The organism is Pseudomonas sp. Pseusp11, from assembly GCF_047304405.1.
Classification (GTDB): Bacteria; Pseudomonadota; Gammaproteobacteria; order Pseudomonadales; family Pseudomonadaceae; genus Aquipseudomonas.
This window is the reverse complement of sequence record NZ_JBGLZF010000025.1, coordinates 1-93,798: the sequence shown is the minus strand read 5'-3', so window position 1 is coordinate 93,798 and position 93,798 is coordinate 1. Positions and strand designations below refer to the sequence as shown.

Genomic DNA, 93,798 nt, shown 5'->3' with positions numbered 1-93,798 from the left:
CCCCCCCCCCGCGGCGCCCCCCCCCCCCCCCCCACAACACACCCCGGCCCCCACAGGGGGATTGGGTTGATTCAGATGCTGATGCGCGAATGTTTGATATCGGGTTCCTGGTTGACGCTCAGCTGTTTGACGATTGCATCCTGCAAACGGCTGCACAGCAACGGGTCGGATAGCGGCTGATTGTTGGCGTCGGTGATGAAGAACACGTCTTCTACGCGCTCGCCCAAGGTGGCGATCTTGGCGTTCTGCAGCGACAGGTCGAACTCGAGGAAAATTGTACCGATCCGCGCCAGCAACCCAGGACGGTCGGGTGCGCTGAGTTCCAGCACGGTCACCGGACGCTGGGCATCGTTGTGGATCGTCACCTGTGGCGCAAAGGCAAAGTGCTTGAGCTGACGCGGCACCCGACGCTGGATAATCGTTGGGTAGTTGTCCGGGTTGCGCAGGGCTTCGGTCAGGCCTTCGCGGATCTGCTTGACCCGCGCCGGGTTGTCGCCGATCGAGTCGCCATCGGTGTCGAGCACGATATAGGTGTCGAGGGTGAATTGGCTGCTGGAGGTGATGACCCGGGCGTCGTGAATGTTCAGGTTGAGCTGGTCCATCGCCGCCACGGTCACGGCGAAGAAGTCGTGCTGGTCCGGCGCATAAATGAAGATCTGCGTACCGCCCTCGAACTCGCGCTGGGTGGTTTCCTTGATTAGCACCAGCGGGCCGCCGTCGGCCGGCTGCTGCAAGATTGCATCAGTGTGCCAGGCCACGTCGCCGGCGGTGTGACGCAAGAAGTAGTCATCGCCCAGTTGCGCCCACAACTGCTCGACGTCGTCCGGGTCGGTGCCGCCGCGCACCAGAATGTCCAGCGCCGCGCTTTGGGTCTGGCGGATCTGCTCTTCGCGATCCACCGGGTTTTCCAGGCCGCGACGCAAGGCGCGCTTGGTCTCGGTGTAGAGCTGGCGCAACAGGCTCGCGCGCCAGGAGTTCCATAGCGTCGGGTTGGTCGCGTTGATGTCGGCAACGGTCAGCACATACAGATAATCGAGGCGGGTTTCATCGCCGACAATCTGCGCAAAGTCGTGGATCACATGCGGGTCGGACAAGTCCTTGCGCTGGGCAGTGGTCGACATTACGAGATGGTTTTGCACCAGCCAGACGATCAGGCGGCTGTCCCAGATCGGCAACTGATGGCGCTGGCAAAAGGCTTCGGCGTCCACTGCGCCGATTTCCGAGTGGTCGCCATGCCGGCCCTTGCCGATGTCGTGGTACAGGCCGGCCAGGTAAATCAACTCCGGCTTGGGCAGTTTGGCCATGAGCTTGCTGGCCAGCGGGAATTTTTCCGACACCTGGGTGTACTGCAACTTACGCAGGTGCTTGATCAGGTTCAGGGTGTGCGCGTCGACCGTATAGATGTGAAACAGGTCGTGCTGCATCTGCCCGACAATAAAGCCGAACTCCGGCAGATAACGCCCAAGGATCCCGTAACGGTTCATCCGCCGCAGGTTGCGGTGGACACCGATCTTGCACTTGAACAATTCGATGAACAGGCTGGTATTGCGAATATCGTTGCGGAAGTCGTCGTCGATCAAATGACGGTTCTCGCGCAGCAGGCGGATGGTGTCGGCGCGTACGCCTTTGATCTCCGGCTGTTGGGCCATCAGCACGAAGATTTCGAGCATGGCGAACGGCGTGCGGCGGAACACATTGTTGTTGCGCGCCTCGATGTAGCCATCGTGCAGCTGGAATCGCGAGTTGATCGGCTGGGGCGGTGCTTCGTCTTCGGGGGCCAGGATCACTTCTTCGAAGTGCTGGATGATCAAGTCGCTGAGCTGGGCAATGCTCATGACCACCCGGTAGTACTGCTGCATGAAGTTTTCGATGGCGTGCTTGGCGTCGTTGCCGACGAAACCCAGCAGCCCGGCAATCGTGCGCTGGTGATCGAACAGCAGGCGGTCTTCGGCGCGGCCGGCGAGCATGTGCAGCGCGTAACGCACTTTCCACAGGAATTCCTGGGACGAAGCCAGCAGGGCGTTCTCGCTCTCCACCAGGAAACCTTCGCCGGCCAGGGCCCGCAGGTTCAGGGTGCCGTACTCACGACGGGCGACCCACAGAATCGTCTGGATATCCCGCAGGCCACCGGGCGAGCCCTTGACGTTGGGTTCCAGGTTGTACTCGGTGTCGTTGTACTTGTGGTGACGGGCTTTCTGCTCGGCGCGCTTGGCCAGGAAGAACTCCTTGCTGGGCCACATGTGCACGGTGCTGGTCACGTCCAGCATGCGCTGGCGCAGACGCTCGGGGCCGGCAATGGTGCGGCTTTCCATCAGGTTGGTGATCACCGTCAGGTCGGCGCGGGCTTCCTCGGCGCATTCGTCCACCGAGCGAACGCTCTGACCGACTTCCAGCCCAATGTCCCACAGCAACGTCAGAAAACGCTCGATGGAATCGCGGAAAATTTCGTGATCGGCGCCGTCCAGCAGGATCAGCAGGTCGATGTCGGAGTAGGGGTGCAACTCGCCACGACCGTAGCCGCCGACCGCGACCAGTGCAATGTCGGCATCGAAGCTCCAGTTGAACTGTTCCCAGGCCTTTTGCAGGATGTTATCGACGAACCAGGCGCGATCCTCGATCAACCGGCGAATCTCCCGACCGGCGCGAAACCGCTCGTCGAGCACTTCGCGGGCCTGACGGATCGCCTTCTTGAAAGCAGCGATAGGGCTTGCCTTCAGGGCCAGTTCAGCCTGGAACTGGCCGCGGTCGAAGAGTTCGGGATCCACCTGCGGCATCGATTGGCTTTCCTTTCTATAAGGCTGGGAACGGCGCGGGCGGGATCAGGCCGAAACGCGCGGGATGGTGTCGTCGCTGCGCAGGGTGAAGATCTCGTAGCCGGTGTCGGTCACCAGCAGGGTGTGTTCCCATTGCGCCGACAACTTGCGGTCCTTGGTGATCGCGGTCCAGCCATCGCCCAGCACCTTGGTGTCGGCCTTGCCCTGGTTGATCATCGGCTCGATGGTGAAGGTCATGCCGGATTTCAGTTCCATGCCGGTGCCGGCGCGGCCGTAGTGCAGGATCTGCGGTTCTTCGTGGAACACCTTGCCGATGCCGTGGCCGCAGAACTCGCGAACCACCGAGAAACCGTTCTTTTCCGCGTGCTTCTGGATCACTTCACCGATATCGCCCAGGCGGCAGCCGGGCTTGACCAGCTCGATGGCCTTGTACATGCATTCCTGAGTCACCTGGGACAGACGCTCGGCCCAGACCGGCACGGTGCCAACGTGGAACATACGGCTGGTATCGCCGTGGTAGCCATCCTTGATCACCGTGACGTCGATGTTCAGCGTGTCGCCATCCTTCAACGGCTTCTCGTTCGGGATGCCATGGCAGACCACGTGGTTGATCGAGGTACAGATCGACTTCGGAAAGCCCTTGTAGTTGAGCGGGGCAGGAATGGCTTTCTGCTCGTTGACGATGTAGTCGTGGCAGATGCGGTCCAGCTCTTCGGTGGTAACGCCCGGTTTGACATAATCGGCAATCATTTCCAGCACATCGGCGGCCAATTTGCCGGCGATCCGCATTTTTGCGATGTCCTCTGGGGTTTTGAGGGTGACGGTCATACAGGCTCTCTCTGCGCTCAATGGCGCCTTCTAAAACGAAATGGGCACTGCGCGAACGATCGTCGCGGCCCTGAAAAACGCGATTCTACCAGACGATCAGGGCAAATCTGAGCTTCTGTGCATCGCTTCTCTCTATAGAATGGCGCATTCTTGGGGGATTCCAAGGGCGGGATCAAAAGCATTCGCCAGGTTTTCAGAATCCGGGTTCCGTTTTTTCCGGCCTTGTGATATAAAATGCGCCGCTTTCCGGGGATACCCTGAAAAGCTTAAATCCACACACGTGTCGACACGATGACCTGGGTGCCTTCAGCTGATGCTGCTGGTTGGTCATTGGGATACGTGGAGGCCAAACCCGACTTATTAAGGAACTATCATGTCCCAAGTCAACATGCGCGATATGCTGAAGGCCGGTGTGCACTTCGGTCACCAAACCCGTTACTGGAATCCGAAAATGGGTAAGTACATTTTCGGCGCGCGTAACAAGATTCACATCATCAACCTTGAAAAAACCCTGCCAATGTTCAACGAAGCTCTGACTTTCGTAGAGCGTCTGGCCCAGGGCAAAAACAAGATTCTGTTCGTCGGCACCAAGCGTTCCGCTGGCAAGATCGTTGCTGAAGAAGCAGCACGTTGCGGTTCGCCGTACGTCGATCACCGCTGGTTGGGCGGCATGCTGACCAACTTCAAAACCATCCGTGCTTCCATCAAGCGTCTGCGTGACCTTGAAGTGCAAGCCGAAGACGGTACTTTCGCCAAGCTGACCAAGAAAGAAGCGCTGATGCGCACTCGCGATCTTGAGAAGCTGGATCGTTCCCTGGGTGGTATCAAGGACATGGGCGGTCTGCCAGACGCTCTGTTCGTTATCGACGTTGATCACGAGCGCATCGCGATCACCGAAGCCAACAAGCTGGGCATCCCGGTTATCGGCGTAGTCGATACCAACAGCAGCCCGGAAGGCGTTGACTACATCATCCCAGGCAACGATGACGCAATCCGCGCTATCCAGCTGTACATGGGTTCGATGGCTGACGCTGTTATCCGTGGTCGCAACAATGTTGCTGGCGGCACTGTAGAGTTCGTAGCTGAAGAAACTCAGGCTGCAGCTGAGTAATTGACGCCCTGGCGTTGACTCAGTAAGCAAAAAGGGGGCTTGGCCCCCTTTTTGCCACCTCGAAAACCATTTGTCGGCGCCCACTGCTTTATCTGTAACGTGCGGCAGCTAACAAGGGTGGTTCGGGAAGAATTGATCGCCCGTTCGATCGGGTGGAATGGTTGAAAACCTATCCAAGAGGAATTTGAAAATGGCAGAGATTACTGCAGCGTTGGTCAAAGAACTGCGCGAGCGTACCGGCGAAGGCATGATGGACTGCAAAAAGGCCTTGACCAAGGCTGGCGGCGACATCGAAAAAGCCATTGATGACATGCGCGCTTCGGGCGCCATCAAGGCTGCCAAGAAAGCCGGCAACGTTGCCGCTGAAGGCGCAATCGCTCTCAAGGAAGACGGTAAATCCGCCGTTCTGCTGGAAGTGAACTCGCAGACCGACTTCCTGGCTCTGCAGGACGACTTCAAGGCATTTGTTGCTGCCAGCATTGAAAAAGCGTTCGCTGACAAACTGACCGATGCTGCTCCGCTGATCGAAGCGCGTGAAGCTGATCGTCTGGTTCTGGTTGGCAAGGTTGGCGAAAACGTCAACATTCGTCGCCTGGCTCGCGTTGAAGGCGATGTTGTTGGTGGCTACCTGCACGGCAACAAGATCGGTGTTGCGGTTGTTCTCAAGGGCGGCGACGTTGAGCTGGCCAAAGACATCGCTATGCACGTAGCGGCTACCAACCCTGAATTCCTGCTGCCGTCGGAAGTTTCCGCTGAAGCGATCGAGCGCGAGAAGGGCGTGTTCCTGACCCTCAACGCTGACAAGATCGCTGGCAAGCCAGAAAACATCGTTGAAAACATGGTCAAAGGCCGTATCAGCAAGTTCCTGGCTGAAGCGAGCCTGGTTGAGCAGGCGTTCGTCAAGAACCCTGAAATCAAGGTCGGCGACCTGGCCAAGAAAGCCGGTGCTGAAATCGTTTCTTTCACCTACTTCAAAGTAGGCGAAGGCATCGAGAAGCCAGTAGACAACTTCGCAGAAGAAGTTGCTGCCCAGCTGGCTGCCAGCAAGCAATAAGACGGTTTTTTAACTGTCGCCCTGAAGAGGCTGCCCGCTTACGCGCGCAGCCTCTTTTCAGATGGGGTTGCCAATTTCATTTGGTTTCCTTTTGGAACTGGCTTACAAAGCCATGTTCCGATGGTGCTGAAGCAGCGCCAAGCTAGAGTGAACGCCAGCTGTAAACAGCTCGCAAAGAATTTTTAAAATACGCCGCAGGAGAGATTCGCAATGGCTCAGCAGGGCAGTGGTTATCAGGCTCGCTATAAACGCATTCTACTCAAGCTTAGCGGCGAGGCCCTGATGGGCTCGGAAGAGTTCGGGATCGATCCGAAAGTTCTGGATCGCATGGCACTGGAAGTTGGCCAACTGGTTGGCATCGGTGTTCAGGTCGGTCTGGTGATCGGCGGGGGTAACCTGTTCCGCGGCGCAGCGCTCAGCGCAGCCGGCATGGATCGGGTCACTGGCGACCACATGGGCATGCTGGCCACTGTGATGAACGCCCTGGCGATGCGCGATGCGCTGGAACGTGCCAATATCTCGGCCATCGTGATGTCGGCCATTTCCATGGTTGGCGTGACCGATCACTATGATCGCCGCAAAGCCATGCGCCACCTGAACTCCAAGGAAGTCGTGATTTTCGCGGCCGGTACTGGCAACCCGTTCTTTACTACGGACTCGGCTGCCTGCCTGCGCGCAATCGAAATCGATGCCGATGTGGTGCTCAAGGCAACGAAGGTCGATGGCGTCTACACCGCTGACCCGTTCAAAGACCCGCATGCCGAGAAGTTCGATCATCTGACCTACGATGAAGTGCTGGATCGCAAGCTGGGTGTGATGGATCTGACGGCCATTTGCCTGTGCCGCGACCACAAGATGCCGTTGCGCGTGTTTAATATGAACAAACCCGGTGCCCTGTTGAATATCGTACATGGCGGCGCTGAAGGAACCCTGATCGAGGAAGTTCAACAATGATCAACGAAATCAAGAAAGACGCTAAAGAGCGCATGCAGAAATCCGTAGAATCGCTGGCGCACAACTTCGGCCGTATCCGTACCGGCCAGGCGCACCCAAGCATTCTGGAAGGCGTGATGGTTCCGTACTACGGCGCCGACACTCCGATCAAGCAAGTGGCGAACATCACCGTTAAAGACGCCCGTACCCTGCAAGTCGTTGCCTTCGAGCGCAACATGCTGGGCGCGGTCGACAAGGCCATCGGTAGCGCTGGCCTGAACCTCAACCCGACCAACCTGGGTGAGTTGCTGCTGATCTCCATGCCAGCCCTGACTGAAGAAACCCGCCGGGGCTTCACCAAGCAGGCTCGTGATGTGGCTGAAGATGCCCGTGTTGCCGTGCGCAACATCCGTCGCGATGCAAACAGCTCGCTGAAGGATCTGGTCAAGGAAAAGGAAATCAGCGAAGACGAAGAGCGTCGCGCCACTGGCGAGATCGACGATCTGACCAAGAAATTCGTGGCTGAAATCGACGCTAAGTTGGCGGAAAAAGAAAAAGACCTGATGGCCGTATAAGGGTCGAGTTTCAAATGGACAAGACCAAGCAGACTGCGCCGTCCGCGGTGCCGCGCCATGTCGCGATCATCATGGATGGTAATAATCGTTGGGCGAAAAAGCGCTTTATGCCAGGTGTCGCCGGGCATAAAGCGGGTGTGGATGCTGTTCGTGCGGTCATCGAGGTGTGTGCGGAGTCCGGGGTTGAGGTATTGACCCTGTTTGCGTTCTCCAGTGAGAACTGGCAACGCCCGGCCGATGAGGTCAGTGCCTTGATGGATCTGTTCTTCAGGGCGCTGCGTCGCGAGGCCAAGCGCCTGAACGACAACAACATCAGTTTGCGCATCATCGGCGACCGTTCGCGTTTTCATCCGGAGCTTCAAGCTGCCATGCGTGAAGCCGAGGCGATGACTGCCGGCGCCAATCGTTTTATCCTGCAGATCGCCGCCAACTACGGCGGTCAGTGGGACATCGCGCAGGCCGCGCAGCGTCTCGCGCGCGAAGTTCAGGCCGGGCATCTGCGCCCTGAAGACATCACTCCCGAGCTGTTGCAAACCTGTCTGGCGACCGGCGATCTGCCGTTGCCGGACTTGTGCATCCGTACCGGTGGCGAGCATCGCATCAGTAACTTCCTGCTGTGGCAACTGGCTTACGCCGAGTTGTACTTCTCCGACCTGTTCTGGCCGGACTTCAAACACGACGCCATGCGCAATGCGCTGGCTGATTTCGCTTCTCGCCAGCGTCGCTTCGGTAAAACGAGCGAGCAGGTCGAGTCTGGAGCCCGGGTTTAATGCTTAAACAACGAATCATCACGGCACTGATTCTGCTGCCGATTGCCCTGTGCGGGTTTTTCCTGCTTGAAGGGTCCGGTTTTGCGCTGTTTATCGGGCTGGTGGTGACGCTGGGGGCATGGGAATGGGCACGCCTGGCAGGTTTTGCTGGCCAGGCGATCCGTGTTGCTTTTGCAGCTGTGGTCGCGTTGATGCTGTTTGTCATGCATATCCTGCCGGGGCTCGCGCCTTGGGTGCTGGGCGCCTCGGTGCTCTGGTGGGGCGTGGCCACCTATCTGGTGCTGACTTATCCACGGTCCAGCGAACACTGGGCCAGCGCTGCCTGCAAACTGGCGATCGGTTTGTTGATTCTGTTGCCGGCCTGGCAAGGTTTGATCCTGATCAAGCAGGAGCCCTTGGGCAACTGGCTGATCATGGCCGTGATGGTGCTGGTCTGGGGCGCCGATATCGGTGCGTACTTTTCCGGTCGAGCCTTCGGCAAGCGTAAGCTGGCACCACAGGTCAGCCCTGGCAAGAGCTGGGAGGGCGTGTACGGCGGCTTGCTGCTGAGCCTGGTGATCACGGCAATCGTCGGTTTTGCGCGGGACTGGAGTTTCGCTCAGATGCTGATGGGCCTGTTCGGTGCTGCGATCATTGTGTTCATTTCGGTGGTGGGTGACCTCACCGAAAGCATGTTCAAGCGCCAGTCGGGGATCAAGGACAGCAGTAATCTGCTGCCGGGGCACGGCGGTGTGCTGGACCGCATCGACAGTCTGACAGCGGCGATTCCGGTGTTCGCCGTGCTGCTGTGGATGGCGGCATCGTGAGTCGCCCACAACAGATTACCGTGCTGGGGGCGACCGGCTCGATTGGTCTGAGCACTCTGGACGTCATCGCCCGTCACCCCGAACGCTATCAGGTATTCGCCTTGAGCGGTTTCACTCGTTTGAGTGAGCTGTTTGCGCTGTGCGTGCGTCATACGCCACGTTTCGCGGTCGTGCCGGAATCTGGCGCTGCCCGAGGCTTGCAGGACGAATTGCATGCGGCTGGCCTGTCGACCCGTGTTCTGGTGGGAGAGGAGGGCTTGTGTCAGATTGCCTCGGATCCAGAAGTCGATGCAGTGATGGCGGCGATCGTCGGGGCGGCGGGTTTGCGTCCGACCCTGGCGGCGGTCGAGGCCGGCAAAAAGATTCTTTTGGCCAATAAAGAAGCGCTGGTGATGTCCGGTGCGCTGTTCATGCAGGCCGTGCGTAAAAGCGGTTCGGTACTGCTGCCTATCGACAGCGAACACAACGCGATTTTCCAGTGCATGCCGCAGGATTTCTCCCGTGGTTTGGGTGCGGTCGGTGTACGCCGGATTTTACTGACAGCCTCTGGTGGCCCGTTCCGGCAGACGCCTCTGGCCGAACTGGCGCATGTTACCCCCGAGCAAGCGTGTGCTCACCCGAATTGGTCCATGGGGCGCAAGATTTCGGTGGATTCGGCCAGCATGATGAACAAAGGGCTCGAGCTGATCGAGGCCTGCTGGCTGTTCGACGCTACGCCCTCTCAGGTCGAAGTGGTGATTCACCCGCAAAGCGTGATTCATTCGCTGGTCGACTATATCGATGGTTCGGTGCTGGCGCAGTTGGGTAATCCGGATATGCGCACGCCGATTGCCAATGCCCTGGCCTGGCCAGAGCGGATCGACTCGGGTGTTGCGCCGTTGGACCTGTTCGCCATCGCTCGCCTGGATTTCCAGGCACCCGATGAAGAGCGTTTCCCTTGCCTGCGCCTTGCGCGTCAAGCCGCCGAGGCTGGTAACAGCGCGCCGGCCATGCTCAATGCCGCGAATGAAGTGGCTGTGGCGGCCTTTCTCGACGGACGGGTTCGCTATCTGGAAATCGCGAGTATTATCGAGGAAGTATTGAACCTCGAGCCTGTGGTTGCGGTTGATGATCTCGAGGCAGTGTTTACGGCCGATGCGAAAGCACGGGTACTGGCCGGGCAATGGTTGAGTCGTCACGGCCGATAAGTGCTGCAATACGTTGGCCCATGCAGCACCGATAGGATTGCGGAGAAAGTAGATGAGCGCGCTCTATATGATTGTCGGCACCCTGGTAGCGCTGGGCGTGCTGGTCACCTTCCACGAATTCGGCCATTTCTGGGTCGCACGTCGCTGTGGGGTCAAAGTGCTGCGTTTCTCCGTGGGCTTCGGCATGCCGCTGCTGCGCTGGCACGACAGCAAAGGCACTGAATTCGTGGTTGCCGCCATCCCGCTGGGTGGCTACGTGAAAATGCTCGACGAGCGCGAGGGTGAGGTGCCGGCCGATCAGCTCGATCACGCCTTCAATCGCAAGTCCGTCCGTCAGCGCATTGCTATCGTGGCAGCCGGTCCGATTGCCAACTTTCTATTGGCGATGGTGTTTTTCTGGGCATTGGCAATGCTGGGCAGCGAGCAGGTGCGCCCGGTTATCGGCGCGGTCGAATCCGGCAGTATCGCCTCCAGGGCAGGTTTGAGCCCGGGGCAGGAAATTATTGCCATCGATGGCGAGCCAACTTCCGGCTGGGCTGCGGTGAACCTGCAACTGGTCCGCCGCCTGGGCGAGAGCGGTTCCCTTCAAGTGCTGGTCCGCGAACAGGGCTCCACCGTGGATTCGCCTCGTGAGCTGGTGCTGGACAAGTGGCTCAAGGGGGCTAACGAGCCGGATCCTATTCACTCGCTGGGTATTCGCCCCTGGCGTCCGGCATTGCCACCGGTACTGGCCGAAATTGATCCGAAAGGGCCAGCGAAGGCTGCGGGTCTGAAGGCTGGGGACCGCCTGTTGGCCCTTGATGGCAAGGCACTGGATGACTGGCAGCAAGTAGTCGACATCGTCCGTTTGCATCCGGATACCAAAATCATGCTGCGCGTTGAGCGTGACGGTGCTCAAATCGACGTCCCTGTGACGCTGGCCACGCGCGGCGAGAGCAAGGCACCCAGTGGCTATCTGGGCGCAGGGGTGAAAGCGGTCGATTGGCCACCAGAGATGATTCGCGAAGTCAGTTACGGTCCGGTGGCCGCGATTGGGGAGGGTGCCCGACGCACCTGGACCATGAGCGTACTGACCCTCGACTCGCTCAAGAAAATGTTGTTCGGCGAGCTCTCGGTAAAAAACTTGAGTGGACCGATAACCATTGCTAAAGTGGCGGGCGCTTCTGCCCAGTCGGGCGTCGCTGATTTCCTGAATTTCCTTGCTTATCTGAGTATTAGCCTGGGTGTTCTGAATTTGCTGCCCATTCCTGTACTGGATGGGGGGCATTTGTTGTTTTATCTGATCGAGTGGGCGCGTGGTCGTCCCTTGTCGGATCGGGTGCAAGGTTGGGGGATACAGATCGGTATCAGTTTGGTGGTCGGGGTGATGTTGCTTGCTCTGGTCAATGATCTGGGTCGACTGTAACGCTTCGCTGAATTGCGAATCTGCCGCATTTTGCGGCAGTTTTTATTGCCAGTTGGAATAAGAAAGGACTTCATGAAACGTCTGCTGCTAACTGCGGTTCTCACCGTATTGATGATCGCCGAAGTTCACGCCGAGTCCTTCACTATCTCTGATATTCGCGTCAATGGCCTCCAGCGGGTCTCCGCGGGTAGTGTCTTTGGTGCCTTGCCGTTGAACGTCGGCGAGCAGGCGGATGATCGTCGCCTGGTGGAATCCACTCGTGCGCTGTTCAAAACCGGGTTCTTTCAAGATATCCAGCTGGGCCGTGAAGGCAACGTCCTGGTCATCACTGTAGTCGAGCGTCCGTCGGTCGCCAGTATCGAGATCGAAGGCAACAAGGCGATCTCCACTGAAGACCTGATGAAGGGCCTCAAACAGTCCGGTCTGGCCGAAGGCGAGATCTTCCAGCGCGCGACCCTCGAAGGTGTGCGTAACGAACTGCAGCGTCAATACGTCGCTCAGGGCCGCTACTCGGCTACCGTCGACACCGAAGTGGTGCCGCAGCCGCGTAACCGCGTAGCCCTGAAGGTCAACATCAACGAAGGCACCGTAGCGGCGATCCAGCACATCAACGTGGTGGGCAACACGGTCTTTCCTGACGAAGACCTGATCGACCTGTTCGAACTCAAGACCAGCAACTGGCTGTCGTTCTTCAAGAACGATGACAAGTACGCCCGTGAAAAGCTCTCCGGTGACCTGGAGCGTCTGCGCTCCTATTACCTGGACCGTGGCTATATCAATATGGATATCGCTTCGACCCAGGTGTCCATCACCCCGGACAAGAAACACGTCTATATCACCGTCAACGTCAACGAAGGCGAGAAGTACACCGTTCGTGACGTGAAGCTCAGCGGCGACCTGAAAGTGCCTGAAGACCAGGTCAAGTCCCTGCTGCTGGTGCAGAAAGGCCAGGTGTTCTCGCGCAAGCTGATGACCACCACCTCCGAACTGATCACCCGCCGCCTGGGTAACGAGGGTTACACCTTCGCTAACGTCAACGGCGTGCCTCAGCCTCACGATGAAGACCACACGGTCGATATCACGTTCGCTGTCGATCCGGGCAAGCGTGCTTACGTGAACCGCATCAACTTCCGTGGCAACACCAAGTCCGAAGACGAAGTGCTGCGCCGTGAAATGCGTCAGATGGAAGGCGGCTGGGCTTCGACCTACCTGATCGACCAATCCAAGACCCGTCTGGAACGTCTGGGCTTCTTCAAGGAAGTCAACGTCGAAACGCCGGCCGTGCCGGGTGTCGACGATCAGGTTGACGTGAACTACAGCGTTGAAGAGCAAGCTTCCGGTTCGATTACCGCCAGCGTCGGTTTCGCCCAGAGCGCCGGTCTGATCCTTGGTGGTTCGATCACTCAGAACAACTTCCTGGGTACCGGTAACAAGGTCAGCATCGGCTTGACTCGCAGTCAGTACCAAAGCCGTTATAACTTTGGTTATGTCGACCCCTACTGGACTGCTGACGGTGTGAGCCTGGGTTACAACGCTTTCTATCGTACGACCGACTACAAAGACCTCGATGTCAACGTAGCCAGCTACGCCGTAGACAGCCTGGGCGCAGGTGTCAACGTTGGTTACCCGATCAGCGAGACTTCGCGTCTGACGTTTGGTTTGTCTGCACAACAAGACAAGATCAAGACGGGTCTTTACACCGTCGACGAAATCTTCGACTTCGTTAACAAGGAAGGTGATCAGTACCTCAACTTCAAGGCATCGGCCGGTTGGTCTGAATCCACCTTGAACAAAGGGGTACTGGCGACCCGTGGTCACTCCCAGAGCTTGACCGCGGAAGCCACGACTCCGGGCAGCGACTTGTCGTTCTTCAAGCTCGATTATCGCGGTCAATTGTTCCAGCCGTTGTCTGAAAACTACACCATGCGCCTCCACACCGAGCTGGGCTATGGCGATGGTTATGGTTCGACCGACGGCTTGCCGTTCTATGAAAACTATTACGCAGGTGGTTTCAACTCGGTTCGTGGCTTCAAGGACAGCACCCTGGGGCCTCGTAGTACGCCGAGCCGGGGCGTGAACCCGGGCACCGCAACCGACCCGGACCAGGATCCACTGCCGTTTGGTGGTAACGTCCTGATTCAGGGTGGTGTAGAAGTTCTATTCCCTATGCCGTTCGTGAAAGATCAGCGTTCCTTGCGCACTTCGGTATTCTGGGACGTGGGTAATGTGTTCGATTCGACTTGCAAGCAGAGCACCAACGCCGATGGTTCCAAGTCCAATACTCAGTGTAACGACGTCAGCCTGAGCAATATGGCCAGTTCGGTGGGTGTCGGTGTGACATGGGTTACCGCCCTTGGTCCGTTGAGCTTCGCCTTGGCGATGCCGGTCAAAAAACCGGACAGCAATGCAGAGACTCAAGTGTTCCAATTCTCCCTCGGCCAGACGTTCTAAGCGTCTGACCCAAGATAATGACAATGGATTTTGTAGGAGTGCATCGTGCGTAAGTTGACTCAATTGGTTCTCCTGGCGACCGTGCTGGTTGCAGGTCCGGCTTTTGCCGACATGAAAATCGCCGTTCTGAACTATCAGATGGCACTGCTGGAATCCGATGCGGCGAAGAAATACGCCGTGGATGCCGAGAAAAAATTCGGCCCGCAACTGACCAAGCTCAAGAGCCTGGAAAGCAGCGCCAAGGGTATCCAGGACCGTCTGATGGCCGGTGGCGACAAGATGCAGCAAGGCGAGCGTGAACGTCTGGAGCTCGAGTTCAAGCAAAAGGCCCGTGATTTCCAGTTCCAGTCCAAGGAGCTGAACGAAGCCAAAGCCGTTGCCGACCGTGAAATGCTGAAGCAGCTCAAGCCGAAACTGGACAGCGCTGTGGAAGAAGTCATCAAGAAAGGTGCTTATGACCTGGTCTTCGAGCGTGGCGCAGTGATTGATGTCAAGCCTCAGTACGACATCACTCGCCAGGTTATCGAGCGCATGAATCAGCTGAAGTAACCCATGACAGCGACTATAAAGCTCGGCCAGCTGGCCGAGTTCCTCGGCGCCACCTTACGTGGCGACCCGGCGAAAGAAATTACTGGGCTGGCCACTTTGCAAGAGGCTGGCCCAGCTCAGTTGAGCTTTCTGGCAAATCCTCAATACCGTAAATACCTGGCTGACAGTCAGGCCGCAGCTGTATTGCTGAAGGCCGCTGACGCTGAGGGTTTTGCCGGTGATGCATTGGTGGTGCCTGATCCGTATCTGGCCTACGCGCGCGTTTCCCATCTGTTCGATCCCAAGCCCAAGGCGCCGGCCGGTATTCATCCGACAGCGGTAGTGGCAGTGGATGCGGTGGTCGATCCGGCGGCGAGCATCGGTGCCTTTGCGGTCATCGAAAGTGCAGCGCGTATTGGCGCCGGTGTGACCGTTGGTGCGCATTGCTTCATCGGTGCACGCTGCGAAATTGGCGAGGGCGGCTGGTTAGCCCCGCGCGTCACGCTGTATCACGACGTGCGCATCGGCAAACGGGTGGTGATTCAATCCGGTGCCGTGCTCGGTGGTGAAGGCTTCGGTTTTGCCAACGAGAAAGGTGTCTGGCAAAAAATTGCCCAGATCGGTGGCGTCTCGATTGGAGACGACGTGGAAATAGGCGTAAATACCGCTATCGATCGTGGCGCGCTGGCCGATACCGTCATTGGTAATGGTGTGAAGCTCGACAACCAGATTCAGATTGCCCACAACGTCCAGGTTGGTGACCACACGGCCATGGCCGCGTGCGTGGGAATTTCCGGCAGCACCAAAATCGGCAAGCATTGCATGCTCGCCGGTGGCGTAGGGCTGGTGGGGCATATCGACATTTGTGACAACGTTTTCCTGACCGGGATGACCATGGTGACCCACTCGATTACCGAGCCGGGCTCCTATTCTTCCGGTACGGCGATGCAACCGGCAGCCGAATGGCGCAAAAGCGCGGCACGTATCCGTCAGCTCGATGACATCGCGCGACGTCTGCGACAGCTGGAAAAGCGTGTAGGGGACGTGACCCCTGACGGTAATGCTTCATCAGATGGCTGATACCATTTCCATATCAAGTGTGCACAGCCGCTAGACTGCCTCCCTTGATTTGCTAGAGGAGTGCGCGTCAATCGCGCGCTCCCAATCTTTACATAGGCTTCCCCCCGAAATGATGGACATCAACGAGATTCGCGAATACCTGCCTCACCGTTACCCGTTCCTGCTGGTGGACCGGGTCGTGGATCTGGATGTGGAAGGCAAGCGCATTCGCGCCTACAAGAATGTCAGCATCAACGAACCGTTCTTCAATGGTCACTTCCCTGCGCATCCAATCATGCCGGGCGTACTGATCATCGAAGCGATGGCTCAGGCTGCCGGGATCCTTGGTTTCAAAATGCTCGACGTGAAACCGGCCGATGGCACGCTTTACTACTTCGTCGGCTCTGACAAGCTGCGCTTCCGTCAGCCTGTGCTGCCGGGCGATCAATTGATTCTTGAAGCCAAGTTCATCAGCTGCAAGCGTCAGATCTGGAAGTTCGAATGCCAGGCTTCGGTCGATGGCAAGCCAGTCTGCTCCGCTGAAATCATCTGTGCGGAACGCAAACTATGAGTTTGATTGACCCTCGCGCAATCATCGATCCGACGGCCATCCTGGCCGACGACGTCGAAGTCGGCCCTTGGTCGATTGTCGGCGCAGGTGTGGAAATCGGCGAGGGGACAGTGATCGGGCCGCATGTGATTCTCAAGGGGCCGACCCGAATCGGTAAGCACAACCGCATCTACCAGTTTTCTTCGGTGGGTGAGGACACGCCCGATCTGAAATACAAGGGCGAGGAAACCCGTCTGGTCATCGGTGACCACAACGTCATCCGTGAAGGCGTGACGATTCACCGCGGGACCATCCAAGACCGTTCGGAAACGACCCTGGGCGATCACAACCTGATCATGGCCTATGCCCACATCGGTCACGACAGCGTTATCGGCAATCATTGCATCCTGGTCAACAACACCGCGTTGGCGGGCCATGTGCACGTTGAAGACTGGGCGATCCTGTCCGGCTTCACCCTGGTTCACCAGTATTGCCACATTGGCGCCCACAGCTTTTCCGGCATGGGCACTGCCATTGGCAAAGACGTTCCAGCGTACGTCACGGTATTCGGCAACCCCGCCGAAGCTCGCAGCATGAACTTCGAAGGCATGCGCCGTCGCGGTTTCAGCGAAGATGCGATCCACGCGCTGCGTCGTGCCTACAAGGTGGTTTACCGCCAGGGCCTGACGGTCGAGCAAGCGCTCGCCGAACTGGCCGAACCCTCGCTGCAGTTCCCGGAAGTCGCGGTGTTCCGTGATTCCATCCAGTCTTCGACCCGCGGCATCACCCGCTAATCATGGCCAATCTGCGTATTGCGCTGGTGGCGGGTGAGGCTTCCGGTGACATTCTGGGTGCGGGTCTCATGCGTGCGCTCAAGGCACAGCATCCGGCGGTCGAGTTCATTGGTGTCGGCGGTCCGCTGATGCAGGCCGAAGGCCTGACCTCGTATTTCCCGATGGAACGCCTTTCTGTCATGGGGCTGGTGGAAGTGCTGGGCCGTTTGCGCGAGCTGTTGGCCCGTCGCAAGAAACTGGTTGCGGACCTGATCGCCGAGAAGCCGGACGTGTTCATCGGTATCGATGCCCCGGACTTCAACCTCAATATCGAACTCAAGCTGCGTCAGGCCGGGATCAAGACCGTGCATTACGTCAGCCCGTCGGTCTGGGCCTGGCGACAGAAGCGGGTGCTGAAGATTCGCGAAGGTTGCGACCTGATGCTGACGCTGTTCCCGTTCGAAGCTAAATTTTATGAAGAGAAGGGCGTGCCGGTACGGTTTGTCGGGCATTCCCTGGCCGATGCGATCCCGCTTGAGGCCGATCGTGCCGCCGCGCGGGCTGAGCTCGGTTTGCCGGACGGGCCGTTGGTTGCCCTGATGCCGGGCAGTCGTGGCGGTGAAGTCGGGCGCCTCGGTGCGTTGTTCCTCGACACTGCTCAGCGCCTGCGGGCCATGCGTCCGGGCGTGCGATTCGTCATGCCGTGCGCCAGTCCGGAGCGTCGGGCCCAGTTGGAAGAGCTGCTGGCTGGTCGCGATCTGCCGCTGACTTTGCTCGACGGCAAATCCCATCTGGCGCTGGCGGCGTGCGACGCGGTGTTGATCGCTTCGGGCACCGCCACCCTGGAAGCATTGCTATACAAGCGGCCGATGGTGGTCGCTTATCGCCTGGCACCGCTGACGTTCTGGATTCTCAAGCGGATGGTGAAGAGTCCCTACGTCTCGTTGCCGAATTTGCTGGCCCAGCGCCTGCTGGTGCCAGAGCTGTTGCAGGACGATGCGACAGTCGAAGCCCTGGCCCAGACTCTGTCGCCGCTGATCGAAGGTGGCGAGGAGCAGACCCGAGGCTTTGACGAAATCCACCGAACCCTGCGACTGGACGCCTCCAATCAGGCAGCGGACGCGGTACTGAACCTGATTGGCAGAGCATAATGAGCAAAGCAAGCAAGCAGCTGGGCCTGGATTTTATGCTGGTCGATGAAGTTGAAGATCTGGTGGCAGGTGTCGATGAAGTCGGTCGCGGCCCGCTGTGCGGTGCCGTGGTGACGGCAGCGGTGATCCTCGACCCGAGCCGGCCGATCCTTGGCCTCAACGATTCGAAGAAGCTCACCGAAGCCCGCCGCGAAAAGCTCTACGACGAGATTTGCGAAAAAGCCCTGAGCTGGTGCATCGCTCGCGCCGAAGTCGAAGAAATCGACGAGTTGAACATTCTTCATGCCACCATGCTGGCCATGCAGCGTGCGGTCGAGGGCCTGCACATTCAGCCGAAACTGGCGATGATCGACGGTAACCGTTGCCCGAAACTCTCGATGCGCGCCGAAGCGGTGGTGCAAGGCGACAGCAAGGTGCCGGCCATCGCTGCGGCGTCGATTCTGGCCAAGGTCAGCCGTGATCGTGAAATGGCGGCGTTCGAGCTGATTTACCCGGGTTACGGCATCGGTGGCCACAAAGGCTACCCGACGCCCGTTCATCTGGAAGCGCTGACGCGTCTGGGGCCGACACCAATTCACCGCCGCTCGTTCGCCCCGGTACGCCTGGCGTATGAAGCGCGGGAAAACCTGATCGAGGGTTAGTCGCAGGCTGATGTTTTACTCAAGGCCCGGTACAATCCGGGCCTTGTTGTCTTCACGTTTCTAGTTTCTAGACAGGATCACTATGCCGGCTTCATTCGTTCATCTACGCCTGCACACTGAATATTCCCTGGTCGACGGTCTGGTGCGGATCAAACCGCTGGTCAAGACCCTGGTCGGTATGAACATGCCTGCCGTGGCGGTCACTGACCAGAACAACATGTGTTCCCTGGTCAAATTCTATAAAGCCGCCATGGGTGCCGGGATCAAGCCGATCTGTGGCGCCGACCTGTGGCTGTCGAACAAGGATCCGGACAACCCCTTGAGCCGGATCAGCCTGCTGGCGATGAACGCCACGGGTTATCGCAACCTTACCGAACTGATCTCCCGCGGTTTCATCGACGGCCAGCGCAATGGTTCGATCATCATCGAGCGCGAGTGGGTGGCCGAAGCCAGCGAAGGCTTGATCATGCTGTCGGCGGCGAAAGAGGGTGAAATCGGTCTGGCGATGCTCGGCGGCAACCCGGACGAAGCCGAAACCCTGGCTCGCGAGTGGATGGCGGTGTTCCCGGATCGTTTCTACCTGGAAATCCAGCGCACCAATCGCCCCAACGACGAAGAGCAACTGCACGGCGCCGTGGCCCTGGCCGAGAAACTCGGCGCGCCGCTGGTGGCGACCAACGACGTGCGCTTCATCAAGCAGGAAGACTTCGAAGCCCACGAAACCCGCGTTTGCATCGGTGAGGGCCGTGCCCTCGACGATCCGCGGCGTTCGAAGAATTACAGCGATCAGCAATATCTCAAAAGTGCCGAGGAAATGGCCGAGCTGTTCAGCGACCTGCCCGAGGCGCTGGAGAACACGGTCGAGATCGCCAAGCGCTGCAACATCGAAGTGAAACTGGGCAAGCACTTCCTGCCCAACTTCCCGATTCCCGATGGCATGACCATCGACGAGTATTTCCGCAAGGTTTCCTTCGACGGTCTGGAAGAGCGCCTCACGGTTCTGCTGCCCAAGGACACCACCGAAGACTACGAAGCCAAGCGTCAGGTCTATGTCGACCGGCTGAATTTCGAGCTGGATATCATCATCCAGATGGGCTTCCCCGGTTACTTCCTGATCGTGATGGACTTTATCCAGTGGGCCAAGAACAACGGCGTACCGGTGGGGCCGGGCCGGGGGTCGGGTGCCGGGTCGCTGGTGGCCTATGTGCAGAAGATCACCGACCTCGACCCGCTGGAATACGACCTGCTGTTCGAACGTTTCCTTAACCCGGAACGGGTTTCCATGCCCGACTTCGACGTCGACTTCTGCATGGACGGTCGCGACCGCGTGATCGATTACGTGGCCGAGAAATACGGCCGCAACGCGGTAAGCCAGATCATCACCTTCGGTTCCATGGCGGCCAAGGCGGTGGTCCGTGACGTGGCGCGGGTGCAGGGTAAGTCCTACGGCCTGGCGGATCGTCTGTCGAAGATGATTCCGTTCGAAGTCGGCATGACCCTGGAAAAAGCCTACGAACAGGAAGAAATCCTGCGCGACTTCATCAAGGTCGATGAAGAAGCCGCGGAAATCTGGGAAATGGCGCGCAAGCTCGAAGGCGTTGTGCGTAACGTCGGCAAGCACGCCGGTGGTGTGGTCATCGCGCCGACCAAGCTGACCGACTTCTCGCCGATCTATTGCGACGAAGCGGGCGACGGTCTGGTAACCCAGTTCGACAAGGACGACGTCGAGGCTGCCGGCCTGGTGAAGTTCGACTTCCTGGGGCTTCGGACCCTGACGATCATCGACTGGGCGCTGAAAACCATCAACCGTGACCGCGCCAAGGTCAACGAACCGCCGCTGGACATCGCGTTCATCCCGCTGGATGACAAACCGACTTACACGCTGCTGCAAAAAGCCGAAACCACTGCGGTGTTCCAGCTCGAGTCGCGCGGCATGAAAGAGCTGATCAAAAAGCTCAAGCCCGACTGCCTGGAAGACTTGATCGCACTGGTGGCCCTGTTCCGTCCGGGGCCGCTGCAATCGGGCATGGTGGACGACTTCATCAACCGTAAACACGGTCGCGCCGAACTCGCGTACCCGCACTCGGACTACCAGTACGACGGCCTCAAGCCGGTATTGGCACCGACTTACGGCATCATCCTGTATCAGGAACAGGTGATGCAGATTGCCCAGGTCATGGCCGGTTACACCCTTGGCGGCGCGGACATGCTGCGTCGAGCCATGGGTAAGAAAAAACCCGAAGAAATGGCCAAGCAGCGCGGCGGTTTCATTGAAGGTTGCGCCACCAACAATATCGACGCCGACCTTGCCGGTAACATTTTCGACCTGGTAGAAAAGTTCGCCGGTTACGGCTTCAACAAATCCCACTCCGCTGCCTACGGCCTGGTGTCGTACCAGACCGCGTGGCTGAAAGCCCACTACCCGGCGCCGTTCATGGCCGCGGTACTATCGGCGGATATGCACAACACCGACAAGGTCGTGACCTTGATCGAAGAAGTGCGGACCATGAAGCTGCGCCTCGACGCACCAGACGTGAACACCTCGGAGTTCAAGTTCACGGTGAACGACGAAGGCCGCATCATTTACGGTCTGGGCGCGATCAAGGGCGTGGGCGAAGGCCCGGTCGAAGCGATTACCGAGGCGCGGCAAGACGGGCCGTTCAAGGATCTGTTCGATTTTTGCGCCCGTGTCGACCTCAAGCGCATCAATAAACGCACCCTCGACGGCTTGATTCGCAGTGGTGCCCTGGACCGCCTTGGCCCGTATTTCCACGATGAGCAGAAAGCCTATCAGGCCAACATCGACCGCAACCGGGCGGTGTTGTTGACGGCGATGGAAGAGGCGATCAAGGCGGCCGAACAGACCGCTCGTACCCACGACAGTGGGCATGCCGATCTGTTTGGCGGTCTGTTCGTTGAAGAAGACGCCGACGTCTACGCCAATCACCGCAAGGCCAAGGAACTGACCCTCAAGGAACGCCTGAAAGGCGAGAAAGACACCTTGGGCCTGTACCTCACCGGCCACCCGATCGACGAATACGAAGGCGAGATCCGTCGCTTCGCCCGTCAGCGCATCATCGACCTGAAGCCGGCTCGTGATACGCAAACGGTCGCAGGCATGATCATCGCCTTGCGAGTGATGAAGAACAAAAAGGGCGACAAGATGGGCTTCATCACCCTCGACGACCGCTCCGGTCGGATCGAAGCCTCGTTGTTCGCCGATGCGTTCCATTCCGCGCAGTCGCTGCTGCAGACCGATGCGATGGTGGTGGTCGAAGGCGAAGTCAGCAACGACGACTTCTCCGGTGGCCTGCGGTTGCGGGTCAAGCGGGTGATGAGCATGGAAGATGCGCGCACCAACCTGGCCGAAAGCCTGCGCCTGAAGTTGCATGCAAAGGACCTCAAGGGCGATCAGCTACGCTGGTTGGGCGAGTTGTTGAAGCGTCATCGCGGTGCGTGCCCGATCACCATGGACTACACCAGCCCCGATGCGAAGGCCTTGTTGCAGTTTGGCGAGACCTGGCGGATCGACCCGGCGGATGCCTTGATTCAAGCCCTGCGTGACCAGTTCGGGCGAGACAACGTCTTCCTCCAATACCGTTGACGGTCAGGCGCCATTCCTTACCATGGGAACGCGCCTGATCCCGACCCGAATTTTTAATCTCGACCTGAACGCGCCTGTCCCTTAAGGTAGGGCGCGAATAGACAACCGGCCGGCCCAAGCTTTCTTGGACGCGACCCTAGACGGACGCCTATGAACCCGAATTTTCTAGATTTCGAACAGCCGATCGCCGACCTGCAAGCCAAGATCGAAGAGTTGCGCTTGGTCGGTAATGACAATTCGCTGAATATCGGCGATGAGATCTCCCGCCTACAGGACAAGAGCAGCACGCTGACCGAAGACATCTTCGGCAAGCTGACCAGCTGGCAGATCGCGCGTCTGGCGCGTCACCCGAAACGTCCGTACACCCTGGACTACATCGAACACATCTTCACCGAGTTCGATGAGTTGCACGGCGACCGTCACTTCTCCGACGACGCTGCCATCGTTGGCGGTGTTGCTCGCCTGGACGACCAGCCGGTGATGGTTATCGGTCACCAGAAAGGTCGCGAAGTGCGTGAGAAGGTTCGCCGCAACTTCGGCATGCCGCGCCCTGAAGGCTACCGCAAGGCGTGCCGCCTGATGGAAATGGCCGAGCGTTTCAAAATGCCGATCCTGACCTTTATCGATACCCCGGGCGCTTACCCTGGCATCGACGCCGAAGAGCGCAACCAGAGCGAAGCGATTGCCTGGAACCTGCGCGTCATGGCTCGCCTGAAAACCCCAATCATCGCCACTGTGATCGGTGAGGGTGGTTCCGGTGGTGCGCTGGCAATCGGCGTCTGCGATCAGCTGAACATGCTGCAATATTCGACCTACGCGGTGATTTCGCCGGAAGGTTGCGCTTCGATTCTGTGGAAAACTTCCGAGAAAGCCCCGGATGCCGCTGAAGCGATGGGCATCACTGCCGAGCGTCTGAAGGGCCTGGGCATTGTCGATAAAGTGATCGGCGAGCCGTTGGGCGGCGCTCATCGTGATCCGGCCGCTGCCGCTGCCTCGATCCGCGCCGAGCTGAGCTCGCAACTGGCGATGTTGAAGAAGTTCGACAGCGACGCGCTGCTGGCCCGTCGTTACGAGCGTCTGATGAGCTACGGTCTCTGATCTGATCGCGCTATAGCCTTGTGGGAAGAGCCGGGCGACGTTCGTCTGCTCGCGATTGCGGTATAACAATCAACAAATATGTTGAATGTTAAGCAGCCTTCGCGAGCAGGCTCGCTCCCACAATGGGTCTATGTGAAGCGACTGACGTCTATGAGCCCTAAGACGATTGATCTGCCAGCCAGGCTTCTCCAGGGGCTGGCTCCGTGGCGCAACGCCACGACCTGGCGCATCGCCTTCTCCGGTGGTCTCGATTCCACCGTCCTGCTGCACCTTCTCGCGTACCTCGCAAAAACCGAATCCTTGCCGGCGCTCACCGCCATACATGTCCACCACGGCCTGCAGGCTGCGGCTGATGCGTGGCCGGAGCATTGTCAGTCGGTCTGTGATGCGTTGGGTGTGCCGCTGGAGGTTGTGCGTGTTCAGGTTGAACCCGGCGCGAGCCTTGAGCGTGCGGCGCGGGATGCGCGTTACGGCGCCTTCATCGCGGCGACTCACGCCGGTGAAGTGCTGCTCACTGGCCAACACCGTGACGATCAAGCGGAAACCCTGTTGTTTCGGCTGATGCGCGGGGCAGGGGTGAGAGGTTTGTCGGGGATGCCGAGTGAGCGTCCTTTGGGGCATGGGCATCTGCTGCGACCACTGCTTGATGTCACTCGCGCCGAGCTTGAGGCCTACGCCACGGAATATCAGCTGAACTGGATCGAAGATCCGTCGAATCAGGACCGGCAGTTCTCGCGCAATTACCTGCGTCATCAGGTGTTCCCCGTGTTGACCGCGCGCTGGCCGCAAGCAGTGGCGACCATAGCTCGCAGCGCTGCGCATCTGAGTGAGGCGCAGGGGTTGCTCGACGACCTGGCGCAAATTGATCTGGCCCAGGCCGGCACCGTCAGTGATTTCGATTGGCTGGGGTTGCCGTCGCTGGAACTGGCGCCCCTGGAAAAGCTCTCTGATGCACGCCAGCGCAATGCCCTGAGTCATTGGCTCAAACCGCTGACATCTTTGCCAGACAGTGACCATTGGTCGGGTTGGGAGAGTTTGCGCGATGCGACCGGCGATGCACGTCCGATCTGGCGATTGGCGGCGGGCGAACTGCATCGCGCTGGTGGGCGTCTCTGGTGGTTGTCAGGTGGATGGTTGCGCACTCCGCCATCCCCGGTGTCCTGGGCTGACCCCGCGGTATTGCTGGCGTTGCCGGGCAATGGTGCGCTCACACTCACCGGTCAGATCCCCGATGGCCCGTTGCAGATTCGCTATCGTCAGGGCGGCGAAGTCATGAATTTGCCCGATCGCGGTCATCGTGACTTGAAGCGTTTGCTCAACGAAAGCGGTGTGCCGGGCTTCGCCCGTGGCAGATTGCCGCTGGTCTACAAGGGCCCGCAATTGCTGGCGGTGGCGAACCTGCGGGGGCTGAATGGCAGTGAGTGCAGTGGCTGGTATTTGCATTGGCAGCCGCCGATCGAAGATCAAGGTTTGAGCTGAAAGGGGCTTTCCGGTAGACTACGCTCCCTTCTTGATACAACTTCTGTGGATTCGCCTGAATCGCAGGAGTTGCCGATTACCAAGCAGTCTTTGCTGGGCGATTCCAAAAAATGTGTAGCGAGCAACCTACCGGTGTTTCATCTTCCGGTCTGTCCCAACGCGGCGGTTTTTTTGAAAGGTGCACTGTGATTAATGCAGGTGATCGGGGGCTTCGGCCTTCCTTCGCTTTCCCCGGCGGCTCGGACCGCTTTAACGCAGACTTCTAGGGTTTTTCATGACGCGCTACATATTCGTCACGGGCGGTGTTGTTTCTTCATTGGGGAAAGGCATTGCCTCGGCTTCATTGGCGGCCATCCTGGAGGCGCGGGGACTTAAGGTCACCATGCTGAAGCTGGACCCGTACATCAACGTTGACCCGGGCACCATGAGCCCGTTCCAGCACGGTGAAGTGTTCGTCACCCACGACGGCGCCGAGACCGACCTGGACTTGGGCCACTACGAGCGGTTCATCCGCACGACCATGACCCAGAACAACAACTTCACCACTGGCCGTGTCTACGAACACGTCCTGCGCAAAGAGCGCCGTGGTGATTACCTGGGCGCAACCATTCAGGTGATCCCGCACATCACCGACGAAATCAAGCGCCGGATCATCAAGGGCGCCGGCGATGCCGACGTGGCCATGGTCGAGATTGGTGGCACCGTGGGTGACATCGAGTCGCAACCGTTCCTTGAAGCGATCCGTCAATTGCGTTTCGAAGTCGGCGCCAAGCGCGCGATGCTGATGCACCTGACACTGGTGCCGTACATCGCCACTGCCGGCGAAACCAAAACCAAGCCAACCCAGCACTCGGTCAAGGAACTGCGCTCCATCGGCCTGCAGCCTGACGTGCTGGTGTGCCGCTCCGATCACCCGATCGACATTTCTTCGCGTCGCAAGATCGCGCAGTTCACCAACGTTGAAGAGCGTGCGGTGATTGCGCTGGAAGACGCCGACACCATCTACAAGATCCCGGGCATTCTGCACTCCCAGGGCCTGGATGATTTCGTCGTCGAGCGTTTCGGCCTGCAATGCGACAGCGCCGATCTGTCCGAGTGGGAAGCGGTGGTTGATGCCAAGCTGAACCCGGAGCACGAAGTCACCATCGCCATGGTCGGCAAGTACATGGAACTGCTGGACGCCTACAAGTCGCTGATCGAAGCGATGAGTCACGCCGGCATCAGCAACCGCACCAAGGTCAACCTGCGCTACATCGATTCCGAAGACATCGAAAACCAGGGCACTGCTCTGCTGGAAGGCGTCGACGCGATTCTGGTACCGGGCGGCTTCGGTCTGCGTGGTGTTGAAGGCAAGATCACTGCCGTTCAATACGCTCGCGAAAACAAGGTTCCTTACCTGGGTATCTGCCTGGGCATGCAAGTGGCCGTTATCGAGTTCGCTCGTAACGTCATGGGCTGGAAAGATGCCAACTCCACTGAGTTCGATCGCACCAGCGGTCACCCGGTGGTCGGTCTGATCACCGAGTGGGAAGATGCCACCGGCGCCGTCGAAACCCGTACCGAATCGTCCGATCTGGGCGGCACCATGCGCCTTGGCGCTCAGGACTGCCTGCTTGAGCCAGGTTCCCTGGTGCACGATTGCTACGCCAAGGATGTGATCGTCGAGCGTCACCGTCATCGCTACGAAGTGAACAACAACCTGCTGCCGCAAATCATTGAGGCCGGCCTGAAAATCTCCGGTCGTTCCGGTGATGGCGCGCTGGTTGAAGTGGTTGAAGCACCGGATCACCCATGGTTCGTCGCTTGCCAGTTCCACCCAGAGTTCACCTCGACGCCACGCGACGGTCACCCGTTGTTCAGCGGTTTCGTTAAAGCCGCTTTGGCTCAACACCAGAAGAAGGCGTAATCCTGATGGCGCAGAAGATCATCCGCGTAGGCGATATCGAGATTGCCAACGACAAGCCAATGGTGCTGTTCGGTGGCATGAACGTGCTGGAAAGCCGTGACATGGCGATGCAGGTCTGCGAAGAGTACGTAAAGGTCACCGAAAAACTCGGTATCCCTTACGTGTTCAAGGCCAGTTTCGACAAGGCGAACCGTTCTTCTGTGACCTCTTACCGTGGCCCTGGCCTGGAAGAGGGCATGCGGATTTTCCAGGACATCAAGCAAGCCTTTGGCGTACCGATCATCACCGACGTCCACGAGCCTGATCAGGCCGCGGTCGTCGCTGAAGTCTGCGACATCATCCAGTTGCCGGCCTTCCTGTCGCGCCAGACCGACCTCGTGGTCGCGATGGCCAAGACCGGCGCGGTGATCAACATCAAGAAAGCCCAGTTTCTCGCGCCTCAGGAAATGAAACACATCCTGAACAAGTGCGTGGAAGCCGGTAACGATCAGTTGATCCTCTGCGAACGTGGTTCGAGCTTCGGCTACAACAATCTCGTGGTCGACATGCTCGGCTTCGGCATCATGAAGCAGTTCGAATACCCGGTGTTCTTCGACGTGACCCACGCGCTGCAAATGCCCGGCGGTCGCTCCGATTCCGCCGGTGGCCGTCGTGCTCAGGTCACTGACCTCGCCAAGGCCGGCATGAGCCAATCGCTGGCCGGGTTGTTCCTCGAAGCGCACCCGGACCCGGACAATGCCAAATGCGACGGCCCTTGCGCCTTGCGTCTGGACAAACTGGAGCCTTTCCTGGCCCAGCTCAAAGCATTGGACGAACTGGTGAAGAGTTTTCCGACGGTAGAAACCGCGTAAACCTCATTTCTCCGGTAAAGTACCGCACGGTATAAATGCTCAAGCCCTCGGGCTTGAGCCTTATCGTCCGCAAGCCTGCCCGTTGTCTGTCGCTTGCCGACGATAAAAGATTTCCTTCAGCTGCGTCGTTTTCGTCAACTTTGGAGTGTTTACAACAATGGCAAAAATCGTCGACATCAAAGGTCGTGAAGTTCTCGACTCCCGTGGCAATCCCACTGTGGAAGCAGACGTGCTTCTCGATAACGGCATCATCGGCAGCGCTTGCGCGCCATCCGGTGCTTCCACTGGCTCGCGTGAAGCGCTCGAGCTGCGTGATGGCGACAAGAGCCGTTACCTGGGTAAAGGCGTGCTCAAGGCCGTAGCCAACATCAACGGTCCGATCCGCGACCTGTTGCTGGGCAAAGACCCAAGCGACCAGAAAGCGCTGGATCACGCGATGATCAAGCTTGATGGCACCGAAAACAAAGCGACCCTGGGCGCCAACGCGATCCTCGCCGTTTCCCTGGCCGCAGCCAAGGCAGCAGCACAGGACCAGGACCTGCCGCTGTACGCTCACATTGCCAACCTGAACGGCACTCCGGGTGTCTACTCGATGCCGGTTCCGATGATGAACATCATCAACGGTGGCGAGCACGCCGATAACAACGTCGACATCCAGGAATTCATGGTGCAGCCGGTTGGCGCCAAGTCTTTCTCGGAAGGTCTGCGCATGGGCACCGAGATTTTCCATCACCTCAAAGCCGTTCTGAAGGCCCGTGGCCTGAGCACTGCCGTCGGTGACGAAGGTGGTTTCGCGCCGAACCTGGCTTCCAACGAAGACGCTTTGAAAGTGATCTCCGAAGCCGTGGCCAACGCCGGTTACAAGCTGGGCACCGACGTGACCCTGGCCCTGGACTGCGCGGCCAGCGAATTCTACGAAGATGGCAAGTACAACCTGTCCGGCGAAGGCCAGGTGTTCACTGCTGAAGGTTTCGCCGACTACCTGAAAGGTCTGACCGAGCGTTACCCGATCATCTCCATCGAAGACGGTCTGGACGAGTCCGACTGGGCTGGCTGGAAAATCCTCACCGACAAGATCGGCGAGAAGACTCAGCTGGTAGGCGACGACCTGTTCGTGACCAACACCAAGATCCTGAAAGAAGGCATCGACAAAAAGATCGCCAACTCGATCCTGATCAAGTTCAACCAGATCGGCACCCTGACCGAAACCCTGGAAGCCATCCAGATGGCCAAGGCCGCTGGTTACACCGCCGTGATCTCGCACCGCTCCGGCGAAACCGAAGATTCGACCATTGCCGACCTGGCCGTGGGCACCTCGGCTGGCCAGATCAAGACCGGTTCGCTGTGCCGTTCCGACCGCGTTTCCAAGTACAACCAACTGCTGCGTATCGAAGAGCAGTTGAATGGCAAAGCCAAGTACAACGGCCGTAGCGAATTCCGCGGCTGAGTGGTAAACGATAAAAAGACACCGGATTGTGTCGGAAAAATCGCGACAGCGACGGATTTGCCACTAATCTGATGCCTTAAGAGCACAAGCCTGGTTCTTCCAGGCTTCGTGCTATCAGAAGCTTCAAAGTTTGGCATGGCTGTCTTTTTTCACTGGATACCTGATATTCGATGCGCAGTCCCAATTGGTTGTTCCTCGTCTTGCTCTTGCTGCTGGCCGGCCTGCAGTACCGCCTGTGGGTGGGTAATGGCAGTCTGGCGCAAGTGGCCGAGCTGAAGCAGCAGATTGCGGATCAACACGCCGAGAACGAGGCGTTGCTGGAGCGCAACCGAGTGATGGACGCCGAAGTCAGTGAGTTGAAAAAGGGCATGGAGACCGTTGAAGAACGGGCTCGCCATGAGTTGGGCATGGTCAAGGATGGTGAAACCCTTTACCAGTTGGCCCAATGATTGAGTCGTTACCGGCCTTCTGGGCCGTGATTCCTGCCGCGGGCGTCGGTGCCCGTATGGCCGCGGACCGTCCCAAGCAATACTTGCAGCTGGGCGGGCGCACTATTCTCGAACACAGCCTTGGCTGTTTCCTCGACCATCCTGCCCTGAAGGGGTTGGTGGTCAGTCTTGCCATCGACGATCCTTACTGGCCGAACCTGGCCTGTGCTGCCGATTCGCGTATTCAGCGGGTTGAAGGCGGCGCCGAGCGTTCCGGATCAGTGCTCAACGCCTTGCTGCATCTGCATGCCCAGGGCGCTGACGATGAGGATTGGGTGTTGGTTCACGATGCCGCGCGACCGAATCTGGCGCGCGATGATCTCGATAAATTGCTCAGTGAACTGGCTGACGATCCGGTGGGCGGCCTATTGGCGGTGCCTGCGCGCGACACCCTCAAACGGGTCGACAAGCACGGGCGTGTGTTGGAAACAGTGGATCGCAGTGTGATCTGGCAGGCTTATACACCACAGATGTTCCGCCTTGGAGCATTGCATCGGGCGTTGGCGGATAGCCTGGTGGCGGATGCGGTCATCACCGATGAAGCCTCGGCGATGGAGTGGGCAGGTATGGCACCCCGTTTGATCGAAGGTCGATCCGATAACATCAAAGTCACTCGCCCCGAAGACCTTGAGTGGTTGCGCCAGCGCTGGGCTAACCGCCGTTAAAAGATCGCAGCCTATGCAGGAACTGCCGCAGGCTGCGAACTTTTGCTCTTAAACCCGATACTCCGGCCGTTCGGCCAACCCTTCCTTCAAATAATCCACTAACTTGCGCACTTTTGGCGACAAATGCCGCTGCTGCGGATAAAGCGCCCAAACCGCTGTGTTCGGCGGTTGGTGGGCTTCCAGCAGCGAGATCAATTCGCCGTTTTTCAGGTGCTCCAGCACGTAGTAGTCCGGTAACTGACACAACCCAACCCCTTGTAGCGCGGCATCCAGCACCGCCTGCCCACTGTTGCAGCGCCAGTTTCCCTGTACTCGCTGGGAAAATTCCCGGCCGTTCTGTTCCAGTTGCCAGATATCCGAGCTGCCGATAAGGCAGTTATGACGACTCAGCTCCGACAAACTGTGTGGGCGACCATACCGTTCCAGGTAGGACGGCGAGGCGCACAGATACATGCGCCGTGGTGCCAAACGGGTCGCGACCAATCTTGAATCCTGCAGGCGGCCGAGGCGGATGGCCAGGTCCAGCCCTTCATGCACCAGATCGAGCGGGCGGTTGCTCAGTTCGATGTCGACACGCAGTTGCGGATACATGCCCATGAAGCGAGTCACCAGCGGCACGATGAATCGTTCGCCGTAGGCCACGGCGCAAGTCATGCGCAGCATGCCCTTGGGTTCGCTGGTCAGGTCGCCGACAGCGCGCAACGCTTCTTCGCGGCCGTCCTGCAAACGTTGGCAATGTTGCAGAAAGGTTTGCCCGGCTTCGGTCAGCGTGACCCGGCGGGTGCTGCGATAGAGCAAGCGGGTTTGCAGGCGCTCTTCCAGTCGTACGATTTGGCGACTGATGTGGGAGGACGACACTCCAAGGCGTTCAGCAGCGGCGGTGAATTGGCTGCACTCGGCCACGGCGACGAACTCATCGATGCCTTCCCAGCGGTTTTCGGACATCAGGATTATCCCTGCATGGCAATAATGTTTTGCTTTTGTCCTGATTATTCATCGTATGCCGCTGTATTACACTCATTGTCTCGTTTTTATTCACTGGAGAGTCAGCATGATCAAGTCGCGCGCCGCCGTTGCCTTCGAGGCCAAGAAGCCCCTCGAGATCGTTGAAGTCGATGTCGCCATGCCCAAGGCGGGCGAAGTCCTGCTGCGCGTCGTCGCTTCCGGTGTCTGCCATACCGATGCCTACACCCTCTCGGGCGCGGACCCGGAAGGTATCTTCCCGTCGATCCTGGGCCACGAAGGTGGCGCGGTGGTCGAAGCGATCGGCGAGGGCGTGACCTCGGTTGCTGTGGGTGATCATGTGATCCCGCTGTACACCCCGGAATGTGGCAAGTGCAAATTCTGTCTGTCGGGCAAAACCAACCTCTGCCAGGCGATTCGTGCAACCCAGGGTAAAGGCCTGATGCCGGACGGCACTTCGCGCTTTTCCTACAAGGGCGAAACGATTTTCCACTACATGGGCACCTCGACGTTTTCCGAGTACACCGTGCTGCCGGAAATCTCTGTCGCCAAAATTCCTAAAGAAGCACCGCTGGAAAAAGTCTGCCTGTTGGGCTGTGGCGTCACCACCGGCATCGGTGCAGTGATCAACACTGCCAAGGTCAAACCGGGTGACACCGTCGCCATCTTCGGTCTGGGCGGCATCGGACTGTCTGCCGTGATCGGCGCGGTCAAAGCCAAGGCTGGCCGGATCATCGCCATCGACATCAACCCGGCCAAGTTCGAAATCGCCAGGCAATTGGGCGCTACCGACTGCGTGAACCCGAAAGACTTCGATCGTCCGATTCAGGAAGTGATCGTCGACATGACCGATGGCGGCGTCGACTTCTCGTTCGAATGCATCGGTAACGTGCAGTTGATGCGTGCCGCACTTGAGTGCTGCCACAAAGGTTGGGGCGAGTCGGTCATCATCGGTGTGGCCGGCGCAGGCCAGGAAATCTCCACCCGTCCATTCCAGTTGGTCACCGGTCGTGTCTGGCGCGGTTCGGCGTTCGGTGGCGTGCGTGGCCGTACCGAGTTGCCAAGCTATGTCGAAATGGCCCAGACCGGCGAGATCCCGCTGGATACCTTCATCACCCACACTATGGGCCTGGAAGATATCAACAAGGCGTTTGACCTGATGCATGAAGGCAAAAGCATCCGTAGCGTCATCCATTTCTGAGGTCGGTCATGAGCCTGGAAAATATCTCCTGCCAGAAAAGCTTCGGCGGCTGGCACAAGCGCTACCGGCACCGCTCCGACGTGCTCGGCTGCGACATGGTGTTTGCCGTGTACCTGCCGCCGCAAGCGGAGCAGGGCGGCAAGCTGCCGGTGCTGTACTGGTTGTCCGGCCTGACCTGCACCGACGAGAACTTCATGCAGAAGGCCGGTGCCATGCGCATGGCCGCCGAGCTGGGGCTGATTATCGTCGCACCGGACACCAGCCCACGCGGTCCCGAAGTACCGGGCGATCCGGATGGTGCCTGGGACTTCGGTCTCGGTGCCGGGTTTTATCTGAATGCCACGCAGGAACCGTGGTCGCGGCACTATCGGATGCATGACTATGTCGTGCAGGAATTGCCGACATTGGTCGAGGCGCATTTCCCGGCTTCGGAAAAGCGTGGCATCAGCGGCCACTCCATGGGTGGCCACGGTGCGCTGGTCTGCGCCTTGCGTAATCCGGGGCGTTACCAGTCGGTGTCGGCGTTCTCGCCGATCAACAATCCGATCGATTGCCCATGGGGGCAGAAAGCCTTTTCCCGCTACTTGGGTGAAGACCGGTCGAAATGGCGCGAGTGGGATGCCTGTGCATTGATCGCCGAGGCCGGCGAGAAGCTGCCGCTGCTGGTGGATCAGGGTGATCGCGACGATTTCCTCGCCACCCAGCTCAAGCCTGAAGCCCTGCAACAAGCGACCAAACTGGCCGATCATCCGCTGACGTTGCGTTTGCAACCGGGCTACGACCACAGCTATTTCTTCATCGCCAGTTTTATCGACGACCACTTGCTGCATCACGGACGCGCTCTAGGCCTCTAATGCAGGTAGAATCACGCCCTGACAAAAATCGGGGCGTTTTTTTATGCGTATTGGCCACGGCTATGATGTGCACCGTTTCGGTGAAGGCGATTTCATCACGCTGGGCGGTGTGCGGATTGCACACAGCTTCGGGCTGCTTGCCCATTCCGACGGTGATGTCCTGCTGCACGCCTTGAGCGATGCGTTGCTCGGCGCTGCCGCGCTGGGTGATATCGGCAAGCATTTTCCGGACACCGACCCGCAATTCAAGGGCGCCGACAGCCGTGCGCTGTTGCGTCATGTCGTCGCACTGATCCACGCCAAGGGCTGGAAAGTCGGCAACGTCGATAACACCATCGTCGCCCAGGCCCCGAAAATGGCCCCGCATATCGAATCGATGCGCGCGCTGATTGCCGCGGATCTTCAAGTTGAGTTGGATCAAGTGAACGTGAAAGCTACCACCACCGAGAAGCTTGGCTTTGTCGGTCGCGAAGAAGGTATTGCCGTGCACTCCGTTGCCTTGTTGCTGCGCGCATGAACGAGGCGCAATTGCTCGGCCCGCGGGCCTATGGTGACGCTCTCGGCAGCGCGGTGCTGAAAGCCACGGCGGAAGATTTCCAGGTCGATGAAGTCCTCGATATTCCCCTTAGCGGCGACGGCGAACACCTATGGATCTGGGTGGAAAAGCGCGGTCTGAATACCGAAGAAGCGGCACGGCGGATTGCCAAGGCTGCGGGCGTGCCATTGCGTACCGTCAGCTACGCGGGCCTCAAGGACCGTCAGGCGTTGACTCGCCAGTGGTTTAGCGTGCAACTGCCCGGCAAGGCTGATCCAGATCTGTCGGCAGCGGAAAACGACACGCTGAAGATTCTCAAGACCGGTCGGCACAGACGCAAGCTGCAACGCGGTGCCCATTCGGCCAACGGCTTCACGTTGCGCCTGACTCAATTCGCTGGCGACAAGGCAGCGATCGAGGAGCGTCTGCAACTGATCGCCAGGCAAGGTATTCCCAATTATTTCGGCGCCCAGCGTTTCGGGCATGACGGCGGCAACGTCGTCGACGCCCGTGCCTGGGCGGTGCGCAAGGCCCTGCCGGAGCAACGCAATGTGCGTTCGCGCCTGCTCTCAACCGCGCGCAGTTTTCTGTTTAATCAGGTGCTGGCGGCGCGTGTCGCCGATGGTACCTGGCAGCGTGCTCAGGTCGGCGATCTGCTGGCGTTCACCGATAGCCGCAGTTTTTTCCCGGCAGGTGAGGCCGAATGCAGCGACCCGCGCCTGGCGATTCTCGACCTGCACCCGACCGGACCGCAGTGGGGCGAAGGTGACTCGCCGGCGTCGGGGGCTGTCCATGAACTGGAGCAGGCAATCGCTGCGCGCGAAGCGGACCTGCGCGATTGGTTGATTAACGCCGGAATGAGCCACGAACGTCGCATCCTGCGGCTGCCCATTGGCGGGTTGACGTGGCATTATCCCGAGCCTGACATTCTGCAACTGGAATTCGTCCTCCCGGCCGGATGCTTCGCCACCGTATTGGTGCGTGAACTCGTCGATCTGGTGCCGGTGGGGCAGACGGACAGCCCATGCGTATTCTGATTTCTAACGACGATGGGGTAACCGCACCCGGTCTCGCCGCGCTTTATGCTGCGCTGGCGGATTACACCGAATGCGTGGTTATCGCCCCGGACCAGGACAAAAGCGGCGCCAGCAGCTCGCTGACGCTCGACCGTCCGTTGCACCCGTATACCTTGGCCAATGGCTTTATCAGCCTCAATGGCACACCCACCGATTGCGTGCACCTGGGCCTTAACGGCTTGCTGGAGTTTGAGCCGGACATGGTGGTTTCCGGTATTAACCTGGGTGCGAACCTGGGGGACGACGTGCTGTATTCCGGTACTGTGGCGGCCGCCCTTGAGGGCCGTTTCCTGGAACGTCCTTCGTTTGCCTTTTCGTTTGTCTCACGGCAAGTGGAGAACCTTCCCACGGCGGCCTATTTTGCGCGCAAACTGGTAGAGGCCCACGCGGACCTCGATCTGCCACCGCGCACGGTACTGAACGTGAACATTCCCAACTTGCCGCTGGAGCATATCCGCGGTATCCAGCTGACCCGCCTGGGCCATCGCGCCCGCGCTGCTGCGCCGATAAAAGTGGTCGATCCGCGTGGTAAATCCGGTTACTGGATCGCTGCAGCGGGGGACGCCGAGGATGGCGGCCCGGGCACCGATTTCCATGCGGTGATGCAAGGCTATGTTTCAATCACGCCACTGCAACTGGATCGCACCTTTAATGATGCCTTCAGTAGTCTCGATGGCTGGCTGGAGGGGCTGCGCTAATGGCTCGTGAACAAGACGATATTCTGCACCGCGGCATCGGGATGACCTCCCAGCGGACCCGTGAGCGTCTGATTCAGCGCCTCTATGAAGAAGGGGTGTCCAACGCCAAGGTGCTGGAAGTCATCCGCCGCACACCGCGTCACCTGTTCGTCGATGAGGCGTTGGCCCACCGCGCTTATGAAGATACGGCGCTACCGATTGGCCATAACCAGACCATCTCCCAGCCTTATATGGTGGCGCGCATGAGCGAGCTGCTGCTGGAAGCCGGCCCGTTGGACAAGGTGCTGGAAATCGGTACCGGTTCGGGTTACCAGACGGCGGTGCTGTCGCAACTGGTCGAGCGGGTTTTTTCCGTCGAGCGCATCAAGGTTCTGCAAGATCGAGCCAAGGAGCGCCTGGTGGAGCTGAACCTGCGCAATGTGGTATTTCGCTGGGGCGATGGCTGGGAGGGCTGGCCGGCGCTGGCGCCTTACAACGGCATCATTGTTACCGCCGTGGCCACCGACGTGCCTCAGGCGCTGCTCGATCAATTGGCACCGGGCGGGCGACTGGTGATTCCGGTCGGCTCTGGTGAAGTTCAACAATTGATGCTGATCATCCGTGAAGAGCAGGGCTTTTCCAGGCGTGTTCTGGGGGCAGTGCGCTTTGTGCCACTACTCAACGGGCCGCTGGCCTGAGCATTTGTTTCAGCGCGCTGAATTCTCTTCGATTGCCCGGGTCTTACAGCGGCATCGATGGGTTAAACAGAATTAATCGTCAGGCAGCAAACGTGTGCGTGAAGCGAATCCGCTTCATTAAAGGTAAAGCCTGTTCGGCCCGTTATACTTGCGACATTTCGTGCCGAAACACGGCAATTCATATTTTCAGCCACCACAAAGGGAGCGGCGGGTGAGTCTCACAGTCGTTGCGCAGCGAATGGGTATAACGAGCTTTCAGCGTCTGGTGACTGGTCTTGTCTTGAGTACCTTGCTGGTCGGTTGTTCCAGCACCAAATCGAGTAGCGCGGGAGTTGTCGATCGCAACAATGCGGTCGCCCAGCGTCCGGCCGTAACCACCGGCCAGTACGTTGTTCGACCCAAGGACACGTTGTTTTCCATCGCCTTTCGCTACGGCTGGGACTACAAAGCCCTCGCGGCAAGGAACAACATTCCTACGCCTTACACGATCCATCCGGGTCAGACGATTCGCTTCGACGGTCGCAACGATTCAACGCCGGCAGCGGTGGTGAGTTCGTCCAGTTCCTCGCCTTCGTCGTCGAGCAAAACCACGGTAATTCGGCGTCAGGCAAATGGCACAACGACCAGTACAACGGTGCTCGCACCGTCCGTCGCCAGCAAACCGGCACCCGCTCCACTGCCTCCTGCCGGTCCGGCCCCGACGGGCTGGGGGTGGCCTTCTAATGGCATTCTGATTGGAAAATTCTCTTCAAACGGTAGTTTGAATAAAGGAATTGATATCGCCGGAGATTTGGGACAGCCTGTTTTAGCTGCGTCTGATGGGACGGTGGTATACGCCGGGAGTGGCTTAAGGGGCTACGGCGAATTAGTCATCATCAAACACAGCGATACCTACGTCAGTGCCTACGGTCACAACCGCAGGCTGTTGGTTCGGGAGGGGCAGCAGGTCAAAGTCGGACAGACAATTGCCGAAATGGGGTCAACGGGTACAGACCGGGTGAAACTGCATTTTGAGATTCGCCGACAAGGTAAACCTGTAGATCCGCTGCAGTTCCTGCCACGTCGTTGATTTGTTAGCCAAGCCTGTTCCGTCACGTAGAGGGAACAGGCTCCAGCGTTGCCAGGGATCAAGGCGCCGCTTGAGCTTGAGGTCGAACTCACCAAAGGACTATAACAATGGCTCTCAGTAAAGAAGTGCCGGAGTTTGACATCGACGATGAGGTTCTCCTTATGGAGACCGGCATCGCTATGGATTCGATGTCGAATGATGAAGGGGATGCACCACCTTCCGTTCGTGCCAAATCCAGACACTCCGCTTCGTTAAAGCAACACAAGTACATCGACTACACCCGGGCACTCGATGCCACGCAGCTGTACCTCAATGAAATCGGCTTTTCCCCATTGCTCTCCCCGGAAGAAGAAGTTCATTTTGCGCGCCTGTCGCAAAGTGGTGATCCGGCCGGACGCAAGCGCATGATTGAAAGCAACCTGCGGCTGGTGGTGAAAATCGCCCGGCGTTACGTCAATCGTGGGCTGTCGCTGCTGGACCTGATCGAAGAGGGTAACCTCGGCCTGATCCGGGCAGTGGAAAAGTTCGATCCAGAACGCGGCTTCCGCTTTTCGACCTACGCCACCTGGTGGATTCGTCAGACCATCGAACGCGCGATCATGAATCAGACCCGGACCATCCGGCTACCTATTCATGTGGTCAAAGAGCTCAACGTGTACTTGCGGGCTGCACGGGAGCTGACTCAAAAGCTCGACCATGAACCCTCACCCGAAGAAATTGCCAACCTGCTGGAGAAACCGGTAGGCGAGGTCAAGCGCATGCTTGGCCTGAACGAGCGGGTTTCTTCGGTCGACGTCTCGCTGGGTCCGGATTCGGATAAAACCCTGCTGGACACCCTGACCGACGACCGCCCGACCGATCCATGTGAACTGTTGCAGGATGACGACCTGTCGCAGAGCATCGATCAATGGCTCTCGGAGCTGACCGACAAGCAACGCGAGGTGGTCGTACGCCGCTTCGGCTTGCGAGGTCACGAGAGCAGTACGCTTGAAGATGTCGGCCTGGAAATCGGCCTTACCCGGGAGCGGGTCAGGCAAATCCAGGTTGAAGGCCTCAAGCGTCTTCGGGAGATTCTCGAGAAAAACGGCCTGTCGAGTGAGTCGCTGTTCCAATAAGCCATTCGCTCAACCGGTAACAAAAAGCCCCGACTGGTTCGGGGCTTTTTGTTACCGGGAAGATGAGAGGTGCGTTGGTATTGGCGCCACCTCAGGTTTGTAGTCTCGTGGTGTAAGTCATTGCTTACTCTTTCGTAAGTGTTCATTATTTTTACACCCTGGTAGTTGTCTATTCGAAGGATGCTGTATTTATAAGTTATTGATTTATATATTTATTTTATTAAGTTAACAGCATATTGCAGATGATTTCAGCCATGGAGGCCGATTGCTCTTGGTGGGGAATCCTCTAGTATTTGAACTGTGTCGACGGATAGACACGCCCTTCAAGGAAGAGGGGAACGGACATCGCAGGATGCGATTCATCAGGACGATGAAAAGGAATACATGGAATAGGGAAAAAATGTGGGCGGGTCAAACCGCCCCTTTTTTTTGCCTGCAGAAAAGCAAAAAGGCCCGCAAGGGGCCTTTTCGGGAACGCGAGGGAAATCAGCGTTCGAGGTGTTCGATCTTGCCTGGCTTGCCATCCCATTCAGCGGAATCGGGCAATGGATCTTTCCGTTCAGTGATGTTTGGCCATACCTCGGCCAATTCCATGTTCAGCTGAATGAAGTTTTCCATGCCGGCGGGAACTTCATCTTCAGAGAAGATGGCCACGGCAGGGCATTCTGGTTCGCACAGTGCGCAGTCGATGCACTCATCCGGGTGAATCACCAGGAAGTTCGGGCCTTCGTAAAAGCAGTCCACCGGACAGACTTCTACGCAGTCGGTGTACTTGCACTTGATGCAGTTGTCGGTGACGACGAAGGTCATTTCTAATTTTCTCCTCAGGCGGCGGCAGCGGAGCCCCTTCAGGACGGGGTCGCCAGGTTCGGGAGCGATAGTCTGCAGGCCAGGCTATGAGCCTGCAGCATCCCAAACCGCGCGAGATTCTAACAGCTTGCAGGCAAGTGCGTTAGATCCGTGTCTTTAATGTATAGAGCATTTCCAAAGCCCTGCGTGGTGTCAGGTCATCCAGATCAAGTTTGGCCAGTTCATCCAGCACCGGATGCGGCAGGCTGGCGAACATGTCGCTCTGCTGCGGCGCAACGGATTTGCCTTTGGCCGGCGTAGGCACTTCATGGGGCAGCGCCGTGGATTCGAGCCGGCTCAAGTGTTCACGGGCACGCACGATCACTTCGCTCGGCACACCGGCCAACTGCGCAACCGCCAGGCCATAGCTCTGGCTGGCAGGCCCAGGCAGCACGTGGTGCAGGAACACGATGCGTTCGTTGTGCTCGGTGGCATTGAGGTGCACGTTGGCTACTAGCGGTTGGGCTTCCGGCAGCACCGTCAGCTCGAAATAGTGAGTGGCGAACAGTGTATAAGCCCGCAGTTGCGCCAGACGCTCGGCCGCGGCCCACGCCAGGGACAGGCCGTCGAAGGTGCTGGTGCCGCGACCGACTTCGTCCATCAGCACCAGGCTGCGCTCGGTGGCGTTGTGCAGGATGTTCGCGGTTTCGCTCATTTCGACCATGAAGGTCGAACGCCCGCCCGCCAGGTCGTCGCTGGAACCGATCCGGGTGAAGATCCGGTCGACCAGGGACAATTCGCAACTGGCCGCCGGCACGAAGCTACCGATGTGCGCCAGCAGCACGATCAACGCGGTCTGGCGCATGTAGGTGGATTTACCGCCCATGTTCGGACCGGTGATCACCAACATACGGGTGCTGTCATCGAGGCTCAGGTCGTTGGCTACGAACGGCGTGGTAAGTACCTGCTCGACCACCGGATGACGGCCCTGGCTGATGCGCATGCACGGCTCGCTGACGAAACGCGGGCAGTTCAGGTCCAGATTCAGTGCACGCTCGGCGAGGTTGCTCAGCACGTCCAGTTCGGCCAGTGCGGCAGCGGTGTCCTGCAAGGGCGGCAATTGGGCGATCAGGTCTTCGAGCAGTGCTTCGTAGAGCATCTTCTCGCGCGCCAGGGCACGGCTCTTGGCCGACAGCGCCTTGTCTTCGAACGCTTTCAGTTCCGGGGTGATGAAGCGCTCGGCACCTTTGAGAGTCTGGCGACGGATATAGTCGGCGGGTGCCGATTCGGCCTGCTTGCTCGGCAACTCAATGAAGTAACCGTGAATGCGGTTGTAACCGACTTTCAGGTTGGCCAGGCCGGTGCGGGCCTTCTCCCGGGCTTCCAGATCGATCAGGAACTGCCCGGCGTTTTCGCTGAGCGATTGCAGCTCGTCGAGTTCGCTGTCGTAACCGGTTTTCAACACGCCGCCGTCACGGATCACCGCTGGCGGGTTGTCGATGATGGCTTTCTCCAGCAGCGCCGCCAGTTCCGGATAGGTGCTGGTGGTCGTTGCCAGTTGAATGATGTGCGGAGCTTCAAGCTCGGCCATTGCCACCTGCAACTCTGGCAGTGCGCCGAGGGCATCGCGCAGGCGCGCCAGGTCACGAGGACGGGCATTGCGCAGGCCGATCCGCGCCAGAATCCGCTCGATGTCGCCGATTTCCTTGAGCTGCGGTTGCAGTTTCTCGAAACGATAACGGTCCAGCAGGCAGGTGATCGACGTCTGGCGTGCCAGCAGTACGGTCAAATCCCGCAGCGGACGGTTCAGCCAGCGGGTCAGCAAACGGCTGCCCATGGCGGTCTGGCAGCGGTCGACCACCGATTGCAACGTGTTGTCGCGACCACCGGCCAGGTTGGTGTCCAGTTCCAGGTTGCGCCGGCTCGCGCCGTCCAGCACCACGGTGTCGTCCAGGCGTTCATGACGCAGGCTGCGCAAGTGCGGCAGGGCAGTGCGCTGGGTTTCCTTGGCGTAGCTGAGCAGGCAGCCAGCAGCGCCGATGGCCAGGGTCAGGTTCTCGCAGCCGAAACCCTTCAGGTCCTGGGTGGAAAACTGCTGGCAAAGACTTTTCAGCGCCGAGTCGCGCTCGAAATCCCACGGCGCACGGCGACGGACCCCACGACGTTTCTCCGCCGGCAAGTCCTTCGGCCAGTCGTCCGGGATCATCAGCTCAACCGGGTTGACCCGCTCCAGTTCCGCCAGCAGGTTTTCCCAGCCCTTGATCTCCAGCACCGTGAAGTTGCCGCTGGTGATGTCCAGCACCGCCAGACCGAACAGACGCTCGTCCCCCAGCACCGCAGCGATCAGGTTGTCCCGACGCTCATCCAGCAGCGCTTCATCGCTGACCGTGCCGGGCGTGATGATGCGCACCACCTGACGATCCACCGGGCCTTTGCTGGTGGCCGGGTCGCCGACCTGCTCGCAGATCACCACCGATTCGCCAAGCTTCACCAGTTTCGCCAGGTAACCTTCCGCAGCGTGGTAAGGAATCCCACACATCGGAATCGCCTGCCCCGCCGATTGCCCACGAGCCGTCAGGGTGATGTCCAGCAACTTGGCGGCCTTCTTCGCATCTTCATAGAAGATCTCGTAGAAGTCGCCCATGCGATAGAACATCAGCTGGTCGGGGTGCTGGTTCTTCAGGCGCCAGTATTGCTGCATCATTGGCGTGTGGGAGGACAGATCGGAGACGGCTTTATTCATCGGATTGTCAGGAAACTCGTTCAAAGGTGTGAGGCAAAAGCGCGGCATTGGCCGGGCTTTTCCGCGATGGGCGCAAGGTTACCATGGGCGGTCTGCCAGACGCAGGCATCACGATTGGGTGAATTTAAATAGTGAAATAGGTCGGTCTACACACCTAAACCCATAAGCAGTTGGTCAAGGCCGCAGTTGGCACCAGTCAAAGCATCGAACATACGAGCAGCGGCTGTCGGCTTGTGGATAACTGGCCAGCGACTGATCGCACGGGCGCCGCATCAGGTGCACAGACAAAGTAAAAGCCCGGCGCTTGGCCGGGCTTTCTGGGATTCTAGAGCGTTCTATCAGGCTTGCTTTGCCTCGGCCTGCATCATCACAAGGTTCTGTTGCTTGGTCGCTTCGGTCAAAACTTCACTATAGACGCGCTTTTTCTGATCAGACTTCGCGTTACGAATAAAGTCGGCAAATGGGCTTTTAGCACCCTTGGCAGAGCCTGGCTTAATCGAAATCATGGATGCGCTCCTATGGGTAACCCGAGCGTGGCCTCTAGATCAGCCCGCGTGTATTGCTCAGGTATATGGTAGTCAATTTTATCGACACCAGCTTTGTAAAGACGTCCCGAATTGTCGATATGCTTGAGCAGTAGATCTACGTGGACATCGCTGCCGAACTCTAGCTTAAGTGAGTTCACTACGTCACGCGCAGCAAAATACTGATCGATGAAATGCTCCTTGCGAATCCTTCTTCCCTCAGCCTCTTCTCGAGCTTTGACAAAGTCCCAAGCAAGGAAAGGATTCTGATAGACGTACAAGATTTGTACAAACCTACCTTTTTTCAAGGACCTCTCGACATTTCTCCGGGCCACGTCAATGTTTGAAAACGTCCCGTCCAGCAGAAATGACTGTCTTTGATCAATCGCGAAGTCGAGAATTTTCTCAACCAAAATCGAAACGCCTCCTTGAAAAAGCCAAGAATTCCCGCCTGAGTACTCAGAGAACTCGTTTCGAAGCTCATCCGGATCAATCCTTAAGATCTTCGTATCGGCGAAAAGGTTAACAAGGGCGATAGAGGCTTCCGTTTTACCTGCTCCAGGGGAACCAGCCATAAACACTGACACGGGAGCTTCTTCCAGCGGATAAATGGTTTTGTCCGTACGTCGTCTCGCGATGGCTTTCTTGTTCGAGCGAGCAAAGCTTATCGCTTGGTTCGAAATTTCCTGCTCTGCCGGCGTCATTGCCTGCCCTGTAGAAACTCTTGCATCCTCCATAAGCAAATCCCTCCTTGTCGGTTCCATGCCATCTATGCACGAGACGCAACAGTTTTGGTCTGAAAACCCCTTAAAGGCCCGGTCAGGTGGCTTTTCCGCGATGGGCGCAAGGTTACCATGGGCGGTCCGCCCGACGCAGGCATGAAAGCCTCAACGCTATTTTTCGTGGGTCTATGCACAAATTATGCAATTTGGCATTTGTCTTCCGAAAAAAGATCAAGCACTATTCGCGTTATGCAAAAACGCAATGTTTCTACTGTCTTAAGAGCGCTGCTCGATCAGCACGGGATCTCCCCCACGGAGCTTCACCGTCGCACCGGCGTGCCTCAATCCACTCTCTCGCGCATCCTCAGCGGGAAGATCGTCGATCCTTCGGATAAACATATCTCGAAGATTGCCGAATACTTTGCTGTGAGCACCGATCAATTGCGGGGCCGCGCGGATGTCGCGCCGACCGCCAGCGCCGGGCGCGATCAATTGCATTCGGAACTCAAGGACATAAGCCTGTGGGACGACGATACGCCTGTCGATGACGACGAGGTGTCGGTCCCCTTTCTTCGCGAGGTTGAATTGGCTGCTGGATCAGGAAGATTCGTCATCGAAGAGAGCGAGCGCTCTAGCCTGCGCTTCGGCAAGCGCAGTTTGCGCCATAACGGTGTGCAGTTCGACCAGGCCAAATGCGTGACTGTGCGTGGCAACAGCATGTTGCCGGTACTGCGCGACGGTGCCACGGTGGGGGTGAATGCCGGTAAATGCGGGATTGGCGACATCATCGACGGCGACCTGTACGCCATCAACCACAACGGCCAGTTGCGGGTGAAACAGCTTTATCGCCTGCCGACCGGGATTCGCCTGCGCAGCTTCAATCGCGATGAGCATCCGGACGAGGACTACAGCTTCCAGGAAATCCAGGAAGAGCAAATCGTCATCCTTGGTCACGTCTTCTGGTGGGGCATGTACGCCCGCTAACCTCACCGCTGTCAGATAAAACCCGTCGCCCGACGGGTTTTTTTTCGCCTGCCAAAAACCGCCAACGCCTTTGTCTGTGGGGCTTTCATGCGTCTGTGCATTTTCAGTGCATAAATAAATGCATTTATGCATTGACTGTATATGCATCCATGCATATTCTTTGTCTCAAGCCGCTCAACAAAGCGGCTCGAAACGAAGCTCTTTAGTTCCACCACAAAGGCAGCGATGAATCGGCCTCAACGGTTCAGAGGGTTGGCAACTGACCCGGGTGTGCAGCGTAAAGCACCAGAAGCAGTTATCCGGCGGGCAGGGACCGCGGTCGGAAAAACAATTTGAATGGACTCGTACCGCGCCAGTAGCGCCGAAAAGTCAGCTTCCTTTTTGACACGGGATTAAAGGAAGGCGAAGGAGCGCATTACTGAAAAGCCCGGTTTCACACTGGGCTTTTTGGAATGCCTACCTGATGCAGGCAGATCAACGTGTGCCGGAATGCCCGGCGATCAATAAGGATATGAAAATGAAGAAATACGCACGTGTAGTAAACGGAAAAGTCGACAACATCTACGAGACGGTCAATCCGATCACTGACGAGTTTCCAGTCGATCAACTCTGGGTCGACGTCACCGGCAGTTCGAGCAATCAGGTTGACTACGGCTACAACGCAGTCAACAGCGATGGCCTCTGGTCGTTCAATTCCGGGTTCCCTTGGCCGCAATCTGCGCTAGGTGAACAAATGCGCAATGAAAAAAACAAGCGGCTCGACAGTGTCATGACCAGCGTGGCGTCGTCGGGATTGCAATTCAAAGTTGATCTGGGCGTGGCCACTGCTGCCGAGCAGGCTTACCTGACTGCCTTCAAGGAGTATTGCGTTGCCTTTACTCAGGTCAACAAACAGCCAGGTTTTCCGCTGACCATCGTTTGGCCTGAGCTGCCGTAAAAACGGAGCGCATTACTGAAAAGCCCGGAATGCTCCGGGCTTTTTGGAATGCCTACCTCAAGAGACATCGATTGAATCCAACACACATCACTCATCAATCACACCAGGAGGCGTGACATGACAAACGAGCAACAAGCGTTGCTGGACATGCCGATCTGGCTGGTCATCCTCCTCGCCGTGGCGGGCGGGGTGTCCGGCGAAATGTGGCGCGCCGACAAGGAGGGCGCCCGTGGCTGGTCACTGCTGCGGCGCCTGGCCCTGCGGTCCGGGGCCTGCATGATCTGCGGCGTCTCGGCGATCATGCTGTTGTACGCCGCGGGCCTGTCGATCTGGGCTGCCGGCGCCTTTGGCTGCCTGACGGCGATGGCCGGGGCGGACGTGGCCATCGGGCTTTACGAACGTTGGGCCGCCAAGCGGATTGGCGTTTGTGAAGTGCCACCGCGCGATTCTCGTCCCGATCAACAGTGAACCGGCGTCGCTGATCTTCGTATTGCCATAGGAATAGGAGGCCATTGATGCCCGCTGTCATCGAAAAACCGTCGCAGCTGTTTTCTGCCATTGCCGAGACGTTGCGTACCGCCATTCCCGGCTTGAAGGTCGGGAGTCATCAAGACTTCGACGGCACTGTCGATCTGCCCTGGGTGCTGATCGCCATCGAACGCGATGCGCCGGGCATCCGTGCCAACGACGGACGTATCGCTCATGTCCTGACGGTTTCCTTGCAAGCCGTGTTGCCCGGTGCAGGGTTGGCGGCGTGCGATCTGGCCAGTGAGTTGAAAAGCCTGGTCGTCGATAACCGCTGGAAACTGCCGGGCGAGCAATGCGATCTGCCGATGAACATTGATGGCATCCCGTCCACGTTCATCAGCGATGCACGGGAGTACACCGCCTGGACCGTTTCATTTACCCAAACCCTGTACCTCGGCCCGACGCTGCTCGAAGACCCGTTGGGTATCCCGAAATTTGCCCGTACCTGGGAGGTGTCGAACATCGACGACCCGGATCAATACACCGCACTCGAGGGCTGACCCATGTTTGATGCGCTGTTACGTATGCAACTGGGGCCGATCATCGAGCGTTTGGCCGAGATGGAAACCGAGCTCGAAGACCTGCACCGGCGTGCCGACAGTTTCTGTCGCATCGGCGTGTGTCAGGAAGTCGATGCGGCCAGCAATACCTGCAAGGTCCGTCATGGGGAACTGCTCACCCCGGCGATCCGGTTTTTCAACCCGAGCGCCGGGGCACAGAGCGAGTCGCGGATTCCTTCCGTGGGTGAGCAGTGTTTGCTGCTGAACCACGGCGGTGGCGAGGGCGGCGGGCAGTCGGTGGCGTTGTTCGGTCTCAACGGCGGTCAGTTCCCGCCCGTCTCGACACAGGCATCGCTGACGCGTCGCCTCTATCAAGACGGCACGGAAAGCGGTTACGACCACGCCAGTCATGTCTTGCGCTGGAAGAACGGCCCGGCGGCGTTCACCGGCTCCCGTGAATCCCTCGAGTTGAACATCGGCCCGGCGAGGCTGGCGATGAGGCCTGAGGCCATCGAATTGCAACTGGGCGCCGTCGGCCTGCGGCTCGACGCTTCCGGTGTGCATCTGAGCGGCCCGTTGGTGGATCACCAGGGTCGCGTCATCAGTACTGCATAAAGAGCTTCCCATGATCGGAATCGATAGAAACACCGGCGCAACGGTCGACGACTGGCTGCAGTTCGTGCAGCGCGCCACCCGGGCGCTGACCACGCCGTTGGGCACACGTCAGAAGCGCCCTTTGTATGGTTGCGCACTCACTGAGTTGCTGGGGCAGAACCTCGGCGACGACCTGCTGATTCTCGCCCAGAGCCATGCGGCCCAAGCGTTTTACAACAAGTACAACGGCATCGACGATTTCGAGCCGCAGGTCATTGTGGCCAGCCGCTACGGTGCCGGGTTGTTATTGCGTTTCGCCGGCACCTGGAAAAACCGCCAACAGACCTTCGAGGTGGTGGCATGAGTATGTTGATACCTGGCCAGAACCAGTTGGCCGAACCGGCAATCGTCACGGTCGAAGTGTTCGAGGATCTGCTCGCAGAGTTCAAGACCTTCGTTGTCGAGTATGTCGGTGCCCGTTCCCCCGAGAGCGCGGCCAAGCTTGCGGTCAGCCTGGAAAACGAAAGCGAGTTGCTGACCCTGGCCCTTGAGGCGTTTTGTGTACGGCTGCAAACCCACGAACGCAAATACAACGCCCGCATCAAGCAGATGCTGGCGTGGTGGGCCACCGGCACCAACCTCGACGCCCGCCTCGCGGACATGGGGCTTGAGCGCCAGTTGCTGGACCCGGGCGATCCGGCGGCATTCCCGCCTATCGATCCGGTCTACGAGAGCGATGACGACGCCCGGTTGCGTTATTACCTGGCGCCCCATGCACCGGCGGCGGGCTCGCGGATGCAGTATCGGCGTGAGATCTTCACCCTTGGCGAACGGCCTGCCGTGAAGGTGGAAACCACCGCGGCGGGAGTGGTGACGGTCACTTACACCTTCGACCCGGACGGCTATGTCGCGCAGGTCAAGGACGGCAACGGGCGCCGGACCGCGCCCGGCGAAGTCACGGTCACGGTGCTTTCCCGAGAGGGCGATGGCACGCCATCCCAAGCGCTGCTCGACGGTGTTCGCCAGCATTTCGCCCGGCCTGATGTCCGGCCCGAAACGGACCTGGTCACCGTGCAGGCCGCGCAAATCAAGAACTACAAAATCCGGGTGATTGCGAAGATCAATCCTGGGCCCGATTCAGGGCTGACCAAGGTTGCCGCGCAACAGCAGCTGCAGGCGTATGCCGATGCCTGTCATCGCCTGGAAGGGCGAGTGGACCCGAGCTGGATCGACTACACGCTGCACAGCGCCGGCGCGGTTCAACTGCAAATTCTTGAGCCAGTGGCGCCGATTGTGACGAGCGCTTTTCAAGCGCCGTATTGCACGGGCGTCGAGGTCGAGGTGGATACGTTATGAGTGACGACACACCTCGCCCGAGCCTGTTGCCAGCCAACAGCTCACCACTGGAAAGGGCGCTTGATCTCGGTTTTGCCCGATTGCTTGAGCGTATCGACCCGCCGTTCCCCGAACTGATGAACCCCGCCAAAACACCGCTGGCATTCCTGCCGTACCTGGGCGCGGATCGCGGGGTCAGCGAATGGAGCTCCGAGGCGACCGAGGCGGAAAAACGCCTGACGGTGGAACTCGCCTGGCCTACCGCACGGCAGGCCGGGACGCGAAAAGCACTGGAAAACGCGGCCAAGGGTTTGCAATTGATGCCTGAGGTGCGCGCCTGGTCCGAACAAACACCACCCGGCCCGCCTTACAGCTTTTCCGTCAGGGCCTTCACCGAACAGCCCTACAGCGAAGAAATCGACGCCCGTCTCGACCGACGCTTGGCTGATGCCAAAAGCGAACGCGACACCTTGAAGGTTTCCGTCGGCTTGAGCGCATTCGGCAGTCACGTCATCGGCGCCGCCACCGTATGCGGCGAGCTGACCACGGTTTATCCGATCGTCATCGAAGGGCTTGAAGCCTCGGGTCAGGCCTTTATGGCCGCTGGGCTCTACACCGTCGAAACCTCCACAATTTATCCTCAGGGGTCCTAAATGGCCGACTATTACACCCTGCTCACCAATGCGGGGATCGCCTACGAAACCGCCTGCAAGGCGGCGGGCACACCGATCAAGCTGTCGCAGATTTCCGTCGGCGACGGCGGCGGCGCGGTTTATAACCCGGCTGCCACTGCCACGGCACTGAAACGCGAAGTGTGGCGCGGGCCGCTCAATGCGCTGTTCCAGGATGAGAAGAATCCGAGCTGGTTGCTGGCCGAAGTGACTATCCCGCCTGAAGTGGGCGGCTGGTATGTGCGTGAGGCCGGGCTCTGGACCGATACCGGGATTCTTTACGCCATCGTCAAATATCCGGAGTCGTTCAAGCCGGTGCTGGCGACTTCGGGCTCGGGGAAAGAGTTCTACATTCGTTCGATTTTCGAGACCAGTAATGCGGCGCTGGTGACGTTGTTGATTGATGACACGGTTGTGAAAGCGACGCGTGCGTGGGTGATGAGTTACCTCGCTGAAGAGCTCGGCAAACTTGATGGCAAGCAGTCCGTGCGTGTCGCGGCAACCGGCAACGTGGTGTTGAACGGTGCAAAGCAGGTCGACGGAGTTGCAGTGATTGCCGGTGACCGGGTTCTGCTGCCGAATCAGACGTTGGCCAAGGATAACGGTCTGTGGATCGTGGCCAACGGTGACTGGGTTCGGGCGAACGATGCCAACGTCAGCGCCAAGGTCACGCCGGGCCTGACCGTGATGGTAGAAGAGGGCACGCAGAATGGTGATTCGCTGTGGCACCTGACTACTAACGGGCCGATCACTCTCGGCACCACCGCGCTGACTTTTGAGATGCTGGCCGGTCGTACCGGCATTGCACCGGGGACTTACAAAAGCCTGACCGTGGACAAATACGGTCGAGCGACGGCGGGCGCGAACCCCGAAACGCTGGCTGGGTTCGGGATCAAGGACAGCTACACCAAAACTGAAATCGAGGGGATGATTGCCAGCGCCTCGATGTTGCCGGTGGGGGCGATTGTCGCGTTTCCCGGTGATACGCCACCGATGGGCTTTCTTGAGCTGGATAACAGCGTCAAGAGTGCTGCGCTTTATCCGGATCTGAGTGCTTATCTCGCCGGCAAGTACAACAAGGGCGACGAGGGCGCTGGAAATTTTCGTTTGCCGGATGGACGCGGCGAATTCCTGCGCGGTTGGGATCATGGACGCGGTGTTGATGGCGGCCGGACAATCGGCAGTTATCAGGTTGATACCTTACAGAACATCACTGGTACGTTTGACGGCTATCTCGATATCACCACGGCAGGCGGCGCGTTCACGTTAAGCAACATGAGCACGTCCTCAACTCCGCTCAACCAGAAAGGCGCCTACCATGGCGTGTATTTTGATGCTTCGAAAGTGGCGCGCACCTCCGCGGAAACGCGTCCCCGTAACCTCGCCGTCATGTGGTGCATCAAGGCTTGGAACGCGCCGATCAATCAGGGAAATATTGATATCGCCGCACTGCAGGCGTTGGCTGTGCAAGCTACTGAAATCAATCAGGGCACGGCCAAGATCACAACTCAGGCGCTTACGGATGCCGGCGCCGATGACTCTACAATCGTGACGCCGAAAAAACTTCGCTGGGGATTCCAGATCCTCAAGGCCGCGAATGGTTACGTAGTTTTCCCGACGTGGCTGGGCGGTTTCATTATTCAATGGGGTTATTCCACGATCCCATTGGGGGCAACGGCTGTTCCGTTTCCGTTGACTTACCCGAATGCTTGCTTTGGTGTTCAAGCTACGCCGTTCAATGTTACTGGCGCCGCTGATGTTATCGAGTATACGGCGCTCCCAACTAAGGCCGGGTTCACGGCTGTCGGGGTTAGTTCCGGAGTAACGGGAGCGCCTTTGCAAACAGCTACGAATTTCTTCTGGTTTTCAATTGGGCACTAAGGGAGACGGCATGAAGTACGTGACATTTGATACGGCGGGTGTCCTCAAATCCCGTCTGATTCTTGGAGTGAGCGATATTCCCGAGGATGCTGTCGAGGTTGACGAAAACCTTTGGATGCGGATTACCCAAGAACTGGATGGTGTGTGGGAACTGGGTGATGACGGTGTAATTTCGAAGCATCCATTGCCCGAATTGCAGCCCCCTGTGTACACCAGAGAGGAAGTCGAAGCTCTGCGCCTTCGGGCTTATGGCGATCCGATCACCGGTTCGGATCGATTCTTTGCCGAGGCGCAGCGTATGGAGGCAATGGGAGAGACTGGTTGGGAAGGCATCCGTGCTAATGGAGTGCGGCGGTTTTATGAAATCCAGCAAGAGTTCCCGTGGGCGGCTCCCTCCACCGAAGCAACCCAATAAACGCCCCGCACTGACGGGGCGTTTTCTTATCCGCTTCACATCACATAACACCTGACAGCCCCTTCCTCAAAAGGGGCTTTTTCATTTCTGGAGAAACCCAAATGGCACTACGCCAAACCTACACCGTGCTCGTTCCATTCCCCATCGGGGGTGGCCACTGGTCGAGCGCCGGTCAGGAACTCGATCTGCTCGATGTGGAGGCCAGTGCGTTGCGCAGCGCTGGTCGTCTGGAGCTGAAAAAAACCGAGGCTGCCGAGTCGGCCTCTACAACCAACAAGGCCTTGAAGGCCGCTGCCAAGAAGGCTGAATAACCATGGCTGAGGTTTTGAACTTCGAGCACAACGGCATTACCGTCAATGCCACTGAATCTCCCGAGGCCATGGGTGGCCTGGGCGACAACGTCATCGGTCTGGTCGGCACTGCGCCGAAAGCGGATCTGCTGATTCCGCGTAACGCCCCGTTCCGCATCAACAGCTTCACCACCCAGGCGCTGCTGGACCCGACCGGTACCGAGTCGGGCACGTTGTTCCACGCGGTGTTTCAGATACTGAAAGTGGTCAAGGTGCCGGTTTACGTGGTCATCGTCGAAGAGGGCGCAACACCCGCCGACACCCTGAATAACGTGATCGGCGGCATCGAGCCAGTGACCGGTCGCAAACTGGGTCTGGCCGCACTTGGTGGTGTGCCGGAAGACCTGACGATCATTGGTGCACCGGGTTTCACCGGCACCAAAGCGGTGGCCAGTGAGTTCGCCTCGTTCGGCAAACGTATCAAGGCTCGCGTGGTGCTCGACGGCAAGGACGCCGCAGTCGCCGATCAAGTGACTTACAGCAAGGAGCTGGGCGGCGCGGACCTCGGTTTCGACCGCTGCCTGCTGGTGCACAACATGCCGTCGGTGTACTCCAAGGCAGCGAAGAAAAACGTGTTCCTGGCGCCATCGAGCCTGGCCATTGCTGCGCTGGCCAAGGTCAAGCAATGGGAGAGCCCGGGCAACCAGGTGACCTACGCCGAAGACGTTTCGCGAGTCGTGGAATACAACATCCTCGACACCTCCACCGAAGGCGATCTGCTCAACCGTTACGGCATCAGCTACTACGCCCGGACCATCCTCGGCGGCTTCTCGCTGCTGGGTAACCGCTCCGTCACCGGCAAGTTCATCAGCTATGTCGGCCTTGAAGATGCGATCAGCCGCAAGCTGGTGAAGGCCGGTCAGAAAGCCATGGCCAAGAACCTGACCAAGTCGTTCATGGATCAGGAGGTCAAGCGCATCAACGACTGGCTGCAAACCCTGGTCGCCGACGAAACCATCCCCGGCGGCAGCGTGTACCTGCACCCGGAATTGAACAGCGTCGAGAAGTACAAAAACGGTACCTGGTTTGTGGTCATCGACTACGGTCGCTACGCACCGAACGAACACATGATTTATCAACTCAACGCCCGCGATGAAATCATCGAGCAGTTCCTGGAGGACGTTCTCTAATGTTTACCAACCGCGTAAGACAGGCCATCGCGGCCACCCTGCAAGGCCTGCCGTTGTCGGCGACCGTGGAAGAGTTCACACCGCCGAAGATCGAGTTCGACATGGAAAACATGGTCGGCGGCCGCTTCATCGTCGAGGAGATGGCCAAGAGCGCCAAGGCCCTGGGCGCCAAGTTGATCCTGCAGGGCGCCGGTCCCGAAGTGATGCTGGCGCTGGGCGTGAAGCTGGGCGACGACATCTTGCTGAACGTGCGTGAAGCCGGTCAGGATCAGGACGGTAACACCTGGTTCACCTACCACACCGTCGGCGGCAAGCTGAAGGTCCTCGAGGAAGCCATCGTGAAAATGGGTGAAAAACCCAAGACCACCCTGGAGCTCTCCTGCCGCACCTACAACCGCCTGGAAAACGGCGTTCCAGTGATCGATGTCGACGTGCGCACCCAGAAGTTCGTGCTCAACGGCGTCGACATTCTCGGTGATGCCCGCCGCGCCGTTTTGCTGCCGTAACACGAAGGCCAACCAAGGCGCACAACCTGTGGGAGCGGGCAGGCTCGCTCCCACAAGGATTGTGGCAAACAGATCCCTGCGCAGTAGCCTTTCATGAATCACCAAGGAATTTCTTACATGTCCTGGATACCTCCCAAGCATGTCCTGTTGTCACCAATTACCGGTGATGACGGATCCGAGATCGAGCAGATCCAACTCAAACCGTTGTACTACGCCGCGCAAAAAGAGGCCCTGGCCCGTGCCGGCGATGATGAGGACGATCAGTTCTTCGAGCTGGCCAGATTGGCCACGGGGTTGTCGGTCAAGGAACTGGACCAGCTCAAACGCCCGGACTACGTGAGCATCGCGCAGTACGTGCATGAGATGTCGACTCGCCCGGCTTCGTACTTTCTGGAACAGCAAGCGCAGGGCGAACAATCGGTAGACCCCGATCAAGTGTCACTGCTGCAACCGCTCAACGTGGCAGGCCGCAGCATGACCTCGCTGACCCTGGAAATGCCGGTGCTGCGCGCCACCAAAGCAATGAAAAAACTGAAGACGGCCAAGGAACGCGCCGAGTTCATCACCGCTCATTGCACCGGGCTGATGTTGCCCGATCTGGACCTGCTGACCGTGCCCGACTGGACACAGCTTCAGGTACGCATCGACGATTTTTTAAACAAACCGGCGGACTTCTTTCGGAGCGCGACATCGAAGTAATCCTCGATGTGGTGCCGCTCATTTACTCGGTAAGTGAGGCGGAGATTCTGGAGTGGGACGCCGGCAAGGCCTTGCGCCGCTACGACATCGCGATCACTCGCCTTGGCGTGAAACAGGAGTAGAGCAGGATGGCAGGCAGTAAGTATTCACTGTCCGGTGCGGCAAGCATCGAATTGCCGCAACTGGGCAGCGCCTCTGAAACGTCGGGCCTGAACCTGGCACTGACCACGGCCAGCCTCGACATCCGTCTGCTGGTGTCGGAACAGGTCAAGCTTCGCGAAGCGCTGGCGTTGCTGAACATTGCCCTGTCGTCGCAGCAGTCGCTGCTCAAGGCGAGTGCTTCGATGCCCGCGGCAAGCAGTGAACCAAAGTCCAAGTTAAAGGCTGAGGTTGATCAGCGCACGCCGCCGGATTTGCTCAAGTCGGCGATGGCGACCGAATTGGCGATGGTTGAGCTCAACCAAGTGCTGAAACTGGACAACGTCCAGTTGCAGAAACTGTCGGAGGCCAACCTGAAAATGGCCACTGACAAGCAGGTTGCTCCGAGCGGGGCAACGGCGGTTCAACTGGCTCAGGTCGAGTTGGCGGCGGCGAAGGCGGGTATCGGGGACGGGCTCGACCCGGCTAAAAAGCAGGACGAACTGCTGAACTTCACCCGAGATAGCGCGGTGACGGCGTCGGCGTTCAATCTCGACGTCAAGGCCGCCAGCGAGATGCTGTTGGGTTGGCGTAATTCGATGAAGCTGGATCGCGGACAAAGCCTGAGTCTGGCGGATGCAACCAACCATCTCGGCAACAGCGGTCTGAATGTCAAAGCGGCAGACATCGGTTCTGTGGTGCAGCGCAGTGGCGAGGCGGGCATCGCCGCGGGCATGACGCCGGAACAGATGGCGGCGCTCGCGGCGGCGTTCTTGAACAGCGGCGCGGACAAGGCCGGTGCCGGTGAAGCTTTGAAAGGTTTCACCACGGTTTTGGCCAAGGGGGACGCGGCTTCACCGGAACAGCGCAAGGCTTGGTCTGACCTGGACGGCAAATTCAATCCAGGGATGTTGGCTGATGGCCTGCGCAAGGACGCGCCGGGAACGATCAACCTGGTGCTTGAAGCACTGAAGAAAAAACCTGCAGAAGAACAGCAGTCACTGACCAAGACATTGTTTGGTGATAACGCGGCGATTCTTGAACTGTTGAAAAAACCGGAAGACGTCCAAAAGGCTTTTTTACTGGTGTCCGAGCGGACATCCGACGGGACGTTGCCGAAGTTCAACGGTTCCGTAGCGAAATCCGCCGAGGCGCTTGGGGAAACCTCGCAAGGGCGCTGGAATGCGCTGGATGCGAGTAAGAACCGGATGTTCGCGGCGGGCGGCAATGCCCTGGCGCCGTTGACTGATGGTTTGATGGTGTCGCTCGGCGCATTGGCCGATGGCTTGAGCGGGGTCGCTGAAGCACAACCGAAAGCTACTGCAGGATTGCTGGTGCTCGCGGGAGCCATTGCGTTGGCGCGTGGTGCTGAAATCAAGGTCGCGATGGCCTCGGCCATCACCGCCGCAGCAACAAAACTTCTGGTTCTGGCAGGTGCGCGACCGATTTCCGAAACGGGGGATCTGACAGCCGATGCCAAGGAACGCGGTCGTAAGGGCAAAAAGCAATCCCGAGGCGCAAGGGCCGGAAAAAGCGCAGCTCCTGGAAAAGCCGCGATCAAGCCCATCCCAAAAAGCGCAGCCAAACTGCCACGTATGTCGACCGGGAGTCGCTTGCTGGGTGCCGCCAGAATGGGCTCGGCAGTCACCAAGCGGGTCGCGCCGCTGATGCTGCTCAGTGCTGGTTACGATGCCGTCAAAGGCTTGCAGGCGGGTGATACCAAAGCGGTCGGCGGGGCGCTGGGCTCGGCCGGTGGCGGACTCGCCGGTACTTATGCTGGCGCTGCTGCCGGCGCCCTGATCGGCAGCGTGGTGCCTGTTCTGGGCACGGCGGTCGGTGGCGTAATCGGTGGTTTGTTGGGGGGAATGGCGGGCAGTTGGGGAGGGGAATGGCTGGGTGAGAAACTCGCTACACCCGTCGACAAGCTCGCCGCTCCAGATCAGGTCAGCAAAGACCTGACCAACGCCCAGACGAGTAATCAGCAGAACACGGTTAACGCGAACATCTACATCAACGGCCAGGATCAGGCCAGCGCCAGTCAATTGGCGAACCTGGTTGTGCAACAGATCACGGGCCAATTCGGACTCATGACCATGCCCAACTCACTCGCCATGCGAAGTGACGCGGCCCTGACCGACGGAGGTACGTGATGCGTCAGCAAATGGCACTCGGCAGTTTCATTTTCGGCCTGTCCAGAAACTTCGCTTACCACACCCTGCTGCACACCTCGGACGGCGGCTGGAAAAGCATCGACATCCTCACCAGCAAACCCAAATCCAGTCAGGTCGGCCAAGGCCTGCAAGGGCTGACGATAACAGGCAAGTCGATGTACGCGACCGCCATGGATCGGCTCGATGAGCTGCGTGCCTTGCAGGCGCTGCGCATCCCTTTGCCCTTGGTTGACGGCATCGGCCGCAACTGGGGTCTGTGGCAGATCAACAAGGTGTCGGAAACCCAAAACAACATCCTTGATGACGGCACCGCGATGGTGGTCGATTGGATTATCGAGTTGATGGAGTTCGCCAATGCGTAGGGTTCGAAGTATCGCCGGTGATTCGGTGAATCTGTTGCTGTACCGCGAGCTTGAGCGTGGTGACGATGCCACCGAAGAAGCGCTTTGGCGTCTTAATCCGGAGCTTGCCGAATGGGGGCCGATATTGCCGGCGGGGGTGTGGGTTGTGCTGCCGGAAGTGGATTCGAAACCCGTCGCACCCACACCGGTTTCGGCCTGGGATTAAGGAGGCAGCATGTCACTGGGTTTCACGCCTGCTGTGGAAATTTACGGCGCGAATGCTGCGCTGCTCAACGAACGATTAATCAGTTGGACACACATCGACGCAGCGGGAATTGAATCCGATCAACTGACGCTCGTGATCAGTCTGGATGGGCTTGAAGGGTTGCCCAGCCTGGGCGGAAAAATCGGCCTGCGGGTCGGTTATCTGGAATCGGGGCTGGTGGATAAAGGCGAGTTCGTCATTACCCGGCGCACGCCGACTCTGTTTCCCCTGCGTCTGACACTGGTGGCCACGGCGGCGCCGTTCAGTGCGGCGGATCAGACCGGGTTCAAACAGCGCCGATCGGTCAGCCATGGTCCGACGACCTTGGGTGCACTGTTTCGCCAGTTGACGTCCAGGCACGGGTTTTCCCCTCGTGTGGCCCCGGACCTGTCGCTGATAAAAATCGCGCACATCGACCAGTCCAATGAAACCGACATGGGTTTTCTGACGCGACTGGCCTACCTGCATGACGCCGTCGCCAAACCGGTCAACGAGCTGTATGTGCTGGCACGGCGCGGTCAGGCGAAATCGTTATCGGGCAAAGTTCTGCCGACCATAAAGCTGTCGGTGACGACCAACAATCGCCCAGGCGATCACGCCTTTATCTCCGCCGTCCTGGATGAAACCGCCCGGGCGAAATACCAGGGCTGCAAGACCAGTTGGTGGGACGCGGCGGCCGGTAAAGTGCGGGTCGAGGAGAGCGGCATCGCGCCGTTCAAGACCCTTCGCCAGCGGTTTCAGAGCGCAGACGATGCCCGGGCCGCCGCCGAAGGCGAGACCCGCCGGATGATGCGCGAAGCACTCAAGGTGACGATCGAATGCCCTGGCAATCCAGGGTTATCCGCTGAAGGGATCGTTTTGCTGGACCCCACCTGGCCGGATTTCATGCGCGGGCGTTGGTCGATCGACAAGGTCACCGCCACCGGCGACCGGGAAAAAAGCTATCGCTGCAAGATTGACGCGACCTGCCTGGACGCCAAGGCATAGCCCACACCCAAAATCACCCCCGCCCCGTAGCAGCTGCCGAAGGCTGCGTTCGGCTGCGCAGCAGTCGTAAATCCTGATACCCGGATTTGTCTGAAACACCACGTCGCCTGGTTCACGACTGCTGCGTCCGAACGCGGCCCGAGCCGAACGCAGCCTTCGGCAGCTGCTACAAAAATTTGCGTCGCTGCTCACTCATTTCATTCGATTCTGGAACGCCCTCATGAAGATCACACCGATCCTAACGCAGCTGCGTGAGCAATGCCCGAGCCTGGCCAATCGTGTGGCGGCGGGTATTGACCTCACCACCCTGCAAGCCAACAACCCGCTCGCCACGCCTTGCGCCTACGTCGTCCCCATCGCCGATGTGGCGAGCAAAAGCGTGGCGCAACACCTGATGCTGCAACCGATCCGCGACCGCTTCGAAGTCACCCTGGTGCTCGACACCACGGACGCTACAAAAGCGCTGGATCTGTTGCACGACCTGCGCGCCGAACTGTGGCGCGCACTGGTGGGTTTCAAGCCTGGCAACGACTACAACGCCATCGCTTACGACGGCGGTGAGCTGGTTTCCATCAACAGCAGCCGCGTGCTCTATCGCCTGCGCTTTTTCACCGAATTCCAGCTCGGCCGCAATCTGCCGGGGCAACCGGCGCAGAGCTGGCACGAGCGTGAACTGGACGGTTTGTCGTCCTTTACCGGGGTCACCGTGCGGGTCGATGCGATCGACCCGGCGGACCCCAATCTGCAACGCCCAGGCCCCGACGGGCGCCTGGAACTGACTTTCTCTGGAGACGTAACCCCATGAGCAAACGCATCACCGTGCTGCCGGCCCCGGGCCGTGTCGTGCCGGACCCGGAAGCGGGCGATCTGTTGCCCCTCGAGGGCCGTGAAGTGCCGGACAACGCCTGGTGGCGTCGACGTCTGGCCGATGGCGATATCACTACCAAAGCCGTGAAAGCGGCGAAACCACAGGGAGCCAAATAATGGCGATCGGATTCAGCAACATCCCCGCGGACATTCGTGTTCCGCTGTTCTATGCCGAAATGGACAACTCGGCCGCCAATAGCGCGTCGTCGGCCATGCGCCGCCTGATCGTCGCTCAGGTCAACGACAACATCGCGCCAGCCGATGCCGGCAAACTGGTGTTGGTGTCCAGCGTGGCGCTGGCCAAAAGCATTGGCGGCCAGGGCTCGATGCTTGCCTCGATGTACGAAACCTGGCGCAAGACCGACCCGATCGGCGAGATCTGGTGCCTGCCGCTGCACAGCACCGAAGGCAGCATTGCCAAAGGCGTGCTGACTCTGACCGGTGCGGCGACCCAAAGCGGCGTGCTTAACCTGTACGTCGGCGGCGTTCGCGTTCAGGCGGCCATCGTCAACGGTGCCACCGCGGCGCAAGCGGCCACCGCCCTGGCGTTGAAAATCAATGCCAGCGCCGATCTGCCGGTCACTGCGGCGGCGGTCGGAGGTGTGGTCACCCTGAGCGCCAAATGGACTGGCGACAGCGGCAACGACATCAGTCTGCAATTCAACCGCCTGGGCAAGAGCAACGGCGAAGAAACCCCGGCCGGCCTGACCTCGGCGATCACCGCCATGACCGGCGGCGCCGGTGTGCCGGATCAAGTGGCTGCCGTGGCGGCGCTGGGCGATGAACCGTTCGAGTTCATCTGCATGCCGTGGTCGGATCTGTCGACCCTCAACACCTGGCAAGCGGTCATGGATGACAGCACCGGTCGTTGGTCCTGGGCCAAGCAATTGTTCGGTCACGTCTACAGCGCCAAACGCGGCACCGTCGGCACTCTGGTGGCGGCAGGGCAGGCGCGTAACGACCAGCACATGACCATCCAGGCGCTGGAACCGGGCGTACCGCAACCGTTCTGGGTGCAGGCCGCCGCACTGGCTGCGCGCACCTCGGTGTTCATCTCGGCCGACGCCAGCCGTCCGACCCAAAGCGGCAGCCTGCCAGGTCTAGACCCGGCTCCGGCGAGCGAGCGGTTCACCCTGACCGAGCGTCAGTCGCTGCTCAACTACGGCATCGCCACCGCGTATTACGAAGGCGGCTACGTGCGCATTCAGCGTTCGATCACCACCTATCAGAAGAACGCCTACGGCCAGGCAGACAACTCCTACCTGGACAGTGAAACCATGCACCAGTCGGCGTTCATCGTGCGTCGTCTGCAAAGCGTGATCACCAGCAAATACGGTCGCCACAAACTGGCCTCCGACGGCACCCGTTTCGGCGCCGGCCAGCCAATCGTCACCCCGAGCACCATTCGCGGTGAGCTGATCGCCCAGTACGCCAAGCTCGAACTGGAAGGCCATGTGGAAAACGCCGAGCTGTTTGCCGAACACCTGATCGTCGAGCGCGACACCCAGGACCCGAGCCGGGTCAACGTGCTGTTCCCGCCGGACTACATCAACGGCCTGCGCGTGTTCGCGCTGCTCAACCAGTTCCGTCTGCAGTACGACGACGCAGCCTGATCGCTGCCTTTGACTGTATGAATTCGGCCCACCGTGCGTGGGCTTTTTATTTGAAGGGAGAAACACCATGGGGCAACTGATTGCGGGCACCTGCTACGTCAAAGTGGACGGCGCTCAACTGACCATCAACGGTGGCTGCGAAGCACCATTGATGGCCGTTAAACGGGAAACCGTCGTGCCGGGCTTTTACAAGGAAACCGACATCGCGCCGTCGTTCAAAGTGACGGCGCTGCACACCGCAGACTTCCCGCTCAAGCAACTGATCGCAGGCTCCGACATGACCGTCACCTGCGAATTCAGCAACGGCAAAGTCTACGTACTGGCCGGCGCCTACCTGGTGGAAGAGCCGGTATCCAAAGGCGATGACGCCACCATCGAACTGAAATTCGAAGGCATCAAGGGGACCTGGCAATGAGCAACGCCGTGAAGCTTCAAGTTGCGATCGAAGCCCACGGCGAGCCCTTGACCGAGCTCAACCTGCGCCGCCCGACGGTGCAGGAAGTGCGAGCGATCAAGGCGCTGCCGTACAAGATCGACAAGAGCGAAGAGGTCAGCCTCGACATGGACGTCGCGGCCAAATACATCGCCGTGTGCGCCGGTATCCCGCCGTCGTCGGTCAATCAGCTGGATCTGGCTGACCTCAATACGCTGAGTTGGGCGGTCGCGAGTTTTTTCATGAGTGCGGCATCGGAGCCATCACCGACCTGATCGCAGTCGCCTATGACCTGGCCTGGTTCTGGAAGGTTGACCCCGAACAGATGATGGCCAGGCCACTGGATGTGCTCCGCGAATCGCTGGAGCACGCGCAACGGATCAATGCGATGCAGCAGGTGCAGTGATGGCAGAAACACAAACGAAAGGGAAAACATCGGTGCTGCTCACGGGCATCGATGAACTGTCACCCAAACTCGGCGCCCTTCGGGAAAAAGTCGAGAGCTTCAAGAAAAACCTGGAGCAGACCGGCCTCGGCAAACTGGACATCAGCGGCTTGTTCAAGGGCGGTAGCGTGATCACGCCGTTCATGGATGCGATCAAGGCGTCCGACGCGTTCAAGGGCAAATTGACCGAAGTCAATGAAGCTGCCGAAGGCGTTGATTTGCCGAAAGCGCCGGTGAGCGCTACGCAAAACATGAATGTGTTCAGTCGCTCGATGGAGCAGGTGTCGATCGCGGCCAACACGGCCTTGCAGCCTGCTGTCGCGACCATAACGGCAGGTCTTCAACCGTTGTTGGTAGGATTTGGCAGCCTGCTTGATGACAACCCGAAACTGGTCGAAGGGTTGGCGGCAGGTGCCATCGCATTTTCGGCAATGCAAACGGCCGTGACCGGCGCGACGCAAGTGTTCGATCTGATGAGCATGGTGCTCAAGACCAATCCCATCATGCTGATTGCCATGGGCATTGCCATGGCGGCCGGTGTGATCATTACCAACTGGGAGCCGATTTCGACGTTTTTCGCCGGGCTCTGGCAAAAGGTTGTCGGTTATTGGGCTCCGATCAGCGGCGTTTTCTCGGCAATTTTTGATCAAGTCAAAGCAGTCGTGAGTGCAGGATTCGACTTCCTCAAGGCGTGGTTTGCCTGGACGCCCTACGGAATGATCCTGAACAACTGGGGGGCCGTTGTCGGTTTGTTTGCGGCGATCTGGGATCTGCTCGTGGCACTGACTGTGCCGGTGAAGGAGAAACTGCGCAGCCTGTTCGACTGGGTGCCGCTGGACGCCATTGCCGCCGCTTGGGATCAGGTCCCTGCCATGTTCTCGGGCTACTGGGAGTCGATCAAGCTTGGAGCGCAGGCGTTCTTTTCCTACCTCAGCGGGCTGTTCACTTGGTCGCCCTTGGATGCACTGAGCGAAACATGGGCATCCGTGGTTCAGTTTTTCAGTGAAAAAGCGGAAAAGCTCCGGGCCATTCTGGCGCCCATCCAGGAGATGCTTGGCGGTAGCTTTGGTGGTTTTATCGCCCAAATTACCGGCAAGGTCGAAAGCTTCACCGAGGTGCAAAAGAAAACCAATGCTGAAGGCAAGGGGGAGTTTGCGCCGGTGGCGGCGTTCATCAATGCCGCTTCCGAGCAGCCCTCAAACGCGCTGGCGACTCCCGGCAGTTTGCCGCTCAAGTCGTCGTTGTTGCAGCCCGGTTCTCTGACTCAAAACTCCAACGCCTTGATCCAACAAAGCGCCGCCAACAATCGCACGCAACTCGAAGGCGGCCTGACGGTTCGCTTCGAAAACGCGCCGGCCGGGCTGCGCACCGATCAACCGCAAACCAATCAACCGGGGCTGTCGCTCAACTCGCGCATCGGCTACCGCTCACTTTCCCTGGGAGGCTCCAATGAGTTGGCGTGACCGTTTGTTGCCGGCGTCCTTTCGCGGTGTCGGTTTCTGGGTCGATCAGGCGAAAACCCCGGTCGGTAAAAAGGGCCAGTTGCACGAGTATCCGCAGCGGGACCTGCCGTTTTTCGAGAGCCTTGGCCAACAGGCGAAGATCCATGATCTGACGGCGTTCATCGTCGGCCCCGATTGCCTGGAGCAACGCGACAAGCTGCTCAAGGCGTTGGAACAGGGCAGTGGTGAACTGGTCCACCCGTGGCTGGGACGGCTACAAGTCAAGGTCGGCGAATGCGACATGACCCACACCCGCCAGGACGGCGGGTTGGTGACCTTTGCGCTGAAGTTTTACCCCGATGAACCGCTGCCGTTTCCGACGGCCACGGTCAGCACGCAGAAGGTGCTGCTGGCCAAGGCCGACACTTTGCTGGGTTCGGCGGTGGCGCGGTTCGAAGAGGTCATGATCCGGATCCAGGCTGCGCGGATCGGTATCAACAATCTGCGCAACAGCCTGACCGGGGTGTATGACGTGATCAAGGAACAGCTCAAACCGTTGATCGAGGAGTACCGGCAGATCACCGAGCTGGTCAAGGCGGTCAAGGAGTTGCCTAAGGAAGTGGCGGCGGAATTCAAGGGCTTGCTCGGCGATATCAAATCGCTCAAGGACTTCGCGAAGGAGGGTTATCGCGGCGTGATTGCCGACGTGTCCCAACAGCTCGAAGCCATCCGCAAGGCCGATGCGCCGAAGCTCACCACCGGCAAGGACACCACGGCCGCGGCGCAAGCCATGGCCGATCTGGTACAGGACACGCTGCTGGTCAAAGTGGCGCAATGGGTCGCCTCGATGCCGGTCGCGTCGACACCGGTGAAACTGTCGTCGACACCATCGCTGGAGCAGCAGGCGAACCTGCCGGTCACCCGGCAGGAAGTGCCGGTCACCGACGATTTGAAAGTGCTGCAAAAGGCGCTTGTCGAGGCGATCAACCCGATGCTGGACAAGGCCAGTCCCGCGCATTATCAGGCCATCGACGATGTGAAGCAGGCGCTGCTTGCGCATCTCAAGGCAGTGGCTTCGTCGGGTGTACGACAGGTCAGCAAGTCTTTCCAGGAAAGCCTTCCGGCGCTGGTCGTGGCGTACAAGCAATTTGCCGACGCAACGCGGGTCACCGAAGTGATTCAGCGCAACGGGATTGCCCATCCAGGGTACGCGCCGAACGATGTGAAAGTCTCCGGGAAGTGAACCATGAACGAGATGGATAACCGCGTCACGTTGACGGTCGGCGGCCTGGAATACGGTGGCTGGAAAAGCGTGGAAATCACGGCGGATCTGGAGCGTCAGTTCCGCACCTTTAAACTCAACATCACCTGGCAATGGCCGGGACAGACCGTGGACAAGCGCATCCAGCCCGGTGATGCCTGTGAAGTGCGCATCGGCCAGGATCTGGTGCTGACCGGGTATGTGTTCAAGGCCCCGATCAGTTATGACGGGCGACAGATCAGCCTGAACATCGAAGGCAGTTCTTGTACTCAGGACCTGGTGGATTGCGCCGCGACCAACCGCCCGAACCAATGGCATGAGCAATCGCTGTTGAGCATCGTCGAAGCGCTGGCGATCACCTACAAGGTCTTTGTGGTCAGTGAAATTCCCGAGACCGCCCGGCTCAGCAGTCACACCATCGTGCCGGGGGAAACGGTGTTTCAATCCATCGACCGCTTGCTGACGTTATTCCGGGTGTTTTCTACCGATGATGCCCAGGGCCGGTTGGTGTTGGCCCGGCCTGGCAGTGGTGGCCGAGCCAGCGATGCGCTGGAGTTGGGCAAGAATATTCTGTCGGCCAACGCGCCGATGGATTACAGCCAGGTGTTCTCCGAATACCGGGTCATCGGTCAGCAAAAGGGCACGGACAAGAAGAGCGGGGCGGCGGTCAGCGAGGTTGAATCGGTGTCTGCCGACCTGAGCTACAAGCGTCGGCGGGTCACGGTGATCAACGAAGGCATGCAGATCAATCCCGATCTCGCCTTGCAACGGGCCAACTGGGAAAGCGCCACCCGCGTCGGCAAGGCCAAAACCACCACCTATCAGGTGCAGGGCTGGCGGCAATCCAACGGCGATCTGTGGCGTCATAACACGCTGGTGCGGGTCAAGGATCCGGTGCTGGGATTCGATGACGACATGCTGATTTCCAAGGTGACCTACTCGCTGTCGGCGCAAGGTTCGATCACCACCCTGCAAGTCGCACCGCCGCATACCTTCGATGCCAATCCCGAGCCTGCCAAGAAAACCTGAGCCTTGCACCGAACTCTGTGGGAGCTGGTGTGGCGAGGGGGCTTGCCCCCGTTGGGGTGCGAAGCGCACCTAAAACCAATCGCCGCGATCATGAGTTAGAAAACAGTCACCGGTTTTGCGACTGCTTCGCAGTCGAACGGGGCGATGCGGCGTTCCGACAAGCCCCCTCGCCACACAGGCCCGCTCCCACAGTTGATCGTGTCCGGGCCAACTCTCTGAAGGAAAATCCAATGAGCCTACTGACACGCCTCCTGGCGCGCGGCACTGTCGTGCTCGCCAACTCGGCCACCAAGCTTCAATCGCTGCAAATGCGCCTCACCGCCGGTGAAGTGAACGACGACATGGAGCACTTCGAACCCTACGGATTCACCAGCAACCCACTGGCCGGTGCCGAAGGTGTCGCCACGTTTCTGGGCGGTGATCGCTCCCACGCCATCGTGCTGGTGGTCGCCGACCGCCGCTACCGCCTCCAGTCCCTGGCCGCGGGAGAAGTAGCGATCTACACCGACGAAGGCGACAAGATCCACTTCAAGCGCGGGCGGATCATCGACATCGAAACCGCCACCCTGAATATCCGCGCCAGCAGTGCAGTCAACTTCGACACACCCGTGATCAACCAGAGCGGAAAAATCGTTTCCACCGGCGATCAAGTTGCCGGCGGCATCAGCCAGATCAAACACGTGCATGGCGGTGTGCAAGCGGGCAACGGCCAGAGCGGCGCACCGGCGGGAGGGCAGTGATGTTGATAAGCCAGAACCTCCACGCCGCACTGACCCGTGCAGTGCTGATCAGCCTGTTCACCTGGCGCCGCGCCGCCGATGACGATGCCCTCGACGATGAAGAGCGTTTCGGCTGGTGGGGCGACAGCTTCCCTACGGTGGCCGACGACCGCATCGGCTCTCGGCTGTGGCTGCTGCGCCGGGTCAAGCTGACCCGCCAGACCCAGATGGACGCCGAGTTCTACGCCCGCGAAGCCCTGCAATGGCTGATCGACGACGGCCATTGCAGCGCCATCGACATCATCAGCGAACGCCTCGACGCCCAGCGCCTGAACCTGCGCACGGTCCTGACCCTGGCCGACGGCGAACGCCTGGACATCAACCCCGATAACAGTTGGCAGGTGATCTATGCCGTTTGAAACCCCTTCGCTGCCGGTGCTGATCAAGCGCACCCAAAGCGACCTGGCCAGCGATTCGCTGCGCCAGTCCGATGCGCAAGTGCTGGCCCGCATCCTCGGTGGCGCCGCCTATGGGCTGTATGGCTACCTGGACTGGATCGCCGAGCAGATCCTCCCGGACAAGGCGGATGAGTCGACCCTGGAACGGATCGCCGCACTGCGTTTGAACCAGCCGCGCAAATCCGCACAAGCGGCCAGCGGCAGCGTCAGCTTTACCGCCAGCGCCGGTGCCGTGCTGGACGTCGACACCCTGCTGCAATCGAGCGACGGTTGCACCTACAAAGTGACAGCCGCGCGCACCACCAGCAACGGCCTCAACAGCACCACCATCGCTGCGCTCGAAGCCGGTAGCCTGGGCAATGCCGAGGCCGGCATGACGTTGATACCGGTGCAGCCGATTGCGGGGATCGTCAGCAATAGCTTTACCGTGCTGGCGCCGGGACTCAACGGCGGTGTGGCGCGGGAAAGCCTGGAGTCACTGCGCTCGCGGGTGATTCGCTCTTACCGCATCATCCCCCACGGCGGTTCGGCCCAGGACTATGAAACCTGGGCCCTGGAATGCCCTGGCGTGACCCGCGCCTGGTGCCGTGGCGGTTTGTTGGGGCCGGGTACGGTCAGCCTGTTCATCATGCGTGACGACGATCCGCAGCCGGTGCCGAACGACGAACAACTGGCCGAAGTCCAGGCCTACATCGAGCCGCTGCGCCCGGTCACCGCCGAAGTGCATGTGCAACGGCCGGTTCAGGTGCCGGTCGTCTATCACCTCAGCGTGAATCCCGACACCACAGCAGTACGCGCGGCAGTCGAGGCGCAATTACGTGACCTGCATAACCGTGAAGCCGACCTCGGTCAGAAGTTGTTGATCAGTCACATCCGTGAAGCCATCAGCAGCGCCAGTGGTGAATACGACCACTCACTCACCTCGCCCGTCGCCGATGTCCCCGCCAACAAAAACGAATTGTTGACGTTTGGAGGTTGCGTATGGGGCGCATAAGAACCGCCGCGCAATACCACGCCCAGCTGCGCAGCCTGCTACCCAGCGGGCCGGCCTGGGACCCTGAACAAGTTCCTGAACTCGAAGAAGTGCTCGAAGGTGTGGCACAGGAACTGGCCCGCCTCGACGCCCGCGCCGCCGACCTGCTCAACGAAATGGACCCGGCTGGGGTCAGCGAACTGGTGCCCGATTGGGAGCGGGTAATGAACCTTCCCGACCCATGCCTGGGCGCCACGCCACTGTTCGATGACCGCCGCCTGGCCGTGCGCCGGCGACTGCTCGCAGTCGGTAGTCAGACCATCAGCTATTTCGTCGAGATTGCCCGCACCCAAGGCTACCCGAACGCCACCATCACCGAACTCAGGGCGCCGCGTATGGGGCGCTCGCGTTTCGGTGCGGCGCACTTCGGTACCTTGCAGGCGCAGTTCATGTGGACCCTCAACACCGGCGGCCGCCTGCTGCTTGGGCGGCGTTTCGGCGCCAGCTACTGGGGCGAGCGTTTTGGCATGAACCCGGGCAATGCCTTGGAATGCTTGATACACCGCAGCGCACCAGCGCATACGCTGGTTTACATCAATTATGACTAGAGGATAGAAAAGTGGATTATCCAAAGAGTGTGCCCGGCGTTGGGCTAGTGAATGGACAGTTTGTGGATGAGAGCCCGGTCACCGGGACGCCGGGATCTTTGATTCCCTCGACATGGGGCAACGCAATCACGAGCGAGGTGTTGAATGTGATTGCAGCGGCGGGAATGGCACCCAGTGAAGTTGACCTGACGCAGTTACTGAAAGCCATCGGTACCCTTGGCCAATCTGCTGCAAGCAGCTTTGCCATCGACACCGGCACGGCCAATAACTACGTCTGCAACTTCACGCCGGCGATCACCGCCCGCGTCGAAGGCCAGCCCCTGCGCTTCAAGGTCAAGACGGCAAACACTGGCGCCTGCACGATCAACGACGGCCTGGGGGCCGTCGCTATGGTTGGGGGTGCCCATTCAGCCCTTCGAGGTGGCGAGCTGGTCGCCAACGGTGACGCATGGGTGCAGTGGAACACCTCTATCGGCGGCGGCTCATACATCCTGCTGTTCTGCACTGGCGCGGCTGAGCAAATCGCTCCAGCAACGCAAAGCCAGCACGCGGCCCAACTGGGCCAGATAACCGGTAATGTCACCAGTATCAGTGCGGATACCACGCTGACCGCCGCGCAGAGGGGGTTGGTCATTATTGACGCGACGGCGTCTAACCGGACGATCACGCTGCCTACCGCCAACACGGCACTTGGCGTGACTGACTTCATTGTTCGTCGCTTGGATAACACCACCAATACCCTTGTTGTTACTGCGTCAGGGACCGACAAAATCAAATTTCACACCCACCTGAATGCGGCTGGATATTCATTCCTGGTCCTGATGGGGGCGTGCGATTACTGGCATTTGCGCAGTGATGGCGCGGGCAACTGGTGGCCGGTAAGTCGTTACGACGGTACCCCGCTGGGTCGGTCGGTGCTTGAAACCACGTCCTCGTTTAATCCCGGTGGTTACGGCGCCATGAACGGCGCGCTGTTGACGCGGGCCACCTTCCCCTGGTTGTGGGACCACGCGCAACAGTCAGGAATGCTGACCACGGAAGCCGCTCGCGCCGGCATGGAGGGTGGATGGACTTCTGGCGACGGTGCCACCACGTTCCGTTGTCCAGATGCCCGGGGTCGATTCCAGCGCCCCGCTGATGAGTCTCTCGGAATTGACCTGAATCGTGCGGCGGGTAGCTCGCAGGCCAGCCAACTCGGATCTCACAACCACTCCCTGCCCGGTGCAGGCACATTTGGCACGACAATGATGGGGGGTGGTACTAACAACTACGCGCAGTGGGTTGCCGGGGCCTCGGGGTACGCCGGAGGTTCTGAGACTCGCCCGATAAACATTGCCTACCCGGGCCGAATTAAATTGATCTGAGGTGTTTTATGTCCATTTACGTGTTTGATGCACTGGGTGTCTTGGTTGGCCCGGTTTCTCTTCCCGAAATTCCCGGCTTGGGCTGTCAGTTGCCGAGCAATGCCGTCGAGCTGGCCGACTTGTTGCCGACGCCTGATCCGGGCAATGTTTGGGTGCTCGTCAACGCTGCGCCGGTTCAACTCGCCGATCATCGCGGGACGGTGTACAGCGTGACCACCGGCGCAGCGCAGGAGTGGTCCGAACTTGGCGAGCTCCCCAGCGAATATACGTTGCTCCCTTGTCCCGGTGCTTACTACGTCTGGAGCGGTACTGCGTGGCTGCTTGATGCCGCTGCGGTCGCTCAGGCTCAGTGCAATGAGCTAATGTCGGCGGCCAATCAAGTCACTGCCGGCATGGTTAACGCCTACATTGCCGGGTTGCTCGATGCAGCGGATACGGCGACCTTCGAGGCCTACGCGGCCTACCAGTTAGCGCTGAAAAAGATTGAGCAGCAACCTGGTTACCCAACCACTATTGCGTGGCCGACCTCTCCATAGCCGAGAGCGCAATTCCGATGCCCGCCAAGTGCCGGATTATTTTTTCCCGGAGAAAAGTATGCCCATCACCCAGCAGCAGTTGCTGCAGATCCTCCCGAACGCCGGCCCAGTTGCCGGCGTTTTTGTTCCTGTCCTGAATACAGCCATGGTCCGGTTTCAGATCATCACGGCTAGGCGTATTGCGGCCTTCATCGCGCAGATAGGACATGAGTCCGGACAACTCACCCGCGTCGTTGAGAACTTGAACTACGATGCGCCGGGTCTGATGGCGACGTGGCCAAGCCGGTTCCCGGCTGATTTGGCTGCTGCGCGCGCGCGTCAGCCGGAGAAGATCGCGAACATTGCCTATGCCTCGCGCATGGGTAATGGCAATACCGCGAGCCGTGATGGGTGGACATATCGCGGTCGCGGCCTGATCCAGATCACCGGCCGAGCAAACTATCAGGAGTGCGGTGATGACCTCGGTATCGACCTTATCGGCAATCCAGATCTCCTGATACAACCGCAGTACGCCGCGCTGTCTGCGGCCTGGTTCTGGGAACTGAACGGTTTGAATGAACTGGCCGACCGCGACCAGTTCAACAGCATCACTCGTCGCATCAACAGTGGGCTTAACGGCCTGCAAGATCGTCTGTTGTTGTGGGCGCGGGCGAGGGCGGTGCTATGCCAGTCTTCGGTCTGATGCCGGTTTCTTGCCGGGCAATTGGGCTTGTTGTGTTTCTGGCTATGTTGGCCGGAAGCTCGGCGGCGCTGGCCTGGCACTTCCAGGATTGGCGGTATGGCCAGCAATTGGCGGAACAGGCTCGCGTGCACACCGAGACGTTGAGTCGCCTGGCGCTGGCAGCGGCAACGCAGCAACAGGCCGAGCAGGACAAGCGTCTGGCGCTTGAACAGCGTCTTTCAGCCAGTGAACAAACCCATTATCGAGCGCTTAGCGATGCCGAACGTGATCAAGGTCGCCTGCGCGATCGTCTTGCCACTGCTGATGTGCGCCTGTCAGTCCTCCTCGATGCCCATGACGCTGCCTCAACCTGTGCAGTGCCAGCCGCCTCCGGCACCGGCGGCGTGGATCATGGCGCCGCGCGAGCCCGACTTGACCCGGCGCATGCTCAACGAATTATCGCCATCACCGACGCCGGTGACCGTGGACTGATTGCGCTGGCTGCATGTCAGGAGTATGTGAAGACCATATCTGTCCGACAATGAAAGCAGTAGGTGAATTTTGATTGCACAAACGTTGATTTGCTACCGTTTGGTATTGTGTTCTAATTGATACATTCACAATGCCCTATCTCGCCCAAATGACCACATTGAAGGTGAGCGTTCCTTATTAAGAAAGGATGCTGTATGAGTCGTGTTGCGCTCGAACAAGAAAATAATAAGTTGTGGTTTTTGCAGTTTCTACGTGGCGTGGCCTGTCTACTCATTGTGTACGTGCACTGGCAGACATTTCTGATGAATCCCGGAGTGTTAAGCGGATTTATTTATCAGTCGGGAGTGCCCGCAGATTACGTTGCCCCAGCGTTGGTCGGGGTAATCGGAAATATTGTAGATCAAGTCAAGCCATTTGAGATTAGGGAAGTCTACCTTGGGCTTGCGCTGTTTTTTATGATTAGTGGGTTTGTCATTCCTGTATCGCTTGAGCGCGGAACTAAGGCTAATTATATTATTCGAAGGGTTGCGAGAATACTTCCGACGGCGGTGGCGTGTACCATCCTAACCGCAGGTGTGATAGTCGTTGGGCGATACATGGAGGGGAATACCGTTGCACCATTTTCAATTAAGACGATCATTGCGAATGCTACGTTTGTTCGCGATGTTTTAGGTCATCCATATATCGATACCGCGATATGGACGTTGGAGGTTGAGGTTCATTTTTACATAATTTGTTTTGTTCTCTCGTTTTTTTCGGGGCAAAAGAAGGCTTCCGTGATACTGGCACTGGCTCTGGCTTTTCTGCTGGTGAGCATCGCTCTTACAAAAGATATGGGTAAGTTTGAATACTATCGACAGTATATAAATCTTGTTGCGTTGAACGGGTGTTTTATTGTTCTTATGTTTGTTGGTATGGCTTTGTATAATTATCATTCGGGGAGCTGGCCTGTTGCCAAGACTGCGTTTGTGACTTTTGCGCTGTTGGTTGTGAATAATTTTACTCTTCAGTATTATTCGAATGCTACGTCCGGGATGATGTATGCAAATCATGTGTATGCGGCTCTTATATTTATAGTCTTGATGCTGCTGGGGGCGAAGCTTCCATACTCCAAGTTCATCGACAAGGTCGCAGAAATTTCTTATCCGCTTTATTTGCTGCATGGTGCGTGTGGTTATGTTCTTTTTTATATGGCCTACAAATTTTTGCACTCAACCTATGCAGCATTTGCTTTGTCTGGGTTTGCAGTTGTCGTTTTAACGATTCTTGTTCATCTGATAATTGAGCGTCCCTCAACACCGGTAGGAAAGCGTATTGCAAAAATGGTTGAAGATTTTCGTTTCCCGATAGGTATTAGGTCTCGGGATACGTGACCATATTATAATTTTCAAGTGCCGATCGGCGCCTTTTCTACGGGCAGAAGTAAAAGGGCGGAAACTACGCCATGAACCCCGCATTCAAGGCTGTAAATTGATACCGCATGCTGCCCGATTTCTTTTCGGAGCAACCCTCCCATGATGTGGAGCATGCTCAACGAATTATCGCTATCACCGACGCCAGCGACCGCGGACTTTGCCTTTGCAGGCCTGTCAGGCCTATGTCAGGGCTCTTGCTCGCTAACATTTTGATCGATCCTGAACCTTGCAAGTGCGATTCGCTCGTGTACGGTAGGCCTCATTCCGCTCGATCAGGAGAGAGCCGTGAAAGAGATCACTCATCTGGCCGATCTACTCGGCAGACGCTTGCAGCTTCTCAATGCCCACGTCACTGCCGCCGAGTCCTGCACCGGCGGCGGGATCAGCGAGGCGATCACCCGCATTCCGGGGAGTTCGGCGTGGTTCGAGGCCGGTTATGTCACCTACTCAAACCGTCAGAAAACCCAACAATTGAATGTCCCGGCCGAGTTGTTTTCAACCGTCGGGGCGGTCAGTCGCGAGGTGGTCGAGGCCATGGTCCGAGGCGCACAGGAAAAAAGCCGGGCGCGTTTTGCCGTGGCGGTCAGCGGTGTGGCGGGGCCGGATGGCGGTTCGCCGAACAAGCCCGTGGGCACGGTGTGGCTGGCCTGGGGCGTCGGTGAGCAGGTGTTCAGCGAGGTCCAGCACTTTGCCGGTAACCGCGACGAGGTCCGCCGACAAACGGTGAAGGCCGCGCTAGAGGGGCTGCTGCGGCATACCGCTGGAGAAATCTCAAATCAGGGGTAGGCGATCCTGAAACGCTGTGGAATAATACTGGCTACTTATACAGGTGTTGGCCGTCAGGCCTTATTGATTACGTGAGGACTTTAATGGACGACAACAAGAAGAAAGCCTTGGCTGCGGCCCTGGGTCAGATCGAACGTCAATTCGGCAAGGGTGCCGTAATGCGTATGGGCGATCAGGACCGTCAGGCGATCCCGGCCATTTCCACTGGCTCTCTGGGTCTGGACATCGCGCTCGGCATTGGCGGCCTGCCAAAAGGCCGTATCGTTGAAATCTACGGTCCTGAATCCTCCGGTAAAACCACCCTGACATTGTCGGTGATCGCCCAGGCTCAAAAAGCCGGCGCGACCTGCGCATTCGTCGACGCCGAACACGCTCTCGACCCTGAGTACGCCGGCAAACTGGGCGTCAACGTCGACGACCTGCTGGTTTCCCAGCCGGACACTGGCGAGCAGGCCCTGGAAATCACCGATATGCTGGTGCGTTCCAACGCCGTTGACGTGATCATCGTCGACTCCGTGGCCGCTCTGGTGCCAAAGGCTGAAATCGAAGGCGAAATGGGCGACATGCACGTGGGCCTGCAAGCCCGTCTGATGTCCCAGGCGCTGCGTAAAATCACCGGTAACATCAAGAACGCCAACTGCCTGGTGATCTTCATCAACCAGATCCGCATGAAAATCGGCGTGATGTTCGGCAGCCCGGAAACCACCACCGGTGGTAACGCGCTGAAGTTCTACGCATCGGTTCGTCTGGACATCCGTCGTACTGGCGCGGTGAAAGAAGGTGATGAAGTCGTCGGTAGTGAAACCCGCGTCAAAGTTGTGAAGAACAAGGTGGCTTCGCCGTTCCGTCAGGCCGAGTTCCAGATTCTTTACGGCAAGGGCATCTACCTCAACGGTGAGATGATCGACCTGGGTGTGCTGCACGGTTTCGTCGAGAAGTCCGGTGCCTGGTATGCCTACAACGGCACCAAGATCGGTCAGGGCAAGGCCAACTCGGCCAAGTTCCTGGCAGACAATCCGGAAATCGCCGCGACTCTCGAGAAGCAGCTGCGCGACAAGCTGCTGACCCCGGCACCGGACGTCAAGGCTTCGGCTGTCAGAGAGACCGAAGACGACCTGGCTGACGCTGATATCTGATCGATCCGATGACCGCCGTACTCGATACACTCGTCGCGGTGCGGCGAACCGCAATGGACCTGCTCGCGCGACGCGAGCACGGTCGAGTCGAGCTGACGCGTAAACTGCGTCAGCGCGGCGCCCCCCCTGAAATGATCGACACAGCACTCGACCGCTTGACGGAAGAGGGCTTGTTGTCCGAATCCCGTTACCTCGAAAGCTTCGTTTCCTACCGTGCCCGTTCCGGTTATGGCCCTTTGCGCATTCGCGAAGAGCTGAGCCAGCGTGGTCTGCAACGTACCGACATTGAGCTCGCCTTGCGCGAGAGTGGTATCGATTGGCAGGAGCAACTGGAAGACACCTGGCGGCGCAAATTTTCCGGGCATTTACCGATAGACGCCCGAGAACGTGCCAAACAGGGCAGGTTCCTGAGTTATCGGGGATATTCCATGGAAATGATCAGCCGCTTGTTCAGCGGCCGAGGGATGGACGATTGACTGAAACGGCTCGCTATTTCGATAGCGGGCCGTTTTTTTGCATCACGTTACCTTGGACGGTTCCCGTGTGCGTTGCTGCGCCTGGGGTCTGGACTGGACCCAGTTTTCCGGCAGGTTGATGTAATCCACCAATTCCCGCAGACGGCCATGATCACGAGCGTTGAAGGTAAAGGACAAGCGCGCCAGATGGCTGAACTGCGCTTCGTCGTGCTCCTCGCCACTGTAGGAATGCTGATGGAAATGATCGCTCAGGCACAGGTCGGCGAATGCCTCCTGCATGTGTTCAAGCGCTCGGTCGCTGAGCTTATGGTTCATGCGAATCACGAACTGATGCTTGAGCCAGCGGCTGGAGTGGAAGTTGCTGTAGAACTGGTTGATCTGCTCCACAGCCTCTTCGACGCTGTAGACCAGGCTCAACAGCTTCATGTCGGTCGGCAGGATGTAGCGATTTTCCTCCAGTTGATGGTGAATGAAGTCCAGCGCGCCTTGCCAGAACGTGCCGCCTGGTGCATCCAGTAACACCACGGGCACCAGCGGGCTTTTGCCGGTCTGGATCAGGGTCAGCACCTCCAGTGCTTCATCCAGAGTACCGAAACCGCCTGGGCACAGGACCAGCGCATCGGCTTCCTTGACGAAGAACAACTTGCGGGTAAAGAAAAAGTGGAAGGGCAGCAGGTTGGCGGTGCCATTGACCGTGGGATTGGCATGTTGCTCGAAGGGCAGGGTGATATTGAATCCCAGGCTGTGTTCCAGGCCGGCGCCTTCATGGGCCGCCGCCATGATGCCGCCACCGGCGCCGGTGATGACCATCATGTCCGAGCGCGCCAGGGCGGCACCCAGTTCTCGGGCCTGAGCATACAGCGGGTGTTCTATCGGCGTGCGGGCCGAGCCGAAAACGGTAACTTTACGCCGTCCCTTGAACTGCTCCAGCACACGGAAAGCGTGCTCGAGTTCACGCAGGGTTTGCAGGGTGATCTTGGCATTCCAGCGGTTGTGATCTTCCTGAGCCATGCGCAGCACGGTCAGGATCATGTCGCGGTAAATCGGGATGTTGGGGCTGTTGGGTGAAACCAGGTTGAGTTGTTCTTCGACCTTGCTGGTGAGGTCGTGGCCGCTTTCTTGAAAATGACGGCTCAGTAGGTCATTCGGTTGGTAAGGCATTCAACTTCTCCTTCTGCACAGAACCCTCGGCCCGACAAAACAATCGTCGGCGCCGCGACACCCCTTGTGTCGCTGTCTGCCCAAGCCCATGCCTGGGCGCTCTACCTGACTCGGTTGCAATCAAGTCATCCATACGGGCTCTGCTTATCCCTTGAATGAAAGAAACGTTCGCACAATAAGACACCGTAATGGGCAGCCCCTTTTCTGCCCTCGAAAAATCAACGTGAACACATTGAATTTAGACCCTCGCAACGATTTTCGCTGGCTTGATCATTGCGCCGCAAAGTCTTTCCTGGCAACCGCTTATTGACGATTTGCAAGGTGCTTTCACCGCTCGTCTGAACGCAAGCCGCATGTCTCGCGCTCTGATTTACTAAGTTACAGGCGTGACACGACAACTTTGCGTCAACGGCAGGACGCAACATTCAAGCAATTCAGGGATTTATCGCGTGATCAACGGCGATCAATGCATGCAGGGAGGCGGGAAACCATGCCCAGAGTGACTCTGGAGATCGATGCGCAACTGTATCGATTGCTGAAAGCATCGGCCGAGACCCATCATTTGAGTCTCGAAGAAGAGTGCTGCCGACGTCTGGAGGGTGGGGAGCGACGTTCGCGTTACTTGCAGGCGCTGTTGGCAGAGCTGCGCGCCGAGGATGAACAGCGGCGCGCCAATGCCAGGTAATTATTTCTTCTTCGCGGGAGTCTCTTTCGGGCAGTCCGAGTCCTGGAAGCTTGCGGAGCCGACCGGACGGTTGGTCTTCACCTCGGTGAAGTCGTAACGCATGATCGCGCCCTTGGCCATCAGCTTGCGGAACCCTGGGTTTCTGCATACGGAGGCGCCAAGCTGGAAGTACACAGCTTTGGGATCGGCGCGCATTTTTTCGGCGTGGCTGCTTTGCACGCTCAAGTGGTTGATCAGCACTTTTCCTTCGGCGGTGTAGCCCTGATCAAGAATGTCTTCGTTGATCGCCCGTGGAGTGCCAACGCTGCTTTGTACGGCGACGTTTCGCAGCTCTCTGTTGAGATTCTGCTCACTCAAGGATGCAGCCTGAGCGCTAAAGGACGACGCCAGCAAAATGGCAGCGGTGGGAACGATAAGGCGCAGCATGAAACTCTCCTGGTTCAGTGACTGGTGGTTCGACCAGGCACATGACTGTGCGTTCAGTGGCGGCGAATTATAGGGGAGGAGGTCTGAGCGGTACAGGCTTGCACCGGCTGCTCTGATAAACTGCCGCGACTTTTTGCCCTTGCGAGTGTTTTTCGTGTCGATTTTCCATCCACTACGGTGCTGCCTGCGATGAACCCTGTCACCCCGCGCTTTGCCGCAAACGCCGTCGCCCGCTTGCGCGATCAGCGAGAGGAGGAGGGCATCAAGCCGATTCAGGCCCGTGGCTGGAGGGCGCCGCGATGCCGTAATTGCCGCGTGATTGAAAGTCATTGCCTGTGTGCCTGGCGCCCATTGGTCGAGGCCCGCTCGGGCGTGTGCCTGATCATGACCAACAAAGAAGTGTTCAAGCCAAGTAACACCGGTTGGCTGATCGCTGATGTGGTGCGTGACAATCATGCATTCATCTGGTCGCGTACCGAGATTGATGAGCAACTGCTGGCGCTGTTGGCCGATCCGCAATGGCAACCGTACCTGGTGTTTCCGGGCGAATACGTCGAACCCGAGCGAGTTACCCACAGTGTCGCGGTCGATAGCACCAAGCGCCCGCTGTTCATTCTGCTGGACGCCACCTGGACCGAAGCCCGGAAGATCTTTCGCAAGAGCCCGTATTTTGATCGCTTGCCGATCTTGAGCCTGCTGCCCGAAAAACTGTCACGTTATCGACTGCGCCGTTCCACCCGTAGCGAACATTTATGCACCGCTGAAGTGGCTGCACTGTGTCTCGATCTGGCCGGTGATACCGAGGCTGCGTCAGCGCTGGACGCTTATTTCGACGTGTTCAGTCAGCATTATCTGGACGCGAAAAACCAGCTGGACATGAACCTCGCCACACCGGCCCACGCCGAGCTGATGCCGTTTGTTCATAACGACGTCCCCGCCATGTTCTGATTGTCGCCCATACTGCAAAGAACTGTACCGGTTATGTATCTTGACCACCCCGGTTTCGCTGGGCATGCTTGGCGCCGATTGGGGCGCGGCCATCGTTTGATACGCCGTATTTTTACGTGAATAGCCATGTGATTGGCGTTGAACGTGCCCTGTTGGTGCATCTGCGTGGCTGCACCTGGAGTTGTTTGAAAAACAGGATCATTTGAAAAATGGCCACATACGAAATCCTGATTGCCGATGACCACCCTCTTTTTCGTAGTGCCTTGCATCAAGCATTGACCCTGGGCCTGGGCCCGGATGTCCGGCTGGTGGAAGTGGCGAGCATTGCCGAGCTGGAAAGCCGTCTGACCGAAAAGGCCGATTGGGACCTGGTGTTGCTGGACCTGAACATGCCAGGGGCCTACGGTTTTTCCGGGCTGGTGCTGTTGCGTGGTCAGTACCCGCAGATTCCGGTGGTGATGGTGTCGGCGCAGGAAGAAGCGTCGATCATGGTGAAATCCCGTGAGTTCGGCGCCAGCGGTTTCATTCCCAAGTCCAGTGACTTGAGTGTTATTCAAAAAGCCGTGCGCGCGGTGCTCGATGGTGACGTTTTCTGGCCGCCCCAGGCCTTCGAAGCTGTCAGTGTTTCCGACGAAGCCAAGGCGGCCAGCGAAGGCCTTGCCAGCCTGACGCCCCAGCAGTTCCGGGTGTTGACCATGGTCTGTGAGGGTTTGCTGAACAAGCAGATTGCTTACGAATTGAGCGTGTCCGAAGCGACGATCAAGGCCCACGTCACTGCGATTTTCCGTAAGCTGAATGTACGGACCCGGACTCAGGCGGCGCTGCTCTTGCAACAACTTGAGTCAATTTCGAGCCACTAAGGTGTTATGTATTCACGCTTTTTTGACTTTGCTTAATCTAGCTTTCCCACTCCTTTTTGGTCAGTTGCTTACTCTATGTCACCTTTCAAAGGCCAGACCGGCCTAAAACGCATCCTCAACGCCTCCGGCTATTCCTTTGACGGCCTGCGCGCGGCCTTCACTGGCGAGGCGGCCTTCCGGCAACTGGTGTTGCTCAATGCCATCCTGATTCCGCTGTCGTTCTTCCTGAATGTCAGCCGTGTCGAGCAGGCGCTGCTGATTGCAGTCTGCCTGTTGGCGCTGATCGTCGAATTGCTCAACTCGGCGGTCGAAGCGGCCATCGACCGCATTTCCCTGGAGCGGCACCCTCTGTCCAAGAACGCCAAGGACATGGGCAGTGCTGCTCAACTCGTGGCATTGAGCATGATCGCACTGGTGTGGGCGGTGATCCTGCTTTAAGCGATGGCAGGCAGAACGATCTCGTCGCTGCGCTGAACCCCGGCGGTGAAGGCGCGGCACAGTTCGAGGAACTCGCGCATCGCCGATGTCTGATATTTCTGTTTGTGCCAGATGAAATAGAACTGCCGCGCCAGGTCCAGATCCGGTGTTTCTACCGGCACCAGGCTGCCACGACGGAACGCGTCGCGCAGCGCCAGGCGCGAAATGCAGCCAATCCCCAACCCTGACTCCACCGCGCGCTTGATCGCTTCGGTGTGTTCCAGTTCCAGGCGAATGTTCAGCGCGCTGCGGTGGTGACGCATGGCCTGGTCAAAGGTCAGCCGCGTGCCCGAGCCTTGTTCTCGGAGAATCCACGCCTCATGACTCAGCTCCTCCATGGTGGCAATACCGCGTTGAGCCAGCGGATGTTGGGGCGCGCAGAACACCACCAGTTCATCTTCGACCCAGCTCTGTACTTCGATGTCCGGATGGCTGCAGTCGCCTTCGATTAGACCCAGATCAATTTCATAGTGAGCCACTTGTTGCACGATGTTGGCAGTGTTCTGCACATGCAGCTTCACCTGGCTTTCCGGATGACGCTGCATGAAGCTGCCGATCAGCAGGGTGGCCAGGTAATTGCCGATGGTCAGCGTCGCGCCGACCGCCAGGGAGCCGAAACCGGACTTGCCGTTGAGCAAGTCTTCGATTTCCTTGGCCTGATCGAGCAGGGCCACCGCTTGCGGCAACAGCTGTTTGCCGAGGGCGTTGAGGCTCAGCCGTTTGCCGGCGCGATCGAACAGCTGACAGCTGCACTGGCGCTCCAGCTCGGTGATCGAGGTGCTCGCCGCCGATTGCGAGAGGTTGAGCAGGCCCGCAGCACGGGATACGCTTTCCTGCTGGGCGACGGCGACGAATACTTGAAGTTGACGGAGAGTAAATCGCATATCGATATAACCGATAACCCTTATCTTAATAATCCATTTAACAGATATTGTCGCTGCCATTAGAATGCGATGCAATTGTGCACATCATTGGCGCAGGCAAAATCTCCAGGAGTCCCACGTACATGAGCAACATGAACCACGAGCGTGTCCTCAGTGTTCATCACTGGAACGACACTCTGTTCAGCTTCAAGTGCACCCGCGATCCGGGCCTGCGCTTCGAGAACGGTCAGTTCGTGATGATCGGCCTGCAACAGCCCAACGGCCGGCCGCTCATGCGCGCTTACTCGATTGCCAGCCCGAACTGGGAAGAGCATCTCGAGTTCTTCAGCATCAAAGTGCCTGATGGCCCGCTGACTTCCCAGTTGCAGCATCTGAAGGAAGGCGACGAGATCATCATCAGCAAGAAGCCTACTGGCACCCTGGTGCTGGATGACTTGAAGCCTGGCAAGCATTTGTACCTGCTCAGCACCGGTACCGGTCTGGCGCCGTTCATGAGCGTCATCCAGGACCCGGAAACCTACGAGCGTTTCGAAAAGGTGATCCTGTGCCACGGCGTGCGTTACGTCAACGAAGTCGCTTACCGCGAATTCATCACCGAGCACCTGCCGCAGAACGAGTTCTTCGGTGAGGCCCTGCGTGACAAGTTGATCTACTACCCGACCGTGACCCGCGAGCCGTTCGAAAACGAAGGCCGCCTGACCGACCTGATGCGCAGCGGCAAGCTGTTCAGCGACATCGGCCTGCCGCCGATCAACCCGCAGGACGACCGCGCCATGCTGTGCGGCAGCCCGAGCATGCTCGACGAGACCAGCGAAGTGTTGAACAGCTTCGGCCTGACTGTTTCGCCGCGGATGCGCGAGCCGGGTGATTACCTGATCGAGCGTGCGTTCGTCGAGAAGTAAGAACACCGCATCACTGAAAAGCCCCCGTTGCCTGTGCAGGCAATGGGGGCTTTTTTATGCCGGACGCAATCGCCTACGCGTTGGAGGCGGGGATGACTTCCAGGACACGGATAACCCCGGCTTCGGGGTAATGCCAGCGTACATCCAGGTCCCAGAACTGCGCGCCGTATTCGCGCTCAGGCGTAGGAACCTGGTACGCCGGGCGTGGGTCTTGTGCCAGGCATTGCTCGATCAACTCGACCAGGGGCTCGCCAAGCCGCTGAGCGTGGCCGTGGGCCTGTTGCAGGGCTGAGTCCGTCCACTGCACGGGAATCAGCAGCGGGGGGGCGCTGGCGATGTCGTTGGACGCCGTGTCGATGATGTCGGCGTAGGGCACGTAAGGTTTGATGTCGAGAACTGGCGTGCCGTCCAGCAAGTCGATGCCGGAGATCCACAGTCGATTGGCTTCGACCTTGTCCAGTTTGACCACCGACTGGCCGATGCCGTTAGGACGATGCGTCGCGCGGGTGGCGAACACGCCCATGGATTTGTTACCGCCCAGACGCGGTGGGCGGACTTTGAGGCGTGGCTTTTCTTCCAGCGCTTGATGGAACAGGAACAGCAGCCACACATGGCTGACCTGCTCCAGCCCCTGCACCGCATCACCCTGATCGAACGGCGCCACCAGCTCCAGTACGCCCCGAGCGGCCGGGGCCAGTTGCGGTTGACGCGGAATGGCGAACTTCTCCTTGAAACAGGAGCGTACGAAGCCGATGGGGGAAACGCTGTAGGTCATGGTCTGGGGTCGAGGCGCGAATATGGGCGGGCATGATAACCCGAGCGGCCTCGAGATCGGTGTTGCCTATCAGTCCGTCATCGCGGGCAAGCCACGCTCCCACAGGGTTCTCGAGTGAACGCAAATGTTGTGTACGGCATAAAACCTGTGGGAGCGTGGCTTGCCCGCGATAGCTGCGCCGCCGATCTAAAGACTAAACCCGCCATCCAAAGGAATGACATTCCCGGTCATATACGCCCCGGCCGTACTCGCCAGGCTAATCGCCAGCGCCGCCATTTCTTCCTCCCGGCCCCAGCGCTTCATCGGAATCAACGCCGTGTCCTCGGCCAACGCCTGCTCATCATTGCCGATATGCTGAGTCATCTTGCTCGGGAAACGTCCCGGCGCAATCACGTTGACGTTGATGTGCTGGCTCACCAGCTCTCGCGCCAGAATCCGCGAAAGTTGGTGCAGGGCGGCTTTGCTCGGGCCGTAGGCATACGCCTGTTCACCGAAGGACGAAATCCCGGCCACCGAGCCAATGTTGATGATCCGTGCCGGATTCGCCGCCGAACCGGCCTTGCGCAGCAGCGGCAGAAATTGCTGGATGCAGTTGAACACCGAGGTCACGTTGAGCTGCATGACTTTTTCCCAGCCCTTGACCGGGTAACTCTCCAGCGGCGCACCCCAGGTGGTACCGGCATTGTTCACCAGAATATCCAGTTGACCAATTTGTTCGCTCAATTGCGCAGCCAGTTGTTGAATGCCTTCTTCATGAGCCAGGTTGGCGGCCACGGCGTGGCAAACCCCGAAGGCACTCAGCTCAGCGGCGGTTTGCTGGCAGGCTTCGGCATCCCGGGCGCACACGTACACGGTGGCGCCGGCCTCGACATAAGCCTTGGCGATCATTTTGCCGATACCGCGGGTGCCGCCGGTCACCAGAGCGGTGCGGCCTTGCAGAGAGAAGTAGGGATGCATGGCGAGTCCTGAGAGCTGAGGGTCAATACACCCTAGTCTTCAGCCGCCGGAAGCGGAGCCACTATTTTTGCGCGGAATGGGGGGCTATACAGCCCTGCAGGAGCTGTGTAGGAGCTGTCGAGTGAAACGAGGCTGCGATCTTTTCTTCCAAGCGAAAGATCAAAAGATCGCAGCCTCGTTGCTCTCGACAGCTCCTACAAAGTAAATCCGTCTCGCACGTTACTGCGGGCGCACGCGCAGGGTCAGGCCCTTGAGGAAGTTGCGCAGCAATTGATCGCCGCACGGGCGGTAGTTGGTGTGGCCGAATTTGCGGAACAGCGCGCTCAGCTCAGGCTTGGACACCGGGAACTCGGCGGCCTTGAGGATGGCGTGCATGTCGTCCTCCTTCAGTTCGAAGGCGACGCGCAATTTCTTCAGGATGATGTTGTTGGTCACCGGCACTTCGATCGGCTGCGGCGGACGGCTTTCGTCCTTGCCACGCTTGAAGATCACCAGGCCGTCGAGGAAATGCGCCATGACTTCGTCCGGGCACCGTACGAAACCTTCCTCGTCTTCTTCTTTCTTGTCGAGGTACGTCACCAGGTCTTCCAGCGTGACGTCCATGCCGCCGAGCTTGATGATCTCGATGACTTTCTTGTCGCTGATGTCGAGTATGTAGCGCACGCTGCGCAGTACGTCGTTATGAATCATGTGTGCAGTCCTGATATTTCGCTGTGGGCGCCGCATGAAGCTGCGGCGCCGAAATGTATGGCGGCGGGAAAAGCCTTAGAACTTCTCTTTGCCGGACAGGTAGCGCCATTGCCCCAAGGGCACTTTGCCGATGGATACGCCGCCGATGCGGATGCGGCGGATGGCGACGACCTTGAGGCCGACGGCCTGGCAGAACAGGGCGATCACGCCCGGTTGTGGGTTCTTCATGGCAAAGCGCAGGCGGTTTTCGTTCTGCCAGCTGGCCTTGACCGGCGGCAGTTCCTTGCCCTTGTACGTCAGGCCGTGGTTCAGGCGGTTGAGGCCGTGAGCCACCATGTCGCCTTCGACCTCGACCACATATTCCTGCTCGATCTTGCTGGCATCGGCGGTGAGTTTGCGCAGAATCTTCCAGTCCTGGGTGAACACCAGCAGACCGCTGGCGTTGGCCTGCAGGTCGGCGCTGGCGGTCAGGCGCAGGAAGTGGCCCTTGAGCGGACGTTTGCCGTAGCGGTGTTCTTCGCTCAGGGTCGCGGCACTGAGGGTCGCCATGGCGCTGTCCGCGTCCATGCCTGCCGGAACGTTCATCAGGATGGTCACCGGCTCCGGCGCAGTGGCCTTGGCCTCTGGGTCGAGCTCGACTTTCTGGGTGTCGACCTTGAACTGCGGCTCGTCGATGACTTCACCGTCGACGGTGACCCAGCCGCCCTCGATGAACAGCTCAGCCTCCCGACGGGAGCAGCCGACGAGTTCGATGAGGCGTTTGGAGAGACGAATCGGGTCAGTCATGACAGGGCCGTAACAAAAAAGGGGTGGGCATTGTACCTGCCTGGCGCCGGTTAATCGCGGGTCCATTTGCCTCATGTGTTTTTAATGCGTTGTGTCAGCCATGCTGTGAACGTTGCTGGCGCAAACGCATGTGCAGCAACGGATAGGGCTGGCCCATGCCGTCATGCTCCGAACGACCAATCACCTCGAAGCCCTGCTTGAAGTAAAAACCCAGGGCCTGTGGGTTCTGCTCGTTGACGTCCAGCTCATCGGCGTTCAGGTGTTCCAGGGCATAGCGCAGTAATTGCTTGCCCAGGCCTTGGCCACGGTGATCCGGATCGATGAACAGCATTTCGATCTTGCCCGCCGCCACGCCGGCGAACCCGGTGATGCGCTGGCGCGAGTCTTTGGTGCAGATCAGCATGACGGCGTCGAGGTAGCGGGTCAGCACCAGGTTCTTCAGCAGTTCGATGTAGCTGTCGGGCAGAAAGTCATGGGTAGCGCGCACCGAGGCTTCCCACACGCGGGTGAGTTCTTCGTAGTCGCTCTGTTTCGGTGTGTAAATGACCGAATGTTGGCGCATGGCCGCTTGCTCCTTCTGTTAAGAGCCGTTCCCGTAAGGCTGCGAGTTTTTTCTCCCACAAAACGATAGACGTAAAAAAGCCCCGCATCTCGTCAAGAGAGCAGGGCTTTTCGTATTTTTTGCGTTTAGATCTGTTCAGCCCACAGGTCGTATTCGTCGGCGTCAGTCACTTTGCACCAGACCTTGTCGCCCGGCTTCAGGTTGCTGCCATTGTCGATGAACACGTTGCCGTCGATTTCCGGGGCATCGAAGAAGCAGCGGCCAACCGCGCCTTGCTCGTCGACTTCGTCCACCAGCACTTCGATCTCACGGCCGATGCGCATTTGCAGGCGTGCCGAGCTGATGGCCTGCTGGTGCGCCATGAAGCGATCCCAACGGTCTTGCTTGATGTCGTCCGGAACGATTTCCAGGTCCAGATCGTTGGCCGGTGCGCCTTCGACCGGCGAGTACTGGAAGCAGCCGACGCGGTCCAGCTGGGCTTCGGTCAGCCAGTTCAGCAGGTACTGGAAGTCTTCTTCGGTTTCGCCGGGGAAGCCGACGATGAAGGTCGAACGGATGATCAGGTCCGGGCAGATCTCGCGCCAGTTCTTGATCCGCGCCAGGGTCTTGTCTTCGAAGGCCGGGCGTTTCATGGCTTTGAGGACTTTCGGGCTGGCGTGCTGGAACGGAATGTCCAGGTACGGCAGGATTTTCCCGGCGGCCATCAGCGGGATCAGCTCATCGACGTGCGGGTATGGGTAAACGTAGTGCAGACGAACCCACACACCGAGGGTGCTCAGGGCTTCGCAGAGTTCGGTCATGCGGGTTTTCACCGGCGCGCCGTTCCAGAAACCGGTGCGGTATTTCACGTCGACGCCGTAGGCGCTGGTGTCCTGGGAAATCACCAGCAGCTCTTTGACGCCGGACTTGACCAGGCGCTGGGCCTCGTCGAGCACGTCACCGACTGGGCGGCTGACCAGTTTGCCGCGCATCGACGGGATGATGCAGAAGCTGCAGCTGTGGTTGCAGCCTTCGGAAATCTTCAGGTAGGCGTAATGACGCGGGGTCAGTTTGATCCCTTGCGGCGGCACCAGGTCGATCAGCGGGTTGTGATCCTGACGCGGCGGCACGACGTCATGCACGGCGTTGACCACTTGCTCGTACTGCTGCGGACCGGTCACGGCCAGCACACTCGGGTGTACGTTACGGATATTGCCTTCTTCCACGCCCATGCAGCCGGTCACGATGACCTTGCCGTTTTCCTTGATGGCTTCGCCGATCACTTCCAGAGACTCAGCCTTGGCCGAGTCGATGAAGCCGCAGGTGTTAACCACTACGACGTCGGCGTCCTGATAAGTGGACACTACGTCATAGCCTTCCATGCGCAGCTGGGTAAGGATGCGCTCGGAGTCGACCAGTGCTTTCGGGCAACCCAGGGATACGAAGCCAACCTTTGGATTGGCCGGCGCAGGAGTGGTGGACATGTCTAACCTCGGTATTTGTGACGCCTCCAGCCGATGACGGCAAGGCGACAGACGGGCGCTATGTTGCACCCTCTGGTCAAAAAGTGCGCAATTCTAACGATGGGCGGCGCACTTGACCAGCTTTATGCAGGGAAATACGACGAGTGCTGCGCTATGCTTCGCGCCGTTACGCTTGACCGATTTTTTACAGTCAATAAAACGTCTGTAACAACAAGTAAAACAGTGCATGCTGCACGACAAAAGCATAGTGCTTCTTCGAAGAAGCCCGGGTCTGAGTAGTAGGAGTGATGGATGGGGCAGGCAAGTAGTCAGGCGATAGCCGGTGGGCATTCGGCGGCGAAGCCGATCAGCATGCTGGTCGCGGCGGTCGGAGTGGTTTATGGCGACATCGGCACGAGCCCGTTGTACACCCTCAAAGAAGTGTTTTCCGGAGGCTATGGCGTGCCCGTCAACCATGACGGCGTGCTGGGCATTCTGGCGCTGATCTTCTGGTCGCTGATCTGGGTCGTCTCGATCAAATACATGATGTTCGTACTGCGCGCCGACAACCAGGGCGAAGGCGGGATCATGGCCTTGACCGCGCTGGCGCGACGAGCAGCGGGAGGGCATGCAAAATTGCGCACGCTGCTGGTGGTCTGCGGGCTGATCGGCGCGGCGCTGTTCTACGGCGACAGCATGATCACCCCGGCGATTTCCGTGCTTTCGGCGATTGAAGGGCTGGGGCTGGCCTTCGAAGGTATCGACCATTGGGTGGTGCCGCTGTCGCTCGTGGTGCTGGTGGCGCTGTTCTTGATTCAGAGCCACGGTACAGCGCGGATCGGCATTCTGTTCGGGCCGATCATGGTCACCTGGTTTCTGGTGCTCGGCGCGTTGGGCATGTATGGCATCAGCCAGCATCCAGAAGTGTTGCAAGCGATAAACCCGGTGTGGGGCGTACGCTTCTTCATGGATCACCCAGGCATGGGCGTCACGATTCTTGGTGCCGTGGTGCTGGCGTTGACCGGTGCCGAGGCGCTGTACGCCGACATGGGCCACTTCGGTCGCAAGCCGATCGCTCGGGCCTGGTTCATCCTTGTGCTGCCCGCGCTGGTGCTGAACTACTTCGGCCAGGGCGCCTTGCTGCTCGGTGATCCGGAAGCCGCCCGCAACCCGTTCTATCTGCTGGCACCAAGCTGGGCGCTGATTCCATTGGTGGGGTTGTCGACCATGGCCACGGTGATTGCCTCGCAAGCGGTGATCTCTGGCGCATTCTCCCTGACTCGTCAGGCGATCCAGCTTGGCTACATTCCGCGCATGCACATTCAGCACACCTCCAGTGCCGAACAAGGGCAGATTTATATCGGCGCGGTGAACTGGTCGCTGATGGTCGGCGTGATCCTGCTGGTAATTGGCTTCGAGTCCTCCGGCGCCCTGGCCTCGGCCTACGGCGTGGCAGTGACCGGGACCATGCTGATGACCACGATTCTGGTGTCGGCGGTGATGCTGCTGCTGTGGAAATGGCCACCGGTTCTCGCAGTTCCGGTGTTGCTGGGCTTTTTGTTGGTAGACGGTCTGTACTTCGCCGCCAACGTGCCAAAAATCGTTCAGGGTGGTGCATTCCCGGTGATCGCCGGTATCGCACTGTTCGTCCTGATGACTACCTGGAAACGCGGCAAGCAACTGCTGGTCGATCGCCTGGACGAAGGCGGGCTGCCGCTGCCGATCTTCATCAGCAGTATCCGTGTGCAACCGCCACATCGGGTCCAGGGCACCGCTGTGTTCCTTACCGCTCGCCCGGATGCCGTGCCCCACGCGCTGTTGCACAATCTGCTGCATAACCAGGTGCTGCACGAGCAAGTGGTGTTGCTGACAGTGGTGTACGAAGACATCCCGCGCGTCCCGCCGCAACGACGTTTCGAGGTCGACTCTTACGGCGAAGGCTTCTTCAGGGTCATCCTGCACTTCGGTTTCACCGACGAGCCGGATGTGCCGCAAGCGCTAAAACTGTGTCATCTCGATGACTTGGACTTCAGCCCAATGCGCACCACGTACTTCCTCAGCCGCGAGACAGTTATCGCCTCCAAGCTCGAAGGCATGGCCCGCTGGCGCGAGGCGTTGTTCGCCTTCATGCTGAAAAACGCCAATGGCAACCTGCGTTTCTTCAATCTGCCGCTGAACCGGGTGATTGAACTAGGTACCCAGGTCGAGATGTAAGCCCCCATGAAAAAGCCCCCGTTGCCATGAAGGTAGCGGGGGCTTTTTTGTGTCTGTGCCTTTACTTGCTTTCAGGCAACTCTTCTTCAGATTCGGTCTTTGTTCGGGCGGGTCGCGGTGTTAGCACCTTCACCACATCATCAATCACCGCCTTACTCATCGCCGTCAGGTAATGCGCGGCCCAGGCGTGGCGGTCGGTGTCTTTTGCGTAGGCGGCATCCTCGGTAAATGATTTGACGAGGAACAGCAGGTCGGAGGCTTGTGACAAGGCATCAACGATGGGGACGCCGGCGCGGACGTTGAATAGCGCCTGATCCGAGCAGTAGATGAGAGGGGTGAAGCCGAGGGTTTTTAATCCTGAAATCGCGCTTGAATCTGTTTTGTTCATGTCTAACTCCTTAACCCGAGGGAGCAGCGGCCACGTTCGTTTCCAAGCGAATGGGTGGCAGCTGTACGTAGGTTGGAAAACCGGGAGCTAAGGAACCGGCACGCCCGAAGGCGTCCCACGCACAGCCGCCATAACAGGATCGCAGCTGTAAAAACCGCTGCCGTACTGATGGGGGGCGCTGTTGCACTTAACTCGACGGGTTTCCAAGCCCGATCGCTGAATGGTCAGCGACGTCCGGAGAGTATCCCTTCGAAGAAAAACGCAACAAGGCGGCAAAGTGCCCAAAAAGCGAGATTCGGAGTTTGCCTACAAGGTCTGCGGGCGTCATCCGATATTTGCGACACCTTGAGTAAACGAAACTAAACGTGACGAGCGATTTTACAAGTCACTGAATTTTTGCGTTGTTGCGGCAGACGAATGAAACGGAGTTGTCACTACCCTCCAGCTGTTCGCGAATTAGCAGATGATTCGTAGGGTTTCCCAGTTAAACCTGATAAATCGAAAGGGCTTGACGGTTCGATATTTTCAATGAGGCAAGTGTCCACGTTTTATGGAATGTGGACACTCGGGGTTTCTAGCTTCATGAAGAGTCAAGACATTTTGCTTTTGTTCAAGATGGCCAGCCTGCACGCCCAGGAAGAAAATCTTTCTGGACAGATGGAATCTGAGTCGAATTCGAACATGGTTGAGGAATTGTTGAAGCCCCGGCTGATAAATCGAATGACGGCTGGTGGCGCTTCATGTTTGTACATGTAAAAAAGCCCCCGCAACCTTAAGGTTACGGGGGCTTTTTGTGTTCGGCTGCTCAGATCACTCCTGAGCCGCCGTCTCCTTCGTTTGACGCTTCACGATCGCATCCACCAACCGCTGTGCCAACGCCGGGTAGTTCTCGTCGAAGTGATGGCCGCCAGGCAGTTTCATCGCTTCGCCCACGGCGGTCTTGTCGGTGCAGCCGCTCTCGTCGACTTCTTCCTCACCGTAGATGCACACCACTTTCGCTGGCGGCAGCTTGGCCATTTCCGGGCCGGTGGCGGCTTCTTTGCCGGCGTTGCCGAGCCAGCCTTCGACTTCGATCTCGAAGCTGCCGGTGCGGGCGAAGGCCAGCAGGATGATTGCGTCGACCCGCTGTTGTTCCGCTTCCGGCAGGCGGTTATAGATGGCGGGCAGTACGTCGGCGCCGAACGAGTAGCCGGTCAGGATGAAGCGCTTGGTGCCCCATTTCTGCCGGTAGTGCTGCATCAGTTCGGTCAGGTCCAGGGCGCTTTGTTCCGGGCTCTTGTGCTGCCAGTAGTAGCGCAGGGTATCGATGCCGACCACTGGGTAGCCGATCTTGGCCATCTCGCCGGCCACGTCGCGGTCCAGGTCGCGCCAGCCGCCGTCGCCGGAGAGGAACAGGGTGACGGTGTCCTTGGCCTGGCCGGCCGGCACTTCGACCACCGGAATCTGCAGGCCGCCAGCGGCTTTATCGCCACCGACGAGGGTTTTGCGCAGTTCGTTGTTCAGCACTTGCGGCAGGTTGATGTCGTAGTCGCTGATGCTGGTTTCGGCGTTGGGCTGGTCACGCACGAAGCCGGCGCTGGTGTCGTCCGGGTTGTCGTTCCAGGCCACCAGCCAGTGACCGTGGGCAGCACTTTTTGGCAACAGGTGGGTGCAGCCGGGTTTTTCCAGGGCCAGGTCAACCGAAATGGCCTGGGCCTTGTCGTCCTTCTGCTCGGACAGCCAGCGCCACGCCAGCACTGCGCCAGGGCCGATACCGCTGACCAGGGTTGCCGGGCCTTTGAGTTCTCTGAGGCCTGCTTGCAGGGCACGACTTTGCTGGATGCAGTCCTTGGGCAGGATCACCTGGACGATCTGCGCCGAGCCGCTGCGGCTCAGGGTCATCAATTGTTTATCGCTGAGCTTCTGCTCTTCATTGACCGCCACCAGCACCTGCGCGCGCGGCGTGGTGCCGGGGATGACGCGGGTCATCACGGCGCCATCGGCCGGCGTCAGCAGTTCGAGGGTCGGTTCTGGCGCCGGGCGTTTGAGGTACCAGTAACCGCCACCGACAATCAGGGCCAGCACTACCAGTGTGGCCAGTACGTACCGCAGGGAGCGTTGAATCATCAGCGTTTCACCAATCCAGTCAAGCCGCCCGCAATCAGGGCGGCAGTGTCGGCCAGGGCCACCAGCGGATCGAGTCCGGCGGGCACGGCCATATAACGGGGTTCCCAGTCAGGCTGGAACTTGTCTTTGAAGCGGCGCAAACCTTGGAAGTTATACAGCTGCTCACCACGGCGGAACACCATCGAGCCCAAGCGCTGGGTCAGTGGTGCGCCGCGCCGGGGTTGCAACCCCGACAATGGCACCATGCCCAGGCTGAAGCGCGCGTATCCATGATTTTTATAATGTTGAATCAGGCCGACCATCATGAATTCCATGGTCAGCTTAGGGGCGTCGGGGTGCGCGCGCATCAGGTCGAGGCTGGCCAGTTCATGGCCGTAGGTCTCGAGCAGGTTGGCGAACGCCACCGGGCGCCCTTCGAAACGAATCACCGCGACACGGAAGTGCTTGAGGTAGTCATCGCTGAAACGCCCGAGCGAGAAGCCTTTCTCGCGCACATTCTTGCCGGTCAGCCAGGCATCGGAAATCACCTTGAGCTCGTCCATCGGCGCTTGCCCCGGCTCATGGATCTCCAGCGACAGCCCGTCACGGGTGCCACGGTTCCAGGTGTAGCGCAGGTCCTTCATCTCTTTGCCTTTGGCTTCGAGATCGAAACGCTTGAGATCGACCCGGGCTTCTTCGCCGAGCTTGATCGCGGTCAGGCCGATGTCCATGTAGTACGGCAGGTTCTCGGCACGCACTTGATAAAACACAGGGCGAGCGTGATGGATATCGCACAGGTCACGGAACTGCCAGATCATTTCCGCCCGTTGCTGGGTCGGGCCGATCGGGTCATACAGCGCTACCAGGCTGCGGCCACGGCGGGCGTACATCAGGAACGCCTCATCGTTGGGGTGAAACAGCAGCGCTTTGTCACCGGTCAGGGCCAAGCCGCCATCCGGTTGGGAGGAGGCCATGAGGATATTAGCCGCGCGCTCCAGCTCATCGGAGGTTGGCAGGTGGATTATCGGACGCGCGGTGCGCAGTAGCCACGTCAGGGACACCACCACCAGCAGCACAGCGGCACCCAGCAACGAACGCAAACCTCGCGGGGCATCGGCGTCGAGGGTGAACTGCCACCAGAGCTGATGGCTGTACGGAACGTCCTGATAGGCGAACAGCAGCAACCAGATTGATGCGCCGAGTACGCAAAGACTCGACACCAGATACAGCGGCGAAAACGGCAGCTCGGTCAGGCGGCTGGGGCGGTAGAACGAACGCCGGAAAACCCCCAGCAAACTTGCTGTCAGGGTCATCAGGCTGGCTTCTTCCCAATCGAAGCCTTTGAGCAGAGAGAGCACGGCGCCGACCAACAACAGAATGGTGGTCAGCATCCACGCGGCCGACAGGCGGCGACGCAAGCCCTGGGCCAGCAGCAGGCAGAGAACCCCCACCAGGCTGGCGCCGAAGTGCGAGGCGTCGACCAGTCGATGCGGGATCAGAAAACCGATGTGTTCAAGGCGCGTATCGATCTCCGGCGTTACGCCAGAGAACAGCAACACTACACCGGACAGGAACACCAGCACCGCCAGAATCGGCGCGGCCAGGCCTGAGGCGGCGCGTAGCGTCTGGCGTGTCTGAAACAGGCGCTGGCCTTCGTTGATCAACAGCAGTACGCAAGCCACCAGCAGCGGCAAGATCACGTAGATCAGGCGGTAGAGCAGCAGGGCGGCAGCCAGTGGCGCGGCACCGAGCTTGTCGGCGAAGGCCGCCAGCAAAATCGCTTCGAACACCCCGACACCGCCGGGTACATGGCTGAGCACGCCAGCGGCCAGGGCCAATAGATAGACCAGCAGAAACGCACCGAAGGGCGGCGCTTCGGGCAGCAACAGATAGAGCACTGTCGCGGCGGCGGCCACGTCCAGGGCGGTGATGACCAGTTGCAGGAAAGTCAGGCGGCGGCCCGGCAGGCGCAAGGTGCGGCGGCCGACCTTGACCAGCAGGTTGTCCGGGTAAGGCTGTTCCGGCAAGCGCCGGCGGTAGATGCCGATCGCCAGTACCGTGGCGAGCAGCAGCACGGCCACTGCAATCGCACCCAGCAACGTCTCGGAGAAACCCAGGGCCAGCGAGGCGGCGGGCAGGTTGCTGAGGGTGGCGAGGGCGGCCAGGGGCGGGAGGGCGCAGCCGAGCGAGAGGCTGGCAAACAGCGTCATGTGCGCGACTTCCGAAGCCCCCACGCCATGCCGTGCATATAAACGGTAGCGAACCGAGCCCCCTGACAGTAGCGACAGACCGATGGCATTGCCGATGGCGAAGGCGGTGAAACCGCCCAGCGCCACGATTCGCGGCGCTAGCGTCACACCGGCATAACGGCTGGCCGACCATTCGTAACCCAGCAGAATGATGAAGCCGACGACGGTCGCGCCCAGCGCTCCCAGCAAGGCGGGTCTCGGCACTTCCAGGATCGAGTCGTGCAGCGCGTACAGATCGAGTTCGCTCAGCAGGTGACGACAGGCAATCAGCGCGATGGCGAACAGCAGCAAAGTGACCGCCAGACCGATGGGTTGACGGTATTTGCTGATTCGATCCAGCAAGCGCAGACGCTCGGCTTTGATCGGTTGTGTCGCTGTGACGGTGTCTTGTGGATCAGACGAGTTGGCGCGCATCAATCACCTCTTGGATTGTGCGCGACAGGATGGGGGTATCCAGCCAAGTTACCAATCCCTGTAGAAAAAAATAATCACAAATATTAACGCGTCTCACCGGGTATCGGCGATGGCGCATCACCAGTCGTCGAGGGTTTTCCTTGCGGTTCAGCCTAGGTCTGAACTCACAGTCTGGCGACCCTGAACGGCTCACTGCACAGTGACAGATCATTGTTGCGAAAGGACTTTTTCAACAGATACAAAAAAGGCCACTCTTTCGAGTAGCCTTTTTTGATGTTTGGTTGCGGGAGCCGGATTTGAACCGACGACCTTCGGGTTATGAGCCCGACGAGCTACCAGACTGCTCCATCCCGCGTCTGTGTGGCGGCATTCTACAGGCGAACGCCGTAGTGTCAACCGTTAATCCAAGTATGGGTCAAATAAACAAGAATCAGCGCTGAACGGTCGCCGAGGAACGCTAAGTTTCGGAATCAGAAGGGTTTCTCGTTTCTGCTCGGTAAAGCATGAAACGCTGATTTTTTATAAAACAGGCACGCACAAAAAAGGCCACTCTTTCGAGTAGCCTTTTTCGATGTTTGGTTGCGGGAGCCGGATTTGAACCGACGACCTTCGGGTTATGAGCCCGACGAGCTACCAGACTGCTCCAT

General features: G+C 58.8%; 94 protein-coding genes, 1 tRNA gene and 1 pseudogene. 76 read left to right on the top strand and 20 right to left on the bottom strand.

Features of this window, described 5'->3' with window-relative positions:
- Positions 1 to 71 precede the first annotated feature (71 nt).
- Together ACCC96_RS20405 and map are read right to left on the bottom strand one after the other, a co-directional pair.
- On the bottom strand, positions 72 to 2,774 hold the full coding sequence (locus ACCC96_RS20405) for a [protein-PII] uridylyltransferase (RefSeq protein WP_413696744.1): 2,703 nt from the start codon (positions 2,772 to 2,774) through the stop codon (positions 72 to 74).
- Positions 2,775 to 2,819: 45 nt separating this feature from the next.
- Positions 2,820 to 3,602, bottom strand: coding sequence for a type I methionyl aminopeptidase (gene map / locus ACCC96_RS20400; RefSeq protein ID WP_258671055.1), 783 nt, complete (start codon positions 3,600 to 3,602; stop codon positions 2,820 to 2,822).
- A 373-nt stretch (positions 3,603 to 3,975) separates the two neighbouring features.
- Here map and rpsB point away from each other — a divergent pair, with 373 nt between their 5' ends.
- From rpsB to ispD, 23 genes are all read left to right on the top strand, one after another.
- Positions 3,976 to 4,713 carry a 30S ribosomal protein S2 gene (gene rpsB / locus ACCC96_RS20395; RefSeq protein ID WP_018927019.1) on the top strand — a complete coding sequence of 246 codons (738 nt, stop codon included), beginning with the start codon at positions 3,976 to 3,978 and terminating at the stop codon, positions 4,711 to 4,713.
- Positions 4,714 to 4,903: 190 nt separating this feature from the next.
- Positions 4,904 to 5,767 carry a translation elongation factor Ts gene (tsf, locus tag ACCC96_RS20390; RefSeq protein ID WP_018927018.1) on the top strand — a complete coding sequence of 288 codons (864 nt, stop codon included), beginning with the start codon at positions 4,904 to 4,906 and terminating at the stop codon, positions 5,765 to 5,767.
- Positions 5,768 to 5,977: 210 nt separating this feature from the next.
- Entirely contained in the window at positions 5,978 to 6,721 is a 744-nt protein-coding gene (gene pyrH / locus ACCC96_RS20385; RefSeq protein WP_003198235.1) for a UMP kinase, read from the top strand.
- Complete coding sequence (gene frr, locus ACCC96_RS20380) at positions 6,718 to 7,275, top strand: ribosome recycling factor (protein ID WP_007940501.1); 558 nt, start codon at positions 6,718 to 6,720, stop codon at positions 7,273 to 7,275. The genes pyrH and frr overlap by 4 nt, the downstream gene beginning before the upstream one ends.
- Before the next feature lie 14 nt (positions 7,276 to 7,289).
- On the top strand, positions 7,290 to 8,045 hold the full coding sequence (uppS, locus tag ACCC96_RS20375; RefSeq protein WP_007940503.1) for a polyprenyl diphosphate synthase: 756 nt from the start codon (positions 7,290 to 7,292) through the stop codon (positions 8,043 to 8,045).
- A complete protein-coding gene (locus ACCC96_RS20370) occupies positions 8,045 to 8,851 on the top strand; it encodes a phosphatidate cytidylyltransferase (protein WP_018927016.1) in 807 nt (268 codons plus the stop codon). The genes uppS and ACCC96_RS20370 overlap by 1 nt, the downstream gene beginning before the upstream one ends.
- Positions 8,848 to 10,038, top strand: a complete 1,191-nt coding sequence (gene ispC, locus ACCC96_RS20365; RefSeq protein WP_019647806.1) for a 1-deoxy-D-xylulose-5-phosphate reductoisomerase — start codon at positions 8,848 to 8,850, stop codon at positions 10,036 to 10,038. The genes ACCC96_RS20370 and ispC overlap by 4 nt, the downstream gene beginning before the upstream one ends.
- Positions 10,039 to 10,090: 52 nt before the next feature.
- Complete coding sequence (gene rseP, locus ACCC96_RS20360) at positions 10,091 to 11,443, top strand: sigma E protease regulator RseP (RefSeq protein WP_413388175.1); 1,353 nt, start codon at positions 10,091 to 10,093, stop codon at positions 11,441 to 11,443.
- Positions 11,444 to 11,515: 72 nt separating this feature from the next.
- A complete protein-coding gene (gene bamA / locus ACCC96_RS20355) occupies positions 11,516 to 13,894 on the top strand; it encodes an outer membrane protein assembly factor BamA (RefSeq protein ID WP_018927013.1) in 2,379 nt (792 codons plus the stop codon).
- A gap of 45 nt (positions 13,895 to 13,939) precedes the next feature.
- On the top strand, positions 13,940 to 14,443 hold the full coding sequence (locus ACCC96_RS20350; RefSeq protein WP_007940508.1) for an OmpH family outer membrane protein: 504 nt from the start codon (positions 13,940 to 13,942) through the stop codon (positions 14,441 to 14,443).
- 3 nt (positions 14,444 to 14,446) lie between these two features.
- Entirely contained in the window at positions 14,447 to 15,502 is a 1,056-nt protein-coding gene (gene lpxD, locus ACCC96_RS20345) for a UDP-3-O-(3-hydroxymyristoyl)glucosamine N-acyltransferase (RefSeq protein WP_413696743.1), read from the top strand.
- A gap of 109 nt (positions 15,503 to 15,611) precedes the next feature.
- Positions 15,612 to 16,052, top strand: a complete 441-nt coding sequence (gene fabZ, locus ACCC96_RS20340; protein WP_007940511.1) for a 3-hydroxyacyl-ACP dehydratase FabZ — start codon at positions 15,612 to 15,614, stop codon at positions 16,050 to 16,052.
- Complete coding sequence (lpxA, locus tag ACCC96_RS20335) at positions 16,049 to 16,825, top strand: acyl-ACP--UDP-N-acetylglucosamine O-acyltransferase (RefSeq protein ID WP_007940512.1); 777 nt, start codon at positions 16,049 to 16,051, stop codon at positions 16,823 to 16,825. The genes fabZ and lpxA overlap by 4 nt, the downstream gene beginning before the upstream one ends.
- A 2-nt stretch (positions 16,826 to 16,827) precedes the next feature.
- Positions 16,828 to 17,955 (top strand): lipid-A-disaccharide synthase, encoded by a 1,128-nt coding sequence (gene lpxB, locus ACCC96_RS20330; protein WP_019581019.1) that lies wholly within the window; start codon positions 16,828 to 16,830, stop codon positions 17,953 to 17,955.
- The gene (gene rnhB / locus ACCC96_RS20325) at positions 17,955 to 18,596 is read left to right on the top strand and encodes a ribonuclease HII (protein ID WP_018927009.1); all 642 of its coding nucleotides are present in this window, start codon (positions 17,955 to 17,957) and stop codon (positions 18,594 to 18,596) included. Before lpxB ends, rnhB begins: the two co-directional genes overlap by 1 nt.
- Positions 18,597 to 18,678: 82 nt before the next feature.
- Positions 18,679 to 22,200 (top strand): DNA polymerase III subunit alpha, encoded by a 3,522-nt coding sequence (gene dnaE, locus ACCC96_RS20320; RefSeq protein WP_413696742.1) that lies wholly within the window; start codon positions 18,679 to 18,681, stop codon positions 22,198 to 22,200.
- Positions 22,201 to 22,350: 150 nt separating this feature from the next.
- Positions 22,351 to 23,298, top strand: a complete 948-nt coding sequence (locus tag ACCC96_RS20315) for an acetyl-CoA carboxylase carboxyltransferase subunit alpha (protein ID WP_413696741.1) — start codon at positions 22,351 to 22,353, stop codon at positions 23,296 to 23,298.
- Between the two features lie 150 nt (positions 23,299 to 23,448).
- Positions 23,449 to 24,777 carry a tRNA lysidine(34) synthetase TilS gene (gene tilS / locus ACCC96_RS20310; protein WP_413696740.1) on the top strand — a complete coding sequence of 443 codons (1,329 nt, stop codon included), beginning with the start codon at positions 23,449 to 23,451 and terminating at the stop codon, positions 24,775 to 24,777.
- A gap of 274 nt (positions 24,778 to 25,051) precedes the next feature.
- Positions 25,052 to 26,683, top strand: a complete 1,632-nt coding sequence (locus tag ACCC96_RS20305) for a CTP synthase (protein ID WP_258671050.1) — start codon at positions 25,052 to 25,054, stop codon at positions 26,681 to 26,683.
- Between the two features lie 5 nt (positions 26,684 to 26,688).
- Positions 26,689 to 27,534, top strand: a complete 846-nt coding sequence (gene kdsA / locus ACCC96_RS20300) for a 3-deoxy-8-phosphooctulonate synthase (protein ID WP_015093773.1) — start codon at positions 26,689 to 26,691, stop codon at positions 27,532 to 27,534.
- 157 nt (positions 27,535 to 27,691) lie between these two features.
- A complete protein-coding gene (gene eno, locus ACCC96_RS20295; protein WP_007940523.1) occupies positions 27,692 to 28,981 on the top strand; it encodes a phosphopyruvate hydratase in 1,290 nt (429 codons plus the stop codon).
- A gap of 170 nt (positions 28,982 to 29,151) precedes the next feature.
- The gene (gene ftsB, locus ACCC96_RS20290; protein WP_007907178.1) at positions 29,152 to 29,430 is read left to right on the top strand and encodes a cell division protein FtsB; all 279 of its coding nucleotides are present in this window, start codon (positions 29,152 to 29,154) and stop codon (positions 29,428 to 29,430) included.
- Complete coding sequence (gene ispD / locus ACCC96_RS20285; RefSeq protein ID WP_258671049.1) at positions 29,427 to 30,134, top strand: 2-C-methyl-D-erythritol 4-phosphate cytidylyltransferase; 708 nt, start codon at positions 29,427 to 29,429, stop codon at positions 30,132 to 30,134. Before ftsB ends, ispD begins: the two co-directional genes overlap by 4 nt.
- Before the next feature lie 48 nt (positions 30,135 to 30,182).
- Here the strand turns inward: ispD and ACCC96_RS20280 are convergent, their stop codons facing one another.
- Complete coding sequence (locus tag ACCC96_RS20280; protein WP_019647811.1) at positions 30,183 to 31,079, bottom strand: LysR substrate-binding domain-containing protein; 897 nt, start codon at positions 31,077 to 31,079, stop codon at positions 30,183 to 30,185.
- A gap of 106 nt (positions 31,080 to 31,185) precedes the next feature.
- On the opposite strand from ACCC96_RS20280, the gene ACCC96_RS20275 reads away from it, so the two are divergent.
- The 8 genes from ACCC96_RS20275 to rpoS all read left to right on the top strand — a co-directional run bounded on the left by ACCC96_RS20275 (position 31,186) and on the right by rpoS (position 38,322).
- Entirely contained in the window at positions 31,186 to 32,298 is a 1,113-nt protein-coding gene (locus ACCC96_RS20275) for an S-(hydroxymethyl)glutathione dehydrogenase/class III alcohol dehydrogenase (protein WP_018927002.1), read from the top strand.
- A gap of 8 nt (positions 32,299 to 32,306) precedes the next feature.
- On the top strand, positions 32,307 to 33,152 hold the full coding sequence (gene fghA / locus ACCC96_RS20270) for an S-formylglutathione hydrolase (protein WP_258671048.1): 846 nt from the start codon (positions 32,307 to 32,309) through the stop codon (positions 33,150 to 33,152).
- A 43-nt stretch (positions 33,153 to 33,195) separates the two neighbouring features.
- Positions 33,196 to 33,669: a 2-C-methyl-D-erythritol 2,4-cyclodiphosphate synthase gene (gene ispF / locus ACCC96_RS20265; RefSeq protein ID WP_018927000.1), complete on the top strand. Its 474-nt coding sequence runs from the start codon at positions 33,196 to 33,198 to the stop codon at positions 33,667 to 33,669.
- Entirely contained in the window at positions 33,666 to 34,724 is a 1,059-nt protein-coding gene (truD, locus tag ACCC96_RS20260) for a tRNA pseudouridine(13) synthase TruD (protein ID WP_258671047.1), read from the top strand. The genes ispF and truD overlap by 4 nt, the downstream gene beginning before the upstream one ends.
- Positions 34,712 to 35,461, top strand: coding sequence for a 5'/3'-nucleotidase SurE (surE, locus tag ACCC96_RS20255; RefSeq protein ID WP_258671046.1), 750 nt, complete (start codon positions 34,712 to 34,714; stop codon positions 35,459 to 35,461). The genes truD and surE overlap by 13 nt, the downstream gene beginning before the upstream one ends.
- A gap of 41 nt (positions 35,462 to 35,502) precedes the next feature.
- A complete protein-coding gene (locus ACCC96_RS20250; RefSeq protein WP_173861137.1) occupies positions 35,503 to 36,138 on the top strand; it encodes a protein-L-isoaspartate(D-aspartate) O-methyltransferase in 636 nt (211 codons plus the stop codon).
- A gap of 211 nt (positions 36,139 to 36,349) precedes the next feature.
- Complete coding sequence (locus ACCC96_RS20245) at positions 36,350 to 37,207, top strand: peptidoglycan DD-metalloendopeptidase family protein (RefSeq protein WP_026345674.1); 858 nt, start codon at positions 36,350 to 36,352, stop codon at positions 37,205 to 37,207.
- 107 nt (positions 37,208 to 37,314) lie between these two features.
- Complete coding sequence (gene rpoS, locus ACCC96_RS20240; protein WP_007940534.1) at positions 37,315 to 38,322, top strand: RNA polymerase sigma factor RpoS; 1,008 nt, start codon at positions 37,315 to 37,317, stop codon at positions 38,320 to 38,322.
- Between the two features lie 486 nt (positions 38,323 to 38,808).
- On the opposite strand, the gene fdxA is transcribed toward rpoS, so the two are convergent.
- The 4 genes from fdxA to ACCC96_RS20220 form a co-directional block, all read right to left on the bottom strand.
- Positions 38,809 to 39,132, bottom strand: a complete 324-nt coding sequence (fdxA, locus tag ACCC96_RS20235) for a ferredoxin FdxA (protein ID WP_007940535.1) — start codon at positions 39,130 to 39,132, stop codon at positions 38,809 to 38,811.
- 142 nt (positions 39,133 to 39,274) lie between these two features.
- Entirely contained in the window at positions 39,275 to 41,854 is a 2,580-nt protein-coding gene (mutS, locus tag ACCC96_RS20230; protein WP_026345675.1) for a DNA mismatch repair protein MutS, read from the bottom strand.
- 338 nt (positions 41,855 to 42,192) lie between these two features.
- A complete protein-coding gene (locus tag ACCC96_RS20225) occupies positions 42,193 to 42,360 on the bottom strand; it encodes a hypothetical protein (RefSeq protein WP_177431112.1) in 168 nt (55 codons plus the stop codon).
- Positions 42,357 to 43,082, bottom strand: coding sequence for a zeta toxin family protein (locus ACCC96_RS20220; protein ID WP_413696746.1), 726 nt, complete (start codon positions 43,080 to 43,082; stop codon positions 42,357 to 42,359). Before ACCC96_RS20220 ends, ACCC96_RS20225 begins: the two co-directional genes overlap by 4 nt.
- Positions 43,083 to 43,349: 267 nt before the next feature.
- On the opposite strand from ACCC96_RS20220, the gene ACCC96_RS20215 reads away from it, so the two are divergent.
- The 38 genes from ACCC96_RS20215 (at position 43,350) to recX (ending at position 74,246) form a co-directional block, all read left to right on the top strand.
- A complete protein-coding gene (locus ACCC96_RS20215; RefSeq protein ID WP_413696745.1) occupies positions 43,350 to 44,084 on the top strand; it encodes an XRE family transcriptional regulator in 735 nt (244 codons plus the stop codon).
- Between the two features lie 517 nt (positions 44,085 to 44,601).
- On the top strand, positions 44,602 to 45,021 hold the full coding sequence (locus tag ACCC96_RS20210) for a tail fiber assembly protein (RefSeq protein ID WP_413696739.1): 420 nt from the start codon (positions 44,602 to 44,604) through the stop codon (positions 45,019 to 45,021).
- A 117-nt stretch (positions 45,022 to 45,138) separates the two neighbouring features.
- Complete coding sequence (locus ACCC96_RS20205; RefSeq protein WP_018926992.1) at positions 45,139 to 45,489, top strand: phage holin family protein; 351 nt, start codon at positions 45,139 to 45,141, stop codon at positions 45,487 to 45,489.
- 47 nt (positions 45,490 to 45,536) lie between these two features.
- A complete protein-coding gene (locus ACCC96_RS20200; protein WP_018926991.1) occupies positions 45,537 to 46,049 on the top strand; it encodes a hypothetical protein in 513 nt (170 codons plus the stop codon).
- Positions 46,050 to 46,052: 3 nt separating this feature from the next.
- Positions 46,053 to 46,664 carry a phage baseplate assembly protein V gene (locus ACCC96_RS20195; protein ID WP_258671044.1) on the top strand — a complete coding sequence of 204 codons (612 nt, stop codon included), beginning with the start codon at positions 46,053 to 46,055 and terminating at the stop codon, positions 46,662 to 46,664.
- 10 nt (positions 46,665 to 46,674) lie between these two features.
- Positions 46,675 to 47,007: a phage baseplate protein gene (locus ACCC96_RS20190; RefSeq protein WP_018926989.1), complete on the top strand. Its 333-nt coding sequence runs from the start codon at positions 46,675 to 46,677 to the stop codon at positions 47,005 to 47,007.
- Complete coding sequence (locus tag ACCC96_RS20185) at positions 47,004 to 47,999, top strand: baseplate J/gp47 family protein (protein WP_413696738.1); 996 nt, start codon at positions 47,004 to 47,006, stop codon at positions 47,997 to 47,999. The genes ACCC96_RS20190 and ACCC96_RS20185 overlap by 4 nt, the downstream gene beginning before the upstream one ends.
- Positions 47,996 to 48,631 (top strand): phage tail protein I, encoded by a 636-nt coding sequence (locus tag ACCC96_RS20180; protein WP_413696737.1) that lies wholly within the window; start codon positions 47,996 to 47,998, stop codon positions 48,629 to 48,631. The genes ACCC96_RS20185 and ACCC96_RS20180 overlap by 4 nt, the downstream gene beginning before the upstream one ends.
- Positions 48,632 to 50,530, top strand: coding sequence for a phage tail protein (locus tag ACCC96_RS20175; protein ID WP_413696736.1), 1,899 nt, complete (start codon positions 48,632 to 48,634; stop codon positions 50,528 to 50,530).
- 10 nt (positions 50,531 to 50,540) lie between these two features.
- The gene (locus ACCC96_RS20170) at positions 50,541 to 50,945 is read left to right on the top strand and encodes a hypothetical protein (protein WP_413696735.1); all 405 of its coding nucleotides are present in this window, start codon (positions 50,541 to 50,543) and stop codon (positions 50,943 to 50,945) included.
- 101 nt (positions 50,946 to 51,046) lie between these two features.
- Positions 51,047 to 51,256, top strand: coding sequence for a hypothetical protein (locus ACCC96_RS20165; protein WP_413696734.1), 210 nt, complete (start codon positions 51,047 to 51,049; stop codon positions 51,254 to 51,256).
- Between the two features lie 2 nt (positions 51,257 to 51,258).
- Positions 51,259 to 52,425: a phage tail protein gene (locus ACCC96_RS20160; RefSeq protein WP_413696733.1), complete on the top strand. Its 1,167-nt coding sequence runs from the start codon at positions 51,259 to 51,261 to the stop codon at positions 52,423 to 52,425.
- On the top strand, positions 52,425 to 52,931 hold the full coding sequence (locus ACCC96_RS20155; protein WP_018926982.1) for a phage major tail tube protein: 507 nt from the start codon (positions 52,425 to 52,427) through the stop codon (positions 52,929 to 52,931). Before ACCC96_RS20160 ends, ACCC96_RS20155 begins: the two co-directional genes overlap by 1 nt.
- Positions 52,932 to 53,048: 117 nt before the next feature.
- A complete protein-coding gene (locus ACCC96_RS20150; protein ID WP_018926981.1) occupies positions 53,049 to 53,630 on the top strand; it encodes a phage tail assembly protein in 582 nt (193 codons plus the stop codon).
- A gap of 128 nt (positions 53,631 to 53,758) precedes the next feature.
- Positions 53,759 to 55,918 carry a phage tail tape measure protein gene (locus ACCC96_RS20145; protein ID WP_413696732.1) on the top strand — a complete coding sequence of 720 codons (2,160 nt, stop codon included), beginning with the start codon at positions 53,759 to 53,761 and terminating at the stop codon, positions 55,916 to 55,918.
- Positions 55,918 to 56,301 carry a phage tail protein gene (locus ACCC96_RS20140; RefSeq protein WP_413696731.1) on the top strand — a complete coding sequence of 128 codons (384 nt, stop codon included), beginning with the start codon at positions 55,918 to 55,920 and terminating at the stop codon, positions 56,299 to 56,301. The genes ACCC96_RS20145 and ACCC96_RS20140 overlap by 1 nt, the downstream gene beginning before the upstream one ends.
- Complete coding sequence (locus tag ACCC96_RS20135) at positions 56,294 to 56,506, top strand: tail protein X (RefSeq protein ID WP_413696730.1); 213 nt, start codon at positions 56,294 to 56,296, stop codon at positions 56,504 to 56,506. The genes ACCC96_RS20140 and ACCC96_RS20135 overlap by 8 nt, the downstream gene beginning before the upstream one ends.
- Positions 56,507 to 56,515: 9 nt before the next feature.
- Positions 56,516 to 57,532 carry a contractile injection system protein, VgrG/Pvc8 family gene (locus ACCC96_RS20130; RefSeq protein WP_019647828.1) on the top strand — a complete coding sequence of 339 codons (1,017 nt, stop codon included), beginning with the start codon at positions 56,516 to 56,518 and terminating at the stop codon, positions 57,530 to 57,532.
- Positions 57,533 to 57,752: 220 nt separating this feature from the next.
- The gene (locus tag ACCC96_RS20125) at positions 57,753 to 58,337 is read left to right on the top strand and encodes a hypothetical protein (RefSeq protein WP_413696729.1); all 585 of its coding nucleotides are present in this window, start codon (positions 57,753 to 57,755) and stop codon (positions 58,335 to 58,337) included.
- The gene (locus ACCC96_RS20120) at positions 58,334 to 58,516 is read left to right on the top strand and encodes a DUF2635 domain-containing protein (RefSeq protein ID WP_007907211.1); all 183 of its coding nucleotides are present in this window, start codon (positions 58,334 to 58,336) and stop codon (positions 58,514 to 58,516) included. The genes ACCC96_RS20125 and ACCC96_RS20120 overlap by 4 nt, the downstream gene beginning before the upstream one ends.
- Positions 58,516 to 60,012 (top strand): phage tail sheath subtilisin-like domain-containing protein, encoded by a 1,497-nt coding sequence (locus ACCC96_RS20115; RefSeq protein WP_064620025.1) that lies wholly within the window; start codon positions 58,516 to 58,518, stop codon positions 60,010 to 60,012. The genes ACCC96_RS20120 and ACCC96_RS20115 overlap by 1 nt, the downstream gene beginning before the upstream one ends.
- A 67-nt stretch (positions 60,013 to 60,079) precedes the next feature.
- Positions 60,080 to 60,427 (top strand): phage tail tube protein, encoded by a 348-nt coding sequence (locus ACCC96_RS20110; protein WP_018926973.1) that lies wholly within the window; start codon positions 60,080 to 60,082, stop codon positions 60,425 to 60,427.
- Positions 60,424 to 60,720: a phage tail assembly protein gene (locus ACCC96_RS20105; protein ID WP_018926972.1), complete on the top strand. Its 297-nt coding sequence runs from the start codon at positions 60,424 to 60,426 to the stop codon at positions 60,718 to 60,720. The genes ACCC96_RS20110 and ACCC96_RS20105 overlap by 4 nt, the downstream gene beginning before the upstream one ends.
- 130 nt (positions 60,721 to 60,850) lie before the next feature.
- Positions 60,851 to 62,353, top strand: a complete 1,503-nt coding sequence (locus ACCC96_RS20100) for a phage tail protein (protein ID WP_413696728.1) — start codon at positions 60,851 to 60,853, stop codon at positions 62,351 to 62,353.
- Entirely contained in the window at positions 62,340 to 63,575 is a 1,236-nt protein-coding gene (locus ACCC96_RS20095; RefSeq protein WP_413696727.1) for a DNA circularization protein, read from the top strand. The genes ACCC96_RS20100 and ACCC96_RS20095 overlap by 14 nt, the downstream gene beginning before the upstream one ends.
- A 3-nt stretch (positions 63,576 to 63,578) precedes the next feature.
- On the top strand, positions 63,579 to 64,622 hold the full coding sequence (locus ACCC96_RS20090) for a phage baseplate assembly protein (protein ID WP_413696726.1): 1,044 nt from the start codon (positions 63,579 to 63,581) through the stop codon (positions 64,620 to 64,622).
- A gap of 230 nt (positions 64,623 to 64,852) precedes the next feature.
- Positions 64,853 to 65,362, top strand: coding sequence for a phage baseplate assembly protein V (locus ACCC96_RS20085; RefSeq protein ID WP_413696725.1), 510 nt, complete (start codon positions 64,853 to 64,855; stop codon positions 65,360 to 65,362).
- Positions 65,362 to 65,760 (top strand): phage GP46 family protein, encoded by a 399-nt coding sequence (locus tag ACCC96_RS20080; RefSeq protein ID WP_003222234.1) that lies wholly within the window; start codon positions 65,362 to 65,364, stop codon positions 65,758 to 65,760. The genes ACCC96_RS20085 and ACCC96_RS20080 overlap by 1 nt, the downstream gene beginning before the upstream one ends.
- A complete protein-coding gene (locus ACCC96_RS20075) occupies positions 65,750 to 66,793 on the top strand; it encodes a baseplate J/gp47 family protein (RefSeq protein WP_413696724.1) in 1,044 nt (347 codons plus the stop codon). Before ACCC96_RS20080 ends, ACCC96_RS20075 begins: the two co-directional genes overlap by 11 nt.
- Positions 66,781 to 67,380, top strand: coding sequence for a YmfQ family protein (locus ACCC96_RS20070; protein WP_413696723.1), 600 nt, complete (start codon positions 66,781 to 66,783; stop codon positions 67,378 to 67,380). The genes ACCC96_RS20075 and ACCC96_RS20070 overlap by 13 nt, the downstream gene beginning before the upstream one ends.
- 11 nt (positions 67,381 to 67,391) lie before the next feature.
- Positions 67,392 to 68,744, top strand: a complete 1,353-nt coding sequence (locus ACCC96_RS20065; protein ID WP_413696722.1) for a hypothetical protein — start codon at positions 67,392 to 67,394, stop codon at positions 68,742 to 68,744.
- Between the two features lie 8 nt (positions 68,745 to 68,752).
- Positions 68,753 to 69,280, top strand: a complete 528-nt coding sequence (locus ACCC96_RS20060) for a tail fiber assembly protein (RefSeq protein WP_413696721.1) — start codon at positions 68,753 to 68,755, stop codon at positions 69,278 to 69,280.
- Between the two features lie 58 nt (positions 69,281 to 69,338).
- Complete coding sequence (locus ACCC96_RS20055) at positions 69,339 to 69,962, top strand: glycoside hydrolase family 19 protein (RefSeq protein ID WP_413696720.1); 624 nt, start codon at positions 69,339 to 69,341, stop codon at positions 69,960 to 69,962.
- Positions 69,944 to 70,486, top strand: a complete 543-nt coding sequence (locus ACCC96_RS20050; RefSeq protein ID WP_413696719.1) for a lysis protein — start codon at positions 69,944 to 69,946, stop codon at positions 70,484 to 70,486. Before ACCC96_RS20055 ends, ACCC96_RS20050 begins: the two co-directional genes overlap by 19 nt.
- A 141-nt stretch (positions 70,487 to 70,627) precedes the next feature.
- Positions 70,628 to 71,806: an acyltransferase family protein gene (locus ACCC96_RS20045; RefSeq protein ID WP_413696718.1), complete on the top strand. Its 1,179-nt coding sequence runs from the start codon at positions 70,628 to 70,630 to the stop codon at positions 71,804 to 71,806.
- Positions 71,807 to 72,133: 327 nt separating this feature from the next.
- The gene (locus ACCC96_RS20040) at positions 72,134 to 72,634 is read left to right on the top strand and encodes a CinA family protein (protein WP_019647843.1); all 501 of its coding nucleotides are present in this window, start codon (positions 72,134 to 72,136) and stop codon (positions 72,632 to 72,634) included.
- 83 nt (positions 72,635 to 72,717) lie between these two features.
- Positions 72,718 to 73,770, top strand: a complete 1,053-nt coding sequence (recA, locus tag ACCC96_RS20035) for a recombinase RecA (protein WP_007940559.1) — start codon at positions 72,718 to 72,720, stop codon at positions 73,768 to 73,770.
- Between the two features lie 8 nt (positions 73,771 to 73,778).
- Positions 73,779 to 74,246, top strand: coding sequence for a recombination regulator RecX (gene recX / locus ACCC96_RS20030; RefSeq protein ID WP_026286484.1), 468 nt, complete (start codon positions 73,779 to 73,781; stop codon positions 74,244 to 74,246).
- A gap of 42 nt (positions 74,247 to 74,288) precedes the next feature.
- On the opposite strand, the gene ACCC96_RS20025 is transcribed toward recX, so the two are convergent.
- A complete protein-coding gene (locus ACCC96_RS20025; RefSeq protein ID WP_019647844.1) occupies positions 74,289 to 75,407 on the bottom strand; it encodes a TIGR00730 family Rossman fold protein in 1,119 nt (372 codons plus the stop codon).
- Positions 75,408 to 75,897: 490 nt separating this feature from the next.
- Between ACCC96_RS20025 and ACCC96_RS20020 the strand changes: the two genes are divergently transcribed.
- Complete coding sequence (locus ACCC96_RS20020) at positions 75,898 to 76,092, top strand: hypothetical protein (RefSeq protein ID WP_018926957.1); 195 nt, start codon at positions 75,898 to 75,900, stop codon at positions 76,090 to 76,092.
- Here ACCC96_RS20020 and ACCC96_RS20015 read toward each other — a convergent pair whose 3' ends face one another.
- Positions 76,093 to 76,518 carry a PA3611 family quorum-sensing-regulated virulence factor gene (locus ACCC96_RS20015; protein ID WP_018926956.1) on the bottom strand — a complete coding sequence of 142 codons (426 nt, stop codon included), beginning with the start codon at positions 76,516 to 76,518 and terminating at the stop codon, positions 76,093 to 76,095.
- Between the two features lie 189 nt (positions 76,519 to 76,707).
- Between ACCC96_RS20015 and ACCC96_RS20010 the strand changes: the two genes are divergently transcribed.
- The 3 genes from ACCC96_RS20010 to ACCC96_RS20000 all read left to right on the top strand — a co-directional run bounded on the left by ACCC96_RS20010 (position 76,708) and on the right by ACCC96_RS20000 (position 78,764).
- Positions 76,708 to 77,466: a tRNA-uridine aminocarboxypropyltransferase gene (locus ACCC96_RS20010; protein WP_019647845.1), complete on the top strand. Its 759-nt coding sequence runs from the start codon at positions 76,708 to 76,710 to the stop codon at positions 77,464 to 77,466.
- A 209-nt stretch (positions 77,467 to 77,675) separates the two neighbouring features.
- On the top strand, positions 77,676 to 78,326 hold the full coding sequence (erdR, locus tag ACCC96_RS20005) for a response regulator transcription factor ErdR (RefSeq protein WP_018926954.1): 651 nt from the start codon (positions 77,676 to 77,678) through the stop codon (positions 78,324 to 78,326).
- Positions 78,327 to 78,401: 75 nt separating this feature from the next.
- The gene (locus ACCC96_RS20000; protein ID WP_018926953.1) at positions 78,402 to 78,764 is read left to right on the top strand and encodes a diacylglycerol kinase; all 363 of its coding nucleotides are present in this window, start codon (positions 78,402 to 78,404) and stop codon (positions 78,762 to 78,764) included.
- Here the strand turns inward: ACCC96_RS20000 and ACCC96_RS19995 are convergent.
- Positions 78,761 to 79,687, bottom strand: coding sequence for a LysR family transcriptional regulator (locus tag ACCC96_RS19995; RefSeq protein WP_018926952.1), 927 nt, complete (start codon positions 79,685 to 79,687; stop codon positions 78,761 to 78,763). The genes ACCC96_RS20000 and ACCC96_RS19995 overlap by 4 nt on opposite strands.
- A gap of 122 nt (positions 79,688 to 79,809) precedes the next feature.
- Here ACCC96_RS19995 and fpr point away from each other — a divergent pair, with 122 nt between their 5' ends.
- Positions 79,810 to 80,589 carry a ferredoxin-NADP reductase gene (fpr, locus tag ACCC96_RS19990; protein ID WP_002554680.1) on the top strand — a complete coding sequence of 260 codons (780 nt, stop codon included), beginning with the start codon at positions 79,810 to 79,812 and terminating at the stop codon, positions 80,587 to 80,589.
- Between the two features lie 73 nt (positions 80,590 to 80,662).
- Here the strand turns inward: fpr and tsaA are convergent, their stop codons facing one another.
- The 6 genes from tsaA to rimO all read right to left on the bottom strand — a co-directional run bounded on the left by tsaA (position 80,663) and on the right by rimO (position 85,822).
- Positions 80,663 to 81,364 carry a tRNA (N6-threonylcarbamoyladenosine(37)-N6)-methyltransferase TrmO gene (gene tsaA / locus ACCC96_RS19985; RefSeq protein ID WP_413696717.1) on the bottom strand — a complete coding sequence of 234 codons (702 nt, stop codon included), beginning with the start codon at positions 81,362 to 81,364 and terminating at the stop codon, positions 80,663 to 80,665.
- Between the two features lie 186 nt (positions 81,365 to 81,550).
- Positions 81,551 to 82,321: an SDR family oxidoreductase gene (locus ACCC96_RS19980; RefSeq protein ID WP_413696716.1), complete on the bottom strand. Its 771-nt coding sequence runs from the start codon at positions 82,319 to 82,321 to the stop codon at positions 81,551 to 81,553.
- Positions 82,322 to 82,540: 219 nt separating this feature from the next.
- A complete protein-coding gene (locus tag ACCC96_RS19975) occupies positions 82,541 to 83,011 on the bottom strand; it encodes a DUF1456 family protein (RefSeq protein WP_413696715.1) in 471 nt (156 codons plus the stop codon).
- A 75-nt stretch (positions 83,012 to 83,086) separates the two neighbouring features.
- Positions 83,087 to 83,797, bottom strand: coding sequence for an rRNA pseudouridine synthase (locus tag ACCC96_RS19970; protein ID WP_019580978.1), 711 nt, complete (start codon positions 83,795 to 83,797; stop codon positions 83,087 to 83,089).
- A 94-nt stretch (positions 83,798 to 83,891) separates the two neighbouring features.
- A complete protein-coding gene (locus ACCC96_RS19965; protein WP_413696714.1) occupies positions 83,892 to 84,359 on the bottom strand; it encodes an acetyltransferase in 468 nt (155 codons plus the stop codon).
- A 125-nt stretch (positions 84,360 to 84,484) separates the two neighbouring features.
- Complete coding sequence (gene rimO, locus ACCC96_RS19960) at positions 84,485 to 85,822, bottom strand: 30S ribosomal protein S12 methylthiotransferase RimO (protein ID WP_413696713.1); 1,338 nt, start codon at positions 85,820 to 85,822, stop codon at positions 84,485 to 84,487.
- Between the two features lie 291 nt (positions 85,823 to 86,113).
- Here rimO and ACCC96_RS19955 point away from each other — a divergent pair, with 291 nt between their 5' ends.
- Positions 86,114 to 88,015: a potassium transporter Kup gene (locus ACCC96_RS19955; protein ID WP_413696712.1), complete on the top strand. Its 1,902-nt coding sequence runs from the start codon at positions 86,114 to 86,116 to the stop codon at positions 88,013 to 88,015.
- Positions 88,016 to 88,076: 61 nt separating this feature from the next.
- Here ACCC96_RS19955 and ACCC96_RS19950 read toward each other — a convergent pair whose 3' ends face one another.
- Complete coding sequence (locus ACCC96_RS19950) at positions 88,077 to 88,403, bottom strand: DUF3077 domain-containing protein (RefSeq protein ID WP_413696711.1); 327 nt, start codon at positions 88,401 to 88,403, stop codon at positions 88,077 to 88,079.
- 582 nt (positions 88,404 to 88,985) lie between these two features.
- On the opposite strand from ACCC96_RS19950, the pseudogene ACCC96_RS19945 reads away from it, so the two are divergent.
- A pseudogene (locus ACCC96_RS19945) lies at positions 88,986 to 89,138 on the top strand (MarR family transcriptional regulator); the annotation flags it as partial.
- Between the two features lie 75 nt (positions 89,139 to 89,213).
- Here ACCC96_RS19945 and ACCC96_RS19940 read toward each other — a convergent pair.
- The 3 genes from ACCC96_RS19940 to ACCC96_RS19930 all read right to left on the bottom strand — a co-directional run bounded on the left by ACCC96_RS19940 (position 89,214) and on the right by ACCC96_RS19930 (position 93,506).
- On the bottom strand, positions 89,214 to 90,509 hold the full coding sequence (locus ACCC96_RS19940) for a virulence factor family protein (protein WP_019580974.1): 1,296 nt from the start codon (positions 90,507 to 90,509) through the stop codon (positions 89,214 to 89,216).
- Positions 90,509 to 93,151: a bifunctional lysylphosphatidylglycerol flippase/synthetase MprF gene (gene mprF / locus ACCC96_RS19935; protein ID WP_019647856.1), complete on the bottom strand. Its 2,643-nt coding sequence runs from the start codon at positions 93,149 to 93,151 to the stop codon at positions 90,509 to 90,511. Before mprF ends, ACCC96_RS19940 begins: the two co-directional genes overlap by 1 nt.
- Positions 93,152 to 93,429: 278 nt before the next feature.
- Positions 93,430 to 93,506: transfer RNA gene (locus tag ACCC96_RS19930), tRNA-Met, on the bottom strand.
- Positions 93,507 to 93,798: the final 292 nt, after the last annotated feature.

Coding starts and splice junctions, on each gene's coding strand:
- ACCC96_RS20405 (WP_413696744.1), bottom strand. CDS start 2,774: ATGCCGCAGGTGGATCCCGAACTCTTCGACCGCGGCCAGTTCCAGGCT.
- map (WP_258671055.1), bottom strand. CDS start 3,602: ATGACCGTCACCCTCAAAACCCCAGAGGACATCGCAAAAATGCGGATC.
- rpsB (WP_018927019.1), top strand. CDS start 3,976: ATGTCCCAAGTCAACATGCGCGATATGCTGAAGGCCGGTGTGCACTTC.
- tsf (WP_018927018.1), top strand. CDS start 4,904: ATGGCAGAGATTACTGCAGCGTTGGTCAAAGAACTGCGCGAGCGTACC.
- pyrH (WP_003198235.1), top strand. CDS start 5,978: ATGGCTCAGCAGGGCAGTGGTTATCAGGCTCGCTATAAACGCATTCTA.
- frr (WP_007940501.1), top strand. CDS start 6,718: ATGATCAACGAAATCAAGAAAGACGCTAAAGAGCGCATGCAGAAATCC.
- uppS (WP_007940503.1), top strand. CDS start 7,290: ATGGACAAGACCAAGCAGACTGCGCCGTCCGCGGTGCCGCGCCATGTC.
- ACCC96_RS20370 (WP_018927016.1), top strand. CDS start 8,045: ATGCTTAAACAACGAATCATCACGGCACTGATTCTGCTGCCGATTGCC.
- rseP (WP_413388175.1), top strand. CDS start 10,091: ATGAGCGCGCTCTATATGATTGTCGGCACCCTGGTAGCGCTGGGCGTG.
- bamA (WP_018927013.1), top strand. CDS start 11,516: ATGAAACGTCTGCTGCTAACTGCGGTTCTCACCGTATTGATGATCGCC.
- lpxD (WP_413696743.1), top strand. CDS start 14,447: ATGACAGCGACTATAAAGCTCGGCCAGCTGGCCGAGTTCCTCGGCGCC.
- fabZ (WP_007940511.1), top strand. CDS start 15,612: ATGATGGACATCAACGAGATTCGCGAATACCTGCCTCACCGTTACCCG.
- lpxA (WP_007940512.1), top strand. CDS start 16,049: ATGAGTTTGATTGACCCTCGCGCAATCATCGATCCGACGGCCATCCTG.
- lpxB (WP_019581019.1), top strand. CDS start 16,828: ATGGCCAATCTGCGTATTGCGCTGGTGGCGGGTGAGGCTTCCGGTGAC.
- rnhB (WP_018927009.1), top strand. CDS start 17,955: ATGAGCAAAGCAAGCAAGCAGCTGGGCCTGGATTTTATGCTGGTCGAT.
- dnaE (WP_413696742.1), top strand. CDS start 18,679: ATGCCGGCTTCATTCGTTCATCTACGCCTGCACACTGAATATTCCCTG.
- ACCC96_RS20315 (WP_413696741.1), top strand. CDS start 22,351: ATGAACCCGAATTTTCTAGATTTCGAACAGCCGATCGCCGACCTGCAA.
- tilS (WP_413696740.1), top strand. CDS start 23,449: ATGAGCCCTAAGACGATTGATCTGCCAGCCAGGCTTCTCCAGGGGCTG.
- ACCC96_RS20305 (WP_258671050.1), top strand. CDS start 25,052: ATGACGCGCTACATATTCGTCACGGGCGGTGTTGTTTCTTCATTGGGG.
- kdsA (WP_015093773.1), top strand. CDS start 26,689: ATGGCGCAGAAGATCATCCGCGTAGGCGATATCGAGATTGCCAACGAC.
- eno (WP_007940523.1), top strand. CDS start 27,692: ATGGCAAAAATCGTCGACATCAAAGGTCGTGAAGTTCTCGACTCCCGT.
- ftsB (WP_007907178.1), top strand. CDS start 29,152: ATGCGCAGTCCCAATTGGTTGTTCCTCGTCTTGCTCTTGCTGCTGGCC.
- ispD (WP_258671049.1), top strand. CDS start 29,427: ATGATTGAGTCGTTACCGGCCTTCTGGGCCGTGATTCCTGCCGCGGGC.
- ACCC96_RS20280 (WP_019647811.1), bottom strand. CDS start 31,079: ATGTCCGAAAACCGCTGGGAAGGCATCGATGAGTTCGTCGCCGTGGCC.
- ACCC96_RS20275 (WP_018927002.1), top strand. CDS start 31,186: ATGATCAAGTCGCGCGCCGCCGTTGCCTTCGAGGCCAAGAAGCCCCTC.
- fghA (WP_258671048.1), top strand. CDS start 32,307: ATGAGCCTGGAAAATATCTCCTGCCAGAAAAGCTTCGGCGGCTGGCAC.
- ispF (WP_018927000.1), top strand. CDS start 33,196: ATGCGTATTGGCCACGGCTATGATGTGCACCGTTTCGGTGAAGGCGAT.
- truD (WP_258671047.1), top strand. CDS start 33,666: ATGAACGAGGCGCAATTGCTCGGCCCGCGGGCCTATGGTGACGCTCTC.
- surE (WP_258671046.1), top strand. CDS start 34,712: ATGCGTATTCTGATTTCTAACGACGATGGGGTAACCGCACCCGGTCTC.
- ACCC96_RS20250 (WP_173861137.1), top strand. CDS start 35,503: ATGACCTCCCAGCGGACCCGTGAGCGTCTGATTCAGCGCCTCTATGAA.
- rpoS (WP_007940534.1), top strand. CDS start 37,315: ATGGCTCTCAGTAAAGAAGTGCCGGAGTTTGACATCGACGATGAGGTT.
- fdxA (WP_007940535.1), bottom strand. CDS start 39,132: ATGACCTTCGTCGTCACCGACAACTGCATCAAGTGCAAGTACACCGAC.
- mutS (WP_026345675.1), bottom strand. CDS start 41,854: ATGAATAAAGCCGTCTCCGATCTGTCCTCCCACACGCCAATGATGCAG.
- ACCC96_RS20225 (WP_177431112.1), bottom strand. CDS start 42,360: ATGATTTCGATTAAGCCAGGCTCTGCCAAGGGTGCTAAAAGCCCATTT.
- ACCC96_RS20220 (WP_413696746.1), bottom strand. CDS start 43,082: ATGACGCCGGCAGAGCAGGAAATTTCGAACCAAGCGATAAGCTTTGCT.
- ACCC96_RS20215 (WP_413696745.1), top strand. CDS start 43,350: ATGCAAAAACGCAATGTTTCTACTGTCTTAAGAGCGCTGCTCGATCAG.
- ACCC96_RS20210 (WP_413696739.1), top strand. CDS start 44,602: ATGAAGAAATACGCACGTGTAGTAAACGGAAAAGTCGACAACATCTAC.
- ACCC96_RS20205 (WP_018926992.1), top strand. CDS start 45,139: ATGACAAACGAGCAACAAGCGTTGCTGGACATGCCGATCTGGCTGGTC.
- ACCC96_RS20200 (WP_018926991.1), top strand. CDS start 45,537: ATGCCCGCTGTCATCGAAAAACCGTCGCAGCTGTTTTCTGCCATTGCC.
- ACCC96_RS20195 (WP_258671044.1), top strand. CDS start 46,053: ATGTTTGATGCGCTGTTACGTATGCAACTGGGGCCGATCATCGAGCGT.
- ACCC96_RS20190 (WP_018926989.1), top strand. CDS start 46,675: ATGATCGGAATCGATAGAAACACCGGCGCAACGGTCGACGACTGGCTG.
- ACCC96_RS20185 (WP_413696738.1), top strand. CDS start 47,004: ATGAGTATGTTGATACCTGGCCAGAACCAGTTGGCCGAACCGGCAATC.
- ACCC96_RS20180 (WP_413696737.1), top strand. CDS start 47,996: ATGAGTGACGACACACCTCGCCCGAGCCTGTTGCCAGCCAACAGCTCA.
- ACCC96_RS20175 (WP_413696736.1), top strand. CDS start 48,632: ATGGCCGACTATTACACCCTGCTCACCAATGCGGGGATCGCCTACGAA.
- ACCC96_RS20170 (WP_413696735.1), top strand. CDS start 50,541: ATGAAGTACGTGACATTTGATACGGCGGGTGTCCTCAAATCCCGTCTG.
- ACCC96_RS20165 (WP_413696734.1), top strand. CDS start 51,047: ATGGCACTACGCCAAACCTACACCGTGCTCGTTCCATTCCCCATCGGG.
- ACCC96_RS20160 (WP_413696733.1), top strand. CDS start 51,259: ATGGCTGAGGTTTTGAACTTCGAGCACAACGGCATTACCGTCAATGCC.
- ACCC96_RS20155 (WP_018926982.1), top strand. CDS start 52,425: ATGTTTACCAACCGCGTAAGACAGGCCATCGCGGCCACCCTGCAAGGC.
- ACCC96_RS20150 (WP_018926981.1), top strand. CDS start 53,049: ATGTCCTGGATACCTCCCAAGCATGTCCTGTTGTCACCAATTACCGGT.
- ACCC96_RS20145 (WP_413696732.1), top strand. CDS start 53,759: ATGGCAGGCAGTAAGTATTCACTGTCCGGTGCGGCAAGCATCGAATTG.
- ACCC96_RS20140 (WP_413696731.1), top strand. CDS start 55,918: ATGCGTCAGCAAATGGCACTCGGCAGTTTCATTTTCGGCCTGTCCAGA.
- ACCC96_RS20135 (WP_413696730.1), top strand. CDS start 56,294: ATGCGTAGGGTTCGAAGTATCGCCGGTGATTCGGTGAATCTGTTGCTG.
- ACCC96_RS20130 (WP_019647828.1), top strand. CDS start 56,516: ATGTCACTGGGTTTCACGCCTGCTGTGGAAATTTACGGCGCGAATGCT.
- ACCC96_RS20125 (WP_413696729.1), top strand. CDS start 57,753: ATGAAGATCACACCGATCCTAACGCAGCTGCGTGAGCAATGCCCGAGC.
- ACCC96_RS20120 (WP_007907211.1), top strand. CDS start 58,334: ATGAGCAAACGCATCACCGTGCTGCCGGCCCCGGGCCGTGTCGTGCCG.
- ACCC96_RS20115 (WP_064620025.1), top strand. CDS start 58,516: ATGGCGATCGGATTCAGCAACATCCCCGCGGACATTCGTGTTCCGCTG.
- ACCC96_RS20110 (WP_018926973.1), top strand. CDS start 60,080: ATGGGGCAACTGATTGCGGGCACCTGCTACGTCAAAGTGGACGGCGCT.
- ACCC96_RS20105 (WP_018926972.1), top strand. CDS start 60,424: ATGAGCAACGCCGTGAAGCTTCAAGTTGCGATCGAAGCCCACGGCGAG.
- ACCC96_RS20100 (WP_413696728.1), top strand. CDS start 60,851: ATGGCAGAAACACAAACGAAAGGGAAAACATCGGTGCTGCTCACGGGC.
- ACCC96_RS20095 (WP_413696727.1), top strand. CDS start 62,340: ATGAGTTGGCGTGACCGTTTGTTGCCGGCGTCCTTTCGCGGTGTCGGT.
- ACCC96_RS20090 (WP_413696726.1), top strand. CDS start 63,579: ATGAACGAGATGGATAACCGCGTCACGTTGACGGTCGGCGGCCTGGAA.
- ACCC96_RS20085 (WP_413696725.1), top strand. CDS start 64,853: ATGAGCCTACTGACACGCCTCCTGGCGCGCGGCACTGTCGTGCTCGCC.
- ACCC96_RS20080 (WP_003222234.1), top strand. CDS start 65,362: ATGTTGATAAGCCAGAACCTCCACGCCGCACTGACCCGTGCAGTGCTG.
- ACCC96_RS20075 (WP_413696724.1), top strand. CDS start 65,750: ATGCCGTTTGAAACCCCTTCGCTGCCGGTGCTGATCAAGCGCACCCAA.
- ACCC96_RS20070 (WP_413696723.1), top strand. CDS start 66,781: ATGGGGCGCATAAGAACCGCCGCGCAATACCACGCCCAGCTGCGCAGC.
- ACCC96_RS20060 (WP_413696721.1), top strand. CDS start 68,753: ATGTCCATTTACGTGTTTGATGCACTGGGTGTCTTGGTTGGCCCGGTT.
- ACCC96_RS20055 (WP_413696720.1), top strand. CDS start 69,339: ATGCCCATCACCCAGCAGCAGTTGCTGCAGATCCTCCCGAACGCCGGC.
- ACCC96_RS20050 (WP_413696719.1), top strand. CDS start 69,944: ATGCCAGTCTTCGGTCTGATGCCGGTTTCTTGCCGGGCAATTGGGCTT.
- ACCC96_RS20045 (WP_413696718.1), top strand. CDS start 70,628: ATGAGTCGTGTTGCGCTCGAACAAGAAAATAATAAGTTGTGGTTTTTG.
- recA (WP_007940559.1), top strand. CDS start 72,718: ATGGACGACAACAAGAAGAAAGCCTTGGCTGCGGCCCTGGGTCAGATC.
- recX (WP_026286484.1), top strand. CDS start 73,779: ATGACCGCCGTACTCGATACACTCGTCGCGGTGCGGCGAACCGCAATG.
- ACCC96_RS20025 (WP_019647844.1), bottom strand. CDS start 75,407: ATGCCTTACCAACCGAATGACCTACTGAGCCGTCATTTTCAAGAAAGC.
- ACCC96_RS20020 (WP_018926957.1), top strand. CDS start 75,898: ATGCCCAGAGTGACTCTGGAGATCGATGCGCAACTGTATCGATTGCTG.
- ACCC96_RS20015 (WP_018926956.1), bottom strand. CDS start 76,518: ATGCTGCGCCTTATCGTTCCCACCGCTGCCATTTTGCTGGCGTCGTCC.
- ACCC96_RS20010 (WP_019647845.1), top strand. CDS start 76,708: ATGAACCCTGTCACCCCGCGCTTTGCCGCAAACGCCGTCGCCCGCTTG.
- erdR (WP_018926954.1), top strand. CDS start 77,676: ATGGCCACATACGAAATCCTGATTGCCGATGACCACCCTCTTTTTCGT.
- ACCC96_RS20000 (WP_018926953.1), top strand. CDS start 78,402: ATGTCACCTTTCAAAGGCCAGACCGGCCTAAAACGCATCCTCAACGCC.
- ACCC96_RS19995 (WP_018926952.1), bottom strand. CDS start 79,687: ATGCGATTTACTCTCCGTCAACTTCAAGTATTCGTCGCCGTCGCCCAG.
- fpr (WP_002554680.1), top strand. CDS start 79,810: ATGAGCAACATGAACCACGAGCGTGTCCTCAGTGTTCATCACTGGAAC.
- tsaA (WP_413696717.1), bottom strand. CDS start 81,364: ATGACCTACAGCGTTTCCCCCATCGGCTTCGTACGCTCCTGTTTCAAG.
- ACCC96_RS19980 (WP_413696716.1), bottom strand. CDS start 82,321: ATGCATCCCTACTTCTCTCTGCAAGGCCGCACCGCTCTGGTGACCGGC.
- ACCC96_RS19975 (WP_413696715.1), bottom strand. CDS start 83,011: ATGATTCATAACGACGTACTGCGCAGCGTGCGCTACATACTCGACATC.
- ACCC96_RS19970 (WP_019580978.1), bottom strand. CDS start 83,797: ATGACTGACCCGATTCGTCTCTCCAAACGCCTCATCGAACTCGTCGGC.
- ACCC96_RS19965 (WP_413696714.1), bottom strand. CDS start 84,359: ATGCGCCAACATTCGGTCATTTACACACCGAAACAGAGCGACTACGAA.
- rimO (WP_413696713.1), bottom strand. CDS start 85,822: ATGTCCACCACTCCTGCGCCGGCCAATCCAAAGGTTGGCTTCGTATCC.
- ACCC96_RS19955 (WP_413696712.1), top strand. CDS start 86,114: ATGGGGCAGGCAAGTAGTCAGGCGATAGCCGGTGGGCATTCGGCGGCG.
- ACCC96_RS19950 (WP_413696711.1), bottom strand. CDS start 88,403: ATGAACAAAACAGATTCAAGCGCGATTTCAGGATTAAAAACCCTCGGC.
- ACCC96_RS19940 (WP_019580974.1), bottom strand. CDS start 90,509: ATGATTCAACGCTCCCTGCGGTACGTACTGGCCACACTGGTAGTGCTG.
- mprF (WP_019647856.1), bottom strand. CDS start 93,151: ATGCGCGCCAACTCGTCTGATCCACAAGACACCGTCACAGCGACACAA.